At 75.3% G+C, this 96275-nt stretch carries 75 protein-coding genes; 36 read left to right on the top strand and 39 right to left on the bottom strand.

Annotated elements, in window-relative coordinates; all coding sequences use genetic code 11:
- From IE329_RS18850 to IE329_RS18840, 3 genes are all read left to right on the top strand, one after another.
- Positions 1–860 (top strand): PKD domain-containing protein (locus IE329_RS18850; protein ID WP_190212079.1); only part of this gene is annotated, 860 nt, incomplete at its 5' end.
- A gap of 90 nt (positions 861–950) precedes the next feature.
- Positions 951–1949, top strand: coding sequence for an asparaginase (locus IE329_RS18845; protein ID WP_190212078.1), 999 nt, complete (start codon positions 951–953; stop codon positions 1947–1949).
- 80 nt (positions 1950–2029) lie between these two features.
- Positions 2030–4417, top strand: a complete 2388-nt coding sequence (locus tag IE329_RS18840; protein WP_190212077.1) for an immune inhibitor A domain-containing protein — start codon at positions 2030–2032, stop codon at positions 4415–4417.
- 32 nt (positions 4418–4449) lie between these two features.
- On the opposite strand, the gene IE329_RS18835 is transcribed toward IE329_RS18840, so the two are convergent.
- Positions 4450–4905 (bottom strand): hypothetical protein, encoded by a 456-nt coding sequence (locus tag IE329_RS18835; protein ID WP_190212076.1) that lies wholly within the window; start codon positions 4903–4905, stop codon positions 4450–4452.
- Between the two features lie 456 nt (positions 4906–5361).
- Here IE329_RS18835 and IE329_RS18830 point away from each other — a divergent pair, with 456 nt between their 5' ends.
- Complete coding sequence (locus tag IE329_RS18830; protein ID WP_190212075.1) at positions 5362–7359, top strand: carbohydrate binding domain-containing protein; 1998 nt, start codon at positions 5362–5364, stop codon at positions 7357–7359.
- 131 nt (positions 7360–7490) lie between these two features.
- On the opposite strand, the gene IE329_RS18825 is transcribed toward IE329_RS18830, so the two are convergent.
- Positions 7491–8798 (bottom strand): ABC transporter substrate-binding protein, encoded by a 1308-nt coding sequence (locus IE329_RS18825; protein ID WP_190212074.1) that lies wholly within the window; start codon positions 8796–8798, stop codon positions 7491–7493.
- 202 nt (positions 8799–9000) lie between these two features.
- The gene (locus IE329_RS18820; protein WP_190212073.1) at positions 9001–9453 is read right to left on the bottom strand and encodes an ATP-binding protein; all 453 of its coding nucleotides are present in this window, start codon (positions 9451–9453) and stop codon (positions 9001–9003) included.
- Positions 9454–9665: 212 nt separating this feature from the next.
- Here IE329_RS18820 and IE329_RS18815 point away from each other — a divergent pair, with 212 nt between their 5' ends.
- On the top strand, positions 9666–10346 hold the full coding sequence (locus tag IE329_RS18815) for a GntR family transcriptional regulator (RefSeq protein WP_190212072.1): 681 nt from the start codon (positions 9666–9668) through the stop codon (positions 10344–10346).
- 120 nt (positions 10347–10466) lie between these two features.
- Here IE329_RS18815 and IE329_RS18810 read toward each other — a convergent pair whose 3' ends face one another.
- The gene (locus IE329_RS18810; protein WP_190212071.1) at positions 10467–11243 is read right to left on the bottom strand and encodes an SDR family NAD(P)-dependent oxidoreductase; all 777 of its coding nucleotides are present in this window, start codon (positions 11241–11243) and stop codon (positions 10467–10469) included.
- Positions 11244–11349: 106 nt separating this feature from the next.
- On the opposite strand from IE329_RS18810, the gene IE329_RS18805 reads away from it, so the two are divergent.
- The 6 genes from IE329_RS18805 (at position 11350) to IE329_RS18780 (ending at position 17104) form a co-directional block, all read left to right on the top strand.
- Positions 11350–12000 (top strand): bifunctional 4-hydroxy-2-oxoglutarate aldolase/2-dehydro-3-deoxy-phosphogluconate aldolase, encoded by a 651-nt coding sequence (locus tag IE329_RS18805; RefSeq protein ID WP_229927571.1) that lies wholly within the window; start codon positions 11350–11352, stop codon positions 11998–12000.
- Between the two features lie 14 nt (positions 12001–12014).
- On the top strand, positions 12015–12923 hold the full coding sequence (locus IE329_RS18800) for a sugar kinase (protein ID WP_190212118.1): 909 nt from the start codon (positions 12015–12017) through the stop codon (positions 12921–12923).
- 2 nt (positions 12924–12925) lie between these two features.
- Positions 12926–13885, top strand: coding sequence for an SMP-30/gluconolactonase/LRE family protein (locus IE329_RS18795; protein WP_229927570.1), 960 nt, complete (start codon positions 12926–12928; stop codon positions 13883–13885).
- A gap of 37 nt (positions 13886–13922) precedes the next feature.
- Positions 13923–14291, top strand: a complete 369-nt coding sequence (locus tag IE329_RS18790) for an MFS transporter (RefSeq protein ID WP_190212069.1) — start codon at positions 13923–13925, stop codon at positions 14289–14291.
- A 164-nt stretch (positions 14292–14455) separates the two neighbouring features.
- Positions 14456–15631 carry a mandelate racemase/muconate lactonizing enzyme family protein gene (locus IE329_RS18785; RefSeq protein ID WP_190212068.1) on the top strand — a complete coding sequence of 392 codons (1176 nt, stop codon included), beginning with the start codon at positions 14456–14458 and terminating at the stop codon, positions 15629–15631.
- Positions 15632–16006: 375 nt separating this feature from the next.
- Positions 16007–17104, top strand: a complete 1098-nt coding sequence (locus tag IE329_RS18780) for a MerR family transcriptional regulator (RefSeq protein ID WP_190212116.1) — start codon at positions 16007–16009, stop codon at positions 17102–17104.
- An 81-nt stretch (positions 17105–17185) separates the two neighbouring features.
- Here IE329_RS18780 and IE329_RS18775 read toward each other — a convergent pair whose 3' ends face one another.
- The 6 genes from IE329_RS18775 to IE329_RS18750 form a co-directional block, all read right to left on the bottom strand.
- The gene (locus IE329_RS18775; protein ID WP_190212067.1) at positions 17186–18673 is read right to left on the bottom strand and encodes a glycoside hydrolase; all 1488 of its coding nucleotides are present in this window, start codon (positions 18671–18673) and stop codon (positions 17186–17188) included.
- 258 nt (positions 18674–18931) lie between these two features.
- On the bottom strand, positions 18932–19753 hold the full coding sequence (locus tag IE329_RS18770) for a carbohydrate ABC transporter permease (RefSeq protein WP_190212066.1): 822 nt from the start codon (positions 19751–19753) through the stop codon (positions 18932–18934).
- Positions 19750–20703 carry a carbohydrate ABC transporter permease gene (locus IE329_RS18765; protein WP_190212065.1) on the bottom strand — a complete coding sequence of 318 codons (954 nt, stop codon included), beginning with the start codon at positions 20701–20703 and terminating at the stop codon, positions 19750–19752. The genes IE329_RS18770 and IE329_RS18765 overlap by 4 nt, the downstream gene beginning before the upstream one ends.
- A gap of 10 nt (positions 20704–20713) precedes the next feature.
- On the bottom strand, positions 20714–22027 hold the full coding sequence (locus IE329_RS18760) for an ABC transporter substrate-binding protein (protein WP_190212064.1): 1314 nt from the start codon (positions 22025–22027) through the stop codon (positions 20714–20716).
- 518 nt (positions 22028–22545) lie between these two features.
- Positions 22546–25395 carry a helix-turn-helix transcriptional regulator gene (locus tag IE329_RS18755; protein ID WP_190212063.1) on the bottom strand — a complete coding sequence of 950 codons (2850 nt, stop codon included), beginning with the start codon at positions 25393–25395 and terminating at the stop codon, positions 22546–22548.
- Between the two features lie 556 nt (positions 25396–25951).
- Positions 25952–28210 (bottom strand): glycoside hydrolase family 97 catalytic domain-containing protein, encoded by a 2259-nt coding sequence (locus IE329_RS18750; RefSeq protein ID WP_190212062.1) that lies wholly within the window; start codon positions 28208–28210, stop codon positions 25952–25954.
- A 1021-nt stretch (positions 28211–29231) separates the two neighbouring features.
- On the opposite strand from IE329_RS18750, the gene IE329_RS18745 reads away from it, so the two are divergent.
- Complete coding sequence (locus IE329_RS18745) at positions 29232–29897, top strand: GntR family transcriptional regulator (RefSeq protein WP_190212061.1); 666 nt, start codon at positions 29232–29234, stop codon at positions 29895–29897.
- A gap of 103 nt (positions 29898–30000) precedes the next feature.
- Here IE329_RS18745 and IE329_RS18740 read toward each other — a convergent pair whose 3' ends face one another.
- Complete coding sequence (locus IE329_RS18740) at positions 30001–30753, bottom strand: SDR family NAD(P)-dependent oxidoreductase (RefSeq protein ID WP_190212060.1); 753 nt, start codon at positions 30751–30753, stop codon at positions 30001–30003.
- A 238-nt stretch (positions 30754–30991) separates the two neighbouring features.
- On the opposite strand from IE329_RS18740, the gene IE329_RS18735 reads away from it, so the two are divergent.
- On the top strand, positions 30992–31861 hold the full coding sequence (locus IE329_RS18735) for a helix-turn-helix transcriptional regulator (RefSeq protein WP_190212059.1): 870 nt from the start codon (positions 30992–30994) through the stop codon (positions 31859–31861).
- A 143-nt stretch (positions 31862–32004) separates the two neighbouring features.
- Here the strand turns inward: IE329_RS18735 and IE329_RS18730 are convergent, their stop codons facing one another.
- Both IE329_RS18730 and IE329_RS18725 read right to left on the bottom strand, forming a co-directional pair.
- Complete coding sequence (locus tag IE329_RS18730) at positions 32005–33702, bottom strand: DUF885 domain-containing protein (protein ID WP_190212058.1); 1698 nt, start codon at positions 33700–33702, stop codon at positions 32005–32007.
- A 162-nt stretch (positions 33703–33864) separates the two neighbouring features.
- On the bottom strand, positions 33865–35298 hold the full coding sequence (locus IE329_RS18725) for an amidohydrolase (protein ID WP_190212057.1): 1434 nt from the start codon (positions 35296–35298) through the stop codon (positions 33865–33867).
- 194 nt (positions 35299–35492) lie between these two features.
- Here IE329_RS18725 and IE329_RS18720 point away from each other — a divergent pair, with 194 nt between their 5' ends.
- Positions 35493–35681, top strand: coding sequence for a thiazolylpeptide-type bacteriocin (locus tag IE329_RS18720; RefSeq protein WP_073926695.1), 189 nt, complete (start codon positions 35493–35495; stop codon positions 35679–35681).
- 119 nt (positions 35682–35800) lie between these two features.
- Here the strand turns inward: IE329_RS18720 and IE329_RS18715 are convergent, their stop codons facing one another.
- The 15 genes from IE329_RS18715 to IE329_RS18645 form a co-directional block, all read right to left on the bottom strand.
- A complete protein-coding gene (locus IE329_RS18715; RefSeq protein WP_190212056.1) occupies positions 35801–37750 on the bottom strand; it encodes a TOMM precursor leader peptide-binding protein in 1950 nt (649 codons plus the stop codon).
- Positions 37747–38499, bottom strand: coding sequence for an ABC transporter permease (locus IE329_RS18710; protein WP_190212055.1), 753 nt, complete (start codon positions 38497–38499; stop codon positions 37747–37749). Before IE329_RS18710 ends, IE329_RS18715 begins: the two co-directional genes overlap by 4 nt.
- Positions 38496–39437 carry an ABC transporter ATP-binding protein gene (locus IE329_RS18705; RefSeq protein WP_190212054.1) on the bottom strand — a complete coding sequence of 314 codons (942 nt, stop codon included), beginning with the start codon at positions 39435–39437 and terminating at the stop codon, positions 38496–38498. The genes IE329_RS18710 and IE329_RS18705 overlap by 4 nt, the downstream gene beginning before the upstream one ends.
- A gap of 101 nt (positions 39438–39538) precedes the next feature.
- Positions 39539–40783, bottom strand: coding sequence for a zinc metalloprotease (locus IE329_RS18700; protein WP_190212053.1), 1245 nt, complete (start codon positions 40781–40783; stop codon positions 39539–39541).
- Positions 40780–41847: a lantibiotic dehydratase C-terminal domain-containing protein gene (locus IE329_RS18695; protein WP_190212052.1), complete on the bottom strand. Its 1068-nt coding sequence runs from the start codon at positions 41845–41847 to the stop codon at positions 40780–40782. The genes IE329_RS18700 and IE329_RS18695 overlap by 4 nt, the downstream gene beginning before the upstream one ends.
- Positions 41840–44689: a lantibiotic dehydratase gene (locus tag IE329_RS18690; RefSeq protein ID WP_308438387.1), complete on the bottom strand. Its 2850-nt coding sequence runs from the start codon at positions 44687–44689 to the stop codon at positions 41840–41842. The genes IE329_RS18695 and IE329_RS18690 overlap by 8 nt, the downstream gene beginning before the upstream one ends.
- 16 nt (positions 44690–44705) lie before the next feature.
- Positions 44706–46364: a nitroreductase family protein gene (locus IE329_RS18685; RefSeq protein ID WP_190212050.1), complete on the bottom strand. Its 1659-nt coding sequence runs from the start codon at positions 46362–46364 to the stop codon at positions 44706–44708.
- A 100-nt stretch (positions 46365–46464) separates the two neighbouring features.
- The gene (locus IE329_RS18680) at positions 46465–48486 is read right to left on the bottom strand and encodes a TOMM precursor leader peptide-binding protein (RefSeq protein WP_229927569.1); all 2022 of its coding nucleotides are present in this window, start codon (positions 48484–48486) and stop codon (positions 46465–46467) included.
- Complete coding sequence (locus IE329_RS41545; protein ID WP_268257294.1) at positions 48476–50971, bottom strand: TOMM precursor leader peptide-binding protein; 2496 nt, start codon at positions 50969–50971, stop codon at positions 48476–48478. Before IE329_RS41545 ends, IE329_RS18680 begins: the two co-directional genes overlap by 11 nt.
- A 4-nt stretch (positions 50972–50975) precedes the next feature.
- Positions 50976–52451, bottom strand: coding sequence for an AfsR/SARP family transcriptional regulator (locus tag IE329_RS40725; protein WP_229927568.1), 1476 nt, complete (start codon positions 52449–52451; stop codon positions 50976–50978).
- A 237-nt stretch (positions 52452–52688) separates the two neighbouring features.
- The gene (locus IE329_RS18665) at positions 52689–53240 is read right to left on the bottom strand and encodes an HAD domain-containing protein (RefSeq protein ID WP_190212048.1); all 552 of its coding nucleotides are present in this window, start codon (positions 53238–53240) and stop codon (positions 52689–52691) included.
- A 179-nt stretch (positions 53241–53419) separates the two neighbouring features.
- Positions 53420–53881, bottom strand: coding sequence for a hypothetical protein (locus tag IE329_RS18660; RefSeq protein WP_190212047.1), 462 nt, complete (start codon positions 53879–53881; stop codon positions 53420–53422).
- A gap of 314 nt (positions 53882–54195) precedes the next feature.
- On the bottom strand, positions 54196–55179 hold the full coding sequence (locus IE329_RS18655; protein ID WP_229927567.1) for a S1C family serine protease: 984 nt from the start codon (positions 55177–55179) through the stop codon (positions 54196–54198).
- A 154-nt stretch (positions 55180–55333) separates the two neighbouring features.
- Positions 55334–55975 (bottom strand): 2'-5' RNA ligase family protein, encoded by a 642-nt coding sequence (locus IE329_RS18650; protein ID WP_229927566.1) that lies wholly within the window; start codon positions 55973–55975, stop codon positions 55334–55336.
- A 133-nt stretch (positions 55976–56108) separates the two neighbouring features.
- The gene (locus IE329_RS18645; RefSeq protein ID WP_190212044.1) at positions 56109–57068 is read right to left on the bottom strand and encodes an alpha/beta hydrolase; all 960 of its coding nucleotides are present in this window, start codon (positions 57066–57068) and stop codon (positions 56109–56111) included.
- A gap of 363 nt (positions 57069–57431) precedes the next feature.
- Between IE329_RS18645 and IE329_RS18640 the strand changes: the two genes are divergently transcribed.
- From IE329_RS18640 to IE329_RS18620, 5 genes are all read left to right on the top strand, one after another.
- A complete protein-coding gene (locus IE329_RS18640; protein ID WP_190212115.1) occupies positions 57432–58280 on the top strand; it encodes a spermidine synthase in 849 nt (282 codons plus the stop codon).
- 236 nt (positions 58281–58516) lie between these two features.
- The gene (locus IE329_RS18635) at positions 58517–59506 is read left to right on the top strand and encodes a class I SAM-dependent methyltransferase (RefSeq protein WP_190212043.1); all 990 of its coding nucleotides are present in this window, start codon (positions 58517–58519) and stop codon (positions 59504–59506) included.
- A 252-nt stretch (positions 59507–59758) separates the two neighbouring features.
- Complete coding sequence (locus tag IE329_RS18630; RefSeq protein ID WP_190212042.1) at positions 59759–60505, top strand: DedA family protein; 747 nt, start codon at positions 59759–59761, stop codon at positions 60503–60505.
- Between the two features lie 73 nt (positions 60506–60578).
- Positions 60579–61247 carry an O-methyltransferase gene (locus IE329_RS18625; protein WP_190212114.1) on the top strand — a complete coding sequence of 223 codons (669 nt, stop codon included), beginning with the start codon at positions 60579–60581 and terminating at the stop codon, positions 61245–61247.
- A 20-nt stretch (positions 61248–61267) separates the two neighbouring features.
- Positions 61268–62170: a Gfo/Idh/MocA family protein gene (locus tag IE329_RS18620; RefSeq protein ID WP_190212041.1), complete on the top strand. Its 903-nt coding sequence runs from the start codon at positions 61268–61270 to the stop codon at positions 62168–62170.
- 130 nt (positions 62171–62300) lie between these two features.
- Here the strand turns inward: IE329_RS18620 and IE329_RS18615 are convergent, their stop codons facing one another.
- The gene (locus tag IE329_RS18615) at positions 62301–62531 is read right to left on the bottom strand and encodes a hypothetical protein (RefSeq protein WP_190212040.1); all 231 of its coding nucleotides are present in this window, start codon (positions 62529–62531) and stop codon (positions 62301–62303) included.
- Positions 62532–62917: 386 nt separating this feature from the next.
- Between IE329_RS18615 and IE329_RS18610 the strand changes: the two genes are divergently transcribed.
- The 5 genes from IE329_RS18610 (at position 62918) to IE329_RS18590 (ending at position 69185) form a co-directional block, all read left to right on the top strand.
- The gene (locus tag IE329_RS18610; RefSeq protein WP_190212039.1) at positions 62918–63946 is read left to right on the top strand and encodes a phosphotransferase family protein; all 1029 of its coding nucleotides are present in this window, start codon (positions 62918–62920) and stop codon (positions 63944–63946) included.
- A gap of 1 nt (position 63947) precedes the next feature.
- Complete coding sequence (locus IE329_RS18605; protein WP_190212038.1) at positions 63948–65171, top strand: acyl-CoA dehydrogenase family protein; 1224 nt, start codon at positions 63948–63950, stop codon at positions 65169–65171.
- Positions 65168–66361 (top strand): acyl-CoA dehydrogenase family protein, encoded by a 1194-nt coding sequence (locus IE329_RS18600; protein WP_190212037.1) that lies wholly within the window; start codon positions 65168–65170, stop codon positions 66359–66361. The genes IE329_RS18605 and IE329_RS18600 overlap by 4 nt, the downstream gene beginning before the upstream one ends.
- Positions 66358–67497: an acyl-CoA dehydrogenase family protein gene (locus IE329_RS18595; RefSeq protein ID WP_190212036.1), complete on the top strand. Its 1140-nt coding sequence runs from the start codon at positions 66358–66360 to the stop codon at positions 67495–67497. The genes IE329_RS18600 and IE329_RS18595 overlap by 4 nt, the downstream gene beginning before the upstream one ends.
- Positions 67498–67745: 248 nt before the next feature.
- A complete protein-coding gene (locus tag IE329_RS18590; protein WP_190212035.1) occupies positions 67746–69185 on the top strand; it encodes an alpha/beta hydrolase family protein in 1440 nt (479 codons plus the stop codon).
- Positions 69186–69251: 66 nt separating this feature from the next.
- Here the strand turns inward: IE329_RS18590 and IE329_RS18585 are convergent, their stop codons facing one another.
- From IE329_RS18585 to IE329_RS18575, 3 genes are all read right to left on the bottom strand, one after another.
- The gene (locus IE329_RS18585) at positions 69252–70649 is read right to left on the bottom strand and encodes a WD40 repeat domain-containing protein (RefSeq protein WP_190212034.1); all 1398 of its coding nucleotides are present in this window, start codon (positions 70647–70649) and stop codon (positions 69252–69254) included.
- On the bottom strand, positions 70646–71071 hold the full coding sequence (locus tag IE329_RS18580; protein WP_190212033.1) for a hypothetical protein: 426 nt from the start codon (positions 71069–71071) through the stop codon (positions 70646–70648). Before IE329_RS18580 ends, IE329_RS18585 begins: the two co-directional genes overlap by 4 nt.
- Positions 71072–71177: 106 nt before the next feature.
- On the bottom strand, positions 71178–72776 hold the full coding sequence (locus tag IE329_RS18575; RefSeq protein WP_190212032.1) for an APC family permease: 1599 nt from the start codon (positions 72774–72776) through the stop codon (positions 71178–71180).
- A gap of 328 nt (positions 72777–73104) precedes the next feature.
- Here IE329_RS18575 and IE329_RS18570 point away from each other — a divergent pair, with 328 nt between their 5' ends.
- The 3 genes from IE329_RS18570 to IE329_RS18560 all read left to right on the top strand — a co-directional run bounded on the left by IE329_RS18570 (position 73105) and on the right by IE329_RS18560 (position 76400).
- Positions 73105–74211 carry a substrate-binding domain-containing protein gene (locus IE329_RS18570; protein ID WP_190212031.1) on the top strand — a complete coding sequence of 369 codons (1107 nt, stop codon included), beginning with the start codon at positions 73105–73107 and terminating at the stop codon, positions 74209–74211.
- A gap of 75 nt (positions 74212–74286) precedes the next feature.
- A complete protein-coding gene (locus IE329_RS18565) occupies positions 74287–75066 on the top strand; it encodes an ATP-binding cassette domain-containing protein (protein ID WP_370882165.1) in 780 nt (259 codons plus the stop codon).
- A 65-nt stretch (positions 75067–75131) separates the two neighbouring features.
- Entirely contained in the window at positions 75132–76400 is a 1269-nt protein-coding gene (locus IE329_RS18560; protein ID WP_190212113.1) for a sugar ABC transporter permease, read from the top strand.
- 83 nt (positions 76401–76483) lie between these two features.
- Here IE329_RS18560 and IE329_RS18555 read toward each other — a convergent pair whose 3' ends face one another.
- From IE329_RS18555 to IE329_RS18545, 3 genes are all read right to left on the bottom strand, one after another.
- Positions 76484–77473 (bottom strand): NADPH:quinone oxidoreductase family protein, encoded by a 990-nt coding sequence (locus tag IE329_RS18555; protein ID WP_190212029.1) that lies wholly within the window; start codon positions 77471–77473, stop codon positions 76484–76486.
- A complete protein-coding gene (locus IE329_RS18550; RefSeq protein WP_190212112.1) occupies positions 77470–78273 on the bottom strand; it encodes an SDR family oxidoreductase in 804 nt (267 codons plus the stop codon). The genes IE329_RS18555 and IE329_RS18550 overlap by 4 nt, the downstream gene beginning before the upstream one ends.
- A 65-nt stretch (positions 78274–78338) precedes the next feature.
- Positions 78339–79094 (bottom strand): SDR family oxidoreductase, encoded by a 756-nt coding sequence (locus tag IE329_RS18545; RefSeq protein ID WP_229927565.1) that lies wholly within the window; start codon positions 79092–79094, stop codon positions 78339–78341.
- A gap of 180 nt (positions 79095–79274) precedes the next feature.
- Between IE329_RS18545 and IE329_RS18540 the strand changes: the two genes are divergently transcribed.
- Positions 79275–79904 (top strand): TetR/AcrR family transcriptional regulator, encoded by a 630-nt coding sequence (locus IE329_RS18540; protein ID WP_190212028.1) that lies wholly within the window; start codon positions 79275–79277, stop codon positions 79902–79904.
- 174 nt (positions 79905–80078) lie between these two features.
- On the opposite strand, the gene IE329_RS18535 is transcribed toward IE329_RS18540, so the two are convergent.
- On the bottom strand, positions 80079–81023 hold the full coding sequence (locus tag IE329_RS18535) for a lysozyme (RefSeq protein WP_190212027.1): 945 nt from the start codon (positions 81021–81023) through the stop codon (positions 80079–80081).
- Positions 81024–81315: 292 nt separating this feature from the next.
- Positions 81316–82200 (bottom strand): lysozyme, encoded by an 885-nt coding sequence (locus tag IE329_RS18530; protein WP_190212026.1) that lies wholly within the window; start codon positions 82198–82200, stop codon positions 81316–81318.
- Between the two features lie 359 nt (positions 82201–82559).
- Here IE329_RS18530 and IE329_RS18525 point away from each other — a divergent pair, with 359 nt between their 5' ends.
- The 3 genes from IE329_RS18525 (at position 82560) to IE329_RS18515 (ending at position 87583) form a co-directional block, all read left to right on the top strand.
- Positions 82560–83102, top strand: a complete 543-nt coding sequence (locus IE329_RS18525; protein ID WP_073926837.1) for a GNAT family N-acetyltransferase — start codon at positions 82560–82562, stop codon at positions 83100–83102.
- 225 nt (positions 83103–83327) lie between these two features.
- Positions 83328–85148: a glycosyltransferase family 2 protein gene (locus tag IE329_RS18520; protein WP_229927564.1), complete on the top strand. Its 1821-nt coding sequence runs from the start codon at positions 83328–83330 to the stop codon at positions 85146–85148.
- Positions 85149–85483: 335 nt separating this feature from the next.
- Positions 85484–87583, top strand: a complete 2100-nt coding sequence (locus IE329_RS18515) for an acyltransferase family protein (RefSeq protein WP_190212025.1) — start codon at positions 85484–85486, stop codon at positions 87581–87583.
- Positions 87584–87655: 72 nt separating this feature from the next.
- Here IE329_RS18515 and IE329_RS18510 read toward each other — a convergent pair whose 3' ends face one another.
- A complete protein-coding gene (locus IE329_RS18510; protein WP_190212024.1) occupies positions 87656–88348 on the bottom strand; it encodes a hypothetical protein in 693 nt (230 codons plus the stop codon).
- Between the two features lie 240 nt (positions 88349–88588).
- Here IE329_RS18510 and IE329_RS18505 point away from each other — a divergent pair, with 240 nt between their 5' ends.
- The 3 genes from IE329_RS18505 (at position 88589) to IE329_RS18495 (ending at position 90997) form a co-directional block, all read left to right on the top strand.
- Positions 88589–88819 carry a hypothetical protein gene (locus tag IE329_RS18505; protein WP_190212023.1) on the top strand — a complete coding sequence of 77 codons (231 nt, stop codon included), beginning with the start codon at positions 88589–88591 and terminating at the stop codon, positions 88817–88819.
- Between the two features lie 185 nt (positions 88820–89004).
- The gene (locus IE329_RS18500; protein ID WP_190212022.1) at positions 89005–89382 is read left to right on the top strand and encodes a YrdB family protein; all 378 of its coding nucleotides are present in this window, start codon (positions 89005–89007) and stop codon (positions 89380–89382) included.
- 151 nt (positions 89383–89533) lie between these two features.
- The gene (locus tag IE329_RS18495; RefSeq protein WP_190212021.1) at positions 89534–90997 is read left to right on the top strand and encodes a hypothetical protein; all 1464 of its coding nucleotides are present in this window, start codon (positions 89534–89536) and stop codon (positions 90995–90997) included.
- Between the two features lie 75 nt (positions 90998–91072).
- Here IE329_RS18495 and IE329_RS18490 read toward each other — a convergent pair whose 3' ends face one another.
- Entirely contained in the window at positions 91073–93364 is a 2292-nt protein-coding gene (locus IE329_RS18490) for an amino acid adenylation domain-containing protein (RefSeq protein WP_190212020.1), read from the bottom strand.
- A 301-nt stretch (positions 93365–93665) separates the two neighbouring features.
- Here IE329_RS18490 and IE329_RS18485 point away from each other — a divergent pair, with 301 nt between their 5' ends.
- Both IE329_RS18485 and efeO read left to right on the top strand, forming a co-directional pair.
- Positions 93666–94520, top strand: a complete 855-nt coding sequence (locus IE329_RS18485) for an ABC transporter ATP-binding protein (protein ID WP_190212019.1) — start codon at positions 93666–93668, stop codon at positions 94518–94520.
- A gap of 313 nt (positions 94521–94833) precedes the next feature.
- Entirely contained in the window at positions 94834–95979 is a 1146-nt protein-coding gene (efeO, locus tag IE329_RS18480; protein WP_190212018.1) for an iron uptake system protein EfeO, read from the top strand.
- Positions 95980–96275: the final 296 nt, after the last annotated feature.

Raw genomic sequence — 96275 nt, 5'->3', positions numbered from 1 at the left:
ACCACGACACCCTCTCGGACTACAGCAACTTCGGCCGGGGCGTGGACATCGCGGCGCCCGGCGACTGCATCCAGTCCACCTTCCGCAACGGCGGGTACTCCAACTACAGCGGGACTTCGCAGGCCGCCCCGCACGTGGCCGGCGCCGCCGCCTGGCTCACCCGGGGCAGCGCCAAGCCCGTCGACCGGGCCGGCGTCCTGGCCGTCCGGGACCGGATCGTCAACGCCGGCAACGGCAACTGGACGGACCGCTCCGGCGACGGCGTCAAGGAGCCCCTGCTCGACCTGAGCAACACCGCCGTCTTCCCCGCGGGCGGCACCGCCGGGCCCGACGCCACCTTCGTGCCGAGTTGCGACCGCGCGACCCGCGCCTGCTCCTTCAACGCCTCCCTCACCACCGGCACCGGCCTCGCCTACAGCTGGGACTTCGGCGACGGCACCACCGGCACCGGCGCCAGGCCCGCCCACACCTACTCCTCGTACGGCCTCTACAAGGCGCGGCTGACCGTCACCGACGGCAGCGGGCGCACCGGCGGCAACACCGCGTACGTACGCGCCACCGACCCGGCCCAGAACGAGAAGCCGGTGGCCGCCTTCACCCGCTTCTGCACCGCCGCGGCCTGGTGCGGCTTCGACGCCACCGGCTCCTACGACCCGGACGGCACGATCGCCTCCTACCGCTGGGACTTCGGCGACGGCACCACCGGCACCGAGCTCAAGCCCAGCCACACCTACCCGGGCCGGACCGCCACCTACACGGCCCGGCTCACCGTCACCGACAAGAAGGGCGCCACCGCGTCCTCCACCGCCACCGTCACCTGCACCAGCCAGACCTACCTCACCGTCTGCTCCGCCGCCTGACGGCCGACGCCCAGGCCGGCCGGTCCCGTGCCCCGCACGCGGCCGGCCGGCCCCGCGCCGGCCACGGCCCCACAGAACCAGGGAATCCTCATGGGACGGATCGTCGTCATCACCACCGGCGGCACCATCGCCGCCCGGCCCCGCGGCCACGGACACGCCTCCGCGGCCCCCGGCCGCGAGGTCGTCGCCGCCGTCGACATCCCGCCGGCGGTCCAGGTCGAGGTGCTGGACCTGTGCGTCCTCGACAGCCCGCTCATCACCACCGCCCACCAGGTCAGACTGCTGCACACCATCCACGACCTGTTCGCACGCCGGGACGTGGAGGGCATCGTGGTGACCCACGGCACGGACACCCTGGAGGAGACCGCCCTCCTGGCCGACCTCCACCACCACGACCGCCGGCCCGTGGTCTTCACCGGCGCGCAGCGGCCGCCCGGCGAAGAGCGGCCGGACGGCCCCGGCAATCTGCGCGACGCCCTCCTGACGGCCTCCGCGGTCTCCGGCGTCGGCACGCTGGTGGTCTTCGGCGGCAAGATCTACCCCGCCCGGGACACCGTCAAGAGCCACACCCTGGCGCTCGACGCGTTCGCCCACCCGGCCGGCCCGGTCGGCGAGGTCCGCGCGGACACCGTGCTGCTGCACGCCAGGCCGGTCCGCCCCAGCCCGCTCCCGACGCCCTCGTGGACCCTCCCGCGGCGGCCGTTGCGGGTGGACATGGTGATGCACCACTGCGACGCGGATCCCGCCCTGTTGCGCGCCGCCGTCGAGGAGGGCGCCCAGGGCGTCGTCCTGGTGGCCACCGGCGCCGGCAACGCCACACCCCGGTTCGCGGAGGCCGTGGCCGAGGCCACCGGGCGCGGCGTGCTGGTCGCCCTCACCACCCGGGTGCCGGGCGGCCCGGTCGCCGAGCTCTACACCAACGGCGGGGCCGTCGACCTCGTCCGCAGCGGGGCCGTGCCGGCCGGTACCCTCCGGGCCGGCCAGACCCGCGCCGCCGTGCTCGCCGCGCTCCTCGCCACGGACGAACCCGGGGAACGGGCCCGGCTGCTGCACCGGGCCACCGCTTCTTCCGCACCACTCGCCGCCTGAGGCACCGCCCACGCCCGGCCTGACGCGCCGCTCACGACAGGCCGCAGGCACCGCGCACGACAGAGAGGACACCCGTTCCGTTGAAGACATCCAGGAAGGCCGCCGCGGTCACCGCGATCGCGGTCCTCGCCGCCTCCGGCAGCGTCCTGCTGCCCGCGACCGCCACCGCCGCCAGCACCGCCGCCATCGGTGCCGCTGCCGGCCCGGCCCCCGCGCCGGTCACCCGGGACCCGGCCGACGTCCAGGCCGCCCACGGGGTGGAGCACGACCTGCCCGGCCCGCTGACCGAGAAGACCAGGGCCCGCCGGCAGGCCGCGACCGAACAGATGGTCGCCGGCACCGCCACCGTGGAACGGCGCGGCGGCGGCGAAGCGGTGCGGCTCGGGCAGAACGAGTACGTGGAACTCGCCCGCGAGCGCACCGACCGGATCTTCACCATCCTGGTCGAGTTCGGTGACCAGGTGGACACCACCACCAGGACGCCGGACGGCGCGGTCAAGTACGGCGGCGCCCCCGGGCCCGCGCACAACCGGATCGAACGGCCCGACCGGACGGCGGACAACTCGACCGCCTGGCGCGCGGACTACGACCGGCAGCACTACCAGGACCTCTACTTCGACACCGCCGGCGACTCGCTGAAGACGTACTACGAGAAGCAGTCCTCGGGCCGCTACTCGGTCGAGGGGACGGTCACCGACTGGGTCAAGGTGCCCTGGAACGAGGCCCGTTACGGGTCCGACTACTGCGGCGACCACGTCTGCGCCAACGCGCAGGACCTGGTCCGGGACGGCATCGACGCCTGGGTCGCCGCCGAGCGGGCCAAGGGCCGCACCGAGGACGGGATCAGGGCCACCGTCGCCGAGTACGACCGGTGGGACCGCTACGACCACGACGGCGACGGCGACTTCAACGAGCCCGACGGGTACCTCGACCACGTCCAGATCGTGCACGCCGGCGTCGACCAGTCGGCCGGCGGCGGCGCGCAGGGATCCGACGCCCTCTGGGCGCACCGCAGTTACGTCTACGGCTCGGGTTCGGGCGGGACCGGCCCGGCCGGCAACAAGCTCGGCGGCACCCCCGTCGGCGGCACGGGCATCTGGGCCGGCGACTACACCATGCAGGCCGAGAACGGCGGCCTGGGCGTCTTCGCCCACGAGTACGGCCACGACCTGGGCCTGCCGGACCTCTACGACACCTCCGGCAACGGCGTGGACAACTCCGTCGGCTACTGGTCGCTGATGAGCTCCGGCTCCTGGCTCGGCGAGGGCCGCGAGGAGATCGGCGACCGGCCGGCCGACCTCGACGCCTGGAGCAAGCTGCAACTCGGCTGGCTCTCCTACGACAAGGCCGAGGCGGGCGAGCTGTCGGTGCACCGCACCGGGGCGGCCGAGTACAACTCGGCGCTCCCGCAGGCGCTGCTGGTCGAGCTGCCGAGGAAGACCGTCACCACCGTGGTCAACACCCCGTACGCGGGCAGTCAGGAATGGTGGAGCGGCAGCGCCGACAACCAGAACGTCACGCTGGCCCGTGACGTCGACCTCACCGGGGCGACGGCGGCGGTCCTGCGGGCCAGGGGCTGGTACGAGCTGGAGCGGGATTTCGACTACGGCTACGCGGAGGTCTCGACCGACGGCGGAGCCGGCTGGACGGCCCTCGCCGGGACCTTCGACGGCACCCCGATACCGCGGAACGGCAGCGGCACCCCCTCGCTCAGCGGCACCTCCGGCGGGAAGTGGGGGGAACTGGCCTACCCGCTGGACGCCTACGCCGGACAGCGGGTGAAGATCCGCTTCCGGGTGACCACCGACGGCAGCACCCACCTCAAGGGCCTCGCCCTGGACGAGCTGTCCGTCACCGCCGGCGGCACCGTGCTGTTCACCGACGGCGCCGAGGGCGGTGACACCGGCTGGGGCGTCCGGGGCTTCACCCGGACCACCGGCACCTTCACCCAGCACCACCCGCAGTACTACCTGGTGGAGAACCGCCAGTACCTCTCGTACGACACCACCCTGCGCACCGGGCCGTACGTGTTCGGCTCCGGGCGACGACCGAACTGGGTGGACCACTTCCCCTACCAGAACGGCCTGCTCATCTGGTTCTGGGACGGCTCGCAGAGCGACAACAACGTCTACGAGCACCCGGGCAGCGGCCTGCTGCTGCCGGTCGACGCCCATCCGGCGCCGCTGCGGTGGTCCGACGGGACCTTGATGCGCACCCGGGTGCAGAGCTACGACTCGACCTTCGGCTCCGAGCCGACCGACAGCTTCACGCTGCCCCGGGCGGACGTACCGACGACCGTGCCGAGCCTGCCGGGCGTGACCGCCTTCGACGACCACGCGGGTGCCTACTGGGATCCGGCCAACCCGTACAGCGGCGTCAAGGTGCCGGACACGGGTACGCGGATCGAGCTGCTCTGGAACGGCGCCGACAAGCGGGAGTCGATCATCATGGTGCGACCCGCGCGCTGACCGTGGCCCGGCCGCACCGGCACCGGCCCCGGTCAGGCCGCTGCGGCTGCGGCTGCGGGTGTGCGGGAGCCGCCGTCCCCCGCGGGCGGCGGCTCCTGCGCGTCCGCGGGGCGGGGGAGCAGGCCGCGGGACGGCAGCTCGACCACCCGGCAGCCGTACCGCTCCAGCAGGCCGGCGACGCGGCGCGCCTCGGTGTCGTCCATGGAGAACACGAAGAGCCCGGGGACCAGGACGGTGCCGACCCATCCGCCCGCGACCGCCCGCAGCAGCGCGTCCAGGGCCGGGAGGCCGTCGGCCGCCCGTCGGCCGTTGTCGAGGTGCAGCAGCGGCTCCGGCAGTTCCAGGGCCCAGGCCAGGCCCTCCAGGGCCCGGCGGTGGAAGTCCATCGCCGTTCGGTCGAACGGGTAGCAGCGGAGATAGAGCGCGACACCCGGGGTCGGGGTGGGGGCCGCGGTGCGGTCGTCGGTGCGGTCGTCGGTGCTGTCCATGGTGTTACCTGCCGCAGATCGTTGGTCGGAATCGGTCTCCGCGCCGCCCCTCGCGGTGCTTCCAGGACACCTGCCGGATCACTGCGTATTCAATACCGGGTCCTACCTACACCGACCCTCGGTGACCTCGAAGACCGCGGCCGTCACCCTGCGTCATGGTCGGGTGGGGGTGCGGCGGCGTGGGACCGGCTCCCGTCCTGGCGACGGCGCCATGGTGGCACGGGTCCCGTCGTCGGAGGCCTGGTCACCGCCCTGGGCCGGGCCGGCCCCGGCACGCGGCACGGTGTCCCGCCCGTCCGAGGCCGGACGCGCGGGAGGTGTGAGCAGATGATCCGTCATCAGATCAGATGGTCAAAAAGGAAAAAGGCGATCGAGATGCATTGACTCGATCATACGGTCGTCCTAGGGTGCGGGCGGCGCCCAGCCATCCCCCTTCCCCCACCCGGGAGTCCCCACATGCTCGTGCTTCCCGCCCTCGGACGTGCGGGGCTCGTCGCGTTGACCGCGGCGGCCCTGATCGCCCCGACCCCGCAGGCCGCCTCGGCGGCCACCCCCACCGCCTGGTACCTCGACTGCGCCGCCCTCTCGGCCGGCGACGGTGCCCAGAACAGCCCCTGGAACAGCCTCACCGCCGCCAACGCCCACGTCTTCCAGCCGGGCGACCAACTGCTGCTGAAGCGCGGCGTCACCTGTTCCGGCACGCTGAAGCCGCAGGGCTCCGGCACTGATGCCGCCCCGGTCACGCTGGCCGGGTACGGGTCCGCCGCCGCCCGCCCGGTGGTCGCCGGCGCCGCGTCGGGCACCGAGAAGGCCGCCGTCCACCTCTGGAACGTCGAGCACTGGGAGATCCGCGGCCTGGAGATCACCTTCCAGGACACCGGCGCCACCAAGCGCGAGCGCAGCGGCCTGCTGGTCGAGGTCGCCGACCTGCCCGACGGCGTCGGCAGCCACTACCTGGTCGACGACGTCTACGTCCACGACGTCCGGGGCGACGCCACGAAGTGGTCCAACGGCATCCAGTTCCGGGTCTCCGGCACCACCACCCCCACCAACTTCGACGACGTGGTCGTGCAGAACTCGCGCATCGACGACGTCGACCGCGAGGGCCTCACCAACCGGACCACCTGGATGTGCCGGCCCCAGTACGGCACCGGCGACGACTGCGGCACCAAGAACAACTGGCGGGCCAACACCCGGATGGTCTTCCGCGGCAACACCGTCAGCGACACCGGCGGCGACGGCATCGTCCTGCGCGCCGCCGACCACGGCCTGGTCGAGCACAACACCGCGTACGACATCGCGATGCGGCCGATGGGCGCCAACGCGGGCATCTGGACGATCAATTCGGACGACAGCCTGATCCAGTACAACGAGGTCCACCACGTCCGCCGACTGGCTGACAACGGTGACGGCATGGCCTTCGACTCCGACTACGGCAACAACCACGCCGTCTTCCAGTTCAACCACAGCCACGACAACGAGGGCGGCTTCATGCTGTTCTGCGGCGGCTGCGGCGCGGGAGCCAGCACCACCGGCACGGTGGTGCGCTACAACCTGAGCCACCACGACAAGGACCGCTGGCTGGTCGCCTCCGGCGAGTCGAGCGCCGACCTCTACCAGAACACCGTCTACCTCCCGTCCGGTTCGACCGCGGACATCGTCCAGGACGGCTACGGCACCACCAAGGCCCGCTTCACCAACAACGTCTTCGTCAACCTGGGCAGCGGCGGCTTCGACGGCCTGAACAACAAGGGCACCTACAACCCGGCCGACTTCTTCTGGGCCGCCAACACCTTCTACGGCAACCACCCCGCCGGCGAGCCCGCCGACCCGGAGAAGAAGACCACCGACCCGCAGTTCACCAACGCCGGGGGCACCACCCCGAACGACTACCGGCTCGGCGCGACGTCCCCGGCCCGCGCCGCCGGAGCCCCGATCCCCACCCTCGGCAGCCGCGACTACTTCGGCAACCCGCTGCCGCAGGTCTGCCGCACCGACCGCGGCTTCGCCCAGGACTCCACCTTCGACGACACCGCCTGCACCCCGGTCAACCTGGTACGCAACTCCGGCTTCGAGAACACCGCCCTCAACCCGTGGACCAGCTACGGCGGCGTCACCCTCGACACCTCCGTCAAGCACGGCGGCAACCGCGCCGTGAAGGTCGGCCCGCCCCAGGCCGCCGCCGAGCAGGTCATCCAGGTCAAGCCCGGCACCACCTACACCATCAGCGGTTGGGGCAAGGTCTCGGCGAGCGGGACCGAACTCTCGCTCGGCGCCAAGCAGTACGACACGTCCGGCACCTCCGTCCGGACGGTCTTCACCGGTACGGCCTTCGCCCGGCAGTCGGCGACCTTCACCACCGGCCCCGGCGCCACCACCGCCAGGATCTACTGCTACGCCCGCACCGGCACCGGCTACGGCTGGTGCGACGACGTCACCGTACTCGCGGGCTGAGATTCACCCCGGCGCCCGGCACCCGGCCGTTCCCACGGCTGGGTGCCGGGCCGTCCGCACGGGTCCGGACCTGGCCCGGCGGCAGCGCGGGCGGGGCGCCGCGCGCACCCCCGCCCGGCCGGCCGGCCCGGTCAGCCGCCGTTCAGCTCCCTGCCGACCTTGTCGTCGATGCTGCGCAGCGCCTGGTCGACGGGCGTCCGCCCGTCGACGCCGGCCACCACGTCGGTCTTCTGGGCCTCCCAGCGGGAGGCGAAGCCGTAGCGGTCCTGGAGCAGCAGGTCCGCGGTGCTGCGGTCGAACTGGGTCATGATCGCCGCCCAGCTGGGGTCGGTGTTGTAGAAGGACTCGACCACCACCCGGGTCTCGCGCGGGACCTTCGCGGTGTCGTACGGGAAGATCCCGTGGAACTCCATGAACTGGCTGCTGGTCGCCGGTGAGCTGAGCCACCGCATGAACGCGCCGGCGGCGCCGGGGTCGGGCAGGCCGGCGCGGGCGACCAGGCTGTGGCCGCCGACGGCGGAGCAGCCGCTCCTCGGGCCGACGGGCATCGGGGCGACGGCCCATTTGCCGTTGGTCTTCTCGTTCCCGGCGGCGATGTCGGAGATGACGCTCTGGTAGAAGGAGAACATCGCGACGTCGCCCTCGATGAAGCCGCCCAGCGCGCTGGTGCCGGCCGGGGAGATCTTGTCGGTGTAGAAGGACTTCATGTAGGTCATCGCGGTGCGCCCGGCCTCGGTGCTCTGGGTGGAGGTCTTGAAGTCGGGCGAGGTGAGGCTGCCGCCGGCCTGGCAGAGGAAGCTCTCCCAGGTCGGGTTGATGGCGTTGAGGTGGTCGTCCATGCCCTTGAACTGCCAGCCGCTCACCTTCTTGCCGGTGGCGGCCGAACGCGTCGTGACGGCGGCCGCCGTGGACTTCAACTCCTCCCAGGTGCGGGGCGGTTGGTCGAAGCCGTACTTCTGCAGGATGTCCTTGCGGTAGAGCAGGACGTTGACGTCGAAGTACAGCGGCGCTCCGTAGAGGCGGCCACGGTACTCGTTGACCTTCACCAGCGGGCGGAACCGGCCGAGGTCCTCGGCGGTGTAGCCGAGGGTGTCCAGCGGGGCCAGCCTGGCGCCCGTCAGGAGGTCGAGTTCGAGCCCGTTGTTGGCCAGCCAGACGTCCGGGCCCCGGCCGTTCTGGACGGCCTTCTTGATCGTCTCGCGGCCGGTCTGCCAGTCGAGCACGGTCAGCCGGACCTCCACCTTGTTCTGGGAGGCGTTGAAGTCCTCGACCAGATGCTTGAGGTTGTCCGGCCGGCCGATCCAGAAGGGCATCGTCCAGAAGGTGATCGTGGTGCGCTGGGCGGACCGGGCGGCGGGTTCCGGGGCGCAGGCACCGGCGGTGAGGGCCGAGGCGGCGGCCAGGGCGGTGGCGATGAGTCTGTGGGGCAGGGGCGCCATGGGACGGGGACTCCTCGGGTGGCGGAGTGGATGATGGCGCAGAGTATTCGATATACGAAACTGCTTCCAAGGGGTGTTGCCGGATCGTGTCGCGGCCGGGCAGCCGGGCAGCCGGGCAGCCGGGCAACTGGGCAACTGGGGCCGCCGGGGCCGCCCGGCCGTCGGACTGTCGAGCCGTCCGGGCTGTCGGGCCGCCGGGGCCTCAGGCGGTCACTTCGGCCCAGACCAGCTGGCCCGCCCCCGAGTTCAGCGTGCCCCAGGCGGTGCTGAGCGCGGCGACCAGCAGCAGGCCACGCCCGCCGCAGCTGTCGGCCGTGCCGCTGGACCCGGCGGCCGGGACGCACTCGCGCGGATCGAACCCGGGGCCGGAGTCCTGGACCTCCAGGCGGACCGTTCGGGGCCCCTGGTCCGGGCCGGTGAGCGAGAGGGTGGCGAGGGCGGCGGTGCCGCCGTGCCGCAGGGCGTTGGTGGCCAGCTCGGTCGCGATCAGTGCGAGGTCGTCGACCAGGTGGGGGAGTTGCCAGTCGGTGAGCTGCGCGGTGATCCAGCCGCGGAGCCGGCCCGGCGCCAGGGGGTCGGCGGCGAGCTCGCAGTGCTGGAGCCGTGGTGGCGGCGCCGGGCGGGTGGCGCAGGGGGAGCTGAGAATGCGAGGCATGGGGACTCCTCGGCTTGCGGGGGACGGGCGGCGTTCGCCCGGGGGCGACGCTTCGGCCGACGTCGACCGGGTCGACCCATGGAGCGATAATAGTATACGAAATTCTATCAGGCAACGATTCCTGAGGAATCGGTCAAATCCCCCTGGGGCAAGGGTGGATGCGCCACGAGCGCCGGTATACGGATCGATAAGATATCGCATACGATGAACGAATGGACGGAAGTAGCTGGGCGGAGCCTATCCCCGCCGTGAAGAGCAAGGCGGACCTCGCGTACGAGAGCCTGCGCAGCGCCATCGCCCAGGGGAACCTCAGGCCCGGCGAGCGGATCAACATGGAGGAACTCGCCCGGAGCTTCGGGGTCAGCAAGATTCCGATCCGGGAGGCCGTGAAGCGGCTGGAGGCGGACGGGCTGCTGGTCTCCCGGGTGCACGCCGGGGTCACGGTGGCCGGGATCGACGTCCGGGAGATGCGCGGGGTCTTCCTCGCCCGCGAGGTGATCGAGGCGCTGATCGCCGGACTCGCCGTGCAGCGCGTCGACGACCGGCAGCTGGCCGAACTGCACGGGATCCAGCAGGAGATGCGGGACTTGCTGGAGCAGGGCGACACCGCCGAGATGGCCGAGCTGAACTCCCGCTTCCACCGGGTCCTCGCGGAGGCGGCCGGCTACCGGATCCTGCGGGACCTGACCGAGCAACTGCTGCTCACCATCCGCCGGTACCGCATCACGGCGCCGCTCGGCGAGCGCAACTGGCGCTCGGTGGTCGACGAGCACGACACCATCATGGCGGCCCTGCACCGGCGCGATCCGCGGGCGGCGGCGGCCGCCGCGCGCGCCCACATCGGCTCCCAGGCGGCGCACGAGGTGGAGGACGAGGCGGAGGACGGGGGGTGAGGTCCCGGTTCCTGCCGGGCCACCACCGGTCAGCCCCTCCCGGCCACGCCGCCGCGGCCCCAGTGCGCCGGGTGCGGGCCGGGCCGGTCCCGCACCCGGCGCACGAGGGCGTCCGGTGGGTCAGCGGGCGTCCAGCGGGGGCAGTCCCATCCGCTCGCGGTGCGTGTCGCGGAGCAGGCTGGCCGGGCTGACCACCGAGGCGCCCGCGTCCAGCACCAGTTCGGACCCGGTGAGCAGGGCGGCCGCGGGGGAGGAGGCGAAGGCGACCGCCTCGGCGACGCCCCGGGCGTCGACGACCGTGCGCATCGGGTTGCTCTCCCGCAGCCGCACCAGGTCCTCCTCGCCGGGGGCCAGCCGGGACTCGGTCGCCGGGGTGCGGACCCAGCCGGGGGAGAGGGTGACGAAGCTGATGCCGAACCGGCCGTAGTCCACGGCGAGCTGGCGGGTCAGCGCGGCGATCGCCCCCTTGGCCGCGGCGTACGCCGGCAGGCCGGGGGCGGCGGTGCGGTGCAGCACCGAGCCGACCGTGACCACCGAGCCCGAACCGGCCGCCATCATCGTGGGCAGCACCTCCCGGACGCACCGGAAGACCGAGCCGAGGTTGGCCGAGAGCACGTGCTGCCACTCCTCGTCGGTGGTCAGGTGCAGCGGGCTGCCCTCGGTGATCCCGGCGCAGGTGACGAGGACGTCGACCCCGCCGAGTTCCTCGACGGCCCGTCCGACCGCGTCGCGGACCTGCTCGCTGTCGGTCACGTCGGCCCGGTGGAAGGCGACGCCGGGCAGCTGCGGGTCGGTGAGGTCGAGGCCGGCCACGTGCAGGCCGTCGGCCACCAGCCGGGCGGCGACGGCTCGGCCGATGCCGCCGGCCGCGCCGGTGATCAGGGCGGTACGGGTCATCGAGGGGCACCTTTCGTGGGGCTGGGGAGGCGCCGACGAGGGGTGCGGGCGACTCGCTAAAAGTATACGATATCCTAAAGTTGCCATCAGAGCCCCGGGAGGCATCGTGCAACCAGACGAACTACTCTCCGCCCTGCGCGAGCGCAGGATCCTGGCCGTCGTCAGGGGGAACGACCCCGACGCCGCCCTGGATGCGGTCCTCGACCTGTTCGCGTCCGGCATCGACCTGGTCGAGGTGTCACTCACCACCGCCGGTGCGTTCAGCGTCCTGGAGCGCGCCCGCGCCGTCCTCGGCCCCTACGCGGCACTCGGTGCCGGGACCCTGGTCACCGGTGCCGACGCCCGTTCGGCGGCCCGGGCCGGGGCCGCCTTCGCGGTGACCCCCGGGCTGACCGAGGCGGTCGGCGAGGCGCAGTCCCTGGGCATGCCGGTCCTGGCCGGCGCGGTCACCCCGACCGAGGTGGCCCTGGCCTGGACCGAGGGTGCGACCGCGGTGAAGCTCTTCCCGGGCAGCCTCGGCGGCCCCGACTACCTGCGGGCCCTGCGGGACCCGTTCCCCGACGTGCCCTTCGTCCCCGTCGGCGGGGTCGACGCCGGCGCCGCCCGCGAGTTCCTGGCCGCCGGCGCCGTCGCCGTCGGTGTCGGCGGCCCGCTGCTCGGCACCGCCGCCCGCACCGGCGGCGACATCGCCGGGCTGCCCGGCCGCATCGCCGCCTTCCGCACCCTCGCCGAGGAGTTCCCGTGCCCGACGTCCTGACCCTCGGCGAGGCCATGGCGGCGATGCGGGCGGACCGTCCGCTGCTGCTCGGCGGCAACCTCGCCCTCTCGGTCGCCGGCGCGGAGACCAACGTCGCCATCGGCCTCGCCCGCTTCGGGCACTCGGTGCGCTGGGTCGGCGTCAACGGCGAGGACGAGTTCGGCCGCCTGGTCCTGCGGACCCTGCGGGCCGAGGGCGTGGACGTCTCGCACGCCGTCGTCGACCCCGCCGCACCGACCGGCCTGGTGGTCTTCGAGCCGCGGGTGGCCGACCTGACCCGGGTCTCGTACTACCGGGCGGGCTCGGCCGGGTCCCGGCTGGTGCCAGGCCACCTGTCCGCCGCCCTCGCCGAGGGCGCCCGGATCGTCCATCTCAGCGGTGTCACCGCCGCGCTCGGCCCCGGCCCCCGTGCCGCCGTCGAGGCCGCCGCCCACGCCGCGCCGGGCCTCGTCAGCCTGGACGTCAACTACCGGGCCAAGCTCTGGTCGCCGCAGGAGGCCTCGGCCGCACTGCGGCCGCTGGTCCCGCTGGTGGACATCCTGGTGGCCTCGGACGACGAACTCGCCCTGGTCGCCCCGCCCGGTGCCGGGGGTGAGGCCGAGTGCGTCGAGGCGCTGCTCGCCCAGGGCGTCGGCGAGGTGGTCGTCAAGCGCGGGGCCGCCGGTGCCGAAGTGTTCACGGGGAGCCGATCGGTCGCCCGGCCCGCGGTCCGGGTGCCGGTCCGGGACACCGTCGGGGCCGGGGACGCCTTCGTCGCGGGCTACCTCTCCGGGCTGCTCGACGGCCTGCCGGTCGAGGAGCGGCTCGACCGGGCGGTGGTCACCGGGGCGTTCGCGGTCGCCGCGACGGGAGACTGGGAGGGACTGCCCTTCCGCGACGAGCTGGCCCTGCTGGACGCCGCACCCGGCACGGCGCTGCGGTGACGGTGCCCGGACCTGAGGAGGTGCTGACGGTGGACGCGGACGGCTGGCGGCCCTGTTCCCCCGAGCGCTACCAGCTGGCCGAGGCCGCGCGCTGGCACGAGGGCCGGCTGTACTTCGTCGACCTGCTCCGGGGGACGCTGCACAGCTTCGCGCCCGGCGACGGCCGGCGGCGTCCGCGGGTCGAGGCCGAGCTGGGCGTCCCGCTCGGTGCGGCCGCCCCGGTGTCCGGGCGTCCGGGGGAGTGGATCGTCGCCGCGGGCCCGGGGGTGGCCGTGCTCCGCCCGGGCGGCCGGGCGGAGCAGGGAGCGCCGGGCCCGATCCGGATGAACGACGCCGCCTGCGACCCGCACGGCCGGTTCTGGGCCACCAGCATGGCCACCGACGCGGCACCCGGCGCCGGGTCGCTCCACCGGGTCGACCGGGACGGCTCGTCGCACCGGGTGCTGACCGGCCTCACCGTCCCCAACGGGCCGGCCTTCGATCCGTCCGGCAGCACGCTCTACCTGGCCGACAGCGCCCGCGGCCTGATCGTCGCGCACGCCGTCGCACCCGGCTCCGGGGAGCTCGGCCCCGCGCGGCCGTTGGTGCGTCTCGGCCCCGGCGAGGGGCGGCCCGACGGCATGACGGTCGACGACCGGGGCCGGCTCTGGGTCGCGCTCTGGGGTGCCGGGCGGGTGCACTGCTACGACCCGCGGGGGCGGCTGCGTGCCGCGGTGACGGTGCCCACCCCGCATGTCAGCAGCGTCGCCTTCGGCGGCGGCCGGATGTACGTGACCACGGCCCTGCACCGCCTGGCGGACCCCGGCCCGCTCGCGGGCGCGGTCCTCGCCCGCCCGTCCGGGGTCACCGCCCCGCCGGCGGCCCGCTACCGGCCCGAGCCCGAGCCCGGCGGCCGGGCGCCCGGAGGGCCCTGGCCGGCCGTCCGGGCCGGAGAGAATCACGGCCCGGAGTCTGGCCCATGATTCGTATATCGCATACGTTTGAGCTGTCCTCGCCGGGGTGCTCTGCACAGCCGCCTACGCCTGTCCCTTCTTCCGGCTGCTGGACACCCGGTCCTTCCCGGTCGTCCTGCTCGCCCTGGTCATCGCGATCCCGGTCTGCAAGGACATGGCCTTCGGGCCCCAGGCGGCCCTGCTGGCCGAGCAGTTCGACGCCCGCGTCCGCTTCAGCGGCGTCAGCGTCGGCCGCGAGTTCGGCGGCGCGCTCTTCGGCGGCACCGCCCCCTTCATCAGCACCGCGCTGGTCGCGGCCGCGGGCGGATCGGCCACCCCGGTCGTCCCCTACGTCGTCGCCGCCTGCGCACTGACGGCGGCCGCCGTCCCCAGCGGGCGCGAGACCGCACGCGGCGAGATCACCGGCGGCATCTGACCCGCCCCGGGACGCCCGCCCCGGGAGCCCGGCGCCCCGACGGCTCCCGGCCGCCCCCGGACGAAGCCCGGCCGCCCGCGCGTCGCCCCCGCCGGCTCCCTCCCCCCCAACGACTCCCTCCCCCGCACGGGGGGAGGGCCCAGCACTCCCCAGGAGCGATCCCCGTGAGCACCCAGCCACTGCGCATCACCAAGGTCGAGGCGCTGGCCCTGTCCGCCAGCTTCGACGACCTGTACGACTCCCCCGAGGATGTGCCGGACTGGCTGCGCTACCCGGCCTCCAGCCACCTCGTGCTGCCCCGCCGCGGGCAGTACGCGACCCTCGTCAAGATCCACACCGAGGACGGGTCGGTGGGCATCGGCGAGGCCTACGGGCTGCCCAGCCCGCAGGTCACCGCCACCGTGGTCGCCACCGTCCTGGCCCCGCTGCTGATCGGCCAGGACGCCCTCGCCACCGCCGCAGTCTGGGACCGCCTCTTCAAGGGCCAGGCCGCCGGCGGCCACAACCGGGGCTTCTACCTGGAGGCGATGGCGGGCGTCGACCTCGCCCTGTGGGACCTGCGCGGCAAGCTCGCCGGCCTGCCGGTCCACCGGCTGCTCGGCGGCCCGATCCGCGAGACCGTCGACTGCTACGCCAGCCCGGTGGCCCTGCACGCCGATCCGGAGGACTCCGCCCGCCAGGCGCTCGGCTTCGTCGACGCCGGGTTCAAGGCCCTCAAGGTCAAGATCGGCCGGGGTGAGCGCACCGACCGCGCCCACCTGAGCGCCGTCCGCGCGGCGGTCGGCGAGGACGTCGAGATCCTCACCGACGTCAACTGCGCCTACGACCTCGACCAGGCCACCCGGGTCGGCGCCGTCCTGGCGGACCTCGGCATCTCCTGGTACGAGGAGCCGCTCCAGGTCGACGACCTGGCCAACCTCGCCGAGCTGCGCCGCCGCACCGGGCTGACCGTCGTCAACGGCGAGACCCACTTCACCCGCTTCGACCTGCGGGACTCCCTGCTCCACCGGGCCATCGACGTCTTCATGCCCAACGTCGCCCGCTGCGGCGGCATCACCGAGGCGATGCGCCTGTCCGCGCTGGCCTCGGCCTTCCACGTGGACATCGCCCCGCACGGCGTCGGCTCCGGCGTCAGCCTCTGCGCGGCCCTGCAGCTCTGCGCCGCCACCCCCAACCTGCGCACCTACGAGTACAACCGGCTCCCCAACCCGATCCGGGAGAACATCCTGCTCAACCCGCCGAAGTTCACCGACGGCGTCCTGGTGGTGCCCACCGGCCCCGGCCTCGGGTTCGAGCTCGACCACGACGCGGTCGACCGCTACACCGTCGCCGCCTTCTGACCCCGCCCCACCGACCCCGCCCCGCCGACCCCGGCGCCGTCCTGCGGCCGCTCCGGCCCCGGAGCGGCGGTGGCGGGCCGTCACTGCCATGACCGGCCCGCCACCGCCCGGTGGTTCCCCCGCCTCCCCGCCGCCCTGCCGGGTGGCGGGGGAGCCACGCTCGTCGGGACGGCCCGGTCCTGCCGTCCCCTCCGCCCCTGCAATCGGGCACCCCCGTGTCCCCGCACCCGCACCCACACCCCTTACTCCCGGGCAGCGGAACGGCACCGTCAGCCGTTCCGCTGCCCGGGGCCGCTGTACCGCCTTGTCGCTGCGCCGCTTGACCCTCACGTGGCGTCAGGCCGCAGAGTCGGTGCCGTGGAGAATCACTGGACCGTGGGACGCGTGGCCGAACTGGCCGGCGTGAGCGTCCGCACGCTGCATCACTACGACGAGATCGGGCTCGTCCGGCCGTCGGCGCGGACCCGGGCCGGGTACCGGGCCTATGCGGCGGGCGACGTGGAGCGGCTGCGCGAGGTGCTGGCCTATCGCCGGTTGGGCTTCGGCCTGCGGGAGGTCGCGGAACTGGTCGGCGACCCGTCCGTCGACGCGGCCGCGCACCTGCGCCGGCTGCGCGGCCTGCTGCTGGAGCGGCGTGATCGCGCCGACGCCATGGTGGCGGCCATCGACCGGGAACTCGCGGCACGGGCGAAGGGAGTCAGGATGACACCGGAGGAGCAACTGGGGATGCTCGGTGCACGGTTGTACGACGCGATCGGCGGCGCCTACACGGCGACCCGGCGTACCGACCCGCGGATCGCCGCGCAGATCCGGGACGCGCTCGGGGACGCGCGGACGGTGCTGAACGTCGGCGCCGGCACCGGCTCCTACGAGCCGTCCGACCGCGTCGTGACCGCGGTGGAGCCGTCGGCGGTCATGCGGGGGCAACGGCCTGCCGGTGCGGCGCCGTGCGTGGCCGCCACCGCGGAGAGCCTGCCGTTCGACGACCACTCCTTCGACGCGGCGATGGCCGTCTCGACCGTTCACCACTGGCGGGACCCGATCGCGGGACTGCGCGAGATGCGTCGCGTGGCCCGCCGGGTGGTGGTGCTCACCTTCGACACCGACGAGCCCGGGTGGCAGGACCGGTTCTGGCTCACCCGCGACTACCTGCCCGAGTTCGCCGGCGTCCTCGCGGACCTCCCCCCGCTCGCCGGGATGGCCGCCGCGATCGGCGCCCGCGCCGAGACGGTGCCCGTCCCCTGGGACTGCGCCGACGGCCTGTTCGAGGCGTACTGGCGGCGTCCGGAGGCGTATCTGGAGGATCGCGTCCGGCGTGCGATGTCGGTGTGGACGAGGGTCGGGCCGGAGGCCGAGCAACGGGCGGTACGAAGCCTCCGCGACGACCTCGGCTCCGGTCGGTGGGCCGAGCGCAACAGCGGTCTCGCCGGCCTCGACGCGGCCGACCTCGGTCTTCGCCTGCTCACGGGTTGAACCGCGTCGCCGGGCAGGCGCCGGGCCCGCTCCCGGGCCGCCGACCCGGGGACGGGCCCGGGGGTCAGGCCGGTGCGGGGGTCAGGGGGTGCGGACCCAGAACTCGACGGACAGGGGCGGGAGGGTGATCTCCAGGGTCGGTCCGGTCTTCGAGGGGAGGGTCTGGTCGTTGGTGGCGGGGCCGTAGCGGTGGCCCTGGAAGGCGGCGGCGGTCCGGGTGTCGACGGTGTAGGTGAACGGCTCGGTGGCGGAGCGGTTGGTGACGGCGAGGACGGGCTTTCCGGTGGGGGTGCGCCAGGCCATGATGCGGTGATCGGAGTACCAGGAGCCGTCGGTGTGGCGGGGTTCGTCGACGTGGTGGCGGACCGAGTCCCAGGGCAGGTACTTGACGAAGCCGGCGACGGCGTTCCAGTTGCGCGGGTTGAAGGCCCAGTGGCCGGCCTTGATGTCCGGGTGGTGGGAGAAGTCGGTGTCGCCCGGGGGACGCCAGAAGCCGAGGCCGTAGTTCTCGGACTCGGCGTTGGTGGTGGGCTTGAGGGCGTGCAGCCACCACCAGGTGGGGGAGTTCTGGAAGGTCATCCAGTTCATGACGGACTGCGCCGTGTTGATGCACCGCCAGTCCGACATCGCGCCGCCGAGGTACTCGAACTCGTTGTTGAAGACGGGCCTGCCGCCGGCGCCGGCCCGGTAGTCGGTGGTGATCTGGTCGGTGCTGTCGGTGCCGATCTTGTGGAAGGTCCAGGCGTCGACCAGGCCCATGGCCTCGGGCGAGGCGGTGAGCGCCTGACCGATGGCGCCCTTCCAGCCGTACTGGCTGTCGGCGTGGATCTGCACGCCCGGGTGGGCCGCGCGGATCCTGGGGGCGACCGCCCGGAAGACGTCCCGGTACTGCGCGGCCTCGTACAGGCAGGAGGAGTACCGCGTGCTGTTGACCCGGGGCTCGTTCTGCAGGCCCCAGTAGGCGATCTTCAGGCCGTGGCCGGTGAGGTGGTCCAGGTCGTCGACCAGGGCGTCGCCGAAGGCGGCGAGGTCGGTGTCCGTGGCGAGGCCGCCGCCGACCAGCCTGCCGTTGCTCTTCCAGCCGGGTGCGGGGGACCAGTACTCCACGGCCAGGCCCTCCACGCCGGACTTGCTCACCATCTCGGCGAGCAGGGCGGTCTGGCCGTCGTAGCGGTCGGTGAACCGCTTGTTGTCGGGGGTCAGGCCGCGGTGGTAGAGGCCCATGGCGAGCCGGCAGTAGCGGAAGCCCCGGTCGGTGCGGCCGGCCTTGAGCATCTGCTGGTAGAAGCGGGTGCGCTCGCCGGCGGTCAGGTCGTACGGGACGCCGCTGACCAGGTCGGGCAGGCCCTGGTTGTCGGAGCCGATGGAGTCGGACTGGATCTCGAAGCCGAGTCCGGCGATGGTCTGCTTCGCGGCCTGGTCGAACCGGATCGCGTACCGGCCGGTGGTGATGCCGGCCGCCTGCGCGTCGGCCGCGCTCACGATCCGGGGCAGTGACGCCGCGGCGCCGGCGGCGAGCAGGCCGCGCAGGACGGATCTGCGGTCGACGGGACGGGACGTGCCGGTCACGGGGGCCTCCGGGGGTGGCGGGGAGGGTGTGGGGCATCGCGAGGGCACGGCCGAGAAGCGCGGCGGAACGATGCGACATTAAAGTATTCGATATACGAAAGGTGCGCCAGGGCTCAGGGCGCACCTCTTCGCGCCGGCCGTCCGGCGGGCCGGCGCGGCCGGGCCCCGGGAACACCGCGGGCCCGGCCGGGTGCCTCCCTCCGGCACCTCGGCCGGGCCCGGGTCGTCCGCTGGTCCGCCCGACTTCGGACCAGGGGCCTACTCCTTCACCGCGCCGCCGGTCAGGCCGCTGACGAAGGTCTTCTGGAGGAGGACGAAGGCGAGCACGACCGGGATCGCGGCCAGCACCGAGCCCGCCATCAGCAAGTCCCACCGCGGGGCGAACTGGTTCTGGAACTGGGCCAGTCCGACCGGCAGGGTGCGCAGCAGCTCGTTGTTGGTGACCAGGGAGGGCCAGGCGAACTCGCCCCAGGTCCACATGAACTTCAGGACCGCGACGGTGCCCAGCGCCGCCCAGGAGTTGGGCAGCAGGATGCTCACCAGGGTGCGCAGCCGGCCGGCGCCGTCGATCGCGGCGGCCTCGTCCAGCTGGACGGGCAGCGTGATGAAGTGCTGCCGCAGCAGGAAGATGCCGGTGGGGCTGGCCAGGAAGGGCACGATCAGCGCCCAGTAGGTGTCGATCCAGTCCAGGTCGCGCATGACCAGGTACAGCGGGACGAGGATCACCTGGGTGGGGATCATCAGCGTCGCGAGGATCAGCGTGAGCACGGCCTGCCGGCCGCGGAACCTGATCCGGGAGAGGCCGTAGGCGGCCAGGGTGTCGAACACCAGGTTGCCGGCGACGACCGCGAGGGCGACCAGCAGCGAGTTGAGGAACCACCGCCCGAACGGGAACGCGGAGACGACCTCGTGGTAGGCGCCGGCGGTCAGGTGATCGGGTATCAGGTGCCGCCCGGTGCCGACCAGGTCCTCCATGGGCTGGAAGGAGGTCAGCGCCATCCAGAGCACCGGCAGGCCGGCGAAGACGGTGACGGCGGTGAGCCAGAGGGCCGGCGCCAGACGGTTCGGGGACTTGCTCACGACTCCTCCCGGGAGGTCAGCTTCAGCCGGACGAGGGTGATCGCGAGGAGGATCACGAACAGGACCACCGAGGCCGCGGAGGCGACACCGACGTCGGTGAGCAGGCGGGTGTAGATGAAGGTCACCACGGTCAGGGTCGCGGTGCCCGGGCCGCCCTCGGTCATCACCCACACCTGGTCGAACACCTTGAAGGAGTTGAAGAGCAGGAGCAGGAAGACCGCGGCGCCGGCCGGCCTCAGCATCGGCAGGGTGATCGAGCGGAACTGCCGCCAGGGGCCCGCCCGGTCGATGGTCGCGGCCTCGTAGATCTCGTCCGGGATGCGCTGGAGACCGCCGAGCAGGATCAGCGCGTAGATCCCGAACTCCTTCCAGACGCTCACCACGGCCACGGCCGGCAGTGCCAGGTCGTTGTCGAAGAGCCAGCGGGCCCCGTCCGCCCCGAACAGGCCGATCAGTGTGTTGATCAGGCCGTGGTCGGGCTCGTAGAGCCACTTCCAGACGAGGCCGGCGACCACCATCGGGATGACGGCGGGCAGCACGGTCACCGTGCGGACGAAGCGGGCCGAGGCGAGTTCACGGTTGGCGGCCATCGCGGTCGCCAGCGCCAGGACGTAGGTGCCGGCGATGGTGATGACGGTGAACACCAACGTGTTCAGCAGGCTGGTCCGGAAGGTGCCGGCGCCGAGGATGGCGCTGTAGTTCTCGGCGCCGACGAAGGTGCGCGGGCCCAGCAGGTTCCAGTGGTCGGTGCTGAGCAGCATCGACTGGACCATCGGGTAGAAGGTGAAGCCCAGGATCACCACCAGGGCGGGTGCCACGGACAGCCAGCCGGCCAGGGCGCCGCTCGGGCGTCGCCGCCGTCCCGGGGTCCGCCCGGTGCTGTTCCGGCCGCCCCCGGCGGCGGTGCCGCCAGGGGGGTGCTTGGCGGGGAGTTCGGTCATGGTCGTCATCGGCTTTCCGTCACTCCTTGCCGAGTGCCTGGCCGACGGTCTCGTCGATGGTCTTCAGCGCCTTGTCGACGGGGGCCTGGCCGTTGACGCCGGCCACGACGTTGGCCTTCTGGGCGTCCCAACGGGCCTGGAAGGCGTGCCGGTCCTGGAGGAGGAGGTCCGGGGTGTTGCGGCCGAGCTGCTCGAAGATGGCGTTCCAGTTGGGGTCGGCCTTGACCTTGCCGTCCACGGTGTCCTTCACGGCCGGGTCGACCTTGGCGAGGTCGTACGGGAAGATCGCGTGGAAGTCCATGTACTGGGCGCTGCGTTCGGGGGAGGCCAGCCAGCGCATGAACGTCCCGGCGCCGGTCAGGTTCTTGCTCGCCGAGCTGGCGACCAGGCTGTGCCCGCCGACCATCGAGCAGCCGCTCTTGGGGCCGGCCGGCATCGGCGCGACGGCCCATTTGCCCGCGACCTTGTCGCCGCCGGCCTGGACGTTGGCGATGACGGACTGGAAGAACGGGAACATCGCGACGTCGCCGCTGATGAAGCCGTTGAGGGCGCTGGTACCGGTGGGGGAGACCTTGTCGGTGTAGAAGGACTTCATGTAGTCCATCGCGGTGCGCCCGGCCTCGGTGTTCTGGGTCGAGGTCTTGAAATCGGGCGAGGTGAGGCTGCCGCCGGCCTGGCAGAGGAAGCTCTCCCAGGTGGAGTTGACGGCGTTGAGGTGGTCGTCCATCCCCTTGAACTGCCAGCCGCTGACCTTCTTGCCCGCCTCGGCGGACTTGGTGGTGATGGCGGCGGCGGTGGACTTCAGCTCGTCCCAGGTCTTCGGCGGGGCGCTGAACCCGAACTGCTGGAGGATGTCGGTGCGGTAGAGCATCACGTCGACGTCGAAGTAGAGCGGGGCGCCGTAGGTCTTGCCGTCGTGGTCGTCGACCTTGGCGAGCGGCAGGTACTTGTCGGTGTCGGCCTTGGTGTAGCCGAGCTTGTCGAGCGGGGCGAGCGCGCCGGACTTGAGGTAGTCGAGCTCCAGGCCGTTGTTCATCAGCCAGACGTCGGGGCCCTTGCCGGCGGCGATGGCCTGCTTGATCTTGTCGCGGCCGTCCTTCCACTCCAGCAGCGTGAGTTCGACCTTCACCTTGCTCTGCGAGGCGTTGAACTGGTCGACCAGTTCCTTGACCTTGGCGTCCTGGCCGATCCAGTACGGCATGGACCAGAACTTGACGGTGGTGGGGCCTTCGGCCGACTCCGCGGACCCGCCGCCGGAGGCGCAGGCCGAGGCGGCGAGCGCGAAGGCGGACGCGAGGGAGAGGGCGGCGAGTCTGCGGCGGAGTGGTGCCATGGGTGGGTCTCCTTGTGCGGCGGGCTGCGGCTTGGTGGGCCGCCCCGGATGTGCGGGGGCGAAAAGGCAGGAGGTCCGGTGCGGCGTGCACGGCGGGGGAAGCACCGCGGCATCGTCGACCTGACGCGTAACGTATGCGATATACGAAATGAGCGCCAGTGGATGTTGCCGTTTCGTGTCGTTGGCGAGACCGCGCGTTTGCCCGGGCCCCCGGCGGACCCCGAAGCGGCGCGCGCGGGAGCGCCCGGGGGACGCCGGACGGCGGACGGGGAAGCCGGACATGGTGGGGCACCTGCCGAAGGACGCGGGGCCGCGACCGGCGGGCCGCGGTGGTTTCAGCAGATCCGGGCGGGTGTTACGTATTCAATGCGGGTCGCTACGTAGTTCTGTGCGCCGGGAGCAGAACCCGGCAGAACCCGGCGGGACCACGGCAGGACGGCGACAGGACAGGGGGGCCACGACGGGACCCGGTACGACTCCGTCGGGGCCGGCAGCGCAGGTCTCGCGGCGCGCCCGGCTCAGAAGGTGCGGCCCCGCACCTCGTCCCGGGTGCAGCCGAGCTTGCGCAGCACCTTGGCGACGTGCTGCTCCACGGTCCGCGGGGAGAGGAAGAGGACCGCCGCGATCTCCTTGTTGCCGGCACCGTCCGCGAGCAGCCGCCCCACCTGCTGCTCGCGCGGGGAGAGCCGGTCGCCGTAACCCGCCCGGCCGCGCGGCCGCGGCCGGGCCTGGCCCAGGTCGCGCAGCAGGCGCAGGCACCGGGCGGCGTCCGTGGTGGCCCCCAGCCGCTCGTGCGTCTCGGTGATGCCGGTGAGCAGGGCGGTGGCCTCGCCGTCGTGCAGGACGACGAGCGCGCGGGCGGCCTGTTCGCCGGCCAGCGCGGCGTGGTACGGGCGGCCGATGACCGTCCACAGCAGGCGCGCCCGGTCGAACTCGGCGGCCGCGCCCGCCGGGTCCTGCGCACGCAGCACCAGGCCCCGGCAGACCAGCGCCTCGGCCTGCGCCCCGGGGGCGTCGGTGCCCTCCGTCCCGGCCCGGTGCCGTGCCGCGAGGTCCTCGGCCGCCGCCCGGTCGCCGCGGTGCAGCGCGATCTCCACGGCGGCCGGCACCAAGTCCCAGGCGTACACCCACTGCTCCTTGCGCGGCAGCAGCGGCAGGTAGTCCGCGACGGTCCGCCAGGCCGCCTCCGCGTCGTCGCGGGCCAGCTGGAGGCGGGCCAGGCCGGCGGCCGCGCCCAGGGCGTTCACGTTCTTGCGCGCCGGATCGCGGGCCAGCACCCGCCCGAAACGCTCCGTGGCCCGCGCCGTGCGGCCGCGGGCCGCCGCCGTGATGCCCTGGACGGTGGCCAGCAGGTCGTCCACCGCGAGTGGTTCGTCCAGGTAGCCGGAGCGGAAGGCCGCGTACCGCTCCTCCCAGTCGGCCCATTCGCCGGCCGTCCAGGAGAGCAGCAGCCGGTAGGAGCGGCAGTGCACGATCAGGGCGTGCGCGTGGTGGCGCTCCGCGAGGGCCAGCGACTCCTCGGTGTGGTGGGCGGCGCGTTCGTCCTGCCCGAGGCAGATCCCCACCTCGGCGGCGTTGGCCAGGGCGCGCGCGGTGTGCCGCACCACCTCCGGGTCCTCGTCCTCGCGCGGCAGCGCGGCCAGCTCCCCGGCGGCCTCCGGCCGCCCCATCGCGGCCAGCAGGGTGATCCGGTTCGCCGCCACCGAGGCCCGCGCCGCCCGGTCGTCGCTGCCCGCCAGGGCCGCCTGCGCCCGGTCGATCCAGGCGCGCTGCTCGGCGGCGGAGAACCGGCTGGTCTCCCACATCGCCAGCACCGACATGGCACGGGCGGCGAGTTCCGGCCGCTGGGCCTCCAGCTCCGCCACGGCCCGCTCGATCTCGCCCTCGCCGGAGGGGTCGGCGGCCTGGTTGAGCAGCATCAGCCCGAGGTCGAGCCGGATCTCGCCGCGGGTGGCGACCGGCAGGCCGGGGCCGGCCACGATCCGGCGCAGGGTGGCGATCGTCCGGGTGTACTCGGTGGCGTCCCAGGCGATCCGGGCCAACGAGAGCGCGGCCCGTGCGTGCAGCTCGGGCGGCAGCCGGGGCTCCTCCAGGATCTCGTGCAGCAGGGTGGCCGCGGTGCCCTGGTCGCCGACCTCCACCGCCTGGTCGGCGGCGGCCAGCGCGTGGGTGAGCCAGGCCTGGGCGTCGCCGAGCAGGCGGGTGTGGTGGGCGATCTGCACCAGCGGCGGGTTCGGCAGCCGCCGCAGCGCGGCCAGGGCGTGCCGGTGAAGCCGGGTGCGTTCGGGGCCGGGGATGTTGTCGTAGTGCGCGCGCCGGGCCAGCGCGTGCGCGAAGCCGTAGCTGTCCGGACCGAGTTCCCGCAGCACGCCGGCGGCCAGCGCCGCCGTGAGCGCGCGGGCCGCCGGGCCCGGTTCGAGCGCGGCGGTGGAGCCGAGCAGGCCCTCGGAGACCGGCACCTCCAGCACGGCGGCGACGTCGGCCAGGGCGACCGCCTCCGGCGGCAGCCGCTCCACCCGCTCGGCGAACACCTCCCGCAGGCTGCGCGGCACCCCGCTCGGCTCGCCGCCCTGGTGGTCGCGCACGGTGATCAGGTCCTCCTCCGCCACCAGGGCCAGCCCCTCGCTACGGCTGTACAGCGCCCGGACCAGGACGGGGGTGGCCGCCGGGCCGAGCACCGAGCGGGCCATGTCCGCGACGTCCTGCTCGGTCAGCGGCCCCAGCGACAGCTCGGCGCCGCTCGTGTTCGGCGGGCGGCGGAAGGCCACTCCGAGCAGCGGGCCGCGGCCGGGCACGTCCTCGGCGCGGTAGGTCAGCAGCAGGGCGACGTCCCGGGGGAGGTCGCGTCCCAGCAGCAGGAGCAGCTCGCGGGTGGCCTCGTCCGCCCAGTGCACGTCCTCGATCACCAGCAGCGCCGGGGCGACCGCGGCCAGGACGGTGCGGACGGCCTGGGCGATCTGGTGGCGGGGCGGCACCGGCCCGGCCGCGGGCCCCGGCGGGGCGGGCAGCCGGTCGGCCAGGTCGGGCAGCAGCGCCGCCAGCCAGCCGGCCGACGCCCCCAGGTTCCAGCCCGTGGGGGGCAGCCATGCGCCGATGTCGCGCAGGGCCTCGATCACGGGCCCGTACGCGAGCGGCTCGCGCAGCGGGTGGCAGTCGCCGGTCAGCACCCGGACCCCCTCGGCCGCCAGGACGGCCGACGCCTCGGCGGCCAGCCGTGACTTGCCGATCCCGGCCGGGCCCTCGACCAGGAGCACGGACGGCCGCGACCGGGCGGCGCTGAGCAGGACGGCGAGCTCACGCGCCCGTCCGACGAACGCGGGTACGCCGGGGGCGCCCGGGCTCCGCTGGCCGTTCCGTGCGACTGCCATTGGCCGACCTCACCCTGTCTCGGTGCCGGTGCGCCGGAGAGGGGCCGGACACCCGGGGCCCAACCTAGTCCCCGGGCCGGTGTTCCGACGTCGTGGTCCCGTCCGGTCGTGGTCCCGTCCTGACGGGGCCCGGTCGGGGCCGCCACCACGGGGTGCGGTCCGGCCCGTGCCCCGGGTGCACCCTTCGATCTTCCGGCGGCGGGCCGGGTCGCGCACGGGCGGGCGGACCGGGTGGGGCCGGCCCGCCCGCCGCGGGAGGGCGTCCGAGCGGCTACTCGCCGGCCTCCTCGCCGCCGGCGGGCTCGGTCCCGGTCCCCTCGCCGGGAGCCGGCCCGTCGTCGTCCGGTCCACCGACGCGGAGCCCGCGGGCACCGGGTCGACGGGCGTCGCCACGCCCGCCGGGCAGGTCGACGGCAGGACGGACGAGGGGACGGCGGACGAGGGGACGGTGGGCGCGGGGGCGGGGCCGGCGGGCAACGGCCAGCCCCGCCGGGCGCGGTGGGGGACGATCCGGCCGGTGGTGGGCCGGGCCCGCCCCACCACCGGCCGGCCGGGCTCAGGACACGGTGAACAGCTGGCGCCCGGAGCCGTCGTACGGCCGCTGTTCGAACTGCCCGCCCTGCGTCGCGGAGGCGGTCAGGTAGAGGCCGCTGTAGCGGTTGGCGAAGCGGACGTTCCCGCTGCCGGCGTCCTCGGCGAGCCACTCGTCGTTGGTCTTCTCGCCGGGCGCGTACACGCACTGGACGATCTTGGCGCCGGCGTTCCGCGAGGCGCCGAGCACGACCACGTCCTCGCCGCTGGCCTGGTTGACGATGCGGAGGTAGCCGTCGCCGAGGGGCTTGAGCTCGAAGCTCCGGGTGCTGCTGCCGTCGCCCGGGGCCCGGACGACCGGCACGCCGCAGCCGGCCGCGCCGTCGACGGCGACCGCGTCGGTGCCGCCCGCGACCTTGACGGTGCGGTTGCCGGCGGGCAGGGCCGCGACCCGGGTGAGCTTGACGACGTGGCCGCCGTGCGAGACGGCCGGGACGCTCAGCGTGTCGCCGGCCCGGATCACGCGGCTGGTGCGGACGAGGCCGCCCGGGCCGTCGGTGGTGATCTCCGCGTGCCAGCTGCCGCTGCCGAGGAAGGCGGTCGGGTACGCGACGGTGCCGGCGCCGGCGCCGGTCATCGCGCCGACGAACCAGCGGTCGCCGTTGCGCCGGGCCATGACCGCGCCGCCGACCGGGTCGCCCTGGACGAACCGGGTCTCGTCCCAGACGGTGGGCAGCTGGCGCATCCAGCGCTGGGCCTCGGGGCGGGCCTGGTAGTCGGAGACCTTGCTGCCGGGCAGCATCAGGGCGCTCTCGTAGAGGACGCCGAGGGCGAGTTCGGCGCCGTCGCTGTCGGGGTTGGCGCGCTGGAAGCTCATCGGCGAGTAGTCGGCGGCGCCGAGCGCGCCGCGGGTGAACGGGACGGCGGTGACGTGGCCGATGGTCCGGCCGGTGCTGTACTCCTCGCCGCGCACGGCTTCCATGGTCAGGACGTTCGGCCAGGTGCGGAAGACACCGACCGGCAGGCGGGAGCCGTGCAGGTCCACCATCAGCTTGTGGCCGGCCGCGGCGGCGAGCGCCTCGTCGTACCACTGCTGGCGCGCCTGGGTCTCGGAGCCCATGAAGTCCATCTTCACGCCGGCGACGCCCCACTGGTTGAGCCTGGTGAACTCGGCGTCGCGCTCGGCCGCGGTGTCGAGGTCCTGCCAGTGGTACCAGAGCATGATCTTCACGCCGCGGGCCTGCGCGTAGGAGACCAGCTCGGGCATCCAGGTGACGCCCTTCCAGCCGTCGTCGACCAGCAGGTAGGGCCAGCCCTGCGAAGAGGCGTAGTCCGCCCAGGACTTGAGCTTGGTGAGGTCCGACTGGGTGGCCTTCCCGCCGTCGAACCACGGCCAGGCGGCGATGCCGGGCTTGATCCACGAGGTGTCGGCGATCCTGGACGGCGGCGCGACGTCGTCCTCCAGCGTCGACTCCACGACGGTCGCGGTGCTGCCGATCGCGGCGACCCGCCACGGGGTGGTGAACGCGGCGGTGCGGACCACCTGGGCGTCCGCGAGCTTCACCGTGAAGCGCCCGTCACCCTGGGCGTGGGTGAACCGCCCGCCGGAGTAGCCCCCGTCCACGCCGGACTCGGAGAGCAGGACGCGGGCGCCGTTGGAGAGCTGCCCGAACATGCTCATCCCGTACTCACCGCTCGCCACCGCGGACACCGCCGACGTGCTGTACACGCTCTCGTGTGCGGCGCCGAACACCTCGCGGCTGAGCTGCGCGTCGGCCGGGAGCTCGAACGAGGTGGCTTCGCGCAGCACGGTCGCCCCGGCCGGGAGCTCGTAGCGCAGCGCCACCCCGTCCGGGGAGGTGCGCACGTGCACGGTGATCCGCTCGGCGCCCTTGGCGAAGACCAGCCGGGTCTCCGTCGCGGTGCGGGTGCGGGTGCGGGCGTTGCCGGTGGTGGTCTCGTACGTCGCGTTCACCGTCTCGTCGGAGCGGCTGACGAAGTCCAGGCCGGTGCTGAAGTCGGTGGTGCTGGTGACCAGGCCGATCGGCGCGGGGTTCAGGACCTGCTTGCAGTCCCAGGCGGCGCCGAGGGTGGGGGTGCCGGCGGCGTCGAGCGCGACGGTGGCGCGCACGCCGTCGCAACCGCTCGGTGCGCCGGGCTGGACGGACGTCCAACTGCCCGGGGTCGCGGCCGAGGCCGGGCCGGTGGCGGTGGCGCCGAGGCCGGCCGTGAGGGCCAGCAGGGTGGCCGCGACCGTGAGGTCGCGGCCGGTGGTGTGCTGCATGGGGGTGTCCCTTCTTCCGTTCCCGGCAGGCGGTGGCGGCGGCCCGGGGTGGCGGGCGGGGGTGGGTGCCGTGGTGGCCGGCTGCGGGGTGGGCTATGCGACGGGCAGGAAGCGGCGGAGGTGCATCAGGGGGCGACCCGGAGGTGCGTGCCGATGCCGGGCCGCCGGACTCCTGGGGGCCGACGCCCGGTGTCCGGGGCGGCCGTGATCAGGCCGGCGCTCGTCCGCGTGATGGTGACCTCGCCGTACGGTCGCATTCCAACGAAGCCAAACGCGATGCGACATAGGAAACTTGTTAATCCCTCAGATGTCAACAGTCTCCACCTCTGGCACTCGTGTCTTATATCGCATACCTTTATCCGCGTTTGGCGGCCCGGCGGCCGGCCCGGCCGCGCTGCCCCGAGTGCCCGTGCTCCGGTGGCCCGGCAGTCGGCCGTCCCGTCCCGCCTCGTCCCGTCCCGCCTCGTCCCGTCCCGCCCCTCCGCTTCACCCCCGCCCACCCAGGAGGCCCAGCCATGCACCCCGAACCGAGCCGCGTCAGCCGAAGGTGCCTGCTGCGCGGTGCCGCCGCCGGCGGCGCCGCCCTGGCCTCCGCCCTGGCCTCCGCCCTGGCCTCCGCCCCACTGTCAGGCCCGGCCGCCGCGCGGGCGGCGGGCCTCGACCCGGGCAGCTGCGCCATCCGCTTCGACGGGGCCCTTCGGGCCGTCAAGGGCGCGGCGGTCGGAGCGGCGACCGCGGCAGGGCGCTCGTCGCGGACGCGCAGGCGCTGCGCCACGTCGACGCGTGGACCTACCACCGGGTCGGCACCTACGCCGACGAGGAGGTCACCGGTGACCACACCTCGGGCGCACTCGGCCGGCCGGTCTTCAGCAACGGGTTCGAGTGCCTCCACCCGACCGGCCCGCTCCGGTGCGATTCGATCGGAGGGCCGGACCGGGGCGGTACGTGGCCGGCCACCGCTCCGCCGCGTGGCGGGCGGCCCGCTCTTCGCCGTCCCGGGCATATCGCATACGATGAAGGGGTGACACAGGCGAACTGGGCGCGGCTGCCCGTGGTGAAGAGCAAGGCTGACCTCGTCTACGACAGCCTGCGCGCTGCCATTGCCGAAGGTGATCTCAAGCCGGGCGAGCGGATCAACATGGATGAGCTCGCCCGCAACCTCGGCGTGAGCAAGATCCCCATCCGGGAGGCCGTGAAGCGGCTGGAGGCGGACGGACTGGTGGTGTCCCGGGTCCACTCCGGGGTGACCGTCGCGCAGGTGGACGCGGCCGAGATGCGCGGGGTATTCCTGGCCCGCGAGGCGATCGAGGGGCTGGTCGCCGGCCTCGCGGCCGAGCGGATCACCGATGCCCGGCTGGCCGAGCTGGAGGCCGTCCAGCAGCAGATGCGCGGCCGCCTCGGGACGCGTTCGTTCCAGAAGCTGCCGGAACTCAACTCCGACTTCCACCGGGTCCTGGCCGAGGCGGCCGGCTACCGCGTCCTGGCCGAACTGACCGACCAACTGCTGCTGACCGTCCGCCGGCACCGGATCACGGTGCCGGCCGACCCCGAGAACTGGGCGCGGGTCATCGCCGAGCACGAGGAGATCATCGCCGCGCTCCGCCGCCGCGACCCCGAGGCGGCGGCCCGGGCGGCCAAGGCCCACATCAGCGCGCAGGCGGACCACGAGGTGGCCGACCAGGAGTGACCGGGCGCGGTGACCGGCGCCCGCACCGGTCACCGCGGCGTCCTTCGAGCCGTCGTGCCCCCTGCGCCGTCGTGCCCTCCGGGTGGTCCACGCCCCTGCCTTGCTAGCCGTCGCGCAGGATCCGCTCGGCCACCGGCGGGCAGAGCCGCACCAGCGGGAGCAGCACGCGGGCGGCACCGACCGGCACGACGGCCCGGCCGCCTCCGAGTCCGCGGACGACGGCCCGCGCCGCCGCCTCCGGCGAGATCTTGCGGGCCGGGCCCTCGCGTCCGGCCGTCATGGCCGTGTCGACCAGCGGGAGCACCACCTCCTGGACCCGGACGAGCGGGGTGTCCGCGCGCGCCTGGTGCCGCAGCGACTCCAGCAGGATGTGCAGGCCGGCCTTGCCGGCGCAGTAGACCGGCGCGCTTCGCTTGGGCGCGTAGGCCAGACCCGAGGTCACCCCGACGAACGCGGCCGGGCGGCCGGCGGCGGCGAGGTGCGGCCAGGCAGCGGGCGCCAGTTCGACCACCGAGGTCAGGTTGACCGCGATCTCCTGCCGGGCCAGGGCCAGCACCTCGGGGTCGGGCCCGCCGGTGAGGGTGACCAGGTGCTGGACTCCGGCGTTGGCCACCACCACGTCCAGGCCGCCGAGGCGCTCGGCGGCCCGGTGGACCACCCGGGCGGCCTCACCCGGCACCGCGAGGTCGGCGGTCAGATGGTGGATCCTCGCACCGGGGCCCGCGGCCGGTCCCTCCCGCCGGCCGCAGGTGACCACCTCGGCGCCCCCGCTGGCCAGGGCGGCGGCCAGCGCCCGGCCGACTCCGCTGGTCCCGCCGGTGACCAGAATGCGTTGTTCCCTCACGTTCATGTGCATGCGCCACACCCTGGCCCGCCCGGCGGGGCCGCACTTGTACGATCGCGCCATGGCGGTACCGGACGGTGGCGGGGCGGGCGGCGGCGGGCCGCGTGGCGGTGCGGGAGGCGGGCCGGGAGGCAGGGCGGCTGGTGGCCGGGCGCGGGCCGGCCGGGAGATGGCCCGCACGGTGCATCCCGCGCTGGCCGGGTCCGTCCTGTGGGGGCTGCGCACGCACCCCGTGCCGTCCGCTTCGCCCGTGCCGTCTGCTTCGCCCCGGCCGTCCGCGCCCGGGGAACCGTCCGCGCCCGGCCGGGCCGCCGCGGCGGCGGAGCGGCTGCTGGCCGCGGGCCGGCCGGTGCCCGAACGCCTGCACCGCGAGCTGCTCGCCGCCCTGCACCACCGCGGCCCGGCAGCCGTGGACGCCGCGGCCCGCCACCTGTTCGACCGGCCGTCCGACCCGCTGCTGCGCGAGCTGCTGACCGCCCCCGGGCTGCCCGAGCTGGTCGCGCGGGCGCGTCCGGCCGAAAGCTGGCTGTACATCGGCCACCGCACCCGGACGACGCTCGCCGGCGACAGTCTGACGATCCGTCATCTCCCCGACCTGGGGACCGTCCCCGAGCTGGTGGAGACGCTCTACGTCTGCCTGGTGTACCGGGCGGGCGTGGAGCTGGTGACCGGCCGCGCCTGTGCGCTCGTCCTGCTGGACGAGGACGGCGCCGTGCTGCCGCTGGAGGCCGGTTGGCGGCGTCCCTGCCCCCGCCTGGCCGGCGGACGGGTGGAGTGGGCCGGGCCGCCGCTCCCCGCGGAGCCGCCCGGCGGGCTGCCGGCGGCGGTCCGCCGGGAGGTGGCGCTGGATCCGGCCAGGGCCTGGCGACTGGCGGACATGGCGGCGGAGTTGGGCCTGGCACCGCGTTCGCTCCAGCGGGCCCTGGGCCGGGCCGGCCGAACCTTCCAGGGCGAACTGACGGCCGTCCGGCTGGACGTCGCGGCACGGCTGATCCGGCGGACCGGCCTGCCGCTGGCCGAGATCGCGGCGGCGGCGGGCTTCGCCGACCACCCGCACCTGAGCCGGCGGTTCCGTGCACGCTTTGGCCGCACGCCGCAGGAGTTCCGGGCGGAGCCGTGACGCCGGGGCCCTGAACCGTGGCGGCAGGGCCCGGAGAGGTGCCCGGGGTCGTGAGGTCAGGGCCCTCAGCCGTGACGCCACCGCCGGGGTCGTGACACCAGGGCCGGCGCGGCGGCCGCCGCGCCGGCCCTGCCCCGAGGCCGTTACAGCGCGGCCAGGTTGTCGGCCAGGTCGTCCAGCCCCAGCGAGCCCTGGGAGAGCGCCTTCATGTGCCAGGCCTTGAGGTCGAAGCCGGCGCCGAGCCGGGCCCGGGCCGCCTCCCGGCCGCGCAGCCAGGCGCGTTCACCGAGCTTGTAGCCGATCGCCTGGCCCGGCCAGCCGAGATAGCGGCTGATCTCGCTGGTCCGGGCCGGCTCCGGGTTGCCGTTGTAGGTGGCCATGAACTCCGTCGCGAGCTCCGGCGTCCAGGTCTCGCCGGGGTGGAACCCGGAGCCGGCCGGCACCGGCAGCCGCAGGTGCATGCCGATGTCGATGACGACCCGGATGGTGCGCAGCATCTGCTCGTCCAGGAAGCCCAGCCGGTGCGCGGGCTCGACGAAGAAGCCGAGGTCGTCCATCAGGCGCTCGGAGTACAGCGCCCAGCCCTCCAGGTTGGCGCTGACCTTGCCCAGGGTGACCTGGTAGGTGGAGAGCCGGTCGGCGACGTGGTTCCACTGGGCGAGCTGCAGGTGGTGGCCCGGGACGCCCTCGTGGTACCAGGTGCTGACCAGCTGCCAGGTCGGGAAGGTGTCGCGCCCGAGCGTCGGCAGGTAGGTGCGGCCCGGGCGGCTGAAGTCCAGGCTCGGCGCGGAGTAGTAGGCGGCGGCCGAGCTGCCGGCCGGCGCGATCCGGGACTCCACCTTGCGCACGGGGCCCTGGATGTCGAAGTGGGTGCCGTCCAGGGCGTCGATCGCGCCGTCCATGAGCTCCTGGAGCCAGACGCGGATGCCCTCCTCGCCCTTGATCGCGTGCCCGTGCTCCTCCAGGTGCCGCATCGTCGCCAGCGGGCCCGCGCCGGGCAGCACCCGCTCGGCCTCGGCCGCCATCTCGACCCGCAGCCGGTGGAACTCCTCCCACGCCCAGCCGTAGGCCTCCTCGACGTCGAGGTCGGCGCCGGTGCCGAAGCGGACGGCCCGCAGGTAGCGCTCGCGGCCGACGGCGTCCGGGGTGCCGTCGGCGGCGGGCAGGTAGGTGTCGCGCAGCCAGTCGCGGAACCCGGCGACGGCGGCGGTGGCCCGCAGCGCGGCGGCGTCCAGCTCGGGGCGCAGGCGCTCGGGGCCGCCGGCCGCGAAGCCGGCGAACCAGCCCGCCCCGCCGTCGGCCTCGCCGGTCCAGGCGGTCAGCTGCTCGGCCACCACGGCCGCCTGGCGGGGCGCCGAGAGCAGGCCGCGCGAGATGCCCTCGGCCAGCGTGCGGCGGTAACCGTCCAGCGCGCCGGGCAGGTTGCGCAGCCGGCCGGCCACGGTGGCCCAGTCCTGCTCGGTGGCGGTCGGCATCAGGGAGAAGATCTCGCGGACCTGGTGCACCGGCGCGGCGACGTTGCGCAGTTGGCGGAAGTTGTCGCCGGCGTCCTGGACGGCCAGGGCGGCGGTGAGGCGTTCGCGCAGCAGCCGGGCGCAGACCGCATCGGCCGGGTCCCACGGGGCGGGGTCGCCGGCGCGGGCCGCCTCGGCCGCGTCGAGTTCGGCGAGGGCGCGCCGGTTGAGCGCGTCGGCCGCCTGGTAGCCCTCCGGGGAGAGGTCCGGCTGCCGCTGGTCCTCGGGGTGCAGGCCGAGCCAGGCGGCGACCGTCGGGTCGAGGGCGGCCATGCGGGCGACGTGCTCGTCCGCGATCCGCCGGGGTGTGATCATCTCATCTGCCATCCGGTCATCCTGGCCTATCGTGATCGTCCGCGGGAGCGGTTTTGACCGTGCGCAGGCGAGAATCCCCGGCGCCGGCCCCCGGGCGGCCGGACCGGGGCTCCGGGCGGCGGCTCCGGGCGTGGCCGGCCCGCGCGGCCCTGCGCGCCCCCCGGGCCCGGCGGTTCAGCCGCCCGCCACCTGCTCCGGAGGCGGCAGCACCGCGCCAACGGCCGTGACCAGTGCGGCGATCCCGGTCCGCAGGGTCAGACCGGGATGCGGACGGAAGGCCGGGGAGTGGTTCGGCGGCAGCGCCGCCAGCTTCTCGGCGGCGGTCGCCCCGGGCGCCGCCGCCCACTGCCCGGGGCCGACCGTCCCCAGCATCCAGTAGGCCGTCTGGACGTCGGTCACCCCGTGCAGCCCGGCGCCCGCCGGGCCGAACAGGGGGAAGTCCTCGGTGGCCATGGACGGCGGCCAGTCGGCCACCCGCTGCGCACCGAACGCGGCCAGGTGGGCGGCGCGGACCGTGGCCGTCAGCCCCGGATCGGGGAGGTTCACCCCGGACTCGGCGAGCACCTCCACCGTCGGCGCGACCGGGCAGCGGGAGGCCTCCGCCTCCGCCCGGACGATCCGCCGCACGGCGGCCACCACCCGCTCCAGGGCGGCCGCCGAGAACGCCCGGACGGTCACGCCGAGGGTCGCGCTGTCCGGGACGAGGTTCGCCGGGCCGCCCGCGCGCAGCGACCCGACGGTCAGTACCACCTGCTCGGCGGGGCTGCACTCCTGCGACACCACGGCCTGCAGCCGCAGCACGATCGAGGCCGCCGCCAGCAGCGGGTCGACCGCGAGATGCGGCGCGGCGGCGTGCCCGCCGCGGCCGTGCACGACCACCTCCAGGGTGACGCCGCCCGCCGTCACCGGGCCGCCGCCGTGGGCGACCATCCCGCCCGGCAGCGGCACGGTGTGCTGGGCGAGCACCATCGACGGCGGCTCGAAGCGGCGGTAGAGGCCGTCCGCCAGCATGGCCCGGGCACCGCGCAGGGTCTCCTCGGCCGGCTGGCCGACCACCAGCAGTGTGCCGCGCCAGCCCGCCCGCGCACCGGCCAGCGTGTCGGCCGCCCCCATCAGGCAGGCCAGATGGGCGTCATGGCCGCAGGCGTGCATCACCGGGACGTCCTCACCCGCGGCCGTCCGGGCGCGTGCGGTGCTGGCGTAGGGCAGCCCGGTCCGCTCCTCGACCGGCAGCGCGTCCAGCTCGGCGCGCAGCATCAGCACCGGGCCCGGGCCGTTGCGCAGCACGCCGGCCACCCCGTGACCGCCGATCCCGGTCTCCACCCGGTAGCCGGCGGCGGCCAGCCGGGCCGCCAGCCGGGCGGCGGTGCGCTCCTCCTGCCCGGACAGCTCGGGGTCACGGTGCAGCGTGACGTAGAACTCGGCGGCCCGGGTGGTCGGACCGTCCGGCCGGCCGGAGCTGTCGGGGCTGTCGGGCCCGGCGACGCGGTTGGACCCGGCGACGCGGTCGGGGCCGGCGGTCCGGCCCGAACGGCCGGCACTCTGGGAGCTGTCGGAGCTGTCGGTGCCGGCCGTCCCGGGGGACCGGCCGGGGGACGGCGTGGTCATCGGCGGGCCTCCCGGCCGGGCGCGGGCAGGCCGCCGGCCTGCGGTGTCAGCGAGGTGACAGCGGTCGGTGGCCGGGTCTGCCAGTGGCCTCCCGTACAAAGGGCGTTGTGGCGGGGCGGGCCGTACCGGGGCCCGGCCTCCGTCCGGTCCGGTCGTCGTGCCCGGGCCGTCCCCGGCGTTCTGAAGGAGTTCTCATGGCGGCGAACACCACCCCCGACACCAACCTGGCCTCCCTCGCGCAGGAGATCCTGAACCTGGAGTCGGAGACCTTCGAGATCAGCGACTACTCGGACGCCAGCGAGGTCATGCTGGGCTCCTCCACCAGCTGCTCCTCCACCAGCACCTGCTCCAGCACCACCAGCACCACCAGCTGCACCGCCTGACCCGATCGGCCATGCCGTCGGCCCCGCCGGCCCCGTCGGCCCCCTCCGGGCCGAGGGGGCCGGCGGCGTTCCGCCCCAGAGGCGCAGGGCCGTCCGGGCCGGCCGGGTCCGGTCGCGGCTCACGGGAAGGGGTGCGGCACCAGCCGCAGGTCGCCGTCGGCCAGGTCCGTCGCGCGCAGCCCGCCGCGCCGCAGCGCGGTCCGCAACCGGGGCAGGCCCAGCGCGCGCTGGCGCGACCAGCCGAAGTCGATCGGCAGCAGACCCGGCACGACCGTGCAGACCGTCCGCAGCCCGAGCCGGTGCTGCTCCGGCGAGGTCTGGTCGACCACGATCACGTCGTGGCCGGCCCGGACCAGCTCGTCCCGGCAGAACAGCAGGTCGTCCAGCAGGTCCCCGGAGCGCGGCCGGACCTTCGCCCAGTCCTCGTACACCTCGTCCAGGGAGCGCACGGCGGTGGGCCGCAGGTAGCTCTCGGCGTGCCGGGCCATCCGGGGCAGGCCGAACAGCGCGGCATGGTCCGGCAGCCGGCGGACCAGGCCGAAGTCCTCGGCCATCGCCGCCAGTTCGGCCGGCCGCTCGCGGACCTGGCCGGGCAGGTGCGGCAGGTAGGTGAGGATCTCGGACAGGGCCGCCTCCACCGCCCCCAGCGGGTCGAACCCGGCGCCGGCCGCGAAGGCCAGCGTCCCCGGCCCGCCGTCCCGGCGCACCGCGAGGCCGGTCACCACCGGTACCGCGAGGTCCACCCGGTTGTCGAAGGCGTGCACCTCGTACCCCTGCAGGGCCGCCCGGTCGGTCATCGCCCGCAGCGCGCCCCCGCCGCAGGAGTCCAGGTCGATCTCGGTCAGCCGGGCACCGCCGTACCAGCCGAGCAGGAAGGCGTCCCGCTCGATCAGCTCCAGCAGCCCGAACAGCACCGCCTCCTCCAGGCAACTGCCGATCGCGCAGCCGTTGGAGCACTCGAAGACGAAGTTGTCGGCCGCCAGGCCGGCGCTGTAGTAGCAGAGCCGGGCCGGGACCAGCACCGGGCGCGCGTCCCGCAGCGAGTACCCGCGCACCCAGGGGATCGGGCGCTCCGGGTCGAAGGGGCTGACCATCGGGTCCTCCCGGTACGTCCGCGGTGCGTAGAGACCGCACTCGCGCGGGTCCAGGGCCGCGCCGGCCAGATTGCGGTACGAGTCGACCAGCATCTCGCCGGTGCGGCGCCGGTGCGTCCCGGCGTAGCGCTCCAGGCCCTCCAGGAAGGCCAGGTCGCGGCTGGCCCGGAACGAGTTGGCCTGCCCGCTCCAGGTCACGTCGGTCAGCCCGGCGTACCCGCGCATGAAGACGCTGCCGGCCACCGGCGCCGTGGTCGGCGAGGTGACGTCCGGCCAGGTGCCCGCGCCGAGCACCCCGCAGACCGGGTTCGCCAGTGCCTCGGCGGGCAGTGCGTACGAGCCGGGCGACCGTAGCCGGTAGCTGTCCGGGGCCGGCTTCGGCCGGGGCCGCAGCGGCAGCACCGGGCCCTCCTGCTTCTCCTCGGCGGCCCTCTCGGCAGCCCCGTCGCCGGCCCCCGCGCCGCTCGTGGCGCAGACCGGGCAGAGCGGTTCGGCCAGCAGCGGCACCGTCGTCACCCGCAGGGTCTCCAGGTCCAGCCGGCTCACCCGGGGGAGGCCCGTGGCCGGCCCGCCGGGGCCCGGCACCAGCAGGCAGAGCGACCAGACGGCGTCCGTCGTGAACCCCGTCAGCCGGGGCCAGCCGGGGTCCGCCGCGGTGCTGCCGAGCCCTGTCTCCAGCGCCTCCCGTTCGGTCCTGCTACGCAGCCGCTGCCACCGCATGGCCAGGCAACTGCCGCAGGCGGCGGGGGAGTCCGGGCCGCCGCCCCACGGGCCGACCAGCACGGCGGACGAGGTCAGGTGGACGCCGGCGGCCGCGCGCGGTACGGCCTGGGCGGCCGGCTCCGGCCCCAGGGCGTCCCGGTTGCCGAGCGCGGAGACGGCGGGGGCGGGCAGCCCGGCGGCCGCCGCCCGGACGGCCAGTTCGCGGGCCAGCCCGGCGCGGGCGGCCTCCAGGGGCAGGGCGTCAGTGCTCATGTCCGGTTGCTCCAACGGAAGGTCCGGGCGGCCAGCAGCGTGAACAGCCCGGCGAACACCGCCAGGGCGAGGCAGTCGGTGGCGGGCCCGAGCAGGCCGCCGCGCCCGGCCAGGGCGTCGGTCACCCCGTCGACGAACCAGCGCAGCGGCAGCACCCGGGAGAAGGCCTGCAGCCAGCCCGGCATCAGGTCGACGGGGTAGAACGCGCCGGAGAGGAAGGCCATCGGCACCATCACGCAGTTGGCGATCGCCGCCACCGCCTCCGGGGTGTTCGCCAGGCCGCCCACCACCAGGCCGACCGCCACGAAGGCGGTGACGCCGAGCAGCAGCACCGGCAGCGCGGCCGGCCAGGAGGCGGCCAGGTGCAGGCCGAACACCGGGAGCAGCGCCACCGCGGTGAACAGCACGGCCTGGACCAGCCCGGTGCCCAGTGCCACCGCGTAGCGGGAGGCCAGCACGGTGGGCAGCGGTGTCGGGGTCCGCCAGACCAGCCGCAGCAGGTCGTCCCGGCGCCAGTGCATCAGGGTGAACGCGACCCCGAACAGCGCCGCGTTGCCGATGCCCCAGGCGAGCACCCCCGGCGCGATGTAATTGATGTACGCCAGGCCGCCGTTGACCGTCTGGCCGCGGAACAGCAGTCCGAAGACGACGAGGAACAGCAGCGGGAAGGCGAAGGTGAAGAAGACCGAGGTGCGGTCCCGGACGTAGGCCAGGTAGGTGGCCCTGGTCATCGCGGCGTAGGCGCTCATCCGTGCTGCTCCGATCCGGTCAGCCGGAGGTAGGCGTCCTCCAGGGTCGCGGTCCGGGTCTGGACCGTCTCGATGCCGACCAGCTCGCCCACCGCCACCAGGACCCGGTTGGCGGCCCTGGTCTCGATCACCACCTCACCGCCCTCCACGGTGACCCGGTCCACCCCGTCGAGGCCCTCGGCCTGCGCGACCGAGAGCCGGTCCGCGGGGACGAGCAGCCGGGCCGGGGCGGCCAGCGACCTGACCAGGCTGCCGGGGCTGTCCAGCGCCAGCAGCGCGCCGCGCGCGACGATCGCCACCCGGTCGCACAACGCCTCGGCCTCGTCCAGGTGGTGGGTGGTGCAGACGATGGTGCGGCCCTCGCCGCGCAGCGAGCGCAGCACCTCCCAGAGCGAGCGCCGGGCCTGCGGGTCGAGCGCCGCGGTGGGCTCGTCCAGGAAGATCAGGTCGGGGCGGTGGATCAGCGCGGTGGCCAGCGCCAGGCGTTGGCGCTGGCCGCCCGACAGGTCGTCGACCCTGGTCCGGGCGCGGTCGGCCAGGTCGACCTGCTCCAGGGCCCGCCCGGCGGCCGCCCGGTCCAGGCCGTAGAGCGCGGCGACGGTGGCCAGGTGCTCGCCGGCGGTCAGCCGGGTGAAGAAGGCCGAGGACTGGGTCTGCACCCCGATCCGGCGCAGCAGTGCGGTGTCCCGCGGCCAGGGGCTGCCGCCGAGCACGCTGACCGTGCCCGCGTCCGGCCGGCGCATCCCCACCATGATCTCCACCAGGGTGCTCTTGCCCGCGCCGTTGGGGCCGAGGACGCCGAAGAACTCCCCCTGCCGCACCGTCAGCGAGACGTCGTCCAGGGCCCGGACCTCGCCGTAGGACTTGCTCACCCCGTCGAGCCGGACGGCGGGGGCGGGTGGGCCGGCCGCGTCCGGTGTGCTTCGCGCTGAACTCATGCTGGGCTCTCCATCGTTGTCCGGCAGGGTCGGTGACGCGGGCGTCGGCGGGGTCGGTGACGGGTGCGGCGGTGACGTGGTCGGCGCCCCGGGGCGGCCGGTCACGGCGCCCCGCCGCGCCGGGCACGGGCGGCCCTGGCGAGAATGCCCACCGCCCAGAGCGCCAACGCGCCGCCGGCCAGCAGGACGGGCGCCCAGCCCGCCGCGCCGGCCCAGCGGTCCGGCAGCAGCCGGCGGCAGAGCGGGCCGGTGGCGGCCAGTGCGAGCGCGGCCAGCCCGGCGCAGGCCAGCGCGTAGCCGCCGAGCACGAGCCGCAGCCGGACGGAGTACCCGGCGAGCGCCGCCGGTGCCTCGCGCCGGACGGCCACCCGGGCCAGCAGCTTCGCGAACGTCCGGCTGTCGGTGGCGAGCTGCACATGGCCGAGGGCGTACCCGAGGATCTTGTAGCCGTCCAGCGGCGGCAGCGGCAGCAGGTTGGCCAGCGCCATCACGACGCCGAACAGCAGCAGGCCGGCCAGGAACGGCCGGGCCTGGGCCCGCTCCGGGAGCAGCGCCCAGACCGGGTAGCACGGCAGCAGCAGGGCCAGGTTCATCAGCATCCCCGCGCCCGCCGTGGCGGCCTGCTGGCGCCGGCGCGGGAAGAACCGGACGTCCTCCATCTCGCAGTACAGGTACGTCATCAGCAGCCACCGGCGCAGCCCGATCTCGGTGGTCCGGCCCCCGAAGGCCCGCCCGGCCATGCCGTGCGCCAACTCGTGCAGGGCGAGGCTCACCCAGAGCACCGCCCCGGCGGCCGCCAGGGCCACCGGCTGGTGGGTGAGCCGGGCGGCCTCGTCGACGAGTTGCCCGAGCCGGGCGGCGACGGCCGCGAGCAGGGCCAGGACCAGTACGGACAGGGCGAGCAGGAAGCGCGGGCGGCGGACGAAGGCGGTGCCGCGGTGGATCCGGTCGAGCAGGGCCGGCGGGTCGGCGACCAGCCGGACGCTACCGGTGAGCAGCGTCGACCGGCGCGCGGGCCCGCGGGCGGGCGCGGGCGCGGGGGTGGCCGCCGGCGCCTGGCCGGCCAGCAGCCCGCGCCCGTGGAGCAGGCCCAGCATCTGCTGCCACTGCGCGCCGCCCAGACGGACCCGGAACCGCCGCGCGTACTCCTCGCCGATCTCGTCCAGCGACCGGGTGCCGTCCAGCCGGACGATGATGAAGTGCTCCTTCACCCCGACCTCCAGGCGCCGTTCACCCTCCGGGTCGCGGATCAGGTGGATGGTGCCGGTGCCGCGCCGCAGGGCGCCGCTGATCAGGACCCCCGGTTTGATCCGCGGTCTCAGCGTGAGCAGCTCCCGGTCGGTCACGGCGCCGCCGCCGGGTGCGGCTCGCGCAGTGCGCGGCCGAGGACGTAGCTGAGGTAGGCCTCGTCCCGGACGGTCACCGACAGCCGGTTGTTGGTCATGTGCAGGTAGGGCGAGAGCAGCATCGGGAGCGACCGGGCCGGATCGCCGACCGGCAGGTCCCGGGCGCCGTCCCAGGACCGGAAGACCAGGTCGCCGCGCCCGGTGAGGTCCAGCGCCCGTTCGCGCAGCTCCAGGCAGTGTTCGGCCCAGCTGCGCAGGACGCTCGGCAGCCGGTGCGGCGCGCCGTCCGCGACGGCCTCCCGGATCACCCGGTAGCGCTGCGGCAGGGCGGCGTCCATGGTGGCGTACGCCCGGTCGTAGCCGTCCTGCGCGGTGTAGTTGGTGCCGGCGAACGCGCCGTTCCAGAAGGCGTGGTAGCGGTCCAGGAAGGACAGCAGCGCCTCGTCCTCGCGCAGGAAGCAGGCGGACATGGTCATCATCAGCTGGGCGGACAGCCCGAGGACCACCGTGCGCAGGTGGACGTTCATCGTCCTGGCGGCCTCGACCACCAGGTCGCTGGAGCGCTCGAAGTGCCATTCGGCGAGCGCGATCCCGGCCGGCCCGCCGTACTTGCCGTACTCCGGTTCGTAACGCTCGGCGCTGAAGGTGTTGTTGGCCCGCAGCCGCATCCGGCCGTTCTCGTCGAGCAGCCGCCCGCGCTCCTCCTCCGGGTACTCCAGCTCGAACAGGGTGTTGTAGAGCTCGGCCAGGAACCCGCCCTTGACCTCGTACAACGCCGGCCGGCGGCGCAGGAACCCGGCGATCGCCCGCTCGGCACGCTCCCGCACCGCCTCGGCCGCGGCGGGGGAGGACGGCCGCAGCCGCAGGCGCAGGTGCGGGCCCTCCAGCCAGTAGTTGATGAAGAACCAGCCGGCCAGCAGGCCGTCGCGGGTGAGCTCCTCGGTCAGCGGGCGGACGCACTCCAGCAGCAGCGGGCGCGGGCTCGCGGCGTAGAAGACGTGGAAGGCCAGCCAGTCGCCGGGGGCGGGCGGGGGGCCGGTGTCCGGGTCGGTGGGGTCAGTCATGGCCCAGCGCTCCCTGCTGGTCGGGCGCGGCGGCCGCCGCCGCGCGGGGGACGGTCTCCACGGCCAGCTCGGCGACGTGCCGGCCGAGCGGGGAGCGGACGTGCAGGGCGTGCTCGCCGGGCAGCATCTCCTCCAGCACCACCCGGGCCGGGCCGGCCGTGAGCAGGGCGTCCAGCGCCGTCAGCGACAACGGGCTGTCGAAGTCGACGTACTGGGGCTTGGCGGCGCCCGGCCAGCCGGCGGGGCCCCCGGGCCCGGGCTCCGGGCGGACCCTGGCGAAGACCTGGGCGGGCAGGCCGTGCCGGCGCCGCCAACGCTGCCAGGCCAGGTAGCGGGCCGGCGCGCCCTCACCGGGCCGGGGCTCGGGCAGCGCCCCCGGGCCGGCGCTCCAGGACCGCCGGTGCAGCACGAGGCTGCCGTGCCGCAGGCGGGGGCGGTGGGTGACCCCGTCGTGGGCCGGCCCGGCCGGCACCCCGCGCCAGGCGTCCGGGGTGACCCGCGAGGTGGGGGAGAACAGCAGCAGGGTGCGGGGGATCTCGGGCAGCACCATCGGGACGAGGTAGCCCAGGTAGAGCGGCACCACCTCCCGTTCGAGGCGGCGCGAGCGCAGCACCAGCCGGTCCGCCGCCTGGTCGTGCTCGACGTAGAGGTCGTCGAGCTGGATCCGGGCGGCCGAGGGGGCGGTGCTGGTCTCGCCGGGGCAGACGATCTCGAAGTCCGTCAGCCGGGCGTGCAGGTTGAGGTTGGTGGTGGCGGCGCCGGCCGTGACCTCGGCGAAGACCGCGCCGGGCGGCCGCAGGCCGCGCAGCGTCTCGCGCAGCCCGGCGACCGGCCAGGAGCCGGATTCCCCGCTCGCCCCCTCCCCGCCCTGTCCGGCCGGGTCGAAGCAGTGGGTGAAGCGGGTGAACGGGAAGCAGAGGCCGCCGTACGAGTTGTTGAGCACCACCAGCGGGTCGTCCGGCCGCCGGGCCACTTGGAGGAAGTGGCTGTACGGTTCGAAACCACGGGCGAGCGGGGCCAGTTCGGCGGCCACCGCGGCCACCGTGGCCTCGTCGAGTGCCAGCTCCTCCGCCCCGGGAGGCAGGCTCGCCCACAACTCCGTCATGCGGGAGGCAAGTTCGCCGCGGGCCCGGTCGAGTGCGGTGATCTCGGGCATCCCGAGCCAGTTCTCCTCCGGCGGGTGGGCGCCTTCCGGGCCCGCGGCCGGGCGCTGCGAGGTGAACTGCAGGTACTGGTGGAAGATGTCCTCGTGGAAGTCGTGCACCAGTTTGAGCAGGTCCTCGCAGCGGCCGCCCCGGCCGTACCGCACCAGGAAGAAGCCCTTCAGGGTGAGGCGTTGGGCCAGGGCCACGTCGAACAGGGGCAGGATCCGGGTCAGCGACCCCAGCGGCCCGGCCGCCAGCCGCGCCCAGGGGGCGGCGTCCGTCTCGACCGGCGGGCCGGCCACGTCCTCGTACAGCAGGGTCTGCGGCAGCGAGGGCTCCGGTGCGCCCAGCGCGCGCTGCACGTCCAGCAGGTCGCGGCGCAGCGTGCCGAGCAGGGACCGGCGGCCGGCGACGTCGGCGGCCGGGTAGCGGGCCAGGCAGCCGGCCGGTCCGTCCAGGCGGCCGGCCAGCGCGTCGGCCCACGGGCGGTCCAGCGCGCGCAGCGCCCGCTGGAACGAGCGGAGCGGGTCACGACTGTGCACATCGGTCGCCAGCCAGGGGAGTTGGAGAATGCCGAGGTCCACCAGCGCGGCCAGGTACTGCTCGGCCTCGGCCGGGGCCGCGCCGGTTCCGGTGCCCAGCAGCGCGGCCAGCTCCCGGTGGCGGACCAGCGGCCTGGTCCGCAGCAGCTCCAGCACCTGCTCCAGGGCGCCGCTGAGCCGCAGGAAGAACAGCCGGTCCTGTGCGGCGTCGAAGCTGACGGCGGCGCTGTCGTCGCCGGCCGTCACCGAGCGGCGGACGTAGCGGACCCGGTCCTCGTCCAGCGCCCAGCCGGAGGCGAGGGTGAGCGGCAGGTCGCGGCGGCGCTCCGGGTCGGCGGCGACCAGCTCGGCGAGCCGGCTCAGGACCACCACGTTCAGCCGGACGTGGCCGGCCGGCTCGCCCTCCAGCAACAGCTCCGGGACCGGCGGGAGTTGACAGTCGGGCTCGGCCGGCAGGCCTTCCGGCGACGGCCGGAAGGTGCCGGGTGACACGGTGGTGAGGGTGCTGAACGGGCTGGTCTTGCAGGCCGTGCGGTAGAGGTAGGAGAGCAGCGAGCGCTCCATCTTCCGGGCCCGCTTGTCCGGGGTGGCGACCGGCGAGGCGATGAAGGCGTCCAGCTGCCCGTCCAGGGTGGGGGAGGCCAGCAGCAGGCCGAGGCGCAGCGTCGGGAGCCCGGCGAGCCGTCGCAACTCGGCCCGGCCCCGGTCGAGTTCGCCGGCCAGCACGGCGTCACCCCGGGCCCGCAGGCCGGTCAGCCGCCCGCGGGCGTCCAGCCAGTCGGAGAGCAACCGGTGGGCCGGGCCGGCCGCGCGGCCGGCCAGGGCCAGGACGTCGGCGACGTCCCGGGGCAGCCGGTTGTTGAACACCTCGCGGCGGACGGCGAGCACCCGGCGGCGCAGCCGCTCGTCGGGGGCGGACCGGACCAGCGCGGCCAGCGGTTCGCTGAGCCGGGCCCCGAGTTCGGCCAGCCGCTCCTCCGCGGTGAGCAGTTCGTCCGCCCAACGGCGGCTGTCCGGGCCGCGCAGGCCGTGCACGGCCTCGACCGGCAGTCCGGCCGCGCGCAGCACGAACCGGGGGTTCAGGACGCAGGCGCGGGTCTCCCCGGCCGGCGACGGCCCGTCCGGCCGGTCCGTCGCCGGGGCGTGCTCGTTCAAGCGTTCCTCCGCGGGTTCAGGCGATCGCATGGCTGAAGTCGGCCCGGTCCGGCCGCTCGTGGCCGATCATCATGATCAGCAGGGGGGTCTCGCCGGGGCCGTCGAGCCCGAGCTCCTCGGCGTACGAGACGCAGTCGAAGCCGAGCGCGACGCCGCAGGCCAGCTGGAGCGCGGCGCAGGCCGTGTAGACGGCCTGCGAGATCGCCCCGACGGTGGCGTTGACCAGGCGCAGCCCCCGGTCCCCGACGGCGTCCAGCACGGCCGCCGTGGGCGCGGCCGGGACGAGCACCGCGCCTGCCTGCTCCAGGTTGTAGTTGGAGAGGAAGTAGTTCTTCTGGAGGAAGGCGCCCGGCGGCCCGGGTTTCAGCAGGCGCAGCGAGCCGGCCGGGCCGTCGTAGGCGTACGTCCCGGCGGGCACCCCCTCGATCCGGTTGACGAAGACGTAGAGGCTGGTGAGCGGCGGCCCGCCGGGGGCCTGGGCGTCGCTGCCGAGGTCGCCGCCGGCCGCGGCGGCCGCCAGTGCCGCCGCCAGCTCCCCGGCGCTCACCGGGACGGTCGCGGTGAACCGGCCGAAGCTGCTGCGGCGGGCCCGCAGGGCCTCGCGCACGCCGAGCGCCAGCTGGTCCGGCGGCGGCAGGGGAAGGACCGTGCCGCCGGCCGGGACGGTCGGCGCGGCGGGGGCCGACGGGCGGTCCAGCGCCCGGGCCACGGCTCCGGCCGGCGGCCGGCCGGCCGCGCCCACGAGGGTCGCGGCGTGGATCCGCCGGACGGTCTCGAAGCCGAGCACGCGCCGGGACTTCTCCTGGTCCCTGAGCCGCACCCGGGCTCCGCCGCCGGCCGGGCCGGCCGGGCCGGGCGCGGGTACGGGCGTGGGTGCGGGCGTGGGTGCGGGCGTCGGGCGCTGCCAGCGGAGCGGGACCACCGCGAAGACGCCCTCCTCCTCGGGGGAGAGCCCGAGCAGGTTCCCGATCCGGGCTTCGTCGAACCAGAGCACGGGCCCGACGTCCAGGCCCCGGGCCCGGGCCCACAGGCGCCAGGTGCCGACCAGCGCGCCGATGTCCATGGTGACCACGTGGTAGGCGAAGCTGTTGTACTTGAAGGCGTTCTGCCAGAACTTCACGCCGAGCACCAGGAACTGGTCGGTCCCGCCGTCGCGGTCCGGTTCGCCGGTCCGGTGGCCGCCGAGCGCGGCGCGGACCTCCGCCGAGACGTCCCCGGCCAGCAGCCGCTGCATCGAGTGGTGCGGCGTGGCGTAGTGGTACACCCCGGGGGCGAGCGGGCCGCTCGGACCGGCGACCCAGTGGACCCCGATCGGGTAGAGGCCGCCGCCGGAGGCGGTGCCGCGGGACCAGTTGGCGTGGGTGTACAGCGGCAGGGTGCCGAGGTCCGAGTTCGCGTGGACGGCGAGCCGGCGGCCGGTCAGGCCGTAGGAGTCCTGCAGCATCCCGCCGAGCAGGGCCAGCGTGAACCCGCCGTCCCCGGGCGGTCCGAACAGCCCGGCCTGCACGGTCGCGTCGGCGGGTGCGTCGCTGTCGGGCAGCGGGAAGTGCTCGGCCCGGGGGTAGAACTTGCCCTTCCTGGGGCGGTCGGCCCAGTCGGGCACGAAGTCGGCCGGTTCCATGGGGACTCGGCCCCGGTGCATCACCGCGTTCGCGTACGCGTGGGCGTAGCCCATGTGGGTCCTCTCAGGAGGTCGGTCCGGAAGCGGTCGGGGACGGAGGCGGTCGGGGACGGAGGAGTTGGGAGCGCGGGCCCGGGGGCGCGAACCGGCCGGGTCATGGGAACGGGTGCGGTGCCGGGTTGACCTCGTCCGCGCGCAAGTCCCTCGGGAGCAGCCCGGCCTCGCGCGGGGCGGTGCGCAACCGGGGCATGGTCAGGGCGCGTTGGCGGCTGCGGCCGAAGTCGATCGGCAGCAGTCCTGGCACCAGCACGCTCGCGGTGTGCAGGCCGAGGTCCCGCTGCTCGGGCATGGTCTGGTCGACCACGATCACGTCGAACCCGGCGCCGGTGACCGCGTCGACGCAGGCCAGCAGGTCGTCCCGGAGGTCGCCGGAGGGCTCGATCACCGCCGCTCCGGTGGGCCCCGGCCGCCGCAGGCTGTCGAGTCCGGCGGGTCCTCGGCCCCCGCCGGCCGCGCGCGGGGCCAGCAGGAAGTCGGCGTACCGGGCCATCTCGGGCAGTCCGTAGACCAGCGGGTGGTCGTGCAGCACCTGGATCCGGTCGAAGTCCTCGGCCATCGCCCGCAGCCGCCGCTCCTCGCGGGCGGTGCGGCGGCGCAGGTTGACGGCGTCGGTGGCGATCTCGCAGAGGCCGGCCCAGATCGCCGCCTCGGGGTCGAGGCTCGCGCCCGCACCGAAGCAGAGCCGGCCGAGGCCGCCGTCGATCCGCTCGGCGACCGCCGTCACCACCGGGACGGGGAAGGTCGTCCGGGTGTCGAAGAACCGGGCCCGGTAGCCGTACATCGCCAGGCGGTCGACCATGGCGGCGATGCCGGGCCGGGCGGCGTCGCGGACGTCCAGTTCGGGCAGCTCCAGCCGGCCGTACCAGGCGAGCAGGAAGGCGTCCCGCTCGACGGCCTCCATCAGGCCGAAGTAGACCGCCTCCTCCAGGCAGCCGCCGGAGGCGCAGCCGTTGGAGCTCTCCTGGACGAACCGGTTCTCCAGCCCGCCGGGTGCGTGGTAGTAGGTGAGGATCTCCGGCACCAGCAGCGGGCGCCGGTCACGCAGCGACCACCCCCAGACCCAGGGGACCGGGCGGTCCGGCGCGAACGGCCGCACGCCGGGCTCGGCGCGGTGGAACTCCGCCGAGTAGAGGCCGCAGTCGCGGGGGTCGAGGGCCTGGCCGCCGAGGTCGTCGAAGGCGGCGAGCACGGTGGTGCGCCGGCCGCGGGCGCGCATCCCGGCGAACCGCTCCAGGCCCTCCAGCAGCCCGACCCGGGTGCTCGCCCGGTAGCTGCCGGTGTGGCCGCCCCAGAAGCATTCGCGCAGGTAGTCGCCGGAGCGCATGGTGAAGCAGCCGACCGTGGCCGAGGTGGACGCGGAGACCAGGTCCGGTACGACCGAGGGCCCGAGCATTCCGGCCACCGGGTTGACGAAGGCCTCCAGCGGCAGGTCGTAGGCGTCCGCCCCGCGCAGCCGGAACACCTCGGGGGCGGGCTTGGGCCGGCTGCGCAGCTCGATCCGGGCGGCGTCCGCACTGTCGTCGGTCGGCTGCCCGCAGCCCGGGCACTCGGCGTCGGGCACCAGCGGGAAGGCGCTGACGCGCAGGGTCTCCAGGTCCAGCAGGTCGACCAGCGGGAACCGCGCCGCCGGGCCGTCGGCCGTCGCCGCCCGCTCCCGCCTGGCGGTGATCAGCGCGGCGACGGCGTCGGCGACGAACGGCACCGCCCACGGCGGCCGCCCCGCCGCCCGGGTGCCGCCGCCGAGTTCCAGCGCCTCACGCAGCGGGCCGGAGCGGACGGCCTGCCAGCGCCGGGCCAGGCAGCGCGCGCAGGGCGCCGGCGGCCGGTCCCCGGCGGCGGTCCCCCCGGCAGCGGGTGCGGGATACGGCCCGATGATCGCGTGGTGGCCGTACAGGTGGACCGGCGTGGCCGGTTCGTCCTGGCCGGCCGCCACCGCCAGTTCGTCCCGGACGCCCAGCACCGACACCCGGGGCGCCGGGCCGGGCAGCCGGCCGGCCAGCGCCTCGGCGAGCCGGGCCGCCAGCGCCTCGCAGACCTCGGCCCACGGGCCGGTCCACCCCGCCCGGGCGGCCCGCCCGGGCGGGCCGGCGGGGCGGGCGAGCACCTCACCGAGCACCGGTCGGCCCGTCCGTGAGCAGCACCCGGGCGACGGCGATCCGGCCGGCCCGCAGGTCGGCGGCGTCGACCGGGGCCACCAGCGCGTCCCGGCCGAGGGCCCGCAGCCGGGCCGCCACCTCGGGCAGCGTCCGGGCGGCGGCCGGGCCGGTCGGTGCCCCCGTGCCCACCGGCAGGGTGGCGGTGGCCAGTTCGCGCAGCAGCGGGTCTCCGGTGTCGGGGTGTCCGGCGGCCGGCGCAGGGCCCGCGGTGTCGCGACCGAGCTGCACCCGGCCGAGCAGGTCGCGGGCCGCCTCCAGGGCCGCGCCGCGCAGCCGCAGCCCGCTGCCGACGGCCCAGTCGTCCCGCCCGCTGCCCGGGTCGGTGGCCCGGGCCAGCACCACCGGCACCAACTGGTCAGGGCCGGAGCCGAGTTCCAGCAGTTCGAGCTCCAGGCCGAGGTTCTTCGCGGAGCGGGCCAGGAAGACCAGTTCGGGGTCGTCCGGGAACAGGCCCGGGTCGACCCGGGCGGCCGGGGCGCCGCGCAGGGTCCGGCGCAGCGCGTCATGGGCCAGCGCGGAGAGCAGCGCGCGCGCCGTTGCCGCGGCGGGTGTTCCGGCCGCACCCGTCCCGGCGGAGGTCGACTCGAAGGCCCGGTCCCGGTTGTAGGGGCCGAAGGTGCGCAGGGCGCCGGCGGGCACCAGCACCGGGCCGCCGGTGAGCAGCGAGGTGGCCGCGGCCCAGAGCGGGACGTCGGCGGGGCCGGCCCCGGTGCCCGTGCCCAGCGCCCCGGGACCCACCAGCGGCCGGTGCGCCGCGCCGGCCAGGGCCTCGGCGGGCTCCACCAGCCCGGTCGGTGGCACCACGTGCTCGGCGTAGACCTCCGCCGCCCGGTGGAGCGCGCGGAGCCGGGCACCCGCGACGTGGTGCACGTCGAAGGCGGAGATCTCGCGGGACGCGCCGTGGCCGACGGAGAGCGCCACCGTGCCGATCTTCAGCGGGGTCTGGTTCCACCCGTCGTCGGCGTAGGCGGTGAAGACGCCGGCGTTCGGCCGGACCAGTACGGCCCGCTCGTCGAGTTCGGCCAGCGCGGCCTGGGCGGCGGCCTCCTCGGCGGCTCCGTCGGCGGGCGGCCGGTCGTCCTGGGCGGCGTCCCGGGCCGCCTCCTGAACGCTGCCCAGGTGGGTGAAGCCGTCCCGGTCGGAGCCCCCGTCGTCGGCCGGGCCGGTCAGGCCCAGGCCGTCGGCGAGACCGTCCCGGCTCGCGGCGCCCGCACCGCCGACGCCCTGGGCACCCACGCCCGCACCGCCGACGCCCTGGGCGTCCACGTGCTCACCGCTGATTCCCCGGGCGTCCAGGTGCTCACCGCCGACGCCCCGGGCGCCGGTGTCACGGGCCGTGTCCGCCAGCCCGGCGCAGCGACGGCAGCGCGGGTGCGGGAGCAGCGGCTCGGCCACCACGTCCAGGGAGTCCAGGTCCTGGATGATCAGCCGGCCGTCGGTCTCGGCCGGCAGGGCGCCCGTGGTCAGCCGGAACACCTCGTAGCCGAGCAGGTTGCCGAGCATCGCGGCGAGCGGCCGCCCGATCCGCGGGCCGCCGGGGTCGCGCGGCGCGAGCGGGCCGAGCGCGCTCCACAGGTCGGCGGCGGCGCCCGGGTCGGTGTTCGCGCCCAGCCGCAGGGCCGCGCAGGCCCAGCAGCCGGGGGTGTCCGCCGTCATCAGCGGTCCGACCACGGCCCGCCCGCCGACGGTCCAGGCGCCGAGCAGCCGGATCCCGGCCGGGATCCCGTCGTCCAGGAGCCCGGCCAGCTGCCGGACGCCGGCCGGCCCGCCGGTGACCAGCACCAGGTCGAAGCCCGCCAGGTCGGCCCAGCCCAGGTCCGGGCCCGGCCGGCCGGCGCCCGCCGGCTCCCGGGGGCCGCCCAGCAGGGTGACCGAGACCGGGCAGCCCTCGGCCACCAGCGCGGCGACCTCCGCACGGACCTCCTCGAACCCGTTGCCCGGCCGGTCGACGCCCGCCGCCACGCCGACCGTGGCGCAGCCGTTGCGGACCAGGCTCAGCACGCACCAGCGCGCGACGAGGTCGTCGCCCAGGACCGCCACCCGGCTCTCCCGGAACCGCTGGAACCGGCTCCCGGCCTCGTCCGCGTAGTGGTCGACGTAGTCGATCTGGGCGGCGAACCGGGCGGCCACCCCGGGTTCCGGGGCCCGGGCGCCGGCCGGTTCGGCCGGGCCGGCGTCCCGCGCGAACCCGCGCTTGTAGAGGGCCCGGACCAGCTCCACGACCATGCTCCGCCGGGTGCCGTCCAGCCCCTGGCAGATCTCGGCGACGCTGTTGCGGCCGTTCAGGTGGGGCACGATCAGCGAGGCGAAGCGGTACGCCTCCTTGGTTGTCAGGCTGAAGCCCCCGTGGGCGTTGTGGAACAGCACGCCCTCCGGCGTCCGGGTGAACAGCACGTCACGGCGGACCCGGGGGCGGGTGTCGGCGATCTCCTCGTACGCGGCCATGGCCTCACACTTCTGTCGTACGCAGCGGAGCGGCTGGCTGCCGCGGGGACCCGGCCGGTCCGGGCGCGGCGGCGGCGCGCTGCACGGGGCGGTCGGCGGGACGGTCGGCGGGGCGGTCCGCCGGGTGGTCGGTGACCGCCGGGCGGTCCGGGCGCCGCGGGCACTCCGAACGGTCGGTGCGGTCGGTGCGGTCCGGGCGGGGCCGGTGGTCCTGGCGTTCGGTCCGGTCGGCGTGGTCCGTGCGGTCCGGACGTTCGGAGCGGTCCGGGCGGCGGTCCGGGGGAGCGGGGGAGCGGCCGTGGGTGGCCGCCCGGGTGAAGGTGCGCAGGAGTTCGTGCACCCGGTAGCGGCCGGGCGGCCATTCCTCCAGCAGTCCGGCCCGTACCAGGCTCGCCAGCACGAACTCGCCGGTCGCGGGGGCGTCCGGCCCGGGCCCGAAGCCCCGGCCGCCGGCCCCGCGCCGCTCGGGCGGGTCCGCCAGGTCCGGCAGATCCGGCAGATCCGGCAGGCCTGTCGGGCCGGGGACGCCGGCCATGTCGGGCGGGTCGGTACGGTCAGGCGCCCCGGGGTCGCCTCGGGCGGCGAGGGCGCCGGGCGGGCCGGGCCGCCTTCCCCCGACCCGGGCCGGGCCGTCCCCCGGAGTCGGGGAGCGTGCGGGCGGCCAGGGCTCGCCGGTGCGCAGGGCCGCTTCGAGGTGCCGCAGCGCGGGGCCGGGGCCGACCCCGAGCTCCGACCGCAGGTGCGCCTCGACCCGCCGGTACTCGGCGAGGGCCTCCGCGCGGCGGCCGGTGCGGTGCAGCGCCTCGATCAGCTGCTCCCAGAACCGCTCGTGCAGGGGGTGCGCGTGGGCCGCCGGCCGGAGTTCGGTCAGCGCCTCGCGACATCGGCCGAGGGCCAGTTGGATCTCGAAGACCCGCTCGGCGGTGCGCAGCCACTCCTCGGTCAGCCGGGGGACTTCGTCGAGGTGCAGCGCGTCCGAGTGGACGTTGGACAGGACGGGCAGCTGCCAGAGGGCCAGCGCCGCGCGGAGCAGGTCCAGTTCGGCGCCCGGATCGGCCTCCGCGGCGGCGGCCCGGCCGAGTAAGGAGCGGTACTCCAGCAGGTCGAGCGTGCCGGCGTCGGCGGCCATCCGGTACCCGCCGGGTACGGCCTCGATGGTGTTGCCGGAGATGCCGTACTTGCCGAACAGCCTGCGCAGCCGCAGGACGCAGGTCTGCAGGGCGGCCTTCGCGGTGGCCGGGGTCTCCTCGCCCCAGATCACCCGCTGCAGCGACTCCACCGACACGACACTGTTGGGCCGGACGAGCAGTGCGGCCAGCAGGGCGGCGGGTTTGGAGGGTTGCAGGACGACGGTCTCCCTGCTGTCCGCGATGGCCAGCAGCCCGAGGACGGTGAACCGGGCCGGTGCTCCCCGGCCGGCCGTTCTCCCGTCGGGCGCCGGGCCGTCGTCGGCCCCGGGAGTCGTCTCGCTGTCCCCCACGGTTCCCCTCCCCCACGTTGCGTGTGCGCTGCAGAGATCCGGTGCGGGCCGTGGTCGGACCGTGCCGTCGGGTGAGGAAGGCACCGACTTGACTGAACGGTGCCAACGCCCAGGTGGTCGAAAGTACGGTGTGACGATCCATCAAGTCAACGATGTGTATGGTCATTTGAGCGAACATTGAGCAAAGGGTTGCGACCGACCGGCGGACGCCCCGCCCGGCCGCGCCGGGCGGCCGGGCTACCCGCGCACCGCCGCGCCGGGGCCGGCGGCCCAGGCGGCGAGCAGCTCGAAGTCCTCGTCCCGCAGCCCCCTCGCGGGGTGGACGCGGTGCAGCAGGGCCGGGCCCGGGTGGCGGGCGGCGACGAAGGCGCGGTCGGCCTCGTCGATGTCGTCGTCGACCCAGGCGAACGGCCGCCCGGCCGCCCAGCTGACGATCTCCCAGGTCTTGGCGCACGTGCCGTCGGGGCGCCAGGCCCGGATGTCCGCGAACGGGACGTGCGGCAGCGGCGGCAGGCCGATCCGCGGGGCGATCCAGGTGTTGGCGTCGGCCTGCCAGCCGGTGGCCCACACCAGGTCGTAGCCGAGGCCGAGCAGGCGGGCGCCGTGCGAGGGGTCGAGCCGGACCTCGACCGGCCGGGCCGGGGCGCCGTCCGGGCCCGGGAGGAGCCAGCCGGGCGACATCCGGTGCGGGGCGAAGCCGGCGGGGCAGTCGTGCGGGGCCGCGTGGAACGGGTTCAGCGGGCCGTCCACGTCGAGCAGCAGGAACGGGCTGGCCGGCGGCCGGGGCATCGGGGCAACTCCTGGGGGCGTGGTGCCGCCCCCGGCGCCGCGCGGACGTACGGCCGCACCGGCCCCGGGGGTGCAGGGCCGGTGCGGTCTCCGGACGGTCACTTTTCGGACGGATCAGTCTTCGGACGTTTCGGACGTTTGAAGGGGGTGGGCGCGGGCCCGCCCCGGACGGAACTCTGTCAGACGCAGAGGACGTCGCTGCCGGGGAGGTCCTGGATGGTCGACTCGGTCAGGCTGCCGGCCTGGTACTCGTAGTAGAGGTACGTGTAGAGGTCGATCCGGCCGCCGCAGGAGGAGTCGGCGGCGACCTGGTAGGAGATCGTCACGGTGGTGCTCGCGCCGGGGGCGACCGGGGCGGTGTAGTCGACGGTGTTGCCGCTGAGGGTGAACTTCAGGCCGGGGGCCTGGGTGGTCTGCCAGGTCGGCTGGACGGACTGGTAGATGAACTGCACCGGGGTGTCGTGGACGTTGGTGAACGTCAGGGAGAGCGACACCGAGCCGCCGGGCGTCACTGTCGAGGAGCTCGCGGTGACCGACAGGGCCGGGGAGGCCGCGTGCGCCGGGGAGGCCAGGAAGGCCAGGGCGAGGAAGAGGGACAGGATCGCGGACAGGCCGAAGCGCCTGAAAGTTGTGGTGGGCATGACCATGGAGCCTAGGTGCCGATCCCGGGCCCGGGCCGGTCCTCCTGGCAGGACCGGACAGATGACGGAGCGGGCGGCCGGGAGCGGGTACGCATAGCCGGTCAGAAAAGTACGGGGGCGGAGGATTAACCCGGCCCGTCGCGGGTCCGGCCGGTCGCCTCGGTACGCCGAGCACCCCGCGCCCGCCACCACCGGCCCGTCCCCGTCCGGGCCCCTGACCTGGGCCGCGGCCGCCGAGCCCGGGTCCGGCCCCTGCCCCGCGGCCGGCGGCGCCCCCGCTGCCCCGGGCCGCGGCCGGCCGGACCGGCCGGCCGTCAGTCGTCCGCCGGCAGCTCGGCGAGGGTGGCGATCACGTCCACCAGGGCGTCGCCGCGCAGGGCGGTGAGCGCCAGCGGCCTGCCGATGGCGTCGGCCAGCATCAGCCGCTGCAGGGCCTGGGCGTCCGCGACCGGCTCCCCCTCGGCGGTCAGCAGCAGGTCGCCGGGGAGCAGTCCGGCGCGGGCTGCGGGCGCGCCCGGGACGACCTCGACGACCCGCATCCCGTCCCGCCGGCCGGTCCGGGCGCGGAGCGCCGGCGGCAGCGGCGCGGGCACGCCGGCCAGCCCCAGGTACGCGCGGCGGATGCGCCCGTCGCTGAGCAGGGTGCTGATGATCAGACGGCTGGTGACGTTGATCGGGACGGCCAGGCCCAGCCCGTTCCCGGCCACCGCCGTGGTGATCCCGACCACCTCGCCGTCGGCGGTGGCGAGCGCCCCGCCGGAGTTGCCCGGGTTCAGGGCCGCGTCGGTCTGGATCACGTCGTCGATCACCCGGGTCGCGGTGCCGGTACGGGCCGGCAGTGAGCGGCCCAGGGCGCTGACCACACCCGCGGTGACCGTGCCCGCCAGCCCGAGCGGGTTGCCGACCGCGACCACCAGCTGGCCGGCCCGCAGCGCGCCGGCCTCGCCGAGCCGCACCGGCGGCGGGGTCGCCGCGTCCGCTCGGAGCACGGCCAGGTCCGACAGCGGGTCGGTGCCGATGGTGTGGAACGGCGCGGTCGTGCCGTCGGCGAAGTCCAGCGTGCCGGCCTCGGCGTGCCCGACCACGTGGGCGTTGGTGAGCAGGAAGCCGTCCTCGGTGAACACCACGGCGGACCCGCTCCCGGAGGCGAACCACCCGCCCGGGCTCCGCCGCAGCACCCGCAGGGCCGCCACCCGCGGCGTCAGCTCGGCGGCCACCGCGGTCACGGCCCGGGAGTAGGCGTCGAGCTCCGCCCGCTCGGCCGGGGAGCGGCCGGGCTCGGGGAGTGTGCCGGACACGGCTCGGCCCTCCTCACCTGTTCCCCTGTTCCCCTGTGCTCTCATCCTCAACAACGGCCGGCCCGCCGGGCTTCCGCACCGGCCGGGGCCGGCCGGGCGGCCGCAGCTCCGGCGGCACCCGCCCGCCGCTCGTCCCGCCCGCCCCTCGTCCCGCTCAGCTCCCGTCGGGACCGGGCGCCGTCCGCCCGTCCGCCTCCGGCGCCGGCCGGAACTCGCCCGTCCCCAGCGTGACCGTGGCCCGCGCCAGCATCGGCCCGGTGTCCCGTCGCGAGAGCAGGGTCAGCTCCGCGACCCGCGCCGGCCTGCCGCCGAGGCGGGCCTCGCACTCGGCGGCGAGCCCACGGGGATCACCCGTCCGGCCGAGGGACAGGTGCGGGGTGAAGCCCGGGCCGCGGCCGGCGCAGCGCGGGAAGCGCTCCACCAGCGCCTCGTGCAAGGCGTCCCACGGCCGCCTCCCGGCCGCGGCCGGATCGAGCCAGACCGTGGCGTAGCGGCGGTGCCGGAAGCTGTGCACCCCTTGCAGTCGCACGGTGAATCCCGGCGTCCGCGCGGCCACCTCGGCCAGCAGCGGGGCCGCCCGCCGGAACTCCGGCTCGGCGACGAAGCCGAAGAGCAGGTTGACGTGCGGCGGCCAGCGGCGCACCTGCGGGTCGTGCTCCCACCGGATGTCCTGGACCGCCGGCCAGAGCTCCGGCGGCGGAATCCAGGCCAGCGCCGTCCGCGGCGTCGGCGCGAGGTCGAGCACACCCGGGACGACGGCCGCCCCGGCCTCGTCGGGACTCGGCCACGGTTCCACCCCGCCATGGTCCGCCGCGGACGGCCCGCGGCGCGACCGCCGGGCGGCCCGGAACCGGGGGTGCCGGCCCCCCCCGGGGGGACCGGCCCCGGGACCGGTCACCCGGCCCCGGGTTCGGCCGCCCGGCCCGGGGTCAGGCGCCCGGCGCCGGGAAGTACGCCTCGGTCCAGCGGTCCAGCTCGGCGAACACCTGGGCGCGCGGCTCGTCGCCCGAGAGGACCAGGTCGTGCATGCCGCCGTCGATCCGGACGGTGGTGACGTGCCGGCCCAGGCGGGGGGCGAGGGCGGCGATGTCGTCCGCCCGCAGGACGGCGTCGGTGCGCAGCAGGGCCGGGTCCCACTTGTTGGTGACGGTGGACGCGGTGGAGGCCATCAGCAGGACCGGGCAGTCGATCCGCAGCCCGCGCCGGACCTGGCGCTGCCCGCGCTGGATGGCGGCGAGCCAGCCGGCGTAGAGCGGGAAGCCCGCGGCGGGCTTCAGGGTGAGGTCGAAGTCCCAGCTGCCCCGGTGGTCCCGGTGCAGGCTGTGGACGTAGTGCGGGTTGAGCGGCGCGGGCAGTTTGCGGGTGGCCGCCAGCCGGCCGAGGGCGTCGATCGCCGGGGCCCCGATCGCGCGGATCGCCGGAGCGGTGGGCATGGCCAGGAACGGGCTGTTCAGGAAGAGCCCGTCCACCAGGCCGCGGCCCGCCCGCCGGGACGCCCAGAGCGCGGCCACCAGGCCGCCCGTGGAGTGACCGTTGACGAGCAGCCGGGTGTGGCCGTCCAGGTCGCGGACGATCCGGACGGCCTCGTCGATCTCCTCGTCGTAGGCGGCCAGGTCGCGGACGAAGTTCGGCGACTGGTGGGGCCGCAGCGAGCGCCCGTACTTGCGCAGGTCCAGGGCGTAGAAGGAGAAGCCGGCCGCGGTGAAGTGGTCGGCGAGGTTGGTCTGGAAGAAGTAGTCGGTGTAGCCGTGGAGGTAGAGCACGGCCTGCCGGGAGCCGGGCACCAGCCGCCTCACCAGGGTGGCGTGGACGGCGCCCTCCTCGTCCGCGCGCAGCGGCAGCTCGGCCGCCTCGTACGGGGCACCCAGGATGTCTTCTCGGAACTCCACGTCGGACCCACCCAGCCTCTGCTCTGACCTGCTGTCACAGGTACCACTGCTTCAGGGAGCACCAAAGATACCGGCCGGTAGCCTTTTCGGTGGCAGTGACTCGGTCCTGGGCGCCTATGCTGCGGGAATGCCCAGAACCGCCGCCACCGGGGGGACGGCCCGGGTCGCCTCCCGCCCGTCCTGTGCGTCCCACCCGTCCCGAACGTCCTGCCCGTCCCGCCCGTCCCTCCTGCCGGACCGCCGGACGGCCCCCGCCCGGCAGTGGCCGGTGGCAGCGTGAGCGGCCCCTCCGGCGGGTCCGGTCCGGCCGGCGCCGCCCCCGGCCCGCAGCCGGACGGCACGGCCGACGGGACGTCCGGCGAGATGGCCGAGCCGCTGCCCGTGCAGCGCCGGGTCGACCTCGGGGTCGCCAAGCTGATGCCGGACCTCGACCAGGACGGCGGCTGGCTGCTCACCCTCGACGACACCCCGCAGTCCTACGTCGACCTCGGCGACCCGACCCACCTCGAATTCGAGTACACCCGCCGGCTCGGCCACCTGGTCGACGCGCTCGCCCCCGCCGGGGAGCCGCTGGACGCCCTGCACCTCGGCGGCGGCGCGCTCACCGTGCCGCGCTACCTCGCCGCGACCAGGCCCGGCTCCCGCCAGCGGGTGGTCGAGGTCGACGGACCGTTGCTCGCCCTGGTCGAGGAGCGGCTGCCCTGGCAGGGCCCGGGCGTCGACATCACCACCACCGTCGCGGACGCCCGCGCGGCCCTGGCCGTCGCGCCCGCCGGCTCGGCTGACCTGGTGGTCGCGGACGTCTTCCACGGCTCGCGCACCCCCGCCCACCTGACCTCGGTGGAGTTCCTGCGTCACGCGGCCGCGGTGCTGCGCCCCGGCGGCTGTTACGCGGCCAACCTGGCCGACGGCCCGCCGCTGGCCTTCGCGCGGGCCCAGGCGGCGACCCTCCGGGCGGTGTTCCCGCACACCTGCCTGGTCGCCGAGCCCTCGGTGCTGCGCCGCCGCCGGTACGGCAACATCCTGCTGATCGGCTCGGACCGGCCGCTGCCGGTCCGGGAACTCAGCCGGCTGCTCGCCGCCGACCCCTTTCCGGCCCGCCTGTGCGACGAGGACGAGCTGACGACCCTGGTCGGCCGGGCCCGGCCCGTCCTGGACGAGCAGGCCGAAGCCTCGCCGCCGCCGCCCGCCGGGGCGTTCAGCGTCGGCTGAGCGCGGCCGGGCGGCCGGCGGCCGACGGTAGGGCGGCGGGTCCGGCCTGCTGGTCCGGGCGCGGGGCGCGGGGCGCCGGGCCCCGCCCCGAGGCCCGGCCCGCTGCCCGTACCGGCCCGCTGCCCGTACCGGCCCGCCGCCCGTACCGGCGCGTCGGGCGAGCCGGGACCCGGCCGGACGCGGCGCCGGTGCCAGAATCGGCCTGGCCCAGTCACCACCTCCCGAGGAGCGCGACCATGACCGCCCGCCGACCGGCATCGTCCGACCGCGTCCCGTCCGACCGCGGCCCGGCGGACGCAGCCCCGAACGCCACGGCCCCCGTGGACCCGGCCCCCGTCGACCCGGCGCCCAGGGAACCCGCCGGGGCGTCCGCCGGGGCATCTGCCGGGGCGTCCGCGCCGGTGGTCGCCGCCGACCTCGCGGCGGTGCCCGAGACCGCCCTGTGGACGCTCTACCACCGCGCCGTCGAGGCGGCCCGCCCCGACACCGTGCTGCCCGACCCGAAGGCCGTCGAGCTGGTCGAGCGGATCGACTACCCGTTCGCCGAGCGCTTCGGCGGGGGCGGCGGCCTCCAGTCGCAGCTCCAGGCGCTGCGGGTGGCCTGCTTCGACCGGGAGGTGGCGGACTTCCTCACCCGGCATCCGCGCGGGACGGTGGTCTGCCTCGGGGAGGGCCTGGAGACCCAGTTCTGGCGGGTGGACAACGGGCGGGCCGACTGGCTCTCGGTCGACCTGCCGGAGCTGGTCTCCCTGCGGGAGCGGCTGCTCCCGGCCGGGCCCCGGCAGCGGCTGCTCGCCTGCTCGGTGACCGACCCGCGCTGGGCGGACGAGGTCGATCCGGCCCAGGGCGTCCTGATCACCGCGCAGGGCCTGCTGATGTACCTGCGTCCCGGGGAGGTCCGCGACCTGATCGCCGGCTGCGCCGAGCGCTTCCCCGGCGGGACGCTGGTGATGGACGCCGTGCCGCGCTGGTTCAGCGCCCTCGCCGTCCAGGGCAAGCTGCGCGACCACGGCTACCAGGCGCCGCCGATGCCGTTCGGGATGGACGCCGCGGAGCGGCAGAAGCTGCGCACCGCGCACCCGGCGGTGGCCGAGGTCCGTGACGTCTACCCGTCGGGCGGCCGCGGGCTGCTGGGCGCGCTGCTGCCGGCCGGGGCCTGGCTGCCGGTGGTCTCGGCGAAGCGCCCCTCGGTGGTCGCCCTGCGGTTCGCCGACCGGCGGCCCTGACGGCAGGGGCCGACGCCCGCCCGCCCGCGTCCGTGGGCGGGCGGGTGCCCCAAGGAAGCGCCAAGGGCTGATCAAGGAACCGGAAAGCCGGCCGGAGCGTTCTCAGCAGCGGGCTCGCTTCGGGTGCGGGCGCCGGGGGATTAGGCTGCACTTTCGGGGCGCCGGCCGCCGCACCCCGGACCCGCGCCCCGAACCCGCGCAATCCTGAAACGGCGAGACCACCGTCTCGTCCTGCCACGGAGGTAACCGGCCTTGCACATCGACGCCTGGATCGAGAGCGTCCCACCGGGCTGGGTGTACGCCCTGATCGCGCTGATCATCGGCCTGGAGAGCCTGGGCATCCCGCTGCCGGGCGAGATCGCGCTGGTCTCGGCGGCCCTGCTGTCCTCGCGCGGTGTGGTCAGCCCCTGGTGGATCGCGATCTGCGCGATCCTCGGCGCCATCATCGGTGACTCGATCGGCTACTCGATCGGGCGCCGGGGCGGCAAGCCGCTGTTCGAGAAGCTCGGGCGGAGGTTCCCACGGCACTTCGGGCCTGAGCACCTGGCGAGCGCGGAACGGTCCTTCCAGAAGTGGGGCATGTGGGCGGTCTTCTTCGGCCGGTTCATCGCGCTGCTGCGGATCTTCGCGGGGCCGCTCGCCGGCGCGCTGCGGATGCCGTACTGGAAGTTCCTGATCGCCAACGTGCTCGGCGGCGTGGTCTGGGCCGGTGGCACGACCCTGCTGGTCTACCACGTCGGCAAGGTCGTCGAGCAGTGGCTGAAGGGCTTCTCCTGGGTGGGCCTGGTGCTCGCCGCGCTCGGCGGGGCCTTCTCCGCCTGGCTGCTGAAGCGCCGGGCCGCGAAGGCCAGGGCGGAGGACGAGGCGCAGGGCCTGCTGGACGCGCCGCCCGGGCCGGCCGAGCCGGCGGCAGCCGCACCCGGCACCGCCGCGGCCCCCGCCGCGACGAGCGCCGCCGCGACGACCCCCGCGACGGCCGTGGCGCCCGCCGCGGACTGACGGTCCGGAAGCCCCGGCGGGGTAGCATCGGGCGGGAATCCCGGCGGTGACGACGCAGCACGTGGAGGGCCTTGTGAGCCAGCAGCAGTGGGACGCGGTCGACGACTACTTCGCCGAGACGCTGATCGGCCACGACCCGGCGCTGGAGGCCGCGACGGCCGCCGCCGACGAGGCCGGGCTGCCGCACATCGCGGTGGCGCCGAACCAGGGCAAGCTGCTGCACCTGCTCGCCCTCACCCAGGGCGCCCGCCGGATCCTGGAGGTCGGCACGCTCGGCGGCTACAGCGCGATCTGGCTGGCCCGCGCGCTGCCCGCCGACGGCACCCTGATCACCCTGGAGATCGACCCCAAGCACGCCGGGGTGGCCCGCCAGAACCTGGAGCGGGCCGGCCTCGGCAAGGTCGCCGAGGTACGGCTGGGCCCGGCCGCGGACTCCCTCGCGGCGCTGGAGGCCGACGGCGTGGAGCCGTTCGACCTGGTCTTCATCGACGCGGACAAGCCGAGCAACCCGGAGTACTTCGCCCGGGCACTGAAGCTGACCCGGCCGGGATCGCTGATCATCGTCGACAACGTGGTGCGCGGCGGGGCCGTCGCCGACCGGGACAGCGCCGACCTGAGCGTCATCGGCACCCGCCGGCTGCACGACCTGATCGCCGCCGAGCCCCGGGTGTCGGCGACCTCCGTCCAGACGGTCGGGGCGAAGGGCTACGACGGATTCACGCTGGCCCGCGTACAGGGCTGAACCACCTGAGGAGCGAGAACGTGCGGATCGGACTGCTGGGCACCGGGCCCTGGGCGGAGCGCGTTCACGCTCCCGTGCTCGCTGAGCACCCCGGAATCGAATTCGTCGGGGTGTGGGGGAGGCGCCCGGCGGCGGCCGAGTCGCTCGCCGAGGCCCACGGCGTCCACGCCTACCCGGACGTGGACGCGCTGCTCGCCGACGTGGACGCGGTCTCGATCGCGCTGCCGCCGGGCGTCCAGCCGGACCTCGCGGTCCGCGCGGCCGAGGCGGGCTGCCACCTGCTGCTGGACAAGCCGGTCGCGCTGACCGTGCCGGACGCCCGCCGGCTCGCGGCCGCGGTCGCCCGGCACGAGGTGGCCTCGGTGGTCTTCTTCACCGTCCGCTTCGGCGGCGAACAGGGCCCCTGGCTGGAGAAGCAGGCGGCGGTCGGCGGCTGGTTCACCGGCCGCTCCGACTGGCTCGGCTCGGTCTTCGCGCCCGGCAGCAGCAGCCCGTACGCGGCCTCGCCCTGGCGGGAGGAGAAGGGCGCGCTCTGGGACGTCGGCCCGCACGCCCTGTCCGTCCTGCTGCCGGTGCTCGGGGACGCCACCCTGGTCACGGCGGCCGCCGGCCCGCGGGACACCGTCCACCTGGTGCTGCGGCACGAGGGCGGCGCCTCCAGCACCCTGGCACTGAGCCTGACCGCGCCGGTGGAGGCCGGCGGCACCGGCATGGAACTGCGCGGCAGCGCCGGCGTGGTGCACCTGCCGGAGCGCGGCGAAGGGCCGGTCCGGGCGCTGCACCGCGCGGTGGACGCGCTGCTCGACTCGGCGCGCACCGGCACGCCGCACCCCTGCGACGCCGCCTTCGGCCTGCGGGTGGTGGAGATCCTGGCCGGCGCCGAGCAGTCGCTGGCGACCGGCGGGCCGGTGGACGTCCGCTGACCTGAGGCCCGGCACGGACCCGTACCCGCGGGACGGGGGCGGCGTCCGGCCGGGCCGCCCCTGCCGTACCCCGGCCGCTCCGTACCCCGGCTGCTGCCGTACCCCGGCCGCCGGGTGCTGCGGAGCCCGGTCAGTGCCGGCCGCTCCGGGACCGGTGCACGTGGACGTACTGGGCGATCGGGTCGAACCAGTCGGTGAAGGCGAAGAGCATCGGGCCGCACGCGCCGCTGATCAGCAGGCCGATGACCGCCGCGGCGCACAGCAGTCGAACCAGTGCGAGCAGCGGACCCGGCGCGCGCCGGGGCCCGCGCCGGAAGGTCCGCCGAGGCTTCCGCCCGGCCGCTCCTGTGCGTTCCCCCATGGGGCCCCTCGGTGGCCCGCCGGAATCCGGTGGATGTACCGAGCATCCCCGCCCCGGGCCGGCCGGGCCAGTCAACGGACTGACAGTGAGGCCGAGTTGTGATGCGTCCGGGCCGGCTTGTGCCACGGTCCGGCCGGGGGTCGGACCAGGGCCCGGGGCCGACAGGGCCCGCCACGCGCCTTCCGCCGTCCCGCCACGCGCCTCCCGCTCACCCGTCGAACCCTCCCGCGCACCCGCCGCGCGGGGCCCCGCGCGCGGCGCTCAGGTGCACCGATCGGGGTGGGGGCGTTGACAGGGTGCCCTCCTCGGCTGAATGCTAAGCAAGCGCTTAGTCACCCGGTGGGGCCTCCGCCGGGCGGACCACCGAAACGCTTGGGAGCGAGCCGATGTCCGACACCCCCGCCGACCCGCCCGGTCTGGACCTGGCGCGGCTCCGCGCCCACCTGGACCGCGAGCTGCCGGGCCTGGTCCGGGGCCCGCTGCGGGCCGAGCTGATCGAAGGGGGCCGCTCGAACCTGACGTACGTGCTCTCCGACGGCGCGTCCAGCTGGGTGCTGCGCCGGCCCCCGCTCGGCCACGTCCTCGCCACCGCGCACGACATGGGCCGCGAGTACCGGGTGATGACTGCCCTGCGGGCCACCCCGGTACCCGTGCCGGACACCCATCTGCTGGTCGAGGACACCGGGGTGACCGGCTCGACCTGGTACCTGATGTCCTACGTGCCCGGTGTCGCCCACCGGGACGCCGCCGCGCTCACCGCGCTCGGCCCGGAGCGGGTCCGGGCGCTCGGCCTCGGCCTGGCCGAGACCCTGGTCCGGCTGCACGCCATCGACCCGGCCGCCGTCGGCCTCGCCGACTTCGGCCGGCCCGAGGGCTACCTGGCCCGGCAACTGCGCAGGTGGAGCACCCAGTTGGCCGCCTCGCGGAGCCGTGAGCTGCCGGGCGTGGACGAGTTGCACGCGCTGCTCGCCGAGCGGCTCCCCGACTCCCCGGCCCCCACCCTGGTGCACGGCGACTACCGGCTGGACAACGTCCTGGTGGACGGCGAGGACCGGATCACGGCCGTACTGGACTGGGAGATGTCCACCCTCGGCGACCCGCTCACCGACCTCGGCCTGCTGGTGATGTACACCGAACTCGCGGGCGCCGGCGGCGGGATCATCCCGGCCGCCGCCACCGCCCCCGGCTACCCGGCCGCCCCGGAGCTGGTCGCCCGCTACGCGGAACTCTCCGGCCGGGACGTCTCCACGCTCGGCTGGTACGTCGCCTTCGCCTCGTTCAAGCTCGCCGTGGTGGCCGAGGGCATCCACTACCGCTACCAGCAGGGCAAGACCCTCGGCGCCGGCTTCGAGCGCGCCGGCGAGATGGGCCCGATCCTGGTCGACCACGGCCTCGCGGCCCTCAAGGAGCACTGACATGGACTTCTCGTACGACGCCCGCACCCTGGAGCTGCGCGAGCGGCTGCTCGCCTTCATGGACGAGTACGTCCACCCGGCCGAAGCGGTGCTGGAGGAGCAGCTCGCCGACCCGGCGCGGGAACACTGGGACATCCCGCCGGTGGTCGCCGAGCTGCAGGCACACGCCCGCCGCCTCGGCCTGTGGAACCTCTTCCTCCCGGGGGAGGGCGGAGCCGGCCTGACCAATCTGCAGTACGCGCCGCTCGCCGAGATCACCGGCCGCAGCCCCCACCTGGCGCCGGCCGCGCTCAACTGCGCGGCACCCGACACCGGCAACATGGAGCTGCTGGCCCAGTTCGCCGACGCGGACCAGCGCAAGCAGTGGCTGGAGCCGCTGCTGAACGCCGAGATCCGCTCCGCCTTCGCGATGACCGAGCCCGAGGTGGCCTCCTCCGACGCCTCCAACATCGCCACCCGGATCGAGCGCGACGGCGACGAGTACGTGGTCAACGGCCGCAAGTGGTACATCACCGGGGCGATGAACCCGGCCTGCAAGATCTTCATCGTGATGGGCAAGACCGACCCGGCCGCCGAGCCGCACCGGCAGCAGAGCATGATCCTGGTGCCCCGCGACACCCCCGGGGTGACCGTCCGGCGCGGCATGCGGGTCTTCGGCTACGACGACGCCGACCACGGCGGGCACGCCGAGATCACCTTCGAGGACGTCCGGGTGCCGGCCGGCAACCTGATCGGCGAGGAGGGCTCCGGCTTCGCCATCGCCCAGGCCAGGCTCGGCCCCGGCCGGATCCACCACTGCATGCGGGCGATCGGGATCGCCGAGCGCGCGCTGGAGCTGATGTGCCGCCGCACCCTGGAGCGGGTCGCCTTCGGCCGTCCGCTCGCCGAACAGGGCGTGGTGCAGGACTGGATCGCCGAGTCCCGGGTGCGGATCGAGCAGGCCCGGCTGCTGGTGCTGAAGACCGCCTGGCTGATGGACACCGTCGGCAACCGGGGCGCCCACACCGAGATCCAGGCCATCAAGATCGCCACCCCGCTCACCGTGGAGTGGATCCTGGACAAGGCCGTCCAGGCGTACGGTGCGGCCGGCGTCAGCCAGGACACCCCGCTCGCCCAGCTCTGGGCCGGCAACCGCACCCTGCGGCTGGCCGACGGCCCGGACGAGGTGCACAAGCGCTCGCTGGCCCGCCGGGAGCTCAAGCGGCACCGGGAGGTCGGCCGATGACCACCGCCGACGAACTCGTCACCCGTACCGCCGGGTTGCTGGCGGCCCACGACCCGGCGACGACCGACCCGCTGGAGTTCCTGCGGGCCCGCTTCGACGCCGGCCTGGCCTGGGTGCACTTCCCGCCCGGCCTCGGCGGCCTCGGTGCGCCGCGCGCCCTGCAAGCCGTGGTCGACGCCGAACTCGCCGCCGCCGGCGCCCCCGACAACGACCCCCGCCGGATCGGCATCGGGCTCGGGATGGCCGCCCCCACCATCCTGCGCTACGGCACCGAGGAGCAGAAGCGCCGCTTCCTGCGCCCGTTGTGGACCGGCGAGGAGGTCTGGTGCCAGCTCTTCAGCGAGCCCGGCGCCGGCTCCGACCTGGCCGCGCTCGCCACCCGGGCCGTCCGCGACGGTGACGGCCCGGACGCCGGCTGGACGGTGGACGGCCAGAAGGTGTGGACCTCCAGCGCCCACCTCGCCCGCTGGGCCATCCTGCTCGCCCGGACCGACCCGGACGTCCCCAAGCACCAGGGCATCAGCTACTTCGTCTGCGACATGACCGACCCCGGCGTGGACGTCCGTCCGCTGCGCCAGCTCACCGGTGAGGCCGAGTTCAACGAGGTCTTCCTGACGGGCGTGCGGATCCCCGACGCCCATCGGCTAGGCGCGGTCGGCGAGGGCTGGCAGATCGCCCAGACCACCCTCAACAACGAGCGGGTCGCGATCGGCGGCCAGCGCACCCCGCGCGAGGGCGGCCTGATCGGCATCCTCGCCGAAACCTGGCGCCGGCACCCCGAGTTGCGCACCCACGAGCTGCACCAGCGGCTGCTCCAGGGCTGGACCGACGCCGAGGTGCTCCGGCTCATGGGAGAGCGGCTGCGCCAGCAGCTCGCGGTCGGCCAGCCGGGGCCCGAGGGCGCCGCCGCCAAGCTGGCCTTCGCCCGGCTGGCCCAGGAACTGACCGGCCTGGAGGTCGAGTTGCTCGCCGAGGACGGGCTCGGCTACGGCGACTGGACGATGTCCAGGCCGGAGCTGGTCGACTTCACCGGCCGGGACGCCGGCTACCGCTACCTGCGCGCCAAGGGCAACTCGATCGAGGGCGGCAGCTCCGAGATCCTGCGCAACATCATCGCCGAGCGCGTCCTCGGCCTGCCCGCCGAGCCCCGCTCGGACAAGGACGTGCCCTGGAAGGAGTCGGCCCGATGACCGAACTCGACCTGCTGTACTCGGAGGTGGAGGAGGACCTGCGCTCCGCCGTCCGCGCGGTGCTCGCCGACCGCTGCCCGCCGCAGGCCGTCCTCGCCCGGTGCGAGGGGCAGGAACCGCAGGACGCCGGGCTGTGGCGGACACTGGCCCGGGAACTCGGCGTGGTGGCGCTCCAGGTGCCCGAGGCGCTCGGCGGCGCCGGGGCCTCGCTGCGCGAGACCGCCGTCGTGCTGGAGGAGTTGGGCCGCACCTGCGCGCCGGTGCCGTTCCTCGGCAGCGCCGTGCTGGCCACCACCGTGCTGCTCGCGGCCGGCGACCGGGCGGCCGGCGAGTGGCCCGCGCTGTGCGCGGGGGACCGGACGGCCACGCTGGCCGTCACGCTCTCCACCGCTCCCGACGCGGCCTTCCCGCTGGGCGTCCGGGCGGACGCGGCCGGGGCTCTGACCGGTGCGGTCGGTTCGGTCGCCGACGTGCCGGCGGCCGGCCTGCTGATCGTTCCCGCCGACGGACCGGACGGGCCCGGCCTCTACGCGGTGGACGCGGCCGATGTCACGGTCACCGCGCGGGGTTCGCTCGACCTCACCCGCCCGCTCGCCGACCTCCGGCTGGAGGCCGCCCCGGGCAGGCTGTTGGTGGGCCCGGACCAGGCCGAGGCCGTGCTCTGGGAGGCCCTGCTGACCGGCGCCGGCCTGCTGGCCTCCGAGCAGCTCGGACTGGCCGAGTGGTGCCTCGCCACCACCGTGGCGTACCTGCGGGAGCGCCGGCAGTTCGGGCGGGTGGTCGGCTCGTTCCAGGCGCTCAAGCACCGGCTGGCCGATCTCTGGCTGGACGTCGCGGGCGCCCGGGCCGCCGCCCGGGCCGCGGCCGACGCGCTGGCCACCGGGAGCGCCGACGCCGCCGTCCTGGTGGCGGTCGCCGCCTCGCACTGCGGTGCGGTCGCCGTCCGTGCGGCGGAGGAGGCCGTGCAGCTGCACGGCGGGATCGGGATGACCTGGGAGCACCCCGTCCACCTCTACCTGAAGCGCGCCAAGGCGGACCAGCTGGCCCTCGGCACGCCCGGCCGCCACCGGGCCTCGCTGGCCACCCTCGCCGCGCTGCCGGTCCCCGGACAGCTGCCGCGGCTGCCGCACGTCTGACCGGCCCGCACGGCTGTCCCGCCCGTCCGAACGGTCCACCCACCCCCGTCCCGCTCCCACTGCCCGGGGGCGGGACGGGGGCAGGACGGGGGCGGGCCGACGCGTCCGATCGGCCCACCGGAGGTCATACGCCGGTATGAGAAGCGGAGTTGGCTCCGGAGTATGACGTCCGGGGCGGCGGCCCCGCCGTACCGTCGGCGGCAGCGGCCCACCGTACGGAGGCGGGCCGACGGGAGGAGCCGGGACCCATGCACGCCTCGTCGACGATCGCCGCAGCGCGGATCGCAGTACGGACCACAGCGCCGCCGCCGGCCGCGCCGCAGCCGCCGGGACGCCGCACCACCGGCCGCCGGCGCGGCCTGTCCGCGGCCCTGACGCTGGCGGCGGCGGCCACCGTGCTGGGGACGGTGGCCGGTCCGGCGGCCGCAGCGGCACCGGTACCCGCAGCGGCACCGGTACCCGCGGTGGCCGGGGCAGCGGGCGAACGGGCCACCGCGGTGCTCCCGGCCCCCACCGGACCCTTCCCGGTGGGCACCACCTCGCTCCGGCTGGCCGACCCCGGCCGGCCCGACCCCTGGCACCCGGAGCGGACCAGGGAGCTGATGATCAGCCTCTGGTACCCGGCCGCCGGGGCGCCGGGCCCGCGGGCCCCGCAGATGACGCCGTCGGCCGCCGCCCACTTCGGCACCCCGCGCGGGGCCGGCAGCTTCAACTACGGTCTGCCGCCGGGCCGCACGGACTGGTCGGCGACCCGGACGCACGCCCGCCAGGACGCCCCCGCCCTGCGGGCCGGCGGCCCGCGCCCGGTGCTGCTCCACTCGGCCGGCCTGGGCGACCCGCGCACCTGGAACACCGGCCTGGTGGAGGACCTGGCCTCGCGCGGCTACGTCGTGGTCACCGTCGACCACACCTACGAGGCCTCCGAGGTGGAGTTCCCGGGCGGGCGCCTCGCCGAGTCGGTCTTCCCCGACCTGGCCGGCCTCCAGGACCCGGCGGCGATCGACGCCGTCCTGCGCAAGGCGGTGGCGTCCCGGGTGGACGACGTCCGTCTGGTGCTGGACCGTCTCACCGCCCTACGGGCCCAGGGCGGCGAGGTTCAGGTCCGGGGCGAGGCCCGGGGCGGGGACGGCGTCCTGCCGGCCGGCCTGGCGGGCGTCCTCGACCTGGACCGGGTCGGCATGGTCGGCCATTCGGCCGGCGGCTTCACGGCGGCCCAGGCCATCCACGACGACCCGCGGATCAAGGCCGGCGTCAACCTGGACGGCACGATGGAGTTCCCGCTGCCCGACAGCACCGGCAGCACCTTCGGCAGCGCCGCCCGGGACGGCCTGGACGCGCCCTTCCTGCTGATGGGCACGGACAACCCGGACTCCGGCGGCCACCAGCAGCAGCCCTCCTGGGAGGCCTTCTGGCAGCACACCCGCGGCTGGCACGCGGACGTCACCCTGGCCGGCTCCCGGCACGGCTCCTACACCGACGCCGAGTCGCTGCTGCCCCGACTGGCCCGCCAGGGCGCCGCCCCGGCCGCCACCGTCACCGACGACATCGGGACGGTGCGCCCGGAACGCGCGGTCGCCGCGACCCGCGCCTACGTGGCCTCGTTCTTCGACCGCTGGCTGCGCGGCCGGGACGACCACCTGCTGGACGGCCCCTCGGCTCGCTTCCCCGAGATGCGTTGGGTGCCCTGACGCCCGCCGCCGGCCGGTCACCGGCCGGCCCCGTGCCCCGGCCCCGGCGCGCGCACGGGGGCACCGTCAACCGTCGTGGTCGGTCCGGTGGGTCGGGGCAGGCGCGCACGCCGTGGCCGTGGGGCGAGGGGCCGGCCGGCCGCCGGGCGAGGCGGAGGCCGTCACCAGCAGGTCGGGCGAGAAACAGGGCACCGTCCACAGGCGGGCGGTGCGGTCGGCCCCGGCGGTGGCCAGCAGCAGCCCGTCCGGGCTGAAGGCGAGGTCGCGGACGGCGCCGTCGTGCTCGGTGAGGGTGGCGAAGGTCCGGCCGGACGACAGGTTCCAGAGCCGGACGGTTCGGTCGCCGCCGGCGGTGGCGAGCGTCCGCCCGTCCCGGCCGAACGCCAGGTCGTTGATGTCACGGCTGTGGCCGGTGAGTCTGCCGTCGCCGAGCCGGCCCTGGGCGACGTCGACGAACCGGACCACCCGGCCGGCCGAGAAGGCGAGCGTGAGCCCGTCCGGACTGAACGCCGCCGAGCCGGCGTAGCCGTTCTCGTGCTGGGCGAGGCTGGTGAGGAGAACCCCGGTCGCCGTGTTCCAGAACCGGACGGAGCCGCCGTCGGCCCCGCCGTCAGGTGGTCCGCCGACGCCTGCGAGCACCGTGCCGTCGGGGCTGAAGGCGAGCGCGGTGGTGTGCGGGGCCCGTGCGAGGGTGAAGGCGGGCCGGCCGGTCGCCACCTCCCAGCCCCGGATCCGGTCGTCGCCACCGGCGGTGGCGAGCGTCCGGCCGTCCGGGCTGAAGGCCATCGCCGTAACGTTCTGCAGGAAGTTCCCGTGGGTGAGCGTGGCCGGCGTGCGCCCGGTCGCCACCTCCGTCAGCCGGACCTTGTTGCCGTCGGCCCCGGCGAGCGTCCGCCCGTCGGCGCTGAGCAGCACACCGCCGGCGGTGCCGGGCAGCGGGTCGGGCAGGGCCGGGGTGGTCCTCCGGGTGCCGGGGTCCCAGATCCGGGTGACGCCGTTTCCACCGGTGACGGTGAGGGTGCGCCCGTCGGGTGCGAAGGCCAGCGCCTCGGTGGATTCGAGGTCGTCGAGGCTCGCCAGCGAGGCCGGGACGGCGCCCTCCGGCGCCGGGTCGTCGAGGCCCGAGACGATGGCGCCGATCACCAGGAGGATGCCGAGCAGGACGAAGCCGAGGGTCCGGCCGGAGAGCTGCGCGGGCTGTCCGCCCGCGTCCTCGGCCGGCCGCTTCGCCGTCCGGTCCCGAGGGACCGCCCCGCCGTCCGGCCCGGGGCGGACGGCGGGCCGGGGCGGCAGATGGACGTGGTGCTCGTGGTGCACCGTGGCGTTGTCACCGGTCACGAACACGCCGGCGAGGTCGCGGCCGCCCACGATGCCCCGGTCGATGTCCAGGCGCTGCGGGGGAACGGGCGCCGCCGGCCGGTTCCTGGGCCGGCCGGCGCCCGCTCCCGGGGAGTGCTCCGTCACGGGGTCGGGCCGGGCGGGTTGCCGGGGCGGGTGTCGCCGGTGATCACCGTGCCGGTGATGTCACCGCCCGCGACGACCGACCTGGTGACGGTGACGCCGGGGTCCTGCGCCGGGGCGGCCTGGGCGGGAGCGGCGGCGGCCGGCCCTTCGTCGCCGGTCCGGACCCGGCCCCGGATGTTCCCGTCGGCGTTGACGGTGCGATCGATGCGGACCCGGGGCGCGCCGGTCGCGGGGGCCGCCGGTGTCCGCAGCGAGAAGAGCGAGACGACCAGGGCGGCCAGCCCCACCACGGCCCCGAGCACGGAGGCCACCCGGTCCGCCGTCTCCAGGTCCCCCACCATCGCGTAGACCACCAGGCCGACGGCCGTCAGCGCGCCGAGGATCGCACCCGCCCACGCCAATGCCCTGTACTGAGCTGTCATTCGCTCATCATCGCCGCTGCGCCGCCGAAAGAGAATAAGATCGATGTTCTTGCTGGTCGCGGCAGTTGACGGGAATTCAGACACCTGTGCGGCGCGGTGGCGGGGTTCAGGACCTCGGTGCGCTCTCCGGGTCGGCGGCGCTCACCGGCACGTCCGGGTGACGGAACCAGGAGCCCTGCACGGCCCACTGGACGAGCATCAGAACGACGCCGAGCAGCAGCGCCCCGATGCCGATCACCGTGACCCCGCCGGTCTCGCCGAACAGCGGCAGGTCGACGGTGGTGCTGCCGTAGTCCGGCTGGGCGTAGACGTCGAACGCCGCGTAGCAGAAGAAGTACAGCAGCATCAGCCCGCCGAGCAGCGGCAGTACGCCCTTGAAGATGAAGTCCTTGGCGCTGCGGGTCAGCACCCGGCGGTAGTACCAGACGCAGGCGAACCCGGTGAGCCCGTAGTAGAAGGCGATGCCGAGGCCCACCGAGGCGATCGAGTCCGCCAGCACGTTGTCGCTGATCGAGGTGAGCAGGACGTAGAAGGCGATCGAGGCGATGCCCATCCCGACCGTCGACCAGGTCGGGGTCTGGTGGCGGGCGTGCACCCGGGCGAACTGGGACGGGACGGCCTTGTGCGCGGCCATCGAGAAGGTGGTCCGGGCGGTCGGCAGGATGGTGGTCTGGGTGGAGGCCGCCGAGGAGGTCAGCACCATGAAGATCAGCAGCTTGGTCAGGAACCCGCCGAAGCCCGAATCGCCGAAGATGGCGCTGCCGAGGCTGGAGAGCACGTCCTCGGAGTTGTCCGGGTTGCCCAGTCCGATGCCCTCGGTGCCGACGCCGGCGAAGGCCTGCGAGGCCGTGGCGACCAGGGCGTAGATGGCGAGCAGCAGCACGGTGGAGATCACCGCGGCCCGCCCCGGGGTGCGGGCGCTGTCGGCCGTCTCCTCGTTGACCGAGACGGCGGTGTCCCAGCCCCAGTAGATGAACACCGCGGCGAGGATCCCGGAGGTGAGGGCGCTGGAGGAGGACACCTCGAAGGGGTTGAACCAGGAGGCCGAGACCTGGATCGCGGTCTCCGGCGGGTTGGAGCCGTAGACCTTCACCAGGGCGGTCACCGACATCAGCACCAGCATGATGATCTCGATGGTCAGCAGCCAGCGCTGCAGGGCCGCCGAGATCTCGATGCCGATGTAGCAGATCCACGTCATCACGATGATCCAGACGACCCCGGCCAGCGTGGTCCAGGTGGTGTTCTCGGCCAGCGAGTCCAGCCCGAACAGCCGGAAGCCGTAGACGCCCGCGATCTGGGCCAGGTTGGCCATCACGATGATGTCGGCGACGACGATGCCCCAGCCGCCGAGCCAGCCGGTGCGCGGGCCGAAGGCGCGCGCGGCCCAGGTGAAGGTGGTGCCGCAGTCGGGGTCGGAGGCGTTGAGCTCCTTGTAGGCGTAGGCGATCAGCAGCATCGGGACGAAGCCGAGGATGGTGATGATCGGCGCCTGCAGCCCCACACCGGCGACGATGATGCCCAGTGTGGCGGCCAGGCTGTACGCGGGAGCGGTGGAGGCGAGGCCGATCGCCACCGAGGAGACCAGGCCGAGCGCGCCGTTCTTGAGCCCCTTCTCACCGGCTCCGGAGCCGGTGACCAGCGGCGCCGCGGGCGGGGTGGGCCGGCCGGGCGGAGGCGGAGTGGGCGGACCGGGGGGAGTGGACACTGAGCCCCACCCTCTTCTCGTCAGGTGTTGGTTGGCGGCCTGCGGGACCGCGGCCGGCGATGGCGCCCGGCCGCGTCCGTGCCGGGCTCCGGCCGCGGTCTGCGGCGGGCGCGGCGCCCCGGTGGGGAGGCGTCTCACATCTTCCTCCCGCCGTCCGGAGGGTGCCAGAGGTCGCGGTCCGAACGGGCGTCGCCGGTGCCGTGCGGGGGCCGCGTCACCCGTCCGGCCCTGCCGGATGAGCACATTCGGCCGTCCTGGATAGCCGCGGGCGGCGGGCCGCCGGAGACTCGGATCCCGGGGGGTGTTCTCCACTCTGAGAGGCATTCCAGTGAAGCCAGGTCCTTCCCGCATCGTCGCCGCCGCCGCGGCCGTCACCGTCGCGCTCACCCTCGCCTCGTGCGGGAGCGCGAAGCAGTCCACCGGGTCCTCGGGTGGGGGCTCGGGCGGTGCCAGCGGGCCGATCAAGATCGGTCTGCTGCTGCCCGAGACCAAGACGACGCGATACGAGCAGTTCGACAAGCCCCTGATCGAGCAGGCGATCAAGGCCATCGCGCCGGACGCGCAGATCGACTACTACAACGCCAACCAGGACGCGACGACCCAGCAGACCCAGGTGGACACCGCCCTCACCAAGGGCAACCAGGTCCTGATCCTGGACGCGGTGGACGCCAAGTCGATCCAGTCCTCGGTGCAGAAGGCGCACGACGCGGGCGTGAAGGTGGTCGCCTACGACCGGCTGGCCCAGGGCCCCATCGACGCCTACGTCTCCTTCGACAACTTCAAGGTCGGCGTGCTGCAGGGCGAGGCGCTGGTGACGGCGGTCGGCGACAAGGCCTCGTCCGGCAAGATCATCATGATCAACGGCTCGCCGACCGACCCCAACGCGGCCGAGTTCAAGGCCGGCGCGCACAGCGCGATGGACGGCAAGCTCACCATCGGCAAGGAGTACGACACCCCGAACTGGGACCCGAACAACGCCAACCAGGAGGCCGCCGCCGCGATCACCGCGCTCGGCGCCCAGAACGTGGTCGGCGTCTACTCCGCCAACGACGGCATGGCCGCCGGTATCGCCACCGCCCTCAAGGCCGCGAACCTCTCCGTGCCGCTGACCGGGCAGGACGCCCAGCTGGACGCGGTGCAGCGGATCCTCGTCAACACCCAGACGATGTCCATCTACAAGCCGTACAAGCCGGAGGCCGACGCGGCCGCGGCCATGGCGGTGGCCCTCGCCCAGGGCAAGGGCGTGCCGACCGCCTCGGCGACGGCGACGTCCACCAGCGGCAGCGGCAACAAGGTGCCGTCCGTCCTGATCACCCCGATCGTCCTGGTCAAGGCCAACATCAAGGACACCGTGGTCAAGGACGGCCTCTACACCGTCGCGCAGATCTGCACGCCGGACTACGCCGCGGCCTGCGCGGATGCGGGTCTGTCCTGACCGGAGCCCGGCCCGTCGGGGCCGGGCCGACCCGGTCGTGTTCAGGGGCCCTGGTGAACAAGGGAGTTGATAGCTGTGGCAGCTGAGCCCGTACTCGCGCTGCGCGGAGTCTCCAAACGGTTCGGCGCCGTCCAGGCGCTCACCGACGTCGAGCTGGAGGTGCGCCCGGGCGAGGTCGTCGCCCTGGTGGGCGACAACGGCGCCGGCAAGTCCACGCTGGTCAAGACGATCGCCGGGGTCAACCAGCCGGACGACGGAGTGATCGAGTGGGAGGGCCGGCCGGTGTCCATCCACCGGCCGCAGGACGCCCAGACCCTCGGGGTCGCCACGGTCTACCAGGACCTCGCGCTCTGCGACAACCTCGACGTGGTCGGCAACCTGTTCCTGGGCCGCGAGATGCGGCACTTCACCATCCTCGACGAGGTCGGCATGGAGAAGCGCTCCCGCGAGCTGCTCAGCACCCTGTCGATCCGCATCCCCAGCGTCCGGATCCCGATCGCCTCGCTCTCCGGCGGCCAGCGCCAGACCGTGGCCATCGCCAGGGCCCTGGTCGGCGACCCCAAGGTCGTCATCCTCGACGAGCCCACCGCGGCCCTCGGCGTCGAGCAGACCGCCCAGGTCCTCGACCTGGTCGAGCGGCTGCGCGACCGGGGCCTCGGCGTCATCCTGATCAGCCACAACATGGCCGACGTGATGGCCGTCGCCGACCGGATCGCGGTGCTTCGCCTCGGCCGCAACAACGGCTTCTTCGACCGGCGCTACACCAACAAGGAAGAGATCATCTCCGCCATCACCGGCGCCACGGACAACGCCGTGACCCGCCGTCAGGCGCGTGGCTCGGAGGGTCAACTGTGAGCAGCGACAACAATCCGCAGCCGGGCGACGGCGAGTACCACCGCCCGCCGCTGCCCGAGGACAGCATGCCCAAGGGCGGCGTGAACGCACCCGTCCCGGTGGCCGCCGCGGCCACCCCGGTGGTCGACCCGCGCCTGATCGTGCGGGAGGGGGGCGTCAAGGGCTACCTGGGCGAGTTCAAGCGCCGGCTGAGCAGCGGCGAGCTCGGCTCGCTCCCCGTGGTGCTGGCCCTGATCATCATCTGGGCCGTGTTCGGCAGCCTGAACAGCACCTTCCTCTCCGCCCAGAACCTCTCCAACCTCTCCCAGCAGATCGTCGGCACCGGGATGATCGCCATCGGCGTCGTCTTCGTGCTGCTGCTCGGCGAGATCGACCTGTCGGTCGGCTCGGTCAGCGGACTCTGCGCGGCCATCTTCGCGGTCATGAACGTCACCCACGGCGTCAACCAGTGGGTGGCCCTGATCTCGGCCATCGCCGGCGGCGCGATCGTCGGCCTGATCCAGGGCCTGTTCTTCGCCAAGGTCGGCGTGCCCGCCTTCGTCGTCACCCTCGCCGGCAACCTCGCCTGGAACGGTCTGATGCTCCAGATCCTGGGCTCCTCCGGCACGGTCAACCTCTCCGGCAAGGACATCGTCTCCCGGCTCTACACCACGATCTACAGCCAGACCATCGCGGCCTACCTGCTGGCGGCGGTCGGCGTGCTGCTTTTCCTGGGGGCCAACCTGTTCGACGCCCGGCGCCGGCGCGCGGCCGGCGTGCCCTACCGCCCACCGGCGGACATCGCGCTGCGCACGATCGTGCTGGCCGTCATCGCCTTCGTGGTGGCCTACACCCTCAACCAGTACAAGGGCCTGCCGCTGGCCCTGCTGATCTTCCTGATCTTCATCGTGGTGCTGGACTTCGTGCTCCGCCGCACCAGCTACGGCCGGCAGATCTTCGCGCTCGGCGGCAACATCGAGGGCGCCCGGCGAGCCGGTATCAACGTCTCGTGGATCCGGATCTCGGTCTTCATGATCTGCTCCACCATGGCGGCGGTCGGCGGCCTCTTCCTGGCGGCCCAGATCCAGTCGGCCAGCCAGACCTCCGGCGGCGGCAACCTGCTGATGAACTGCATCGCGGCGGCCGTCATCGGCGGGACCAGCCTCTTCGGCGGACGCGGCAGCACCTGGTCCGCGCTGCTCGGTGCGCTGGTGATCGGCTCGATCCAGTCCGGCATGAACATCATGGGCGTGAGCAACGCCATCCAGTTCATGATCACCGGTGCGGTGCTGCTGGCCGCGGTCGTGGTCGACTCGCTCTCCCGGCGTACCCAGAAGGCGGCCGGCCGCGCCTGACGCGACGGGCGGCCCACCCTACGGGGGCCGGCGGTCACCACCGCCGGCCCCCGAGGCACGTCCTGCGGCGTCGGCCGCCCGGATCAGTCGCCGAGCACGACCACCCGGCCGGTGCTGCGCCCGTCGGCGACCAGCTGGACGCCCGCTGCCGCCTCGGCCAGCGGCAGCCGGGCGCTGACCAGCGGGCGGACCACGCCCTGTTCGGCGAGCTTGGTCAGCTCCTCGTGCGCGGCCCGGACGGCTCGTGGGTCGCGGGTGTTGTAGAGGCCCCAGTGGAGTCCGAGGATCGAGTAGTTCTTCACCAGCGCGTGGTTCAGGGCGGGGGCGGGGATCTGCCCGGCGGCGAAGCCGACCACCACGATCCGGCCCTCGAAGGCGACGCACTTGGTGGAGCCGGTGTAGGCGTCGCCGCCCACCGGGTCGAAGACGACGTCGGCACCGCGACCGCCGGTGGCCTCCTTGACCACCGCGACGAAGTCCTCGGCCGTCCGGTCGACCACCAGGTCGGCGCCCAGCTCCCGGGCCGCGGCCGCCTTGGCGGCGCCGCCGGCCACCCCGATCACCCGGGCGCCGGCCGCCTTGCCGAGCTGGACGGCCGCACTGCCGACCCCGCCCGCCGCGGCGTGCACCAGCAGGGTCTCGCCGGGGCGCAGCGCGGCCCGGCGGTGCAGGGCGAACCACGCCGTCTGGTAGCCGATGTGCAGGGCCGCCGCCTCCGCGTCGTCCAGCGCGTCCGGGGCGGCGAACACGGCCCCGGCCTCCAGCAGGGCGTACTCGGCGAAGGCACCGCCGGGCAGTACGGGGTTGCCGATCACCCGGTCGCCGGGCGCCAGGCCGGTCACGCCCTCACCCAGGGCGTCGACCACGCCGCAGAGTTCCACGCCCGGCGTGAACGGCAGCGGCGGGCGCACCTGGTAGTGGCCGCGCACCATCAGCGCGTCGGGGAAGTTCACCGCCGCCGCGCGGACCCGAACCCGCACCTGACCCGGGCCGGGGCCGGGCGGGCCGGCCAGTTCGCGCAGGCGCATCACCTCGCGCGGCTCGCCCAGTTCGTCGACCTGCCAGGCCCTCATGCGGCTCCGCCCTTCTCCAGTGCGCGCTGCAGCTTGTTCATCCCGCCCAGCCAGCGGTCCGGGTCGGTGGCCCGGTGGGCGTAGTACTCGGCGACCTCGGGGTGCGGGAGGACCAGGAATCGCTCCTCGCGCAGGCCCGCCAGCACCGCGCCGGCGACCTCCTCGGCCTCGATGGCGGTCGGGGCCAGCAGGATCTCGCCCATCGCGCCGGTGGAGCTGAGCATGTCCGTCCGCACGCCCTGCGGGCAGACCGCGTGCACCCGCAGACCGCGGTGGCGGTAGGTGGCGGCCAGCCATTCGGCGAAGGCCAGCGCGCCGTGCTTGGACACGGCGTACGGCGCGGAGCCGAGGCTGGTGAGCAGCCCGGCGGCCGAGACGGTGGCGACGAAGCGGCCCGAGCCGCGCTCCAGCCAGCGGGGGAGCAGCAGGTCGGCCGCCCGGACGTGCGCGAGCACGTTGACCTCCCAGGCCAGGGCCCAGGCGGCGGCCGGCGCCTCGGCGCCGCCGGTCGGGGCGACCCCGGCGTTGGCGCACCAGACGTCGATCTCGCCGAGCGCCTCGCGGGCATGCCCGACCAGGGCGGCCAGGCCCTGCTCGCCCGCCGCGTCGCCGGGGGCGGCGACCCCGCCGCACTCCTCGGCGACGGCCGCGGCGGCCGCCGCGTCGAGGTCGTTGACCACCACCCGGGCGCCGGCCGCGGCGAAGGCCCGGGCGAGGGCGGCGCCGATGCCCCGGCCGGCGCCGGTGACGACCACGCCCTGCCCGGTGAGGTCCTGGCCGGAGAGCTTCTGCCCGGTCAGGACCTCACCGGAGTGGTTCCGGATGGTGGGGTCCGGTCCGGCCGGCCGGACCGGGGCGTCCGGGTTCACAGTCCGCCGCCGAGGGTCACGCCGCCGTCGACGACCAGGGTCTGCCCGGTGATCCAGGCGGCGTCGGCGGAGAGCAGGAAGGCGACGGCCCCGGCGATGTCCTCGGGCATCCCCAGTCGGCCGAGCGGGTAGGCGGCGGAGACCTCCTCCTCGCGGCCCTCGTACAGCGCCTCGGCGAACTTCGTCTTGACCACGGCGGGGGCGACGGCGTTGACCCGGATCCGCGGGCCGAGGTCGGTGGCCAGCTCCATGGTGAGGCGGATCAGGGCGGCCTTGCTGACGCCGTACATGCCGATGCCCGCGGAGGAGCGGAGGCCGGCGATCGAGGCGACGTTGACCACCGAGCCGCCGTGCTCGCCCATCCAGGCGGCGTGCGCCCGGCGGGTCCAGGCCAGCGGGGCGAGCACGTTGACCGCGAGGATCTTCGCGGCGAGGGCGTCGTCGGTGCCGAGCACCGGGCCGTAGGCCGGGTTGATGCCGGTGTTGTTGACCAGGTGGTCGAGCCGTCCGAAGGCCGCCATGGTGCGGCTGACGGCCTCCTCCTGGTGGGCGGGGTCGTCGGCCTTGCCGGCCACCCCGATGGCGACCTCCGGTCCGCCGAGGTCCTGGACGGCCTCGGCCAGCGCGTCGGCGCCCCGGGCCGTGACGCAGACCTTGGCGCCGCGGGCGACCAGCTCGCGTGCGATGCCGAGGCCGATCCCGCGGCTGGCTCCGGTGACGACGGCCACCTGGCCCTTGAAGGAGTGCACCACTGAGGGTCCTTTCGCGTCCGGCGGGCCGGGGGGAGTACGGCGTCCGCGGGGGGTGAGCGGGGTGGAACAGGAGTGACTAAGCGCTTGCTTAGCATGCTGTCGGTGCGAGACCCTGTCAACAGTCCCGGTGGCTCCGGGCCGGGCCGTGGGCCCGCAGCGCAGTTCTGGGAGGATGGCGCCATGACCAGCACGCCGATCGCCGACCTCTGGACCACGCTCCCCGGCGGAGCCGGGCCCCGCCCCGAGGCCGCGTACCGCTTGCTGGCGGCGGCCGTCGAGGCGTTCGCCGAGCGCGGCTACCACGCGACCACCACCCGGGACATCGCCACCGCGGCCGGGATGAGCCCCGCCGCGCTCTACATCCACTACCCGTCCAAGGCGGCGCTGCTCGCCGAGATCAGCCGGGCCGGCCACGCCGCCACCCTGGAGCTGGTCCGGGCCGCCGCCGGGGCCGAGGGCGGCCCGGTGGAGCGGATGCGCCGGCTGGTCGAGGACTTCACCAGCTGGCACGCGCAGGGCCGGACGGTGGGCCGGGTGGTCAACTACGAACTGCACGCGCTGCCCGCCGAGGACTACGCGGTGGTCGCCGGCCTGCGCCTGGACATCGAGCGCGAGGTCAGCGGGATCATCGCGGACGGCCTGGCGGCCGGCCTCTTCGAGGTGGCGGAGGTGAAGACCGCCGCCCGGGCGGTGACCTCGCTCGGGATCGACGTCTCGCGCTGGTACACCGGGCGCAGCAGCGAGTCCCCGCAGGAGCTGGGCCGCCGCTACGGCGAGCTGGTGCTGCGGATGCTGGGCGCCCGGCCCTGACCGGCCCCCGCTCCGCCTGCCCCCGCCCTGCTTCGTCCCGCCCTGCCGTGTCCCGCTCCGCCGTGTCCCGCCCTGCCGTGTCCCGCCCTGCCGTGTCCCGCTCCGGCCTGCCGGGTCCGCGACGGAGGGGCGGCCCGGCGGGTGTACCGCGCCGGACCGCCCCTCGTGGCGTGCTCAGCCCTTGGCGAGGGCCTGCAGCCGGTCGTAGGCCCCGTTGAACCAGTTCTGGTCGCCGGGCAGGGTGCCCGAGTCGGCGTACTGCCAGACGGTCTGGTAGCTCCAGCCGGCCGGCAGGGTGCCGACGGCGCTCGCGTAGCGGGCGATCCAGAGCGGGTTGGTGGCGCCGAAGCCGGCGTTGTTGCCAGTGCAGGTGCTCCACCAGTTGGTGGTGGTGTAGATCGTCGGGTAACGGCCCGTCCGGCTGTGGACGGTGTTGCTGAAGTCCCGGATCCAGCTCACCATCGCGCTCTGGCTGAGGCCGTAGCAGGTCGCGCCGTACGGGTTGTACTCGATGTCGAGCGCCGGCGGCAGGGTCTTCCCGTCGCCGGACCAGCCGCCGCCGTGCCCGACGAACCAGTTGGCCTGTGCCGCGCCGCCGGAGACGTCGGGCAGTGCGAAGTGGTAGGCGCCGCGGATCAGGCCGGAGTTGTAGGAGCCGTTGTACTGCTGGGCGAAGTACGGGTTGGTGTAGGTGGTGCCCTCGGTGGCCTTCACGTAGGCGAACCGGGCGCCGTTCGCCGCGGCGGTGCTCCAGGCGACGTTGCCCTGGTGGCTGGAGACGTCCATGCCCTTGGTCTGGGCGACCAGTGACTGTGCGTCGGGCAGGCCGCCTCTCCCTTCGTGGGCGGCGACGGTGGAGCCGGCGAAGTCCTGCTCGGGGTGCAGGACGGGCGCGGGCCGCGCGGCCTGGGCGGGGGCGGCCGTGCCGGCCAGCAGGGCGCCGGCGGCGAGCGCGGCGGCGGCCAGCCGGGGCAGGCGCCGGGTGCGGGCCCCGGTGCCTGCCGCGCGGCCGGCCGGCGGGGTGGGTGCGGCCGGGGTGGGTGCGGACGGGAGGGCCGCGGGCGGGAGAGGTGCGGTGCCGGTGCTGACTGTGCGGGCGGAGCGGGAAGTGCTGTGCATGAACACTCCTCTGGTCCTGGGCATGGTCGTGTACGGACCGCACGGTGTCCGCGCGGTTGCCGCTACGAGAGTAGCCATGTACCCGCCACGGTGGTGAGGGTTCTGCCGGGAGTTCGCCGAGGCTTCCCGCGGACTCCGCCCGCCGCGCCGTCCGCCGAGGCGGCGGGCGGTCTACGGGCGTAGGGCGCGGCCCCGGTCGCGGGCCTGCTCAGAGCCGGTCGGGCCCGGCGCCGGCCGCCGCACCCCGCCGGTCGCCGCCCGCCGGGCGACCGCCGGTGCCCCGGTGCCGGAGTCAGCCGTTGGCCAGTGCCTGCACCCGGTCGTACGGGCCGTTGAACCAGTCCTGGTCGCCGGGGAGGGAGCCCGAGTCGGCGTACTGCCAGATGGTCTGGAAGCTCCAGCCCGCCGGCAGCGCGCCCACACTGCTCGCGTAGCGGGCGACCCAGAGCGGGTTGGTGGCGCCGAAGCCGGCGTTGTTGCCGGTGCAGCTGCTCCACCAGGCGGTGGTCGTGTAGATCACCGGGTAACGGCCCGTCCGGTCGTGCACGGTGTCGCTGAACTCGCGGATCCAGTTCACCATCGCGCTCTGGCTGAGGCCGTAGCAGTCCGCGCCGTAAGGGTTGTACTCGATGTCCAGGGCCGGCGGCAGGGTCAGTCCGTCGGGCGTCCAGCCGCCGCCGTGGTCGACGAAGAAGTTCGCCTGCGCGGCCGCGCCGGAGACGTTCGGCAGCGCGAAGTGGTACGCCCCGCGGATCACGCCGGCCACGAAGGAGCCGCCGCTCTGCGCGTAGAAGTACGGGTTGAGGTAGGTGGTTCCTTCGGTGGCCTTGAGGTACGCGAACCGGGCGCCGTTGGACACCGCCGCGTCCCAGTTCACGTCGCCCTGGTAGCTGGAGATGTCCATCCCCTGGGTCTGGACGGCCCGGGGCCGGGCGACCGGGGAGTTCGACCGCCCCTCGTGGAGGGCCACCGTCGAGCCCGCGTGGTCCAGGTCGGGGTGCAGGATGATCGGCAGCGGCCGGGTCGGCTGCGCCTGCGCCGGGGCGGTCGCGCCGCCCAGCAGCGCGCCGGCCGCGAGGGCGGCCGCGGCCAGCCGCGGTAAGCGCCGCGAGCGGGCCGGCCGGGCGCCGGGCGGGCGGGTGGCGGCTGCGCGGGCGGCGCGGGACGTACGGGGCATGAACACTCCTCGGTGCCGGGGCGCGCGGGATTCGCGGCGCCTGCTCGGAAGGAGCTGGAGGGGTACCCGCCCCCGGCGGGCGGTACCCGCGGACACACCTGAACGGCTGCGAGGTTCCCCCCGCCCGGCGCAGTGCCCGTCGGGGCCGCGCCGGGCGCCGTGACGTGGACGGCGCCCGACCCCGCGCCCGGCGCCGTGCCGGGCGGCCGTCGGGCCTGCTCAGGGGCCCGGCCGGCCTTTCCCTTGCGCTCCCGGCCGGCCGCGCGACCGCCCGTCCGGGCCTCCGGCAGGGCTGTGGCACGATGCCGGGAGGCCGGTGCCCGAGCCGGCCTCCGCGTACGACGAGAGGACGGTGCACCGTGGCACCCGAGCAGACCGACGACCGAACCGTGTTCCGCCCGGCCGTCCCGGCCGATGTGCCGGTGCTGGTCGAGCTGGTCGAGTCGGCTTACCGCGGCGACGCCAGCCGGGCCGGCTGGACCACCGAGGCCGACCTGCTGGACGGCCGGCGGACCGACGCGGACGGCGTCGCCGAGGTGATCGGCAAGCCGGACAGCGTGCTGCTGGTCACCGAGCGGGCCGGCCAGGTGCTGGCCTGCTGCCAGCTCGAACACCGCGGGGACCGCGCCTACTTCGGCATGTTCTCGGTCCGGCCGGGCCTGCAGGGCGGCGGGATCGGCCGGGCGGTGCTCGCCGAGGCCGAGCGGATCGCCCGCGAGGAGTGGGGCGTCGCCGCGCTGGAGATGACGGTGATCGAGCAGCGCGCCGAGCTGATCGCCTGGTATGAGCGCAGGGGCTTCAGCCGGACCGGGATCTACTCGCCGTTCCCGTACGGCGACGAGCGGTTCGGCATCCCGCGGCGGCCGGATCTGCGGTTCGAGACCTTGGTCAAGAGCCTCTGACGTTCGGGGCCGGGCCGGCGGGGCGGGCGCCCCGGGGCCCCGGCCGGTACGGGAGCGGTGTGCGCGAACGTGCATCGGAGCGGGGGAGCGGTGGTGACGTAGCGTCAAACCCGCTGGCGGGCACGGGGGCGAGGTTCATACCTCGTTCATGAGTGGTCTAGGCCAATGTGAGAGGGTGGGGCCCTACGGCACAGTTCCGTTCAAGCCCAGGGGGGCCACGTCCGCATGCCCGTACTCCATGGCACCGCCATGCCCGCGACCGGTCCAGGCCGCGCCGACGACCACGAAACCGGGCAGCGCCTGCCCGACGGCCCCGCGCCGGAGCGCCCGGCGCCCGACGGGAGCGGCCCGCCCGTCCACCGTCACGAGTCCGCCGGCCGTCACGAGCCCGTCCGGCGGCCCGCTGCCCAGCGCCTGCCCGCCCCGCCGGACGACCAGGAGCTCTACTGGTACTTCGGCCCGCAGCGCCGCTGGGTCCCGCTGCTCGCGACCCTCTCCTACGCCGGCGCCACCGTCACGCTCGGCCTCTTCGCACTGCGCCACCCGCTGCTCTGGCCCTTCCTGCTGCTGCTCGTGCTGAACGCCGCGACCTGGACGCTCTCCCTCGGCGACGGACAGCGCCAGCGCCGCTACACCCGGGACTCGCACGACCTGCTGCTACGGGCCCGGCCCGCGCACCACCCGAGCGTCGACATCCTGCTGCCCACCTGCGGCGAACCCCTCACCGTGCTCGACAACGCCTACCGCCACACCGCCGCGGTGCGCTGGCCGGGCGCCCTCGCCGTCCTCGTGCTGGACGACGCGGACCGCCCGGAGGTCCGGGCGCTCGCCGAGTCCTACGGCTTCGGGTACCACGCGCGGCCGGACCGCGGCCGGTTCAAGAAGGCCGGCAACCTCAACCACGGCCTGGCCCAGGGCGACGGCGAGATCATCGCCGTCCTGGACGCCGACTTCTGCCCGCGCGCGGACTTCCTGCACCACCTGGTGCCCTACCTGGACGGGCCGCGGGTCGGCATCGTGCAGAGCCCGCAGTGCTTCGACACCGACCCCTCGATGTCCTGGCTGGAGCGCGCCGCCGGAGCCACCCAGGAGATCTTCTACCGCTGGATCCAGCCCTCCAGGGACGTCCAGGACGCCACCGTCTGCTGCGGCACCAACGCCCTCTACCGGCGCGAGGCACTGGCGGGCGCCGGCGGATTCGCCGAGTACGACCACAGTGAGGACCTCTACACCGGGCTGGCGCTGGCCGGCCAGGGCTGGAGCACCCGCTACGTGCCGGTCCTGGTCGCCAAGGGCATGTCGCCCACCGGCCTGCCGGCCTTCGTCAGCCAGCAGTACCGCTGGTGCCTCGGCTCGCTGGCCCTGCTGCGCGACCCCGGCTTCCGGCGCGGCCCGCTGCCGCGCTCGGCCCGGCTCTGCTTCTGGAACGGCATCCTCGGCTACCTGAGCAGCGCGGTGAACGTCTTCGCGGTGCCGCTGCCGGCCCTGATCATGCTCTTCTTCGCACCCACCGAGATCGCACCCTGGCAGGTGCTGCCCTTCCTGCCACCGCTCTGGGTCGCCCTGGTGCTGCTGCCGGCCGCCTCCCGGACCCGCTGGCGCTTCGAGGTCACCCGGGTCCAACTCCTGGGCGGGCTCTGCCACGTGGTCGCCCTCGGGCACGCGCTGCGCCGCCGCAGCGCCGACTGGGTGCCGACCGGCGCGGTCAGCGGCAGTACCGCGCTGGCCCGGACGGTCGCCCGGATCGGCGTCGGCTGGCTGACCCTGTGCCTGCTGGCCGCCGCCGTCGGACTCGGCCGGGCCGTCGCCGCCCACGGCTGGCAGCCCTACTGGGCGCTCGCCGGGCTGCTCGGCCTCAGCGCCTACACCGTGCTGCCCCTGATCCGGACGCTCCGGCCGCTGCTGAGCGGCGAGCCCGGCGAGGTCGCCCCGCCGAGGCGGCCGGCCACCGCCGGCCGCTTCGGCCGCGCGGAGGCGGTCGCGGTCAGCGCGGTGCTGGCCCTCGGCGGCCTGCTGGCCTCGGGCTGGGCCGACCCGCTGCTCTGAGCCGCGACCGGGCACCCGTACCCGACACACCTGTACCCGACGTGCCCGGTTCCGACGTACCCGTACGCACGGCATCGGCGCCCGGCGCATCCGCACCTCCCCGGGACGCCCCTCGGCGCACTGCCCGCCGGCGCACTGCCTACCGGTGCACTGCCCGTCGCCGAACCGACCGTCGCCGACCCGCCCGGAGCTGAGCCGCAGCCCCGGCCCGCCGGCCCGAAACCCCTTACCCCGCACCGTCCTTGCGCGTCGCCCCACCGGCGCGGCCCGCCGCCTGGCCCCCCACGGCCCGGCGGTCCACCGACCGCTGCCAGCCCCTTGCAAGGAGCACCGCCGTGCCCACGGCCGTACCACCCAGCCCTGCCCGAACCACCACCGCCGCCGCCACGAGCACCGTCCGCACCAGGCCCGACCGCACGGCGACCGCCCGGGACGCCGCGTTCCGCCCCGACATCGAGGGCCTGCGGGGCATCGCCGTCCTGGCCGTGCTCTGCTTCCACGCGGCCGTCCCCGGCATCACCGGCGGATACGTCGGCGTCGACGTCTTCTTCGTCATCTCCGGCTTCCTGATCACCGGGATGCTGGTCGCCCGGCCGCTCGGCCTGCTCGACTTCGCCGCCCGCCGGGCCCGCCGCATCCTGCCCGCCGCCGCCGTCGTGCTGGTCGCGACCGCCCTGGCCGGCGGGCTGCTGCTCGACCCGCTGCGCGGCACCGACCTCGCCCGGGACCTGCTCGCCTCGGCCGGCCAGTTCGCCAACTGGCGCTTCGTCGGCCGGCAGACGGACTACCTGGCCGCCGGCCGCGACCCCAGCGTCCTGCAGCACTTCTGGTCGCTCGGCGTGGAGAACCAGTTCTACCTCCTGTGGGGCGTGCTGCTGCTCGGCCTCGGCCGGCTGCTGCCGCGCCGCCGGACCGGGCCTGCCTGGGTGGTCACCCTGGCCGTCGGCGCGGTCTCGCTGCTGCTCTGCCTGCGCTGGACGGCGCAGTCCGCGCCACTCGGCTACTTCTCCACCGCGAGCCGGCTCTGGGAGTTCGCGGCCGGGGGCGCGGCCGCCCTGCTCGCACGCCGGCTCGCCCTACGGACCGCCGGCGACGCACCGCGCGGCCGCCCCCGGCCCGGACGGGTGCCGCTGCGCCTGCTGGGCTGGCTCGGCGCGGCCGCCGTCCTGGCCGGTGTCGGGTGGTACGACCGGGCGACGCCCTTCCCCGGCAGCGCCGCGCTGCTGCCCGCCCTCGGCACGGCGGCCGTCCTGCTGGCCGGCGGGAGCGGGCTCCCGGCCGGCCGGGCGGACGTCGGCCGCCTGCTGGCCACCCGTCCGCTGCGCGCCGTGGGGCGGCTCTCCTACCCCTGGTACCTCTGGCACTGGCCCGTCCTGACCATCGCCGAGGCGCGGTCCGGCCCGCTGCCGTGGACCGTCCTCAGCGCGCTCACCCTGGCGAGCGCGGTACCCGCCTGGCTGACCCTGCGCCTGGTGGAGGAGCCGCTGCGCCGCGGCTCGACGGCCCCGCGCCGCGGGCTCTCGATCGCCGCGGCCGCACTGGCCGTCCCGCTGATCGCCGGGCTCACCCTGGGCGGCGGCACCGTCCGGGCGCTCGGCAGCGCCGAGGACGCGCGCCCGCCGAGCGGCGCGGCGGACGGCGCCGACCTGCTGGCGCCCGGCACCCGGGTGCTCACCCTGACCCCGTCGTTGGCCCGGGCCAGGACGGACTTCCCGCCCGGCCGGGACTGCGAGATCCCGCTGGCCGCCGAGAAGAGCCCGCGGTGCCTGTTCGGCGACGAGCGGAGTCCGGACCGGATCGTGCTGCTCGGCGACTCGCACGCCGGCCAGTGGATCTCCGGCCTGCTGCCGGTCGCCGAGCAGCGGCACTGGGCGCTGGAGGTGCTGGTCAAGCCGGGCTGCCCGCTGGCGGCCGTCCCCGTCCGCAACGACGTCCTCGGACGGACCTTCACCGAGTGCGACCGCTGGCGGGAGAACACCCTCGCCCGGCTCGCCGCAGGCCCGGCCCCGCGCCTGATCGTGATGTCCGGCCTGAACCGCTACGGCGGCGCCGAGGAGCGCACCGAGGGCTGGCGGCGCACCCTGGACCGGCTCGCCGCGCTGGGCGCCCCGCTCGCCTACCTGGCCGACACCCCGATGCCGGGCAAGGACATCCCGACCTGCCTGGCCGCCTCGGACGGGCGGTCGGACGCCTGCTTCTTCCCGCGGGAGTCGGCCTTCGAGCCGGACCCGCTGCTGGCGGGCGGCCTCGCGGCGCGGTACGGCATCCGGGTGCTGGACGTCGGCCCGGTGCTCTGCCCGGACACCGGACCGGACTGCCCGGCCGTGCTGCAGGGCGTGCTGCTCTACCGGGACAGCGGGCACATCACCAACACCCTGGCGTCCGTCCTTTCGCCCCGGTTGGAGCGGGGACTGGCGGGCCTGCTGCCGAACTGACGGTACGGCGGCCGGCCCCGGGGCCCCTGGCCGGGCGCTTCGAGCGCCGGCCGCCGACCGTCGCGCGCCGCCTCAACCGCCGTACAGGCCACGGCACATCGCGGCCTGCGCCGAGCCGGCCGGCCACCGGCCCAGCTCCTCGGCCTTCGCACAGAGCGCTTGGGCGCCGGGCGGCGCCGCCGGGCCGGGGGCAGGGGCGGGCGCCTGCTGCGGGGCGGGTGCCCGGGAGGCCTTCGGACGGGCCGGGCGGTGCGGGGCGGGGCCCGTGCCGCCTGCACCGCCACCCCGGCCGGCGCTCCCGTCGCTCCCGCCGGGTGCGTCCGCGGCGGGCGGCCCGGCCTCCGTCCCGTCGGTCGTGCCGTCCTGGGCCGCGCCGTCCTGGGGGGCCGGGTCCGGCGCGGGGGCCGCCACCGGCGCGGCGGCGGGGGCCGTGGCCGGGACGGGCGCCGGGGTCGGCAGGGCGCCCCAGGGCGGTGGCGGCAGCGGCGCCGGGCTCGGCCCGGCCGGGCCGGCGGAGGGCCCCGACAGCCGGGCGGGCCCGTCGCCCTCGCCCGGCGCGCCCGGGCCGCACATCACCAGTACGGCCGCCATCACCACCAGCACCCCGGAGGTGGGCAGCGCCACCAGCCACCGGCGCCGCACCCGGGCCGGCTCCGCCGCGGCCGGCGGTCCCTCCGGCCGGTGCTCCGGCGGCCGGTCCCGCTCCCGCCCGTCCTGGGGGGCGTACTGCCGGCCGGGCTGCCCGTCGTACCGCCGGTCGTCCATCGCGCTCGTCCTCCCGTGCGGGCCCGCGCGGCCCGTCACCCTGTTCAACGAGCGCGGGGCGTGCCGGACATGACTTGGCGACGCCGGACCGGGCGACGGGGGCGGCGGCGCTTGTGGCGCGGCGGCCGACGGGGGCGGTGGCGTGGTGGGCGGCGGGTCGGGGCCGCCGGGGCGGGCGTGGGAGGACCGAACGGGTGCGGGCCGGGTGCGAAGGCCCGCGGTCCGCCACATCCTTGACCCATGAGCACCGACACCCCTCAGAAACCGCTGGTCGAGATCGCCGGGTTCCGGACCGACAGCCGCTACCGGCTGGTCCACTTCGAGGGCGCCGGCTGGGAGCCGCTCGCGCCCGAGGAGTTCGAGCCACGCCTGCACCAGCTCTTCCCCGACCTCGACCCGCACGACCCGGTCCGGGTGCACTGGGAGGACCGCCCCTGGGAGTGGCCGGCCTGGCACCCCGGTGAGGCCTGAAGCCCTCACGACCTGAACCCTTCGACCCCCTCGCGTCCGGCCCGGTGCTTCCGTCCGGGGCCGGCGCCCGTGGGCCGATGCTTCGGAGCGTCAACTCGGTTGCCACGGAGGCACCCGACTGCCAGACTCCCGCCTGGAGCGGCGGGCCGCCGCCCGGTGAGCCCCCAGGGGAAGGCGGACCAGACGTGCCGACAGCAGGCCCCGGGGCGGACCCCGGGCGGGTCTGGACCCCGCTGACCGTCGTGAACGCGGGGGTGGCCTTCGCCCTGGAGATCGGCCTGCTGGCGGCCCTCTGCTACTGGGGGGTGCGGACGGGCGGCAGCACCCTCGTCAAGATCGTGCTCGCGGTCGGCGCGCCGGCGCTCGCCGCCACCGTCTGGGGGCTGTTCCTGGCGGCCGGCGGGCCGACGTTCCCGCTGCCGACCGCCGCCCGGATCGTCATCAAGCTGCTGGTCCTCGGCACCGCCCCGCTCGCCCTGGCCGCCACCGGGCACCGCGTCCTGGCCGCGGTCTTCGCCGGCCTGGTGGTGCTGACCGTCGCCGTGGAGTACACCACCGGCTGAGCCCGCCCGTGCACGGCCCCGGCCGGCCCCCGTCGGCCTGCCCGTACGCCCGTGCGCCGCCGGCTGTTCGCCGCCGCCCCTTCGGCACTGCCGGTCCACCCTGCGGCCCGTCCGCCTGCGGAGCGGCGGCGCCGGGCCGTAGGCTCGGGGGATGGGGGAGCAGCAGCGGGACGGCTGGCGGGGCGCCTTGGCGGGCGGGCGGCCGGCCGTGCACATCGGCAACGTGGCGGACTTCAACGCCCAGTTCCTCGCACCCGGCCTGGACGCAGGCCAGGCCGGGCGACGCCGGATCCAGGGCCACCACTACGCGTCGATGGCGGTCTGCTACAGCCCCGAGCCGGCCGTGATCCTGCTGCCGCACCACGTCGAGGACGCGTGGATCGAGCTGCTGGCAGCGGAGTTGGCGTGGGGGCGGGTCGAGCTGCACAGCGGGCTGGCCGCCGGCGCCGACAACGGCCCCGGCCTGGCCGACGCGCTCCGCGCCCGACCCGCGCTGCTGGCCCGGATCGCCTCCGCCGGGCATCCCGTCCTGCCCTGGGGCCTGACGGCCGGTCTGCTCGACCTGTTCGGCCCGGCCGGCGCGGCCCTCCCCGGCGCGGCCCTCCCCGGCGCGGCCCTCCCCGGTGCGGCCGTCCCTGGCCCGGTCATAGGCCCCGCCGCTCCCACCGGGGCCGCGGGGGCGCTCGCGGCCACCCGGCGCTACGAGTCCAAGGCGGCCTCGCACGAGCTGTTCGCGGCGATCGCGCCCGACCACCCCGGGATCGTCGTCCCGCGGCAGGAGCATCCGGACGGCCCGCGCCGGGCGGCCCGCCGGATCGCCGCCCGGGCGGCGCGCGGCGCCACCACCGTACTGAAGTCGCCGCACGGGGTGGGCGGTTACGGCACCACCGTGGTGACCCCGCGCCAGGTCGCCGAGGCCGGCGGGGCCAGGGCGCTGCTGCGCCGGCTCACCGCCGAGGAGGTGCTGGCCCCCGGCGGCGGCCTGCTGCTGGAGGAGTACATCGAGGGCGCCGGCCGGCTGCGCGACCTCACCTTCGACGCGGTGGTCGGCCCGGACGGCGCCGTCCACCCGGTCGGCGCCGGGGTGATGGCGGTCGACGGGACGCACTACCAGGGCGTGACCGTCGGCCCCCGCCTGCTGCCCGAGGGCCCGGCCCGGGCGGCCGAGGCGTTCGGGCTCGCGGTGGGCCGCGTGCTCGCGGCCGAGGGCTACCGGGGTTGGTTCGACGTCGACTTCGTCACCGACCGCGCCCTGCGGCTCGCCCCGACCGAGATCAACCTGCGGCTGACCGGCCCGGCGGTCGCTTTCGTCCTGAAGGCGCGACTGGACGAAGTCCGCGGCCCGGGGCACCTGGTGCGGACCCTGGACGGGCTGCCGCTCGGCGCCCGGCTCTCCCAACAGCTGCTGTTCGACCATGTCGAGGGGCTGCGGGCGCGCTGCGGGCGGCTCGGGGTGACCGTGCTGCCGCTGGTGCCGACCGCGAGCTACCAGGAGCTGCCCTCGGTCGGGCTCGCGCTCGCCGCCCGGGACACCGACTCGCTGGACGCGGCGGAGTCCCTCGTCCGGGCCGCCAACCAGGCCCTCGGCGGTCTCTTCGACGCGCTGGTGAGGTAGGCCCCGGCCGGGCCGGCCCCGGGAGGCGGGCCCGGGGCCGGGCGGACCAGGACGCCGCCGGCCCAGGGCCGGGCGTCACCCCCTCCCGTCGCGGGCCGGCCTCGGGCGCCAGGTGACGAACCGTACGAGGACCAGCGCGGCGAGCATCAGCGTCACGTTGAACGTGTAGACCAGGGTGACCTGGCGGGGCCAGTCGCCGTCCCGGCTCGTCCGGTAGAGGTTGTCCTGCGGCCACCAGGCGGCGAGCAGCCAGACCAGGGACAGATGGGCCGCTGTCGTCAGCATCCGCGGGCGGCCCAGGCGGCGGACCGCCGGCCGGCCTGCGAGCAGCACGACCACACCCGCCCCGAACGACAGGCACTCGCAGACGTGCAGCAGCCGGAGCAGGCCCGACCAGGGCGAGGGGATGCCGCGCACATCGGTGGAGCCGGGGAACAGGACGAGGGTCGCCAGGGTCGCGAGGAGACCGACGGCCACCGCCAGGCAGGACCCGGCCAGCCACTGTGCCCCCGGGGAGGGCGGCTCGCCGGCGCCCGGCCGGCCGCCCGCCTTGCCGCCGGCGGACCTGGCCGGACGGCCCCCCTTCGCCGACCGGGGGCCGGGCAGGGCGGGCCCGGCGGCGTGGTCGTCCGGCGCCGGCAACGGCAGCGCCCGCCGGTCGGGCTTGCCGGCCCGGGTGCGGGGCAGCGACGGCAGCAGGACGACCGCCTCCGGCAGTCGGGCCAGGGGCAACCGCCCGCGCAGGTGGGCGGCGAGCGTCCAGCTGTCGGCCCCTTCGCCGGACGCGACCACGTACGCCACCAGGGCCCGTCGTCCCGGGGCGGTCTCGACCTCGGCGACCAGGCACTCCGCGACCCCGGGGTGGGCGCCCAGGACGGCCTCGGTCTCGGCCGCCGCCGCGGCGTGGGCCGGGCCGCCCGCGAATCCGTCGGCGCGGCAGACGAATTCGAGCAGGCCGTCCGGGCGCAGCCGGCCCAGGTCGCCGGTGAGGTGGATCCGGCCGTCCGGGTCGAAGTCGGCGGCGCGGAAGCGCTCGGCGGTCGGCCCGGGCCGGTTCAGGTAGCCGGGGCCGACGCCGGCCCCGCCGATCGCGATCTCGCCGGGCACCGGGCCGTGCCCGGGCGGCAGCGGCCGGCCGTCGGGGCCGAGCACGTAGAGCCGGGTGCCGGGGAACGGGACGCCGATCAGTGACCGGCGGCGCGGGGCCCCGCCGTCGGTGGCATCCGCGCCGGCGGAGTCGTCGCCGCCCGGGTCGGTGCCACCGGAGTCGGCGCCGGGGCCGTCCGGTTCGGCGGGTGCGTGGACGCGGGCGTCGAACCAGGCGCTGTCCACGCAGGCCTCGGCGGTGCCGTACACGTTGAGCAGCCGGACGTCCGGTCCGAGCAGCTCCTGCAGCGCCACCTGCTCGTCGAGGTACCACCTGTCGGCGCCGACCGTCAGCAGCCGGACGCCCGGCAGGCCGGGACGCCCGGCGGCCGATCGCAGATGGGCGTGCAGGCGCCGGGCGTTGTGGAGGTTGAGCTCCAGGACGGTGACGCCCTCGGCGACCGCCAGCCCGGCCAGCTCCTCGATGCCGGCGGTGCGGTCCAGGGTGAAGTTGCGCCGGGCCATCACCAGCGTGGCGCCGGAGCAGAGCGCGCGCACCCAGTCGCCGGTGAAGACGTCGAACTCAAGGGTGGCGCTCTGCAGGATCCGGTCCTCGGGGGCCAGGCCGTAGACCTGCTGCCAGGCCCGGCAGGCGGCGAGCAGGGAGCGGTGCTCGATCATCGCGCCCTTGGGCTCACCGGTCGAGCCGGAGGTGAAGACCACGCAGGCCAGGCCCGCGCCGGCGGGGGCCGGCAGCGGCTCGGCGGAGCGGGCGGCGATCGCCCCGGCGGCCGAGTCCAGGCAGACGACGGCGCCCGTGGTCGCGTCGGCCAGCCGCACCCGGTGGCTCTCGTGCGTCACCACCACCGCGGGGGCTGCCTCGGCGAGGATCCGCCGCAGCAGCGGGTCGGGGCTGCCCGGCTCCAGCGGCAGGTACGCGCCGCCGGCCTTGAGCACCGCGAGCAGCGCCACCAGGATGTCCGGTCCGCGTCCCATCGACACGGCGGCCAGTCCGCCCGGCGCCAGCCCGGTGGCCACCAGGTGGCGGGCCAGCCGGTTCGCCCGGGCCTCCAACTCGCCGTACGTCAGCCGCTGATCGCCGAAGCGGAGGGCCTCCGCGCCGGGCGCCCGCCGGGCGTGCCGCTCGAAGAGCTGGTGGATGCCCGTCTCCCCGCCCGTTCCTTCCGGTGACTCCGGGCCCGGATCCAGCAGGTGGTGCCCCGTACCCCCCGGTCCGCCCGTTCCGCCCGTCCCGCCACCGTCGTTCGATCCAGCGCCCACGTTCCGTCCCCCTCGCTGCTCCACGCCGCGCAACCCACCGCGCGACTGCCCTGATACTGCCCGCCGTGGCGGCCGCGTACCAGGCCGGCACCCCGGCCGGCCGCCGCCGGGCGCGGGCCCGCCGCCGGCGGGCCGGGCGGGCTTGCTAGTCTGCACGCGGACGACCGGCCCCGAGCCGCGCGAGGCCGCCACACCCGGGCCCGCCCGCGCGGAACAGCTCTGACGCACCGTCACCATGCCGCTCCGGCAGGCCCGCCGTCGTCCGGTGTCCCGGAAGTCCGCCCGCCCAGGAGTGCACCCCATGAGTCTGTCCGCGTCCCCGCTGTCCGACGGCCCGCTGCTGCGCACCCGGGAGGTGGACGTGGTGCGCGACGGCCGGTACCTGCTGCGCGGGATCTCGCTGACGGTCGAGCCGGGCGAGCACTGGGCCCTGCTCGGCGCCAACGGTGCCGGCAAGAGCACCCTGCTCGCCCTGCTCGGGGCCGTCTCGCACCCCACCCGGGGCGAGGTGGACGTGCTGGGACGGCGGCTCGGCCGGGTCGACATCCGGGACCTGCGCGCCTACCTCGGGCACGTCAACCCGCGGCACCCGCTGCGCTCGCCGCTGACCGTCCGGGAGGTCGTCCTCACCGGCCTCGGCAACAGCATCGAGCCGGACCTGCAGAAGTCGCCGACCGCCGCCGAGCAGGCCCGGGCCGACCAGGTGATGGACACCCTCGGCATCGCCGCGATGGCGGCGGCCACCTGGCCGACCCTCTCCCAGGGCGAGCGCGGCCGGACCTTGATCGCCCGCGCGCTGATGCCCCGGCCGCGCCTGCTGCTGCTCGACGAGCCCGCCACCGGACTGGATCTGACGGCCCGGGAGCAACTGCTCGACAGCCTCGACCTGCTCCGGCACCAGCACCCCGAACTGGCCAGCGTGCTGGTGACGCACCACCTGGAGGAGCTGCCGGAGAGCACCACGCACGCCCTGCTGCTGCGGGACGGCGAGTGCGTCGCCGCCGGCAAGGTCGACGACGTCATCACCACCGAGCTGATCAGCGACTGCTTCGCGCACCCGATCAGGATCACCCGGCACGAGGGCCGCTGGACGGCCCGCGCGGCGGCCCGCCGGGCGGGGCCGTGGCCCGAGCCGCAGGGGCGCGCCGGTGCCTGAGGCGACGACCGGCGGCGCCGGGCCGAAGCGCCCCGGCGGCGAGCGGGCACACCGGGGCTGAGCGCCGGGGCGCGGTGGCGGCGGCCGGAGCCGGCCCGGCGGCGGGGCCGGCCGGGCCTGCGGGGTGATTCCCGTACAGCGGTGCCCGTCTCACCGGCATGTCCGCATGTCGGAGAGGTGGGGGCTGGTGTAGACGGACAAATCGATATTCCCTAAGGTATGCCTCAGCTAAGTCGAGGGGGCGCCGGTACCGCCGGTTCCGTCTCCTCCGCCTCGCCCTGCCCGCATTAGCCTGCCTTCCCGTGGAGCCCTCATGTCCGCCCGTCGTTCGACTGCAGCCTCGCTGCTCACCCTCGCCGTCGCGGCGGCCGTGCTGACCGGCTGTTCGCAGAAGAAGGACGACAAGTCGTCCGCCGACGCCGTGCAGGTGACCGCCTCGGACAGCGCGTGCGAGGTGTCCCGGACGTCCTTCCCGGCCGGGCACGTCAGCATCGAGGTCCAGAACAAGGGCTCGAAGTCCACCGAGGTCTACGTCTACGCCGCGGGCGACAAGATCGTCACCGAGCGGGAGAACATCGGCCCGGGCACCAAGGCCACCATCGCCGCCGAGATCAAGGCCGGCGAGTACGAGATCGCCTGCAAGCCGGGCATGGTCGGCGACGGCATCCGCCAGAAGATCACCGTCACCGGTGACGCCTCCGCCGCGGCCGGCTCGACCGACCCCCGGCTGACCGCCGCCGTCGACTCCTACCGCAAGTACGCGCAGGAGCAGGCCGACGCGACGATCCCGGTGGTGCAGCAGTTCGCGGACGCGGTCAAGGCCGGCGACCTGGAGAAGGCCAAGTCGCTGTTCGCGGCCTCGCGGGTGGGCTGGGAGCGCACCGAGCCGGTGGCCGAGAGCTTCGGCGACATCGACCCGAAGACCGACACCCGTGAGGACGGCCTGGAGGCCGGCCAGGAGTGGACCGGCTGGCACAAGCTGGAGAAGTCGCTCTGGGCCGACGGCGCGATCACCGACGCCGACAAGAAGCTCGCCGACCAGCTGGTGACGGACCTGAAGGACTGGCAGACGAAGGTCCCCACCGCCGAGATCACCGCGACCAGCATGGCCAACGGTGCCAAGGAGCTGCTGGACGAGGTCGCCACCGGCAAGGTCACCGGCGAGGAGGACCGCTACAGCCACACCGACCTGTCCGACTTCGCGGCCAACGTCGAGGGCGCCAAGTACGCCTACGAGCTGCTGAAGCCCGTCGCCGCCGAGAAGGACGCCGAGCTCTCCAAGACCCTGGACGGCGAGTTCGCCGCCCTCCAGGCCCTGCTGGCGAAGTACAAGCAGGCCGACGCCACCTACACCTCGTACGACAAGGTCACCGAGGCCGAGCGCAAGGCCTTCTCGGACGCGGTCAACGCACTGGCCGAGCCGCTCTCCAAGCTCGCCGCCGCGGTCGTCGTCAAGTAGTCCTGGGCGCCCCCAGCCTCCGGGGCGGCCGGACCTCCGGCCCGCCCCGACCCGATCACCCTCCACCACACCGCCGTGGCGGCCCCAGCGGCCGCCACGGCATCCGCGAGTCAGCACAGAGAAGGGCCGCCCGTCATGGACGCCGAGAGCGCGCAGCCGTCGGAGCAGTCGACCGGACAGCAGCAGAGCGGACAGGGGCCCGCCGGCGCGGCCCGGGGCGACGGGGCCGGGTCCGCCCCGCTCAGCCGTCGTGCGGTGATCGGTTGGGCGGGTGCGGGTGTCGCGTTGGGTGCGGC

The sequence above is a fragment of the Kitasatospora indigofera genome (genome assembly GCF_014655955.1).
In the GTDB taxonomy this organism is placed as follows: domain Bacteria; phylum Actinomycetota; class Actinomycetes; order Streptomycetales; family Streptomycetaceae; genus Kitasatospora; species Kitasatospora indigofera.
The sequence above is the reverse complement of the archived record's forward strand: the minus strand, read 5'-3'. Positions and strand labels throughout refer to the sequence as shown.

What these genes read in the sequence shown, in the direction of transcription:
- IE329_RS18760 (WP_190212064.1), bottom strand. Translation starts at nt 22,027, where the DNA reads ATGGCACCACTCCGCCGCAGACTCGCCGCCCTCTCCCTCGCGTCCGCC.
- IE329_RS18845 (WP_190212078.1), top strand. Translation starts at nt 951, where the DNA reads ATGGGACGGATCGTCGTCATCACCACCGGCGGCACCATCGCCGCCCGG.
- IE329_RS18715 (WP_190212056.1), bottom strand. Translation starts at nt 37,750, where the DNA reads ATGAGCACTGACGCCCTGCCCCTGGAGGCCGCCCGCGCCGGGCTGGCC.
- IE329_RS18750 (WP_190212062.1), bottom strand. Translation starts at nt 28,210, where the DNA reads ATGCAGCACACCACCGGCCGCGACCTCACGGTCGCGGCCACCCTGCTG.
- IE329_RS18495 (WP_190212021.1), top strand. Translation starts at nt 89,534, where the DNA reads ATGGGGGAGCAGCAGCGGGACGGCTGGCGGGGCGCCTTGGCGGGCGGG.
- IE329_RS18725 (WP_190212057.1), bottom strand. Translation starts at nt 35,298, where the DNA reads ATGACCACGCCGTCCCCCGGCCGGTCCCCCGGGACGGCCGGCACCGAC.
- IE329_RS18555 (WP_190212029.1), bottom strand. Translation starts at nt 77,473, where the DNA reads ATGAGGGCCTGGCAGGTCGACGAACTGGGCGAGCCGCGCGAGGTGATG.
- IE329_RS18485 (WP_190212019.1), top strand. Translation starts at nt 93,666, where the DNA reads ATGAGTCTGTCCGCGTCCCCGCTGTCCGACGGCCCGCTGCTGCGCACC.
- IE329_RS18665 (WP_190212048.1), bottom strand. Translation starts at nt 53,240, where the DNA reads ATGCCCCGGCCGCCGGCCAGCCCGTTCCTGCTGCTCGACGTGGACGGC.
- IE329_RS18640 (WP_190212115.1), top strand. Translation starts at nt 57,432, where the DNA reads ATGGCCGAGCCGCTGCCCGTGCAGCGCCGGGTCGACCTCGGGGTCGCC.
- IE329_RS18595 (WP_190212036.1), top strand. Translation starts at nt 66,358, where the DNA reads ATGACCGAACTCGACCTGCTGTACTCGGAGGTGGAGGAGGACCTGCGC.
- IE329_RS18530 (WP_190212026.1), bottom strand. Translation starts at nt 82,200, where the DNA reads ATGCCCCGTACGTCCCGCGCCGCCCGCGCAGCCGCCACCCGCCCGCCC.
- IE329_RS18835 (WP_190212076.1), bottom strand. Translation starts at nt 4,905, where the DNA reads ATGGACAGCACCGACGACCGCACCGACGACCGCACCGCGGCCCCCACC.
- IE329_RS18520 (WP_229927564.1), top strand. Translation starts at nt 83,328, where the DNA reads ATGCCCGTACTCCATGGCACCGCCATGCCCGCGACCGGTCCAGGCCGC.
- IE329_RS18600 (WP_190212037.1), top strand. Translation starts at nt 65,168, where the DNA reads ATGACCACCGCCGACGAACTCGTCACCCGTACCGCCGGGTTGCTGGCG.
- IE329_RS18765 (WP_190212065.1), bottom strand. Translation starts at nt 20,703, where the DNA reads ATGACGACCATGACCGAACTCCCCGCCAAGCACCCCCCTGGCGGCACC.
- IE329_RS18505 (WP_190212023.1), top strand. Translation starts at nt 88,589, where the DNA reads ATGAGCACCGACACCCCTCAGAAACCGCTGGTCGAGATCGCCGGGTTC.
- IE329_RS18695 (WP_190212052.1), bottom strand. Translation starts at nt 41,847, where the DNA reads ATGACTGACCCCACCGACCCGGACACCGGCCCCCCGCCCGCCCCCGGC.
- IE329_RS18705 (WP_190212054.1), bottom strand. Translation starts at nt 39,437, where the DNA reads ATGAGTTCAGCGCGAAGCACACCGGACGCGGCCGGCCCACCCGCCCCC.
- IE329_RS18685 (WP_190212050.1), bottom strand. Translation starts at nt 46,364, where the DNA reads ATGGGCTACGCCCACGCGTACGCGAACGCGGTGATGCACCGGGGCCGA.
- IE329_RS18510 (WP_190212024.1), bottom strand. Translation starts at nt 88,348, where the DNA reads ATGGACGACCGGCGGTACGACGGGCAGCCCGGCCGGCAGTACGCCCCC.
- IE329_RS18610 (WP_190212039.1), top strand. Translation starts at nt 62,918, where the DNA reads ATGTCCGACACCCCCGCCGACCCGCCCGGTCTGGACCTGGCGCGGCTC.
- IE329_RS18800 (WP_190212118.1), top strand. Translation starts at nt 12,015, where the DNA reads ATGGCGGCGATGCGGGCGGACCGTCCGCTGCTGCTCGGCGGCAACCTC.
- IE329_RS18615 (WP_190212040.1), bottom strand. Translation starts at nt 62,531, where the DNA reads ATGGGGGAACGCACAGGAGCGGCCGGGCGGAAGCCTCGGCGGACCTTC.
- IE329_RS18580 (WP_190212033.1), bottom strand. Translation starts at nt 71,071, where the DNA reads ATGACAGCTCAGTACAGGGCATTGGCGTGGGCGGGTGCGATCCTCGGC.
- IE329_RS18820 (WP_190212073.1), bottom strand. Translation starts at nt 9,453, where the DNA reads ATGCCTCGCATTCTCAGCTCCCCCTGCGCCACCCGCCCGGCGCCGCCA.
- IE329_RS18720 (WP_073926695.1), top strand. Translation starts at nt 35,493, where the DNA reads ATGGCGGCGAACACCACCCCCGACACCAACCTGGCCTCCCTCGCGCAG.
- IE329_RS18635 (WP_190212043.1), top strand. Translation starts at nt 58,517, where the DNA reads ATGACCGCCCGCCGACCGGCATCGTCCGACCGCGTCCCGTCCGACCGC.
- IE329_RS18810 (WP_190212071.1), bottom strand. Translation starts at nt 11,243, where the DNA reads ATGACCCGTACCGCCCTGATCACCGGCGCGGCCGGCGGCATCGGCCGA.
- IE329_RS18830 (WP_190212075.1), top strand. Translation starts at nt 5,362, where the DNA reads ATGCTCGTGCTTCCCGCCCTCGGACGTGCGGGGCTCGTCGCGTTGACC.
- IE329_RS18755 (WP_190212063.1), bottom strand. Translation starts at nt 25,395, where the DNA reads ATGGCAGTCGCACGGAACGGCCAGCGGAGCCCGGGCGCCCCCGGCGTA.
- IE329_RS18740 (WP_190212060.1), bottom strand. Translation starts at nt 30,753, where the DNA reads ATGCACATGAACGTGAGGGAACAACGCATTCTGGTCACCGGCGGGACC.
- IE329_RS41545 (WP_268257294.1), bottom strand. Translation starts at nt 50,971, where the DNA reads ATGGCCGCGTACGAGGAGATCGCCGACACCCGCCCCCGGGTCCGCCGT.
- IE329_RS18560 (WP_190212113.1), top strand. Translation starts at nt 75,132, where the DNA reads ATGCCCAAGGGCGGCGTGAACGCACCCGTCCCGGTGGCCGCCGCGGCC.
- IE329_RS18535 (WP_190212027.1), bottom strand. Translation starts at nt 81,023, where the DNA reads ATGCACAGCACTTCCCGCTCCGCCCGCACAGTCAGCACCGGCACCGCA.
- IE329_RS18590 (WP_190212035.1), top strand. Translation starts at nt 67,746, where the DNA reads ATGCACGCCTCGTCGACGATCGCCGCAGCGCGGATCGCAGTACGGACC.
- IE329_RS18710 (WP_190212055.1), bottom strand. Translation starts at nt 38,499, where the DNA reads ATGAGCGCCTACGCCGCGATGACCAGGGCCACCTACCTGGCCTACGTC.
- IE329_RS18540 (WP_190212028.1), top strand. Translation starts at nt 79,275, where the DNA reads ATGACCAGCACGCCGATCGCCGACCTCTGGACCACGCTCCCCGGCGGA.
- IE329_RS18815 (WP_190212072.1), top strand. Translation starts at nt 9,666, where the DNA reads ATGGACGGAAGTAGCTGGGCGGAGCCTATCCCCGCCGTGAAGAGCAAG.
- IE329_RS18660 (WP_190212047.1), bottom strand. Translation starts at nt 53,881, where the DNA reads ATGCCCACCACAACTTTCAGGCGCTTCGGCCTGTCCGCGATCCTGTCC.
- IE329_RS18605 (WP_190212038.1), top strand. Translation starts at nt 63,948, where the DNA reads ATGGACTTCTCGTACGACGCCCGCACCCTGGAGCTGCGCGAGCGGCTG.
- IE329_RS18730 (WP_190212058.1), bottom strand. Translation starts at nt 33,702, where the DNA reads ATGGCAGATGAGATGATCACACCCCGGCGGATCGCGGACGAGCACGTC.
- efeO (WP_190212018.1), top strand. Translation starts at nt 94,834, where the DNA reads ATGTCCGCCCGTCGTTCGACTGCAGCCTCGCTGCTCACCCTCGCCGTC.
- IE329_RS18825 (WP_190212074.1), bottom strand. Translation starts at nt 8,798, where the DNA reads ATGGCGCCCCTGCCCCACAGACTCATCGCCACCGCCCTGGCCGCCGCC.